The 110,862-nt window shown below is 68.4% G+C and carries 117 protein-coding genes, 1 tRNA gene and 1 riboswitch (1 of these 119 only partly in view); of the genes, 46 read left to right on the top strand and 72 right to left on the bottom strand.

The window, feature by feature from the left end:
- Positions 1–10 precede the first annotated feature (10 nt).
- Together QFZ21_RS05005 and QFZ21_RS05010 are read left to right on the top strand one after the other, a co-directional pair.
- Positions 11–1,453, top strand: coding sequence for an aminopeptidase P family protein (locus QFZ21_RS05005; protein ID WP_307375015.1), 1,443 nt, complete (start codon positions 11–13; stop codon positions 1,451–1,453).
- A gap of 9 nt (positions 1,454–1,462) precedes the next feature.
- Entirely contained in the window at positions 1,463–2,368 is a 906-nt protein-coding gene (locus QFZ21_RS05010) for a phosphotransferase (protein ID WP_307375017.1), read from the top strand.
- An 84-nt stretch (positions 2,369–2,452) separates the two neighbouring features.
- Here QFZ21_RS05010 and QFZ21_RS05015 read toward each other — a convergent pair whose 3' ends face one another.
- The 3 genes from QFZ21_RS05015 to QFZ21_RS05025 are packed head-to-tail and all read right to left on the bottom strand — an operon-like array spanning position 2,453 to position 4,599.
- On the bottom strand, positions 2,453–3,190 hold the full coding sequence (locus QFZ21_RS05015) for a metallophosphoesterase (protein WP_307375019.1): 738 nt from the start codon (positions 3,188–3,190) through the stop codon (positions 2,453–2,455).
- A gap of 16 nt (positions 3,191–3,206) precedes the next feature.
- The gene (locus QFZ21_RS05020; RefSeq protein WP_307375021.1) at positions 3,207–3,857 is read right to left on the bottom strand and encodes an alpha/beta family hydrolase; all 651 of its coding nucleotides are present in this window, start codon (positions 3,855–3,857) and stop codon (positions 3,207–3,209) included.
- Positions 3,858–3,885: 28 nt separating this feature from the next.
- Complete coding sequence (locus QFZ21_RS05025; RefSeq protein ID WP_307375022.1) at positions 3,886–4,599, bottom strand: general stress protein; 714 nt, start codon at positions 4,597–4,599, stop codon at positions 3,886–3,888.
- Positions 4,600–4,685: 86 nt separating this feature from the next.
- On the opposite strand from QFZ21_RS05025, the gene QFZ21_RS05030 reads away from it, so the two are divergent.
- The 3 genes from QFZ21_RS05030 to QFZ21_RS05040 are packed head-to-tail and all read left to right on the top strand — an operon-like array spanning position 4,686 to position 7,605.
- Entirely contained in the window at positions 4,686–5,954 is a 1,269-nt protein-coding gene (locus QFZ21_RS05030; protein ID WP_307375023.1) for a magnesium transporter MgtE N-terminal domain-containing protein, read from the top strand.
- Entirely contained in the window at positions 5,954–6,487 is a 534-nt protein-coding gene (locus QFZ21_RS05035; RefSeq protein ID WP_307375024.1) for a DUF1003 domain-containing protein, read from the top strand. Before QFZ21_RS05030 ends, QFZ21_RS05035 begins: the two co-directional genes overlap by 1 nt.
- Positions 6,484–7,605: an Mrp/NBP35 family ATP-binding protein gene (locus QFZ21_RS05040; RefSeq protein ID WP_307375026.1), complete on the top strand. Its 1,122-nt coding sequence runs from the start codon at positions 6,484–6,486 to the stop codon at positions 7,603–7,605. The genes QFZ21_RS05035 and QFZ21_RS05040 overlap by 4 nt, the downstream gene beginning before the upstream one ends.
- Before the next feature lie 51 nt (positions 7,606–7,656).
- On the opposite strand, the gene QFZ21_RS05045 is transcribed toward QFZ21_RS05040, so the two are convergent.
- Entirely contained in the window at positions 7,657–8,028 is a 372-nt protein-coding gene (locus QFZ21_RS05045; protein ID WP_307375029.1) for a twin-arginine translocase TatA/TatE family subunit, read from the bottom strand.
- 90 nt (positions 8,029–8,118) lie between these two features.
- On the opposite strand from QFZ21_RS05045, the gene QFZ21_RS05050 reads away from it, so the two are divergent.
- The gene (locus QFZ21_RS05050) at positions 8,119–8,757 is read left to right on the top strand and encodes an O-methyltransferase (protein WP_307375031.1); all 639 of its coding nucleotides are present in this window, start codon (positions 8,119–8,121) and stop codon (positions 8,755–8,757) included.
- Between the two features lie 86 nt (positions 8,758–8,843).
- On the opposite strand, the gene QFZ21_RS05055 is transcribed toward QFZ21_RS05050, so the two are convergent.
- From QFZ21_RS05055 to dapE, 3 genes are all read right to left on the bottom strand, one after another.
- On the bottom strand, positions 8,844–9,017 hold the full coding sequence (locus tag QFZ21_RS05055) for a DUF3117 domain-containing protein (protein ID WP_017203323.1): 174 nt from the start codon (positions 9,015–9,017) through the stop codon (positions 8,844–8,846).
- A 94-nt stretch (positions 9,018–9,111) separates the two neighbouring features.
- Positions 9,112–10,329: a hypothetical protein gene (locus QFZ21_RS05060; protein WP_307375033.1), complete on the bottom strand. Its 1,218-nt coding sequence runs from the start codon at positions 10,327–10,329 to the stop codon at positions 9,112–9,114.
- Positions 10,311–11,384, bottom strand: a complete 1,074-nt coding sequence (dapE, locus tag QFZ21_RS05065; protein ID WP_307375035.1) for a succinyl-diaminopimelate desuccinylase — start codon at positions 11,382–11,384, stop codon at positions 10,311–10,313. The genes QFZ21_RS05060 and dapE overlap by 19 nt, the downstream gene beginning before the upstream one ends.
- A 65-nt stretch (positions 11,385–11,449) precedes the next feature.
- On the opposite strand from dapE, the gene dapD reads away from it, so the two are divergent.
- Both dapD and QFZ21_RS05075 read left to right on the top strand, forming a co-directional pair.
- Positions 11,450–12,403: a 2,3,4,5-tetrahydropyridine-2,6-dicarboxylate N-succinyltransferase gene (dapD, locus tag QFZ21_RS05070; RefSeq protein WP_307375037.1), complete on the top strand. Its 954-nt coding sequence runs from the start codon at positions 11,450–11,452 to the stop codon at positions 12,401–12,403.
- Positions 12,404–12,642: 239 nt separating this feature from the next.
- A complete protein-coding gene (locus QFZ21_RS05075) occupies positions 12,643–14,016 on the top strand; it encodes a DEAD/DEAH box helicase (protein ID WP_307375038.1) in 1,374 nt (457 codons plus the stop codon).
- Positions 14,017–14,120: 104 nt separating this feature from the next.
- On the opposite strand, the gene QFZ21_RS05080 is transcribed toward QFZ21_RS05075, so the two are convergent.
- The 7 genes from QFZ21_RS05080 to QFZ21_RS05110 all read right to left on the bottom strand — a co-directional run bounded on the left by QFZ21_RS05080 (position 14,121) and on the right by QFZ21_RS05110 (position 19,033).
- On the bottom strand, positions 14,121–14,591 hold the full coding sequence (locus QFZ21_RS05080; protein ID WP_307375040.1) for an SRPBCC family protein: 471 nt from the start codon (positions 14,589–14,591) through the stop codon (positions 14,121–14,123).
- Between the two features lie 10 nt (positions 14,592–14,601).
- On the bottom strand, positions 14,602–15,891 hold the full coding sequence (locus tag QFZ21_RS05085) for a citrate synthase (RefSeq protein ID WP_307375042.1): 1,290 nt from the start codon (positions 15,889–15,891) through the stop codon (positions 14,602–14,604).
- A 193-nt stretch (positions 15,892–16,084) separates the two neighbouring features.
- On the bottom strand, positions 16,085–17,197 hold the full coding sequence (gene dapC / locus QFZ21_RS05090; RefSeq protein WP_307375044.1) for a succinyldiaminopimelate transaminase: 1,113 nt from the start codon (positions 17,195–17,197) through the stop codon (positions 16,085–16,087).
- A gap of 9 nt (positions 17,198–17,206) precedes the next feature.
- The gene (gene fdxA, locus QFZ21_RS05095; protein WP_017203330.1) at positions 17,207–17,527 is read right to left on the bottom strand and encodes a ferredoxin; all 321 of its coding nucleotides are present in this window, start codon (positions 17,525–17,527) and stop codon (positions 17,207–17,209) included.
- A 9-nt stretch (positions 17,528–17,536) separates the two neighbouring features.
- Entirely contained in the window at positions 17,537–17,947 is a 411-nt protein-coding gene (locus QFZ21_RS05100) for a histidinol dehydrogenase (protein WP_307375048.1), read from the bottom strand.
- 58 nt (positions 17,948–18,005) lie between these two features.
- Entirely contained in the window at positions 18,006–18,320 is a 315-nt protein-coding gene (locus tag QFZ21_RS05105; protein WP_307375050.1) for an AzlD domain-containing protein, read from the bottom strand.
- Entirely contained in the window at positions 18,317–19,033 is a 717-nt protein-coding gene (locus QFZ21_RS05110; protein WP_307375052.1) for an AzlC family ABC transporter permease, read from the bottom strand. Before QFZ21_RS05110 ends, QFZ21_RS05105 begins: the two co-directional genes overlap by 4 nt.
- A 105-nt stretch (positions 19,034–19,138) precedes the next feature.
- Between QFZ21_RS05110 and QFZ21_RS05115 the strand changes: the two genes are divergently transcribed.
- Entirely contained in the window at positions 19,139–19,687 is a 549-nt protein-coding gene (locus QFZ21_RS05115; protein ID WP_307375054.1) for a helix-turn-helix domain-containing protein, read from the top strand.
- Between the two features lie 30 nt (positions 19,688–19,717).
- Here the strand turns inward: QFZ21_RS05115 and QFZ21_RS05120 are convergent, their stop codons facing one another.
- Both QFZ21_RS05120 and typA read right to left on the bottom strand, forming a co-directional pair.
- On the bottom strand, positions 19,718–20,602 hold the full coding sequence (locus QFZ21_RS05120) for a phospholipase (RefSeq protein WP_307375055.1): 885 nt from the start codon (positions 20,600–20,602) through the stop codon (positions 19,718–19,720).
- 193 nt (positions 20,603–20,795) lie between these two features.
- A complete protein-coding gene (gene typA / locus QFZ21_RS05125; protein WP_307375057.1) occupies positions 20,796–22,709 on the bottom strand; it encodes a translational GTPase TypA in 1,914 nt (637 codons plus the stop codon).
- 124 nt (positions 22,710–22,833) lie between these two features.
- Here typA and QFZ21_RS05130 point away from each other — a divergent pair, with 124 nt between their 5' ends.
- Both QFZ21_RS05130 and QFZ21_RS05135 read left to right on the top strand, forming a co-directional pair.
- Positions 22,834–23,904 (top strand): hypothetical protein, encoded by a 1,071-nt coding sequence (locus tag QFZ21_RS05130; protein ID WP_307375059.1) that lies wholly within the window; start codon positions 22,834–22,836, stop codon positions 23,902–23,904.
- Positions 23,905–23,969: 65 nt separating this feature from the next.
- Positions 23,970–24,737, top strand: coding sequence for a CPBP family intramembrane glutamic endopeptidase (locus QFZ21_RS05135; RefSeq protein ID WP_307381222.1), 768 nt, complete (start codon positions 23,970–23,972; stop codon positions 24,735–24,737).
- 9 nt (positions 24,738–24,746) lie between these two features.
- Here QFZ21_RS05135 and QFZ21_RS05140 read toward each other — a convergent pair whose 3' ends face one another.
- The 13 genes from QFZ21_RS05140 to QFZ21_RS05200 form a co-directional block, all read right to left on the bottom strand.
- Complete coding sequence (locus QFZ21_RS05140; RefSeq protein WP_307375061.1) at positions 24,747–25,310, bottom strand: PH domain-containing protein; 564 nt, start codon at positions 25,308–25,310, stop codon at positions 24,747–24,749.
- A 2-nt stretch (positions 25,311–25,312) separates the two neighbouring features.
- Positions 25,313–26,983, bottom strand: a complete 1,671-nt coding sequence (locus tag QFZ21_RS05145; RefSeq protein WP_307375063.1) for an ABC transporter ATP-binding protein — start codon at positions 26,981–26,983, stop codon at positions 25,313–25,315.
- Positions 26,980–27,921 (bottom strand): ABC transporter permease, encoded by a 942-nt coding sequence (locus QFZ21_RS05150; protein ID WP_307375064.1) that lies wholly within the window; start codon positions 27,919–27,921, stop codon positions 26,980–26,982. The genes QFZ21_RS05145 and QFZ21_RS05150 overlap by 4 nt, the downstream gene beginning before the upstream one ends.
- The gene (locus QFZ21_RS05155; RefSeq protein WP_307375067.1) at positions 27,911–28,840 is read right to left on the bottom strand and encodes an ABC transporter permease; all 930 of its coding nucleotides are present in this window, start codon (positions 28,838–28,840) and stop codon (positions 27,911–27,913) included. The genes QFZ21_RS05150 and QFZ21_RS05155 overlap by 11 nt, the downstream gene beginning before the upstream one ends.
- Positions 28,841–28,934: 94 nt before the next feature.
- On the bottom strand, positions 28,935–30,584 hold the full coding sequence (locus QFZ21_RS05160) for an ABC transporter substrate-binding protein (RefSeq protein WP_307375069.1): 1,650 nt from the start codon (positions 30,582–30,584) through the stop codon (positions 28,935–28,937).
- Positions 30,585–30,814: 230 nt separating this feature from the next.
- A complete protein-coding gene (gcvP, locus tag QFZ21_RS05165; protein WP_373426037.1) occupies positions 30,815–33,685 on the bottom strand; it encodes an aminomethyl-transferring glycine dehydrogenase in 2,871 nt (956 codons plus the stop codon).
- A 61-nt stretch (positions 33,686–33,746) separates the two neighbouring features.
- Positions 33,747–34,124: a glycine cleavage system protein GcvH gene (gene gcvH / locus QFZ21_RS05170; RefSeq protein WP_307375073.1), complete on the bottom strand. Its 378-nt coding sequence runs from the start codon at positions 34,122–34,124 to the stop codon at positions 33,747–33,749.
- On the bottom strand, positions 34,121–35,311 hold the full coding sequence (locus tag QFZ21_RS05175) for a glycine cleavage system aminomethyltransferase GcvT (protein WP_307375075.1): 1,191 nt from the start codon (positions 35,309–35,311) through the stop codon (positions 34,121–34,123). Before QFZ21_RS05175 ends, gcvH begins: the two co-directional genes overlap by 4 nt.
- Before the next feature lie 151 nt (positions 35,312–35,462).
- A riboswitch (glycine riboswitch) is annotated at positions 35,463–35,558 on the bottom strand.
- 70 nt (positions 35,559–35,628) lie between these two features.
- On the bottom strand, positions 35,629–36,492 hold the full coding sequence (locus QFZ21_RS05180; protein WP_307375077.1) for an ABC transporter ATP-binding protein: 864 nt from the start codon (positions 36,490–36,492) through the stop codon (positions 35,629–35,631).
- A complete protein-coding gene (locus tag QFZ21_RS05185) occupies positions 36,489–37,340 on the bottom strand; it encodes an ABC transporter ATP-binding protein (RefSeq protein ID WP_307375078.1) in 852 nt (283 codons plus the stop codon). The genes QFZ21_RS05180 and QFZ21_RS05185 overlap by 4 nt, the downstream gene beginning before the upstream one ends.
- Positions 37,337–38,320 carry an ABC transporter permease gene (locus QFZ21_RS05190; RefSeq protein WP_307375081.1) on the bottom strand — a complete coding sequence of 328 codons (984 nt, stop codon included), beginning with the start codon at positions 38,318–38,320 and terminating at the stop codon, positions 37,337–37,339. Before QFZ21_RS05190 ends, QFZ21_RS05185 begins: the two co-directional genes overlap by 4 nt.
- Entirely contained in the window at positions 38,313–39,308 is a 996-nt protein-coding gene (locus QFZ21_RS05195) for an ABC transporter permease (RefSeq protein WP_307375083.1), read from the bottom strand. Before QFZ21_RS05195 ends, QFZ21_RS05190 begins: the two co-directional genes overlap by 8 nt.
- A gap of 40 nt (positions 39,309–39,348) precedes the next feature.
- Positions 39,349–41,040 (bottom strand): ABC transporter substrate-binding protein, encoded by a 1,692-nt coding sequence (locus tag QFZ21_RS05200; protein WP_307375085.1) that lies wholly within the window; start codon positions 41,038–41,040, stop codon positions 39,349–39,351.
- Positions 41,041–41,305: 265 nt separating this feature from the next.
- Between QFZ21_RS05200 and QFZ21_RS05205 the strand changes: the two genes are divergently transcribed.
- From QFZ21_RS05205 to QFZ21_RS05235, 7 genes are read left to right on the top strand one after another with little or no spacing between them, the layout of a single operon-like run.
- Positions 41,306–42,022 carry an NUDIX domain-containing protein gene (locus tag QFZ21_RS05205; RefSeq protein ID WP_307375087.1) on the top strand — a complete coding sequence of 239 codons (717 nt, stop codon included), beginning with the start codon at positions 41,306–41,308 and terminating at the stop codon, positions 42,020–42,022.
- Entirely contained in the window at positions 42,019–43,356 is a 1,338-nt protein-coding gene (nadA, locus tag QFZ21_RS05210) for a quinolinate synthase NadA (protein WP_307375089.1), read from the top strand. Before QFZ21_RS05205 ends, nadA begins: the two co-directional genes overlap by 4 nt.
- Positions 43,353–44,873 (top strand): L-aspartate oxidase, encoded by a 1,521-nt coding sequence (gene nadB / locus QFZ21_RS05215; protein WP_307375091.1) that lies wholly within the window; start codon positions 43,353–43,355, stop codon positions 44,871–44,873. The genes nadA and nadB overlap by 4 nt, the downstream gene beginning before the upstream one ends.
- Positions 44,873–45,724 (top strand): carboxylating nicotinate-nucleotide diphosphorylase, encoded by an 852-nt coding sequence (gene nadC / locus QFZ21_RS05220; protein WP_307375093.1) that lies wholly within the window; start codon positions 44,873–44,875, stop codon positions 45,722–45,724. The genes nadB and nadC overlap by 1 nt, the downstream gene beginning before the upstream one ends.
- A 5-nt stretch (positions 45,725–45,729) precedes the next feature.
- Entirely contained in the window at positions 45,730–46,866 is a 1,137-nt protein-coding gene (locus QFZ21_RS05225; protein ID WP_307375095.1) for a cysteine desulfurase family protein, read from the top strand.
- A 23-nt stretch (positions 46,867–46,889) separates the two neighbouring features.
- Entirely contained in the window at positions 46,890–47,837 is a 948-nt protein-coding gene (locus QFZ21_RS05230; protein ID WP_373425997.1) for a glycosyltransferase family 2 protein, read from the top strand.
- Positions 47,838–47,857: 20 nt separating this feature from the next.
- Positions 47,858–48,631 carry an SDR family NAD(P)-dependent oxidoreductase gene (locus tag QFZ21_RS05235; protein WP_307375097.1) on the top strand — a complete coding sequence of 258 codons (774 nt, stop codon included), beginning with the start codon at positions 47,858–47,860 and terminating at the stop codon, positions 48,629–48,631.
- A 17-nt stretch (positions 48,632–48,648) separates the two neighbouring features.
- Here QFZ21_RS05235 and QFZ21_RS05240 read toward each other — a convergent pair whose 3' ends face one another.
- On the bottom strand, positions 48,649–50,703 hold the full coding sequence (locus QFZ21_RS05240) for an ABC transporter ATP-binding protein (protein WP_307381226.1): 2,055 nt from the start codon (positions 50,701–50,703) through the stop codon (positions 48,649–48,651).
- A gap of 167 nt (positions 50,704–50,870) precedes the next feature.
- Here QFZ21_RS05240 and QFZ21_RS05245 point away from each other — a divergent pair, with 167 nt between their 5' ends.
- Positions 50,871–52,352: an MDR family MFS transporter gene (locus QFZ21_RS05245; protein ID WP_307375099.1), complete on the top strand. Its 1,482-nt coding sequence runs from the start codon at positions 50,871–50,873 to the stop codon at positions 52,350–52,352.
- A 33-nt stretch (positions 52,353–52,385) separates the two neighbouring features.
- On the opposite strand, the gene QFZ21_RS05250 is transcribed toward QFZ21_RS05245, so the two are convergent.
- A complete protein-coding gene (locus QFZ21_RS05250) occupies positions 52,386–52,532 on the bottom strand; it encodes a hypothetical protein (RefSeq protein WP_307375101.1) in 147 nt (48 codons plus the stop codon).
- A 139-nt stretch (positions 52,533–52,671) separates the two neighbouring features.
- Between QFZ21_RS05250 and QFZ21_RS05255 the strand changes: the two genes are divergently transcribed.
- Both QFZ21_RS05255 and QFZ21_RS05260 read left to right on the top strand, forming a co-directional pair.
- Positions 52,672–53,274, top strand: coding sequence for a carboxymuconolactone decarboxylase family protein (locus QFZ21_RS05255; RefSeq protein WP_307375103.1), 603 nt, complete (start codon positions 52,672–52,674; stop codon positions 53,272–53,274).
- A 22-nt stretch (positions 53,275–53,296) separates the two neighbouring features.
- On the top strand, positions 53,297–53,875 hold the full coding sequence (locus tag QFZ21_RS05260) for a 1-acyl-sn-glycerol-3-phosphate acyltransferase (RefSeq protein WP_307375105.1): 579 nt from the start codon (positions 53,297–53,299) through the stop codon (positions 53,873–53,875).
- Positions 53,876–53,886: 11 nt separating this feature from the next.
- Here QFZ21_RS05260 and QFZ21_RS05265 read toward each other — a convergent pair whose 3' ends face one another.
- Positions 53,887–54,090, bottom strand: a complete 204-nt coding sequence (locus QFZ21_RS05265; RefSeq protein ID WP_307375107.1) for a hypothetical protein — start codon at positions 54,088–54,090, stop codon at positions 53,887–53,889.
- A gap of 69 nt (positions 54,091–54,159) precedes the next feature.
- On the opposite strand from QFZ21_RS05265, the gene QFZ21_RS05270 reads away from it, so the two are divergent.
- Positions 54,160–54,687 (top strand): DUF6328 family protein, encoded by a 528-nt coding sequence (locus tag QFZ21_RS05270; RefSeq protein ID WP_307375109.1) that lies wholly within the window; start codon positions 54,160–54,162, stop codon positions 54,685–54,687.
- A 27-nt stretch (positions 54,688–54,714) separates the two neighbouring features.
- Here QFZ21_RS05270 and QFZ21_RS05275 read toward each other — a convergent pair whose 3' ends face one another.
- Entirely contained in the window at positions 54,715–55,260 is a 546-nt protein-coding gene (locus tag QFZ21_RS05275) for a Dps family protein (protein WP_307375111.1), read from the bottom strand.
- 124 nt (positions 55,261–55,384) lie between these two features.
- Between QFZ21_RS05275 and QFZ21_RS05280 the strand changes: the two genes are divergently transcribed.
- The 4 genes from QFZ21_RS05280 (at position 55,385) to QFZ21_RS05295 (ending at position 57,503) form a co-directional block, all read left to right on the top strand.
- On the top strand, positions 55,385–55,873 hold the full coding sequence (locus QFZ21_RS05280) for a GNAT family N-acetyltransferase (protein WP_307375113.1): 489 nt from the start codon (positions 55,385–55,387) through the stop codon (positions 55,871–55,873).
- Between the two features lie 107 nt (positions 55,874–55,980).
- Positions 55,981–56,280, top strand: coding sequence for a Fe-S cluster assembly protein HesB (locus QFZ21_RS05285; RefSeq protein ID WP_307375116.1), 300 nt, complete (start codon positions 55,981–55,983; stop codon positions 56,278–56,280).
- A 149-nt stretch (positions 56,281–56,429) separates the two neighbouring features.
- Positions 56,430–57,086 carry a hypothetical protein gene (locus tag QFZ21_RS05290; RefSeq protein ID WP_307375118.1) on the top strand — a complete coding sequence of 219 codons (657 nt, stop codon included), beginning with the start codon at positions 56,430–56,432 and terminating at the stop codon, positions 57,084–57,086.
- A 72-nt stretch (positions 57,087–57,158) separates the two neighbouring features.
- Complete coding sequence (locus QFZ21_RS05295; protein WP_307375120.1) at positions 57,159–57,503, top strand: LysR family transcriptional regulator; 345 nt, start codon at positions 57,159–57,161, stop codon at positions 57,501–57,503.
- A 15-nt stretch (positions 57,504–57,518) separates the two neighbouring features.
- Here the strand turns inward: QFZ21_RS05295 and QFZ21_RS05300 are convergent, their stop codons facing one another.
- The 6 genes from QFZ21_RS05300 to QFZ21_RS05325 all read right to left on the bottom strand — a co-directional run bounded on the left by QFZ21_RS05300 (position 57,519) and on the right by QFZ21_RS05325 (position 61,689).
- Positions 57,519–58,088: an alpha/beta fold hydrolase gene (locus QFZ21_RS05300; RefSeq protein ID WP_307375122.1), complete on the bottom strand. Its 570-nt coding sequence runs from the start codon at positions 58,086–58,088 to the stop codon at positions 57,519–57,521.
- Between the two features lie 103 nt (positions 58,089–58,191).
- A complete protein-coding gene (locus tag QFZ21_RS05305) occupies positions 58,192–58,803 on the bottom strand; it encodes a hypothetical protein (RefSeq protein WP_307375125.1) in 612 nt (203 codons plus the stop codon).
- A gap of 39 nt (positions 58,804–58,842) precedes the next feature.
- The gene (locus QFZ21_RS05310) at positions 58,843–60,504 is read right to left on the bottom strand and encodes an ABC-F family ATP-binding cassette domain-containing protein (RefSeq protein WP_307375128.1); all 1,662 of its coding nucleotides are present in this window, start codon (positions 60,502–60,504) and stop codon (positions 58,843–58,845) included.
- Positions 60,505–60,551: 47 nt separating this feature from the next.
- The gene (locus QFZ21_RS05315; protein WP_307375133.1) at positions 60,552–60,749 is read right to left on the bottom strand and encodes a hypothetical protein; all 198 of its coding nucleotides are present in this window, start codon (positions 60,747–60,749) and stop codon (positions 60,552–60,554) included.
- A 163-nt stretch (positions 60,750–60,912) separates the two neighbouring features.
- Positions 60,913–61,179 (bottom strand): DUF4190 domain-containing protein, encoded by a 267-nt coding sequence (locus QFZ21_RS05320; protein ID WP_307375135.1) that lies wholly within the window; start codon positions 61,177–61,179, stop codon positions 60,913–60,915.
- A 162-nt stretch (positions 61,180–61,341) separates the two neighbouring features.
- Positions 61,342–61,689 carry a hypothetical protein gene (locus QFZ21_RS05325; protein WP_307375137.1) on the bottom strand — a complete coding sequence of 116 codons (348 nt, stop codon included), beginning with the start codon at positions 61,687–61,689 and terminating at the stop codon, positions 61,342–61,344.
- A gap of 209 nt (positions 61,690–61,898) precedes the next feature.
- Here QFZ21_RS05325 and QFZ21_RS05330 point away from each other — a divergent pair, with 209 nt between their 5' ends.
- A complete protein-coding gene (locus QFZ21_RS05330; protein WP_307375140.1) occupies positions 61,899–63,647 on the top strand; it encodes a hypothetical protein in 1,749 nt (582 codons plus the stop codon).
- 125 nt (positions 63,648–63,772) lie between these two features.
- On the opposite strand, the gene QFZ21_RS05335 is transcribed toward QFZ21_RS05330, so the two are convergent.
- From QFZ21_RS05335 to QFZ21_RS05345, 3 genes are all read right to left on the bottom strand, one after another.
- On the bottom strand, positions 63,773–64,222 hold the full coding sequence (locus QFZ21_RS05335) for a HEPN domain-containing protein (protein WP_307375142.1): 450 nt from the start codon (positions 64,220–64,222) through the stop codon (positions 63,773–63,775).
- Positions 64,223–64,297: 75 nt separating this feature from the next.
- The gene (locus QFZ21_RS05340; RefSeq protein WP_307375144.1) at positions 64,298–65,443 is read right to left on the bottom strand and encodes a DUF262 domain-containing protein; all 1,146 of its coding nucleotides are present in this window, start codon (positions 65,441–65,443) and stop codon (positions 64,298–64,300) included.
- An 87-nt stretch (positions 65,444–65,530) separates the two neighbouring features.
- Positions 65,531–66,349, bottom strand: coding sequence for a recombinase family protein (locus tag QFZ21_RS05345; RefSeq protein WP_307375147.1), 819 nt, complete (start codon positions 66,347–66,349; stop codon positions 65,531–65,533).
- 189 nt (positions 66,350–66,538) lie between these two features.
- Between QFZ21_RS05345 and QFZ21_RS05350 the strand changes: the two genes are divergently transcribed.
- A complete protein-coding gene (locus QFZ21_RS05350; protein ID WP_307375150.1) occupies positions 66,539–67,075 on the top strand; it encodes a hypothetical protein in 537 nt (178 codons plus the stop codon).
- A gap of 794 nt (positions 67,076–67,869) precedes the next feature.
- Here QFZ21_RS05350 and ychF read toward each other — a convergent pair.
- Positions 67,870–68,943 (bottom strand): redox-regulated ATPase YchF, encoded by a 1,074-nt coding sequence (gene ychF / locus QFZ21_RS05355; RefSeq protein ID WP_307375153.1) that lies wholly within the window; start codon positions 68,941–68,943, stop codon positions 67,870–67,872.
- A gap of 253 nt (positions 68,944–69,196) precedes the next feature.
- Between ychF and QFZ21_RS05360 the strand changes: the two genes are divergently transcribed.
- On the top strand, positions 69,197–69,487 hold the full coding sequence (locus tag QFZ21_RS05360; protein ID WP_307375156.1) for a hypothetical protein: 291 nt from the start codon (positions 69,197–69,199) through the stop codon (positions 69,485–69,487).
- Positions 69,488–69,500: 13 nt separating this feature from the next.
- On the opposite strand, the gene QFZ21_RS05365 is transcribed toward QFZ21_RS05360, so the two are convergent.
- Positions 69,501–69,980: a hypothetical protein gene (locus tag QFZ21_RS05365; RefSeq protein ID WP_307375160.1), complete on the bottom strand. Its 480-nt coding sequence runs from the start codon at positions 69,978–69,980 to the stop codon at positions 69,501–69,503.
- A gap of 82 nt (positions 69,981–70,062) precedes the next feature.
- The gene (locus tag QFZ21_RS05370; RefSeq protein ID WP_307375162.1) at positions 70,063–70,803 is read right to left on the bottom strand and encodes a class I SAM-dependent methyltransferase; all 741 of its coding nucleotides are present in this window, start codon (positions 70,801–70,803) and stop codon (positions 70,063–70,065) included.
- A gap of 59 nt (positions 70,804–70,862) precedes the next feature.
- Between QFZ21_RS05370 and QFZ21_RS05375 the strand changes: the two genes are divergently transcribed.
- Together QFZ21_RS05375 and QFZ21_RS05380 are read left to right on the top strand one after the other, a co-directional pair.
- Positions 70,863–71,477: a 3'-5' exonuclease gene (locus tag QFZ21_RS05375; protein ID WP_307375164.1), complete on the top strand. Its 615-nt coding sequence runs from the start codon at positions 70,863–70,865 to the stop codon at positions 71,475–71,477.
- Between the two features lie 61 nt (positions 71,478–71,538).
- On the top strand, positions 71,539–72,843 hold the full coding sequence (locus tag QFZ21_RS05380) for a DNA recombination protein RmuC (RefSeq protein ID WP_307375166.1): 1,305 nt from the start codon (positions 71,539–71,541) through the stop codon (positions 72,841–72,843).
- Between the two features lies 1 nt (position 72,844).
- Here QFZ21_RS05380 and QFZ21_RS05385 read toward each other — a convergent pair whose 3' ends face one another.
- Positions 72,845–73,132, bottom strand: a complete 288-nt coding sequence (locus QFZ21_RS05385) for a hypothetical protein (RefSeq protein ID WP_307375169.1) — start codon at positions 73,130–73,132, stop codon at positions 72,845–72,847.
- A 159-nt stretch (positions 73,133–73,291) separates the two neighbouring features.
- A complete protein-coding gene (gene glpX / locus QFZ21_RS05390) occupies positions 73,292–74,278 on the bottom strand; it encodes a class II fructose-bisphosphatase (protein WP_307375172.1) in 987 nt (328 codons plus the stop codon).
- 185 nt (positions 74,279–74,463) lie between these two features.
- Here glpX and fbaA point away from each other — a divergent pair, with 185 nt between their 5' ends.
- A complete protein-coding gene (gene fbaA, locus QFZ21_RS05395) occupies positions 74,464–75,492 on the top strand; it encodes a class II fructose-bisphosphate aldolase (protein ID WP_307375175.1) in 1,029 nt (342 codons plus the stop codon).
- Positions 75,493–75,558: 66 nt separating this feature from the next.
- On the opposite strand, the gene QFZ21_RS05400 is transcribed toward fbaA, so the two are convergent.
- The 3 genes from QFZ21_RS05400 to QFZ21_RS05410 form a co-directional block, all read right to left on the bottom strand.
- Complete coding sequence (locus tag QFZ21_RS05400) at positions 75,559–76,104, bottom strand: DUF6264 family protein (RefSeq protein ID WP_307375178.1); 546 nt, start codon at positions 76,102–76,104, stop codon at positions 75,559–75,561.
- A 258-nt stretch (positions 76,105–76,362) separates the two neighbouring features.
- Positions 76,363–77,154, bottom strand: a complete 792-nt coding sequence (locus QFZ21_RS05405; RefSeq protein WP_307375181.1) for an IclR family transcriptional regulator — start codon at positions 77,152–77,154, stop codon at positions 76,363–76,365.
- A gap of 1 nt (position 77,155) precedes the next feature.
- The gene (locus tag QFZ21_RS05410; protein WP_373426038.1) at positions 77,156–78,199 is read right to left on the bottom strand and encodes a 4-hydroxy-3-methylbut-2-enyl diphosphate reductase; all 1,044 of its coding nucleotides are present in this window, start codon (positions 78,197–78,199) and stop codon (positions 77,156–77,158) included.
- Between the two features lie 112 nt (positions 78,200–78,311).
- Between QFZ21_RS05410 and xseA the strand changes: the two genes are divergently transcribed.
- The 6 genes from xseA to QFZ21_RS05440 all read left to right on the top strand — a co-directional run bounded on the left by xseA (position 78,312) and on the right by QFZ21_RS05440 (position 83,717).
- The gene (gene xseA, locus QFZ21_RS05415) at positions 78,312–79,589 is read left to right on the top strand and encodes an exodeoxyribonuclease VII large subunit (RefSeq protein WP_307375188.1); all 1,278 of its coding nucleotides are present in this window, start codon (positions 78,312–78,314) and stop codon (positions 79,587–79,589) included.
- 36 nt (positions 79,590–79,625) lie between these two features.
- Positions 79,626–79,868, top strand: coding sequence for an exodeoxyribonuclease VII small subunit (locus QFZ21_RS05420; protein WP_307375192.1), 243 nt, complete (start codon positions 79,626–79,628; stop codon positions 79,866–79,868).
- Complete coding sequence (locus QFZ21_RS05425) at positions 79,865–80,509, top strand: DUF4245 family protein (RefSeq protein ID WP_307375194.1); 645 nt, start codon at positions 79,865–79,867, stop codon at positions 80,507–80,509. Before QFZ21_RS05420 ends, QFZ21_RS05425 begins: the two co-directional genes overlap by 4 nt.
- Positions 80,506–81,180, top strand: coding sequence for a carbonic anhydrase (locus QFZ21_RS05430; RefSeq protein ID WP_307375197.1), 675 nt, complete (start codon positions 80,506–80,508; stop codon positions 81,178–81,180). Before QFZ21_RS05425 ends, QFZ21_RS05430 begins: the two co-directional genes overlap by 4 nt.
- Positions 81,177–82,571 (top strand): aspartate ammonia-lyase, encoded by a 1,395-nt coding sequence (locus tag QFZ21_RS05435; RefSeq protein ID WP_307375200.1) that lies wholly within the window; start codon positions 81,177–81,179, stop codon positions 82,569–82,571. Before QFZ21_RS05430 ends, QFZ21_RS05435 begins: the two co-directional genes overlap by 4 nt.
- 306 nt (positions 82,572–82,877) lie before the next feature.
- Positions 82,878–83,717 carry an endonuclease domain-containing protein gene (locus QFZ21_RS05440; RefSeq protein ID WP_307375204.1) on the top strand — a complete coding sequence of 280 codons (840 nt, stop codon included), beginning with the start codon at positions 82,878–82,880 and terminating at the stop codon, positions 83,715–83,717.
- A 106-nt stretch (positions 83,718–83,823) separates the two neighbouring features.
- On the opposite strand, the gene QFZ21_RS05445 is transcribed toward QFZ21_RS05440, so the two are convergent.
- The 3 genes from QFZ21_RS05445 to QFZ21_RS05455 form a co-directional block, all read right to left on the bottom strand.
- Positions 83,824–85,206 carry a PhoH family protein gene (locus tag QFZ21_RS05445; protein WP_373425998.1) on the bottom strand — a complete coding sequence of 461 codons (1,383 nt, stop codon included), beginning with the start codon at positions 85,204–85,206 and terminating at the stop codon, positions 83,824–83,826.
- 157 nt (positions 85,207–85,363) lie between these two features.
- The gene (locus QFZ21_RS05450) at positions 85,364–86,494 is read right to left on the bottom strand and encodes an aminotransferase class V-fold PLP-dependent enzyme (RefSeq protein WP_307375206.1); all 1,131 of its coding nucleotides are present in this window, start codon (positions 86,492–86,494) and stop codon (positions 85,364–85,366) included.
- Between the two features lie 24 nt (positions 86,495–86,518).
- Entirely contained in the window at positions 86,519–87,298 is a 780-nt protein-coding gene (locus tag QFZ21_RS05455; protein ID WP_307381229.1) for an isoprenyl transferase, read from the bottom strand.
- A 96-nt stretch (positions 87,299–87,394) separates the two neighbouring features.
- Here QFZ21_RS05455 and QFZ21_RS05460 point away from each other — a divergent pair, with 96 nt between their 5' ends.
- Positions 87,395–88,123: a hemolysin III family protein gene (locus QFZ21_RS05460; protein ID WP_307375209.1), complete on the top strand. Its 729-nt coding sequence runs from the start codon at positions 87,395–87,397 to the stop codon at positions 88,121–88,123.
- Between the two features lie 7 nt (positions 88,124–88,130).
- On the opposite strand, the gene QFZ21_RS05465 is transcribed toward QFZ21_RS05460, so the two are convergent.
- Positions 88,131–88,415 (bottom strand): hypothetical protein, encoded by a 285-nt coding sequence (locus QFZ21_RS05465; protein WP_307375212.1) that lies wholly within the window; start codon positions 88,413–88,415, stop codon positions 88,131–88,133.
- Positions 88,416–88,482: 67 nt separating this feature from the next.
- On the opposite strand from QFZ21_RS05465, the gene QFZ21_RS05470 reads away from it, so the two are divergent.
- Together QFZ21_RS05470 and greA are read left to right on the top strand one after the other, a co-directional pair.
- Positions 88,483–88,869 carry a DUF4307 domain-containing protein gene (locus QFZ21_RS05470; RefSeq protein ID WP_307375214.1) on the top strand — a complete coding sequence of 129 codons (387 nt, stop codon included), beginning with the start codon at positions 88,483–88,485 and terminating at the stop codon, positions 88,867–88,869.
- A gap of 97 nt (positions 88,870–88,966) precedes the next feature.
- Positions 88,967–89,455, top strand: a complete 489-nt coding sequence (greA, locus tag QFZ21_RS05475; protein ID WP_307375216.1) for a transcription elongation factor GreA — start codon at positions 88,967–88,969, stop codon at positions 89,453–89,455.
- Positions 89,456–89,550: 95 nt separating this feature from the next.
- On the opposite strand, the gene ilvA is transcribed toward greA, so the two are convergent.
- Complete coding sequence (ilvA, locus tag QFZ21_RS05480) at positions 89,551–90,780, bottom strand: threonine ammonia-lyase (protein ID WP_307375217.1); 1,230 nt, start codon at positions 90,778–90,780, stop codon at positions 89,551–89,553.
- Positions 90,777–91,973, bottom strand: a complete 1,197-nt coding sequence (locus tag QFZ21_RS05485; protein WP_307375220.1) for an AI-2E family transporter — start codon at positions 91,971–91,973, stop codon at positions 90,777–90,779. The genes ilvA and QFZ21_RS05485 overlap by 4 nt, the downstream gene beginning before the upstream one ends.
- A gap of 69 nt (positions 91,974–92,042) precedes the next feature.
- Here QFZ21_RS05485 and QFZ21_RS05490 point away from each other — a divergent pair, with 69 nt between their 5' ends.
- Entirely contained in the window at positions 92,043–93,302 is a 1,260-nt protein-coding gene (locus QFZ21_RS05490; RefSeq protein ID WP_307375223.1) for a winged helix-turn-helix domain-containing protein, read from the top strand.
- On the top strand, positions 93,299–94,204 hold the full coding sequence (locus QFZ21_RS05495) for a hypothetical protein (protein ID WP_307375225.1): 906 nt from the start codon (positions 93,299–93,301) through the stop codon (positions 94,202–94,204). The genes QFZ21_RS05490 and QFZ21_RS05495 overlap by 4 nt, the downstream gene beginning before the upstream one ends.
- 12 nt (positions 94,205–94,216) lie before the next feature.
- Here the strand turns inward: QFZ21_RS05495 and QFZ21_RS05500 are convergent, their stop codons facing one another.
- From QFZ21_RS05500 to QFZ21_RS05510, 3 genes are all read right to left on the bottom strand, one after another.
- Positions 94,217–94,783: a LemA family protein gene (locus QFZ21_RS05500; protein WP_046013812.1), complete on the bottom strand. Its 567-nt coding sequence runs from the start codon at positions 94,781–94,783 to the stop codon at positions 94,217–94,219.
- 89 nt (positions 94,784–94,872) lie between these two features.
- Positions 94,873–96,186: a D-arabinono-1,4-lactone oxidase gene (locus QFZ21_RS05505; protein WP_307375230.1), complete on the bottom strand. Its 1,314-nt coding sequence runs from the start codon at positions 96,184–96,186 to the stop codon at positions 94,873–94,875.
- Positions 96,183–97,430: an alanine racemase gene (locus tag QFZ21_RS05510; RefSeq protein ID WP_307375233.1), complete on the bottom strand. Its 1,248-nt coding sequence runs from the start codon at positions 97,428–97,430 to the stop codon at positions 96,183–96,185. Before QFZ21_RS05510 ends, QFZ21_RS05505 begins: the two co-directional genes overlap by 4 nt.
- Positions 97,431–97,516: 86 nt before the next feature.
- Here QFZ21_RS05510 and QFZ21_RS05515 point away from each other — a divergent pair.
- Positions 97,517–97,589, top strand: a tRNA-Leu gene (locus QFZ21_RS05515).
- Positions 97,590–97,624: 35 nt separating this feature from the next.
- Here the strand turns inward: QFZ21_RS05515 and QFZ21_RS05520 are convergent.
- From QFZ21_RS05520 to QFZ21_RS05570, 11 genes are all read right to left on the bottom strand, one after another.
- A complete protein-coding gene (locus tag QFZ21_RS05520) occupies positions 97,625–98,287 on the bottom strand; it encodes a DedA family protein (protein ID WP_307375236.1) in 663 nt (220 codons plus the stop codon).
- 4 nt (positions 98,288–98,291) lie between these two features.
- Positions 98,292–99,215, bottom strand: coding sequence for a cation-transporting ATPase (locus tag QFZ21_RS05525; protein ID WP_307375238.1), 924 nt, complete (start codon positions 99,213–99,215; stop codon positions 98,292–98,294).
- A 275-nt stretch (positions 99,216–99,490) separates the two neighbouring features.
- Entirely contained in the window at positions 99,491–101,026 is a 1,536-nt protein-coding gene (locus tag QFZ21_RS05530; RefSeq protein WP_307375240.1) for an NAD(P)/FAD-dependent oxidoreductase, read from the bottom strand.
- 38 nt (positions 101,027–101,064) lie between these two features.
- Entirely contained in the window at positions 101,065–102,360 is a 1,296-nt protein-coding gene (locus QFZ21_RS05535; protein WP_307375242.1) for a S8 family serine peptidase, read from the bottom strand.
- Complete coding sequence (locus QFZ21_RS05540) at positions 102,357–102,929, bottom strand: DUF501 domain-containing protein (RefSeq protein WP_307375244.1); 573 nt, start codon at positions 102,927–102,929, stop codon at positions 102,357–102,359. The genes QFZ21_RS05535 and QFZ21_RS05540 overlap by 4 nt, the downstream gene beginning before the upstream one ends.
- Before the next feature lie 47 nt (positions 102,930–102,976).
- Positions 102,977–103,543 (bottom strand): septum formation initiator family protein, encoded by a 567-nt coding sequence (locus QFZ21_RS05545; RefSeq protein ID WP_307375246.1) that lies wholly within the window; start codon positions 103,541–103,543, stop codon positions 102,977–102,979.
- A gap of 53 nt (positions 103,544–103,596) precedes the next feature.
- Positions 103,597–104,877 (bottom strand): phosphopyruvate hydratase, encoded by a 1,281-nt coding sequence (eno, locus tag QFZ21_RS05550; RefSeq protein ID WP_307375248.1) that lies wholly within the window; start codon positions 104,875–104,877, stop codon positions 103,597–103,599.
- Positions 104,878–104,995: 118 nt separating this feature from the next.
- Positions 104,996–105,655 carry an O-methyltransferase gene (locus QFZ21_RS05555; protein WP_307375250.1) on the bottom strand — a complete coding sequence of 220 codons (660 nt, stop codon included), beginning with the start codon at positions 105,653–105,655 and terminating at the stop codon, positions 104,996–104,998.
- A 31-nt stretch (positions 105,656–105,686) separates the two neighbouring features.
- Positions 105,687–106,637 (bottom strand): CPBP family intramembrane glutamic endopeptidase, encoded by a 951-nt coding sequence (locus tag QFZ21_RS05560; RefSeq protein WP_307375252.1) that lies wholly within the window; start codon positions 106,635–106,637, stop codon positions 105,687–105,689.
- Positions 106,634–107,671 (bottom strand): DUF1648 domain-containing protein, encoded by a 1,038-nt coding sequence (locus QFZ21_RS05565; RefSeq protein ID WP_307375254.1) that lies wholly within the window; start codon positions 107,669–107,671, stop codon positions 106,634–106,636. The genes QFZ21_RS05560 and QFZ21_RS05565 overlap by 4 nt, the downstream gene beginning before the upstream one ends.
- Positions 107,668–108,066 carry a GntR family transcriptional regulator gene (locus QFZ21_RS05570; protein ID WP_307375256.1) on the bottom strand — a complete coding sequence of 133 codons (399 nt, stop codon included), beginning with the start codon at positions 108,064–108,066 and terminating at the stop codon, positions 107,668–107,670. Before QFZ21_RS05570 ends, QFZ21_RS05565 begins: the two co-directional genes overlap by 4 nt.
- Before the next feature lie 104 nt (positions 108,067–108,170).
- On the opposite strand from QFZ21_RS05570, the gene QFZ21_RS05575 reads away from it, so the two are divergent.
- The gene (locus QFZ21_RS05575; protein ID WP_307375258.1) at positions 108,171–109,400 is read left to right on the top strand and encodes an APC family permease; all 1,230 of its coding nucleotides are present in this window, start codon (positions 108,171–108,173) and stop codon (positions 109,398–109,400) included.
- Here QFZ21_RS05575 and QFZ21_RS05580 read toward each other — a convergent pair.
- Positions 109,326–110,219: a helix-turn-helix domain-containing protein gene (locus QFZ21_RS05580; RefSeq protein WP_307375261.1), complete on the bottom strand. Its 894-nt coding sequence runs from the start codon at positions 110,217–110,219 to the stop codon at positions 109,326–109,328. The two genes, QFZ21_RS05575 and QFZ21_RS05580, sit on opposite strands and share 75 nt — an antisense overlap.
- A gap of 94 nt (positions 110,220–110,313) precedes the next feature.
- Between QFZ21_RS05580 and QFZ21_RS05585 the strand changes: the two genes are divergently transcribed.
- On the top strand, positions 110,314–110,841 hold the full coding sequence (locus QFZ21_RS05585; RefSeq protein ID WP_307375264.1) for a glyoxalase/bleomycin resistance/extradiol dioxygenase family protein: 528 nt from the start codon (positions 110,314–110,316) through the stop codon (positions 110,839–110,841).
- Here the strand turns inward: QFZ21_RS05585 and QFZ21_RS05590 are convergent.
- Positions 110,810–110,862: the 3' end of an SGNH/GDSL hydrolase family protein gene (locus QFZ21_RS05590; RefSeq protein WP_373425999.1), read on the bottom strand. Its footprint extends 766 nt past the window's final position; only the last 53 of its 819 coding nucleotides appear in the window; its start codon lies off the right edge, out of view — the gene reads right to left on this strand; it ends in the stop codon at positions 110,810–110,812. The genes QFZ21_RS05585 and QFZ21_RS05590 overlap by 32 nt on opposite strands.

Genomic DNA, 110,862 nt, shown 5'->3' on the forward strand with positions numbered 1-110,862 from the left:
GACTGGAGGGATGAGCACCGGAGAGCGCGACACGATCGCAGAAGCCGCCGTAGAGATCCCCGCCGAGGCCACGACCGAGGCCGTGGAGAACAGCACCACGAACCGCAAGCAGCCCTTTCCGCAGGGCTTCCTCGACACCATCTCGACCGGGTGGGCCGAGCGGCCGGAGACCCTCCCCGCTCCCCGGGCCCAGGCGAGCTTCGCAGCGGCGCGTCGCGCAGCGGTGTCGGCGGCGTTCCCGGGCAAGCGCCTGGTGATCCCGGCAGGATCCCTCAAGCAGCGCAGCAACGACACCGACTACGTGTTCCGCGCGCACTCCGCCTTCGCGCACCTCACCGGCTGGGCGTCCGATGCCGAGCCCGACTCGGTCCTCGTCTTCGAGCCCACCGACGGCGGACATGACGTCACCCTCCACTTCCGCGAGCGCGCCGACCGCACCACCACCGAGTTCTACGCTGACGCGACCGTCGGCGAGTTCTGGATCGGCCCGCGGCCGTCGCTCGCCGGCGTGGCCGGCGATCTCGACATCGCGACCTCGCACCTGCACGAGTATCTGCCGGTCGACGGCGAACTCGTCCTCGAAGACGACGAGGACCTCACCCGCTTCGTCTCCGAGCTGCGCCTGATCAAGGACGAGTTCGAGATCGCCGAGATGCGTCACGCGGTGGAGATCACCGCGAAGGGGTTCGACGACATCATCCGCGAACTGCCCCAAGCGATCGACCACGCCCGCGGCGAGCGCGTCGTCGAGGGTGTCTTCCACCGGCGGGCCCGGGAAGACGGCAACGGCGAGGGGTATGACACCATCGCCGCGTCCGGTCCGCACGCGTGCTACCTGCACTGGACGCGCAACGACGGCGGGGTGGTGCCCGGCGACCTGATCCTGGTCGACGCCGGCGTCGAGGCCGACAGCCTCTACACCGCCGACATCACTCGCACGCTCCCCGTCTCCGGCAGGTTCACCGAGGTACAGCGCCGCGTGTACGAGACGGTGCGCGAAGCAGCGGATGCCGCGTTCGCCGCGGCCCGCGTCGGTGTCCGCTTCCGCGATGTGCACGCGGCCGCCATGACCGTGATCGCCCAGCGCACGGCCGAGTGGGGTCTGCTGCCGGTCACGGCGGAGGAGGCGCTCGATGCGGACAAGGGCGGCCAGCACCGTCGTTACATGGTGCACGGCACCTCGCACCACCTCGGCATCGACGTGCACGACTGCGCGCAGGCGCGTCGGGAGATGTACTACGACGGCATCCTCGCGCCGGGCATGGTCTTCACGATCGAGCCGGGCCTGTACTTCCAGATCGACGACCTCACGGTGCCGGCGGAGCTGCGCGGCATCGGCGTGCGCATCGAGGACGACATCCTGATGACGGCCGACGGCCCGGTGAACCTGTCGGCGGACATCCCCCGCACCGCCGACGAGGTCGAGGCCTGGATCGCCCGGCTGCAGAGCTGACCCGACTCGATGCACGAGGGCGAACTCACGCTCGACGACGCGGCGGCGGGACAACTCATCGCACGGCGGTTCCCCGAGCTGGGTGAGCTGCCGCTGCGGCGGGTCGACACCGCCGGCACGGTGAACACCATCGTCCGCGTGGGTGATGAGCTCGTCGCGCGCTTCCCGCTCCTCGGCGCCTCGGAGGCGGAGCTGACCGGCGAGGCGGCGGCGATGGACGAGTTCTCATCGATGAGTCCGTTCGCCGCGCCTCGATCGTTCGGCATCGCTCCCCCGTCGGACGGGTATCCCTCCGCGTGGTCGGTGCAGACGTGGGTGGAGGGCGAGCTCGCCGATCCGGAGCGGGATGCCGCATCGGAACTGCTCGCTGCGGATCTCGCGTCGCTCATCACCGCGCTGCGTGCGGCCGATGTGCGGGGACGCGTGTTCGACGGTCACGGCCGTGGCGGCGATCTCCTCGACCACGAGGAGTGGGTCGCGCACTGTCTCGAGCAGAGCGGGCATCTGATCGACGAGCCGCGTGCGACGGCGCTGTGGGCGAGGCTGCGCATGCTGCCACCCTCGGGCGCGGACGTCATGAGCCACCGCGACCTCACGCCCTTCAACCTGCTGGTCGGCGGGCAGGACGGTGCAGCCCGACTGTGTGGCGTGCTCGACACCGGCGGTTTCGGACCGGCCGACCGCGCGCTGGACCTCGTCGCCGCGTGGCACCTGCTCGATGCACCGGCGCGACAGGTGCTGCGCGACGACGTCGGAGCGGGCGAGGTCGAGTGGCGGCGCGGAGCGGCCTGGGCGTTCCAGCAGGCGATGGGCCTCGTCTGGTACTACGAGCAGTCGAACCCTCCGATGAGTGCTCTCGGACTCTCCACGATGCGCCGTTTGCTCACCGACGAGGAGCTGTCGGCGCTCGCCTGACCCTCGGACTGGATCAGAAACGGTGCGGGAGCGGGCCCCGCCAGAGCATTCTTGATCCAGCATCGCTCCCTGAGCGGAGACCTGTCACGCCTGCCTCCCGCGGAAGACGGCGGTCCGGAGTTCGACCGCCCAGACGTCGCGGGCCGGCATGTCGCGCGCCTCGGCGACCGCGATCTCAGCCTCGATGTCGTAGGGCACCCGCACGAACTGCACTCCGAACGGGTCGGAGGCGGAGGCGCCGCCCTCGAGGATCACATACGACGGCGTGGGCTCGTCGAGCGGATTGCCGACGCTGCCGACGTTGAACAGGGTCCGCCCGTCTTCGGACTCGATGTACGCATCGTGGATGTCGCCGTAGCCGACGACGTCGGGAAGCGGACCGTCGCCGGTCATCGCGGTGTTCTCGAACATGCCCGCGAACTGCTCGGGCGTGTGGTGGAAGTGCACCCGCACGTGCGGGCTCTCGGCCGACGCGTGGAACAGCCGGATGCGCCGCCCACTCAGCTCCAGGTCGAGACTCAGGGGCAGCTCGGACAGCCACTTCCTACTCGCCTCCGACAGCTCGTCGCGCCACCAGACCATCTCCGGCGGGCCGTCATCGGGGATGCCGGCGAGGAAGTCGTCCCAGTTGCCGCGCACGCTGACCTCGCACACCTCGCGGCAACGGATCACGGCCTCGTCACCGCGCGGACCCTTGCCCGCGGTGTCACCCAGGTTGATGATGCGCCGGATGCCGCGTGCCGCGATGTCGTCGAGCACGGCTTCGAGGGCGGTCAGGTTGCCGTGAATGTCGGAGATCAGAGCGATGCGTTCAAGACTCACCCGGCCATCCTCGCACTCAGCGCCGGACGAACTCCGCAACGAATGGAGCCAGGGACGCCCCGATCTCGGATGCCGGGCGCTTGCGGCCCTTCACCTCGAACGTGTGCCCGCCGCCGTCGATCCAGACGACCTCGGCCTCCTGACACGTCGCCACGGCTTCCTCGAACTGTTCGACCGGCTGGATGAACGGATCGTTCGTGCCCTCGACGAACAGCTGCGGCACGCCGATGGCCGGCAGGTGCTCGATGCGCGGCTTCTCCGGCTTGCCGGGTGCGTGGAGCGGGTAGCCGAGGTACGCGAGCCCGTCGACGACGAGCCCGTCGGCGACCGCCATGGACGCCATCCGTCCGCCGTAGGATTTGCCGGTCGCCCAGATCGTCGCACCGGGGTCGGTCTCGCGCGCGAAAGCCACCACCGCGCGCCAGGTGGCGATCGCGTGCGCCGCCGGCCCCGGCATCCGCCGCCCCTGTTCCACGTACGGAAAGTTGAAGCGCAGCGTGGAGAAGCCCAGCTCGCCGAGTGCTTCGGCGAAACCGGTGAGGAAGGGGTGGTCCTTCCCGGTGCCGGCGCCGTGCGCGATGATCACCGTCGCGCCGCTGTCGCCGGCGATCCAGTCCGCAGAGATCGATGTGGGGCCGGTCGGCAGCTCGAGCGCGATGTCGACCATCAGCGCACCGCGGACGGGTGCGGCCTCATCAGACGCCGGCCTGCGGCGTCGCCGGTCCCGTGCCGGGACCGTCGGGCTGCGCCACCGGATCCGCCGGACGCGGCGGCACGACAGGCTCCGGAGCAGGCTCGGGAGCGGGTGCCGGGTCGCCGGCGGGAGCGGGAGACGGTTCCGGAGCAGGAGCAGGCTCCGGGGCGGGCACAGGCGCGCCGGCCGGGATCCGCTCGCCGTACCGGGGAGGCTCGTCGAGGTTCACCGGGGGTCGCACGGGGGCGACCTGAGCCGCACCGAGGACGTTGCGTGCCTTCGAGAGCGACGTGGCCATCACCGTGACCTCGTAGTGATCGGCGGCGAACTGGGTGACGCTCGCGAAGTCGCGACGACGACGCACGATCGCGTAGGTCACGAGGCTCAGCAGCATGCCCACGGCCACGCCGATGAAGACGAAGCCGACGAACAGCTGGATCGGCACCTCCGGGTTGCCGAGCACCAGGATCGCGGAGAGGAAGAGTCCGATCAGCACGCCGTTGATCGCACCGGATCGCGCCGCAGCCGCGTAGCCCAGCTTCCCGGTGACCCGCTCGACCGTGCGCACGCTCTGCCCGACGATCGCGATGTCCCGGGCCGGCACCTCCCCCGCGATCAGCTTCGACACCGTCTTCTGCGCGCTCTCATAGTCGCGCGTCGAGGCGACGATCTCGCCGGTGTCGCTACCGTTCACAGGTCGGTTCAGCATGCTCATCCGGCTATTCTTTCACGCCCTGCCCCTGCGGGACCGGGCGCGCAACCCACAGGGCGTCCCCCAGGCCCGCGCACTACGCTGGGAACGTGAGCACACAACGGGTATTCGCCGCGCGCCTGGCCGGGTGCGCCGTCTTCGACCCCGTCGGCGATCGGCTCGGCAAAGTCCGAGATGTCGTCATCGTGTATCGAAGTACCGCTGCTCCGCGTGTGATCGGCCTCGTGGTCGAGATCCCCGGCCGTCGTCAAGTGTTCCTCTCGATCGGACGGGTCACCTCGATCCGCGCCGGGCAGGTCATCAGCACCGGACTCATCAACGTGCGACGGTTCTCTCCGCGCGCCGGTGAGGTGCGCGTGCTCGCCGAGATGCTCGGCCGGCGGATGACCTTCGCCGACGGCAGCGGCACCGCCGTGATCGAAGACGTCGCGATCGAGCCGAACCGCCTCGGCGAGTGGGCCGTCAGCCAGCTCTTCCTGCGACGGCCGAAGACGAGCGCCTCGCCGTTCGCCAAGGGGCCGACCACCTTCGCCGCCTGGAGCGAGGTCGTCGAGAAGCGCGCGCCCGGCGAGTCTCAGTCCGCGGAGCAGCTGGTCGCGTCGTACGCCGAGCTGCACGCCGCCGACCTCGCCAACACACTCCTCGACCTGCCGCAGAAGCGCATGATCGAGGTCGCCGAGGAACTCTCCGACGACCGGCTCGCCGACGCTCTCGAGGAGATGCCGGAAGACGATCAGGTGCACATCCTCGATTGGCTGGGCGACGAGCGCGCCGCCGACATCCTGGATCAGATGGAACCGGACGATGCCGCCGACCTGCTCGCTCAGCTGCCGCCGAAGCGCCTCGAGCAGCTCCTCGAGCTGATGGAACCCGAGGAGGCCGAAGACGTCAGGATGCTCCTGCGCTACGGCCCCGACACCGCCGGTGGCCTGATGACCCCCGAGCCGATCATCCTCTCGGCCGACGCCACGATCGCGGAGGCGCTCGCGCTGATCCGCCGCCATGAGCTGCACCCGGCTCTGGCATCCGCCGTCTTCGTGACCCTTCCCCCGTTCGAGACACCCACCGGTCGCCTGCTCGGCATGGTGCATTTCCAGCGGATGCTGCGCTACCCGCCGCACGAGCGGCTCGGCGGCATCATGGACGACAGTCTCGACCCGGTGCCCGCCAACGCGTCGGCCGCCGAGGTGGCGCGCCTGCTGGCGAGCTACGACCTCGTCTCGCTCCCTGTGGTCGACGCGGCGCGCCGCCTGGTCGGGGCGGTGAGCATCGACGACGTGCTCGACTACCTCCTCCCCGACGACTGGCGGTCGCACGACAGTGAAGACACCGCGACGACGACCGAGGAGGTGCGCTGATGGCACGCAATGCGCCCCGCCTCGATGCCCCGCTCGGCCGCGGAACCACGCGGCAGCGCCCGACCTCACGCGACCGTTTCGGCCGTTTCACGGAATGGGTCGCCCGCGCGATGGGCACCCCGGCGTTCCTGCTCATGCTCACGCTGTTCTGCGTGGCGTGGATCCTCTGGAACACGCTGACACCCGACAACCTGCGGTTCGATGACGCCGCGCTCGGGTTCACGGCGCTCACCCTCATGCTCTCGCTGCAGGCCTCGTACGCGGCGCCCCTGATCCTGCTCGCACAGAACCGGCAGGACGACCGCGACCGCGTGCAGATCGAGCAGGACCGCCAGCGTGCAGAGCGCAACCTCGCCGACACCGAGTACCTCGCCCGCGAGATCGTCGCGCTGCGGATGGCGCTCGAGGAGCGCAACACCCAGCTCGTGACACGGGACGTGCTGCGCCAGGAGCTGAAGACGCTGCTCGCGGAGCTCGACCATGACGAGGAGAAGTCCGCCGACGAGCGATCCGCCGGCGGCGCCCCGTCATGACCGCGGCAGAGAGAGTCCGTGCTGCGGTCGCCGCGGTCACGGATCCCGAACTGCGCCGTCCGATCGGCGACCTCGACATGGTGCGCGACATCGAGGTCGAGGGCGACCGCGCGATCGTCGGTATCGTGCTCACGATCGTCGGGTGCCCGGCCGCGGCGCGCATCGAATCGGATGTCCGGCAGGCCGCGGCATCCGTCCCCGGCATCGAGTCCGTCGACCTCACGATCGGCGTGATGACGCCGGCCGAGCGCAAGGCACTGACCGAGAAGCTCCGCGACGGCCGGCCTGCGCGTCAGATGCCGTTCGGACCCGACTCGCTCACCCGTGTGATCCTCGTCTCGAGCGGCAAGGGCGGGGTGGGCAAGTCGACGGTCACCGCGAACCTCGCCGTCGCCCTCGCCGATCAGGGACTCGCCGTCGGGCTCGTCGACGCCGATGTGCACGGCTTCTCGATACCCGGGCTGCTCGGCATCCCGGCGGGCACGCAGCCCACGCGCATCGACGACCTCATGCTGCCGCCGGTCGCGCACGGGGTGAAGACGATCTCCATCGGCATGTTCCTCCGCGACGGCGAGGCCGTGGTCGCCTGGCGGGGACCTATGCTGCACCGCACGGTCTCGCAGTTCCTCACCGACGTGTTCTTCGGCGACCTCGACGTGCTCCTCATCGACATGCCTCCGGGCACCGGCGACATCGCCATCTCGATCGGCCAGCTGCTCCCCCACGCCGAGGTGCTCGTCGTCACGACGCCACAGACCGCGGCATCCGACGTCGCGATCCGCAGTGGGCTCGTCGCGCGACAGACCGGACAGCGCGTCATCGGGGTCATCGAGAACATGGCGGCGTTCGCGCTCCCGGACGGCACGGTCGTCGACCTGTTCGGAACGGGCGGCGGCGCGGCCGTGGCCGCAGCACTCTCCGAGTCCGGCGATCCGGTGCCGTTGCTCGCCTCGATCCCGCTGAGTCCGGCGCTGCGCGAGGGCGGCGACTCCGGAATCCCGGTCGTGACCGGAGATACGACGGATGCGGCCGCCGTCATGATCCGCGACCTCGCGAAGTCTCTCGCCCGCCAGGGCCGCGGACTGGCGGGGCGTTCCCTGCCGATGTCGATCGGCTAAGGCTCCGAACGAAGATCCCCTAGGCTTCGGACGAGCGCGTGGGGGCTCGGTTCACGTGGCTTCGAGGTCGTACGGGGGCCGGTTCTCGGCGGTGAACTCCTGGCGCACACGCGGTGCGACGGGCTCCATGATGGTGGAGCGCGCCTTCACCGCGGTGGCGGGCTGCGGCTCCTCCATGAGCGCATCGCGGATGATGCGACGCGGGTCGTACTGCCGCGGGTCGAGCTTGCGCCAGTCGACGTCGTCGAGATCGGGTCCGATCTCGTCGCGCATCTTCGACTTGGTGTCGCGGAGGTACTCACCGGCCTTGCGCACCATGCGGGCGAAGCTCTCGGCGGCCTTGGGCAGACGGTCGGGACCGATGATGAGCACAGCGATGAGGCCGATCAGCAGCATCTTCTCGAATGTGAGCCCGAACGTCATGTCTACAGGCTACCGCCGCGCCTGCGGTCACTGCGCGCACGCAGCCCATACGCTGGAGGGAATCACAGCGCAGGCAGAGAAAGGCAGGCCATGAGCGAGCACGAAGCGAACGCACGTTTCCTTCGCGAATCCATCGTCGAGCCGGATGCCATCGCCCGCGCCCGCGCGCACGCACTCGAGCTGGGTGCCGCTCCGATCAGCGCGGTCGTCGGCTCGCAGATCGCGGTGCTCGCCGCGGCGACGTCTGCGCGATCGATCGTCGAGATCGGCACGGGTGCCGGTGTCTCCGGTCTCTGGCTGCTGCGGGGCGCACCGACGGCCGTCCTGACCTCGATCGACAACGAACCCGAGCACCTCGCCGCCGCGCGACAGGCGTTCTCCGAGGCCAAGGTGCCGTCAACCAAAGCCCGGTTCATCACCGGTCGGGCGTCCGACGTCCTGCCACGGATGAACGAGGCGTCCTACGACATCGTCCTGGTCGACGCCGATCCGGAGAACGTCATCGCTTACGTCGAGCATGGTCTGCGGCTCGCTCGCCAGGGCGGCATCGTGCTCGTCCCCCGGGTGCTCGCCGGCGGACGCGTCGCCGACCCTGTGCAGCGCGACGAGATCACCGCGGCCTACCGGTCACTCGTGCAGGAGACGCAGGAGTCGTCGGCCGTGCTGGCGACGGTCTCCCCGGCGGGCGAAGGTCTGCTGCAGCTGATCAGCCTCGCCGATCGCGGCTGAACCACACACCCGCCGAACAAGAAGAGGGCGACGGATCCGAAGATCCGTCGCCCTCTCGGTTCCGCAGACGCGGATCCGGGTCATTATCAGGCCGGTGCCACGACGGCGGCAAGCACGTCGTGAAGTTCCTTGGCCTCGGCGTCGTTCACAGACACGACCAGTCGGCCGCCGCCTTCGAGCGGAACGCGCACGATGATGAGTCGCCCTTCTTTCACGGCCTCCATGGGTCCGTCTCCGGTCCTCGGCTTCATCGCTGCCATCGTGGCTCCTTTTCCTCGGTGGTATGGAATGAGTTTATCGGGTGTCACCGGGACCTGGACGTCACCTGTGAAGAAATGCATCGATCATTAACATTCATGGCACCTGCCAGAAGGTGTTGCCGAGCGCGTACATGGGGAAGATCCAGAGCCATTGGCCGACCAGGCAGAGCGCCAGCACCCCCAGCCGCCACCACCGTGAGCGCGGAACGGCGACGGCGCCCCAGAGCGGACTCAGCGGGAGCAGGAGCCGGAAGGTGCTGGACTGCGGGAAGAACACGGCGAGCAGATACAGCACGTAGCTCGCGCTCCACAACCGCAGGTCGACCCCGATCGCCCGCACCCGACGTGAGAAAAGCAGCGCGACGCCGACCGCGACGACGAGCAGCACGAGCACGATCGGTCCTGCCGACGACGGCAGCCCCCAGTTCCCGAACCAGAACTGCGACGCCTGGATCCACCCCTCGAACGGCACGAAGCCGTCGACTCCGCCGACGATCCAGTGCCGGCGCCACGCGAGCTCGGTGGCGAGATACGCACCCGGGTCCCCGGTGACGATCCCCGCGATCACCTGCCAGGCGAAGCCCGTCGCCGTCGCGAGTGCGCCGAGCGCGACGATGTGCACGATCTCGCGTCCCGCGAGCGGGTCCTCTCTGCGGCGGAACCACCGGACCAGACCGTGCAGCCCGAGGAAGAGAGCGAACGCGAGGATGCCGGGACGCGTGAACGCCATCACCGGGATCAGCACGGAGAGCCACGCGTACTGTCGCCGGACCGTCGCATCGAGCGCCAGGAACAGCAGCAGGAGGAACAGCGTCTCGGCGTAGCCGACCTGGAACATCGCGGCCAGAGGTCCGGCGGCGAAGAAGACCACGGCCCAGAGCGCCGCCGATGCACCGACGCGGTTCCGCAGCAGTCGATGCAGGGCGAGGCAGGCCAGGTATCCGGCCACGAAGGACACCACGAAGGCGCCGAGACCCCATGCGCCGAACACGAACCCGATCGCCTTGGCCGCGTAGGCGAACACCGGCATGAATGCCCAGGCGTTCTCGGCGACCTGCCCCGAATCGGTCAGCGGCAGTTTCGACGGGTAGCCGTTCTCGGCCACCAGCCAGTACCACTGGGCATCCCATCCGAGCACGAAGTCGATCAGACCGGCATCCGCACCGAAGCGGGAGAACGGGGTCGACAGAGACGCCGCGACGATGAAGAAGACGGTCGTGATCAGGCGCGCGGCGAGATAGACGACGGCGATGCGCAGAGCCAGCGGCGTCCGCGCCCAACGGCGAGCGACGCTCAGTGCGACGTGAGCCACGCGCGAAGGCCCCGCTCCACGGCATCGATCTGCGCGAGAGGCACGCGCTCCTCGTCGTGGTGGGCGAGGTGCGGATCGCCCGGACCGTAGTTGACGGCGGGGATGCCGAGCGCCGAGAAGCGCGCCACATCGGTCCAGCCGTACTTCGGCCGCGGCTCGGCACCGACCGCCGCGACGAACTGCTGCGCGATCGCAGCATCGAGTCCCGGGCGCGCGCCTTCGGCGGCATCGGTGATCTCGACCTGGAACCCGGCGAGGACCCCCCGGACGTGCGCCTCGGCATCCGCGGCGGACTTGCTCGGCGCGAAGCGGTAGTTGACCTCGACCTCGCACGCGTCGGGGATGACGTTGCCCGCGACACCGCCGGTGATGCGCACGGCGCTCAGGCTCTCGCGGTAGAGAAGGCCGTCGACCGCGACCTCCTTGGCCCGGTACTCGGCGAGACGGGCCAGGATCGGAGCTGCCCGGTGGATCGCGTTCTCGCCGATCCAGGCGCGTGCGCTGTGGGCGCGTACGCCCGACGTGCGCACGATCGCACGAAGCGTGCCGTTGCATCCGCCCTCGACCTCGCCGTTGGAGGGTTCGCCGAGGATCGCGAAGTCGGCCTGGAAAAGGTCGGGCCGCACGGCTGCGAGCAGCCCGAGACCGTTCTTCGAGGCCTCGATCTCTTCGTTGTCGTACCACATCCAGGTGATGTCGACCACGGGATCGGTGAGCTCCGCGGCAAGCTTGAGCTGCACCGCGGTGCCCGCCTTCATGTCGACCGTTCCGCGCCCCCAGAGGTACGGCACGCCGTCGATGTCGATGTCGCGCGTCGGCACATTGTCGTTGATCGGCACGGTGTCGATGTGTCCGGCGATCGCGACGCGCTGCGCACGGCCGAGGTTCGTGCGCGCGACGATCGTGTTGCCGTGTCGGATGACCTCGAGGTGAGAGTACGGAGTGATCGCCGCCTCGATCGCATCGGCGAGGGTCTTCTCGTCGCCGGAGACGCTCGGGATGTCGCAGATCGCGCGGGTGAGGTCCACGGAGGACGCAGTGAGATCGAGCACCATGCCCCCAGCCTACTTACACCGTCATGCGGGAAGTCGTCGCGCGATGGGCGCGCTAGCGTGGAGGCATGAGTGACGCACGCACGGTATGGGGCATCGGACTGACCACGACGGCCGGAGACGGCACCGTCCTCGACGCCTGGTACCCCGAGGTGCACATCGGCACGCTCTCCGAGGCGGATGCCGCGGCCTCGGTCGAATCCCTCGACTCGCTGACCGGCGCCGACGAGCGCCGTAACGTGACCGTCGACATCGTGCAGCTGCAGATCGATCTCGACGAGGCGCCGGCATCGACGGCGGACGCGTACCTGCGGCTGCACGCGCTCTCGCACCTCGTCGCGCGACCGAACGAGGTGAACCTCGACGGCATCTTCGGCCACCTGCCGAACGTGGCGTGGACCAACGCCGGCCCCATCCACCCCGACGATGCGGCACGCCTGCGTCCGCAGCTGCAGCGCGCCGGCATCCAGGTGCAGGGGCTCGACAAGTTCCCTCGGCTCACCGATTACGTTCAGCCCTCCGGCGTGCGGATCGCCGATGCTTCTCGCGTGCGCCTCGGCGCGCACCTCTCCCCCGGCACCACCGTGATGCACGAGGGCTTCGTGAACTTCAACGCCGGCACGCTCGGCGCGGCGATGGTCGAGGGTCGGATCTCGCAGGGGGTCGTCGTCGGCGCGAACAGCGACATCGGCGCGGGGGCCTCCATCATGGGCACCCTGTCCGGCGGCGGCACCGTCCGCGTCTCGATCGGCGAACGCTCGCTGCTGGGTGCCAACGCGGGCATCGGCATCGCGCTCGGCGATGACTGCATCGTCGAGGCCGGCCTGTATGTGACCGCGGGCTCCAAGGTGATCGTCGCCGATGGACCGAACACCCCCGACGGCGGCAAGCGCACGGTGAAGGCGGCAGAGCTCAGCGGCCAGAACGGCATCCTGTTCTGGCGGAACTCCGTCACGGGCGCCATCGAGGCGAAGCGCCGCGCCGGCGCCGGTGTGACTCTCAACGAGGCGCTGCACGCCTGACCTGTCATCCGCACCGCCGCCGCGCTCAGGGCGCGGCGGGCCGACTCCCAGCATCCCCGTGATACTGTCGATATGACGTCCTTCGCAATGCGAGACGTCTGCGTCGTCGACACGCTCCCGCGCCACTAGCCTGGTTCTGGCCATTTCGAACGGCGAAACGATGCGCGATCCCGCGCCGTCGCCCACCTTCCGCACCCGGCCCTGATGGTTCGTGCGTGCACTCTCGGAGATATACCCCTATGACTTCCTTCCTCGATCTCGGCGTGCCCGCCGACCTCGCCGCCATCCTCGAAAAGGACGGCAAGACCGAGGCGTTCGCGATTCAGCGCGACACGCTTCCCGACTCCCTCGCGGGCCGCGACCTCCTCGGCCGCGGTCGCACCGGTAGCGGCAAGACCATCGCGTTCGCGCTTCCTCTGGTCGCGCGCATCGCCGCATCCAGCCGCAGCAGCCGCGCCGGCCACCCGCGCGGCCTGGTGCTCGCCCCGACCCGCGAGCTCGCCACGCAGATCGCCGCGACCATCGCCCCGCTCGCCGCAGCCAAGGGCCTCCGCGTCACCACCGTGTTCGGCGGTGTCAGCCAGCGTCCGCAGGAGCAGGCGATGCGCAGCGGCGTCGACATCGTCGTGGCCTGCCCCGGCCGGCTCGAAGACCTCATGAAGCAGAAGGTCGTCCACCTGGACGCCGTCGAGGTCACCGTGCTCGACGAGGCCGACCACATGGCCGACCTCGGATTCCTTCCGGGCGTCACCCGCATCCTCACCGCGACTCCGGCCGGTGGACAGCGTCTGCTGTTCAGCGCGACGCTGGACCGCGGCATCGACACCCTCGCCCGTCGCTTCCTCTCGAACGCGGTCAGCCACGAGGTCGACGAAGAGAGCGTGCCCGTGGGCGAGATGACCCACCGCGTGCTCGTCGTGGACTCGACCGACGACAAGACCGCCCTGGTCCGCGACCTCGCGTCCGGCACGGGTCGCCGCATCCTGTTCACGCGCACCAAGCACCAGGCGAAGAAGCTCGCCAAGCAGCTCACGGCTGCGGGTATCCCCGCGGTCGACCTGCACGGCAACCTCTCGCAGAACGCTCGTGAGCGCAACCTCAGCGCCTTCTCGGCAGCTCCCGATGACGGTGGCGTGCGCGTGCTCGTCGCGACCGACGTCGCCGCTCGTGGCGTGCACGTCGACAACGTCGACCTCGTCGTCCACGTCGACCCGCCCGTCGAGCACAAGGCGTACCTGCACCGCTCGGGTCGCACCGCACGCGCCGGCGCCGCCGGCACCGTGGTGACCGTCGTGCTTCCCGAGCAGCGTCGTGACGTCAAGGACCTCCTGCGCAAGGCCGCGATCAGCGCCCCGCTCGAGAACGCGACCCAGGATGCCATCACCGGTCTCGTGCCCGAGCGCGCGGCTCACGTGCGTCCGGCACCGGTCCAGGCGCAGCAGCCGCAGCGTTCGGCCAAGCAGCGTCCGGCCGGCGGAGAGCGCGCCGGAGCCTCCACTCCCCCCGCTCGTCGCCGTCGTCCCCGCTCGGGTCAGGGCGGCCAGGGCGGTGCCGCTCGTCAGGGTGGCGCAGCCCGTCAGAGCCAGGGTGGTCGCGGCTACCAGGGACGTTGATCCTCGGGTGCGCCGGCCCAGTGCCGGCGCACCGCACCGTGAACGGTCGTCGTGCATTCGTGCCGGCGGCCGTTTCGCGTATCCGGACGCGCGTCGGGCTGGCGTCAGCGCTGCACGGCCGCCAGGACGACCGGATCCGAGCACCCGCGGACGAATCCGGCCAGCCGTCGACGGATCTCGAAGCCGAGCACTCGCGCACCGATCCACTCGGCGACCGGCGCGAGCCAGGCCGGCCGGCACGAGAAGTTGTACTTCCAGACCGCCAGCGTCCCCTCCGACACCTCGGTGAAGCGCCAGCCGCCGCCGAGCTTCTCGAAGAACCACGGGCCGGTCTCCATCACCATCCCGACGTTCGTCGGAGGGGCGTAGGAGACGTAGCGACTCACCATCCCGAAGCCGAAGCGCTGGCGCGTGAAAGTGCGCACGCCCTTGCCGGCGGCATCCGCGTCGTCGAGGAAATGCTGCTCGCTGATGAAGGGATCCCAGCGACGTCGGACGGCTCCGGTCGTCTGCGACACGGCGAAGGCCGTCGCAGGGTCGACCGGCACGATGGCCTCGGCGCTGACGACGGGCATCGTGACGACCTCAGCGGGTCTGGAAGGTGCGCTCCGGCGACCCCGTGTACAGCTGCTGCGGGCGACCGATCTTCGTCTGCGGGTCGAGCTGCAGCTCGCGGTACTGCGCCAGCCAGCCGGGCAGGCGGCCGATCGCGAACAGCACGGTGAACATGCGGGTCGGGAAGCCCATGGCCTTGTAGATGACGCCGGTGTAGAAGTCGACGTTCGGGTACAGGCGACGCTCGCGGAAGTAGTCATCGGCCAGCGCGAGCTCCTCGAGCTCCTTGGCGAGGTCGAGCAGCGGGTCGGTGACGCCGAGAGAGGAGAGCACCTCGTCGGCTGCTTCCTTGACGAGCTTGGCGCGCGGGTCGTAGTTCTTGTACACCCGGTGCCCGAAGCCCATCAGCTTCACGCCCTCTTCCTTGTTCTTCACCCGCTCGACGAAGCGCGAGACGCTCTGACCGGAGTCGCGGATCTGGCCGAGCATGCTGAGCACGGCCTCGTTGGCGCCACCGTGCAGCGGCCCGGAGAGCGCCTGGATGCCGGCGGAGATCGAAGCGAACTGGTTCGCGCCGGTGGACCCCACCAGGCGGACGGTCGACGTGGACGCGTTCTGCTCGTGGTCCTCGTGAAGGATGAGCAGCAGCTCGAGCGCCTTCGACATGACCGGGTTGACCTGGTACTCCTCGCTGTGCACGCCGAAGTTCAGCTTGAGGAAGTTGTCGACGAAGCTCAGGGAGTTGTCCGGGTAGAGGAACGCCTGACCGACGCTCTTCTTGTGCGCGTATGCCGCGATCACCGGGAGCTTGGCGAGCATGCGCACCATGTTGAGCTCGACGTGCTCGGGGTTGTGCGGGTCGGTCTGGCCCTCGTAGTAGGTCGAGAGGGCAGCGACCGCCGACGACAGCACCGACATCGGGTGCGCCGTGTGCGGCAGAGCCGAGAAGAAGCGCTTGAGGTCTTCGTGCAGCAGCGTGTGGCGACGGATCTTCTCGTCGAACTCGGCCAGCTCCGTCGCGGACGGCAGTTCGCCGTAGATCAGGAGCCAGGCGACCTCGAGGTAGCTCGTGGTGCCCGCCAGCTGCTCGATGGGATAGCCCCGATAACGGAGGATGCCCTTGTCGCCGTCGATGAAGGTGATGTCCGACTTCGTGGACGCGGTGTTCACGAAGCCGTAGTCGAGGCCCGTGTACCCCGTCTGCTTGGTCAGGGTCGAGAAGTCGATGCTGTCGTGGCCTGCCGTGCCGCGCACCAGTGGGAATTCGGCGGTCGTGTCGCCGATCGTCAGCTTCGCCGTCTGGTCTGCCGCTGCACTCACGCGGGCCTCCTCGTGGTGTCCGCCCGCTCGCGTGTCGCGTCGGTGTGGACAAAGATCTGGGTCTTGCCGGAAATGGCGATCTCACGGCGCAGAAGCGCCTGATCGGGTTACGACCGAATCGCCCTTACAGCCTAGTAGTCGCACCGGCCTACTGTGACAACCGCCAAACAGACGCCCTCTATGAGGAGAGGATCTACAGTTTTTCTCCATGCAGGCGTCTGGCGGCCTCGGCGATGCGATCCGATGCCGCCGTCAGCGCCAGCCGGATGTGCTCGCCGGAGTCGGCGCCGTAGAAGGGACCGGGACCGGCCAGGATGCCGAGGTCGGCCAGACGTCCCATCGACTCCCAGGCGTCGCGGCCCTCGGTCGCCCACAGGTACAGCCCCGCCTCGGAGCCGTCGATGCGGAACCCCGCCGCCTCCAGCGCGGGGCGGAGCGCATCGCGCCGGGCGCGGTAGAGCTCCTTCTGCGCGGCCACATGCTCGTCATCGCCCAGGGCGACCGCCATGGCGTGCTGCACGGGTGCGGGCGGCATGAGTCCCAGATGCTTGCGGGCGGTGAGCAGCTCGCCCACGATGCGGGCGCAGCCGGCGACGAAGGCGGCCCGGTAGCCGGCGAGGTTCGACTGCTTGCTCAGCGAGTACACGCTGAGCAGGTTGGCGCGACTGCCTCCGGTCACCCGCGGGTCGAGCACCGACGGGATGGGTTCGGTCGCCCAGTTGCCGTCCCACCCCAGCTCGGCGTAGCACTCGTCGCTCGCCAGCACGGCGCCGAGCTCACGCGCGCGCTGCACGGCGGCGGCCAGTTCTGACACGGTCCAGGTGCGGCCGTCCGGGTTGCCCGGCGTGTTGATCCAGATGAGCTTCGTGCCCTCCGGCCACTCGGCGGGCTCGTCTGCGGCGACGGGCTCCGCGCCGACGACGCGCGCACCGACCTCGTAGGTCGGATAGGCGACACGCGGGTGCACCACGATGTCACCGGCACCGAGACCGAGGAGCGTCGGCAGCAGGGCGACCAGCTCCTTGGAGCCGATCGTGGGCAGCACGTTCTCGACGGTGAGGTCGGCGACGCCGCGGCGGCGTGCGTACCAGGCGACGATCGCCTCACGCAGTGAGGGTGTACCGACGGTCTGCGGATAGGCGTGTGCGTCGGTCGCCTCGGCCAGCGCGCGCCGGATGATCTCGGGGGTCGGATCGACCGGGGAGCCGACCGAGAGGTCCACCAGTCCGAGCGGATGCTGCGCGGCACGCTCGCGGAACGGGACCACGGCGTCCCACGGGTAGTCGGCGAGGTCGCGAACGCTCACAGCGGGCGCCTACTCGCCCTGGGGCGGGAGCGCAGCGATGATCGGGTGGTCGAACGGGTACACGCCGACCTTGGCCGCGCCGCCGGGCGAGCCGATCTCGTCGAAGAACTCGACGTTGGCCTTGTAGTAGTCCTGCCACTCGTCGGGCAGGTCGTCTTCGTAGTAGATCGCCTCGACGGGGCACACGGGCTCGCAGGCGCCGCAGTCCACGCACTCGTCGGGGTGGATGTACAGCGAACGTTCACCCTCGTAGATGCAGTCAACGGGGCACTCGTCGATGCAGGCGCGATCCTTGACATCGACGCACGGGAGGGCGATCACATACGTCACTCCCCCAGTCTACGGCTCGGTGACGATCCGTTCCTCCGAGGGAGCCGCCTGTGTGCGCACCGGCAGCCGCGAGAACGACGGCCAGGCGATGACCAGGAGGACCAGACCGGCGGTCAGGTACGTCCAGATCCGGCCAGTGAGCGAATCAGCGACCACGACCGACCCACCGGGACCGACTCCGGAGATCAGCACCAGCATGCCCAGCATTCCGAGGCCGGCGGCCACGGCCGCTCCCCTGTCATGGGTGAGTGTGCGGACGGCGATGAGGATCGCGCCGCAGGCGATCGCGCCGACGATCAGGCCCACGGGGACCGGGCCCCACATCAGGCTGTGGCCGATCGTACCGGCGACGCCGTACACCCCGCCCACCAGGGCGGCGGCGACCCACGACACGACCCTCGACACCCAGCTCACACGCACACCTCGATCCTACCGGCGCGGGCCGAGGCCGCCGTGGGTACTGACGCCCGCACCACGGTCACGCGGCGAGGCCGAAGAACCGGAGCAGCGCCGCGACGAGCGCCGCGGCGATGACGACGACGAGGAACGACTGGCGCAGCCAGAGGAGGCCACCCGCCACGAGCAGTGCGGGCACCCGGGCGTCGACGATGATCGCCTGCCCCTCGCCCAGGGTCTGCACCGCCACGAGCGCCGCCAGCAGCGCCACCGTCAGCAGATCGGAGATGCGAGCGGTACGCGGAGCCTCGAGGGCCTGCGGCGGCACGAGATACCCGACAGCCTTCAGCGAGAGGCAGATCAGGGCGGCCAGCAGGATGGCGCTCCAGAGGCTCATGCGGCAGCCTCCGCTCCGGCATCCGTCTGATCCGCTCCGGGAGGTCGTCCCAGCCAGTTGAACCAGCCCACCACGATGGCGACGAAGGCGGCGATGAGGACGGGCAGCCCCGGCATCAGGAACGGGGTGAGGGCCGCAGCGACGACCGCGGCAGCGACGCCGACGGCGATGGCCTGCCGTTGCTGAAGCCGGGGCCAGAGCAACGCGAGGAATGCGGCAGCGGCCGCAGCATCCAATCCCCAGGTCTGCGGATCCCCCAGGACGTCGCCGACGAGCGCGCCGATCAGGGTGGTGATGTTCCACCCCACGAAGATGCCGATGCCGGTGATCCAGAAACCCAGCTGACGCAGCCGCGGCACCGTCTGCGAGATCGCGACGGCCGTGGATTCGTCGATCGTGAAGTGCGCCGCCGCAGCCCGGCGCGACGGACCGCCTCCGACGATCGGCGACATGCGCATGCCGTACGCGACGTTGCGCACGCCGAGAAGTGCGGCGGAGGCGATGGCCGATGGCAGTGCCGCCATCCCGCCGGCAGTGAACACGCCGACGAAAGCGAACTGGGAGCCGCCGGTGAACATCAGCAGACTCAGCACGCACGTCTGCCACACGTCGAGGCCCGATGCCACGGCCAGCGCACCGAACGAGACCCCGTACGCACTCGTGGCGATGACGACACCGAGGGCCTCGCGCCAGACCTCGCGTTCGGCCGTCATCACAGCCCTCTCGCCTCGGTCGTTCGCTTCGGTGAACACATGACTATCATTCTGAACACCCGTGTCTGCATAGTCAAGCGAACGATCGTTTGACATGATGAACGCATGGAGGATCTCCGCACACGCATCTCCCGCACTCTTCGACGAGAACGCGAGGCCGCGAGCCTGTCCGTCTCCGAGCTCGCCAGACGCGCCGGCATATCCAAGGCCACCGTGTCGCAGCTGGAGAGCGGAGCGGGCAACCCGAGCGTCGAGACGCTCTGGGCCCTGGGCGTCGCACTCGGCGTGCCGTTCGCGGTGCTCGTCGATCAGCAGACGAACGCCCCGACTCTCATCCGCGCCGACGAGCTCGCCGGAGTCCCCTCCTCCGCCGCGGCATACAGCGCCACTCTGCTCTCGGCCAGCCCGCCCGGTGCGCGGCGCGACATCTACCTGATCCAGGCGGAACCGGGCGATCCCCGGCGGTCGATCCCCCATCATCCGGGCACGATCGAGCACGTCGTGATGATCGCCGGGCAGGCGCAGATCGGCCCGGTCGGCGATCCGGTGCTGCTGAACCCCGGCGACTACCTGACCTACCCGGGCGATGCCCCCCATGTCTTCGAGGCGACTGCACCCGGCACCAGCGCGGTCCTGATCTCCGAACTGCGCTGAGCAGTTCGGAGCTTCAGCTGACGCTACGGGTCAGTACCAGTTCATCGCCTGCGAGTGCCCCCAGGCGCTGCACGGCGTGCCGTAGACCGAGGAGATGTAGCCGAGGCCCCAGGCGATCTGGGTCGCGGCGTTCGACTGCCAGTCCCCGCCCGCGGAGGCCATCTTGCTGCCGGGGAGCGCCTGCGGGATGCCGGTGGCGCCGCTGGGGTTGTAGGCCTGGTAGTTCCAGCCAGACTCCTTGGTCCACAGGGAGTCGAGGCAGGAGAACTGGTCTCCACCCCAGCCGTACTGGCTCGACATCAGCTGCTGGGCCGTGGCCTTCGCGCCGTCGACGGTGTTCCCCGCGGCGAGGGCGGCAGCGGCCTCCTGCGCCTTCTTCGCGGCCGCAGCGGCAGCGTCATCCGCCTTCTTCTTCTCCTGCGCCGCGGTGAAGGCCTCCTGCAGGTCGGCGGTGGCGGCGAGGACCTCGGCGGTCTCCGTCTCGGCCTTGCCGGAGAGCACGGCCACCGCGATCGACGGCAGCTTCGCACGATCTGCGAGCGCGTCGATGTCGTCCTGCAGCCCGGTCACATCGACCCGGGGCGCGGAGGTCACCTCGAGACCGGACGTCGCGACGTCATAGGCGAGGGCCTGCGCGGAGAGCACGGCATCCTTCGCCTCGGCGACGGGCATCGCGGCGTCGTCGGCCACGCGGGCGAGAGGCTCGGAGCCGGTGACGAGCTGGGCGACGGCGGCCGTCGCATCCGGCAGCTCGGCGCCGGCCGCCGGAGCGGAGACGATACCGGTGGTGAGGGTGATGCCGAGAAGGGTCGCAGCGGCGGTACCGAGGATCAGCATCGGGCGGCGGGCGGTGACGGCTTTGCGAGCGGATGCCGCGGCCGAGGCGCGCCGAAGCGCACGGGATTCATGAAGCACAGGTTCGACTTTCGGGTCGTCGTATGCCGTTTCAGGAGACTCATCGGGAGTTCGTCCCCGGCACAAGTGCTCGAGTCTGCCCTGTCTTCCTGAACGAAAAATCTGTCTCACCTGGGTTTTTCATGAGAAGAGGGCCCTGCGTCAGCCTTTCGGCTGGCGCAGGGCCCTCTTCGCGATGCTCAGGGAGCGAGGATCAGGCGTTGGCGTCTTGACGCTTGAGACGCGCGGTCTCGCGGGCACGCGTGTTCTGGTCCAGGTTCACCTTGCGGATGCGCACGACCTCCGGCGTCACCTCGACGCATTCGTCGTCGCGGGCGAACTCGAGGCTCTCCTCCAGCGTCAGCTGACGCGGCGGGGTCATCGACTCGAACGTGTCGGAGCTCGCTGCACGCATGTTGGTGAGCTTCTTCTCCTTGGTGATGTTCACGTCCATGTCGTCGGCGCGCGAGTTCTCGCCGATGACCATGCCCTCGTAGACCTCCTGCGTGGGCTGCACGAAGAAGGACATGCGCTCCTGAAGAGCGATCATCGCGAACGGCGTGACGACGCCCATGCGGTCGGCGACGATCGAGCCGTTCTGACGCGTGGTGATGTGTCCGGCCCACTGCTCGTAGCCGTGCGAGATCGCGTTGGCGATGCCGGTGCCGCGGGTCGTGGTGAGGAACTCGGTGCGGAAGCCGATGAGGCCGCGCGAGGGCACGATGAACTCCATGCGCACCCAGCCGGTGCCGTGGTTCGACATGCCGTCCATGCGACCCTTGCGGTTCGCGAGCAGCTGCGTGATGGCGCCGAGGTACTCCTCGGGGGCATCGATCGTGAGGTGCTCGAACGGCTCGTGCGTCTTGCCGTCGATCTGCTTGGTGACGACCTGGGGCTTGCCCACGGTGAGCTCGAAGCCCTCGCGACGCATGTTCTCGACGAGGATCGCGAGTGCGAGCTCGCCTCGGCCCTGGACCTCCCAGGCGTCCGGACGCCCGATGTCGACGACCTTGAGCGACACGTTTCCGACGAGCTCGCGGTCGAGGCGGTCCTTCACCATGCGCGCGGTGAGCTTGTGGCCCTTGACCTTGCCCATGAGCGGCGAGGTGTTCGTGCCGATCGTCATCGAGATGGCGGGGTCGTCGACCGTGATGGCCGGGAGCGGACGGACGTCTTCCGGGTCGGCGATCGTCTCGCCGATGGTGATGTCCTCGAAGCCGGCGATGGCGACGATGTCGCCGGGTGCCGCCGACTCGGCCGGGTAGCGCTCGAGGGCGCGGGTCTTGAGCAGCTCGGTGATGCGGGCGTTCTGGTGCGTGCCGTCGGCGCGGACCCAGGCGACCGTCTGACCCTTCTTCAGCGTGCCGTTGAAGACGCGCAGCAGGGCGAGACGACCGAGGAACGGGCTGGAGTCGAGGTTGGTGACCCAGGCCTGCAGCGGTGCCTCGTCGTCGTAGGCCGGCGCCGGGATGTGCTCGAGGATCGCGCCGAAGAGCGGCTCGAGGTCGTCGTTGTCCGGCAGGGTGCCGTTCTCCGGGCGGTTCAGCGAGGCGGCACCGTTACGACCGGAGGCGTAGACGATCGGCACGTCGAGCAGGGCGTCGACGTCGAGGTCGGGCACGTCGTCGACCAGGTCGGAGGCGAGACCGAGCAGCAGGTCGTGCGCCTCTTCCTCGACCTCGGCGATGCGGGCATCCGGACGGTCGGTCTTGTTGACCAGGAGGATGACCGGCAGCTTCGCCTCGAGCGCCTTGCGCAGCACGAAGCGGGTCTGCGGCAGCGGACCCTCGCTCGCGTCGACGAGGAGCACGACGCCGTCGACCATGGAGAGGCCGCGCTCGACCTCGCCGCCGAAGTCGGCGTGGCCGGGGGTGTCGATGACGTTGATCGTCACCTCGCCGTCCGTGGCGTGCACGCCCTTGTAGGTGATCGCCGTGTTCTTGGCGAGGATCGTGATGCCCTTCTCGCGCTCGAGATCGTTCGAGTCCATCGCGCGATCCTCGAGGTGCGCGTGGTCGCCGAAGGAGCCCGTCTGACGCAGCATGGCGTCGACGAGAGTGGTCTTGCCGTGGTCGACGTGCGCGACGATTGCGACGTTGCGGAGGTCAGAGCGGAGGGCGTGCGCCATGCAGAAGTCCTAAAGAGGTGTGGGATTTTGTCGGGAAGCCGACGTTCCAGGATAACGCAAGCTGGCAACTCGTTCCTGAACGGCTTTCGTCGGGCCCCTGCAGGCGGTCGGCTAGATTGACGGTATGGGGGACCAGATGCTCGACGCCGACCTCGCGGCAACACAGAATCCGTACACGCCGCCGGCTCAGCTCGCCGACATCGCAGGCCGCCGAGGCGACCTGCATCCTCTGATCCTGGCTCACCCTGGCTGCTATCCCCAGCTGCGGGAGTGGATATCGCAGGTCAACCCCAACGCCGGCCGCTACCCGGTCGCGGTGGCCGGAGCGCCCCTTCCCGCGCCTCGCCGCGGCAGAGTCGGCTGCTTCCTGATCGGCTGCGGCGGCCTGGCGCTGGTCGCCCTCGCTTTCGTCGTCGTGCTCGTGCTCGGCGCCGCCCTGTCGTCGCCGAGCGGCGGGTCACCGCAAGGACCCACCGCGGACGAGGTCGAGCCCCAGGACTCTCTGGCCGCCTTCAACGCGGAGCGGGAGAAGTACTACGAACTCGCGGCGCAGCTCGAGGGCAACCCGGTCGCACCGCTGGTCACGCAGACCATGGCGTTCGAACGGCTGGAGAACAGCATCGCCGACCCGAACATCACGACCGCCTACGCGGCGGAACTCACGCAGAAGGCGCAGGAGGCCCGCCAGGAGCTGGAGCAGCGGATCGCGGATGCCGCCGCCCGACGCACGAACGCCTCCGGATCTGTCACGGAAGGAATTGTCGATGAAGCCGGGGCGGGGTTCATCGACATCGGGTGGGATGCGGACACGGCGTGCGCCACCTCGGAGCGTGAGGGGCGGGTCACGGTCGGCTGCGTCTCCGAGGACCCGATCGCAGTGCACATCGCTCCGGAAGCCCAGCTGCCCGGCGACATGGGGATGCGCATCGTGGTTCTGCACGAACTGACGCACCTGTACCAGCGCGCTGATTCCGACTCCCACCCCGACGGCCCCAGCGCCGCCGTACAGCTCATCGATCAGGGCTATTTCCAGGGAAGCTCCGAGGCGATGGCCGACTGCTACGCCCTGACCTACATGAACCAGCGGACCCTGACGTTCGAGAACCGCACGATGGGCTACGGCTACGTCTGCGGAGACGAGGAGCGCCGCGTCATCCGCGAGTGGGCGGCACAAGTCCACGCCCCCATGCCCTGATGGCCGGGCGGCGGCGACGTACGATCGGTTCTGTGTCCTCCACTCCTGCCATTCCCGAGCCGGCTATGCCGAGGGGCGGACGCGGCCGGCTCTGGTGGGAGATCGCCATCGTCCTGGCGCTCGGCCTCGGCCAGTCGGCGATCTACGCGATCGTGCAGCTGGCCTACCGGCTCACGGACGACACTCCCCTCGCCGACCAGACCGCGACGCTCAATCCGTCGCGCAGCGACCGGGAGATCTTCGACCTCATCTACCAGGTGCTCTCGATCGGGTTCTCGCTCGTCCCCGTCCTGCTGGTGTGCTTCCTGCTCTGGCAGTCGCGGCGACCGCACCTGGAACGACTCGGGCTGGACGGCACCAGGGCGGGAGCGGATGCCGGACGCGGCATCCTCCTGGTCCTCGCCATCGGCATCCCCGGGCTCGGGCTCTACATCGTCGGTCGCGCGACCGGCCTCTTCGTCGCCGTGAACCCCGCCGGGCTCGACGCCTACTGGTGGACCGTGCCCGTCCTCCTGCTGGCGGCTGCCCGCGCCTCGCTCCAAGAGGAGTTCGTCGTGCTCGGGTACCTGTTCGCCCGGCTGAAGCAGCTCGGCTGGAGTCCGTGGACCATCATCGTCTCGACCTCGGTGCTGCGCGCGAGCTACCACCTCTACCAGGGCCCCGGAGCGTTCATCGGGAACCTGGCGATGGGTCTGCTCTTCGGCTGGCTCTTCCAGCGGAGCGGACGACTGCTGCCCTTCCTCGTCGCGCACTTCCTGATCGACGCGACGGTGTTCGTGGGCTACCCCTGGGCTGCGGCGACGTGGCCGGAACTTTTCGGGTTGCCGAGCTGACCGCGAGGGTCAGCCGGCGTTCGCGATGAGAACGGCGATGACCGCCCAGATCACGATCACGCCCAGCGCGAGCAGAGCGCGGGCGTCCCAGCTTCGTCGGATGGGCGCATCGGCCGCACTGCTGGCCTGCCACCGGTCCCTGATGTCGGCGAGAGCACGCAGCCCTGCGGGGCCCTTCGTATCCTCCTCCGGCCGCATCTTGCTGCGGACCGGACGCGCCTGCGCCGGACCGCCGAAGCTGCTGACAGTCGTGCCGTCGTCGAGCGAGAACTGCAGCTGCCAGCGCAGGTCGATGTCGCGCACACGGTCCCAGCCGAAGGAGACGCGGCGGAGCATGTTCTGCACGACGACGCCGCCGTCGTGGATCCGGACCATCGAGACGAAGCTGATCTCGTAGACGACCCAGAGGCCCAACAGCACCCAGGGAGTGAGCAGCAGCGTCTGGGCCCAGCCGCCGCGCACGACCGCATCACCCAGCAGAAAGAGGGCGATCAGTGATGCGACGACCATGACGACGGCACCGGAGGGTGCACGGAACGTCCGCACACCCTCCGAGGAGGTGTCTTCAGCCACGGTCAGAGGCCGCCCAGAGGGATCGAGGCGCCAGGGATCGCCTCGAGCAGCCGGCTCGTGTACTCCTGCTGCGGGTTCGCGAACGTCTCGTCCACGGTGCCCTGCTCGACGATCCTGCCGCGCTCCATGACACAGACGAGGTCGCTCGACACCCGCACGACCGCGAGGTCGTGCGTGATGAAGAGGTACGTCAGTCCGAGCTCGTTCTGAAGATCTGCGAGCAGCTTCAGGATCTGCGCCTGCACGAGCACGTCCAGCGCCGACACGGCCTCATCGAGCACGACGATGTCGGGCTTGAGCGCGAGCGCTCGGGCGATCGCGACGCGCTGACGCTGCCCGCCCGAGAGCTCGCTCGGATAGCGTGTCGCCAGATCCTGCGGCAGCGAGACCTGCTCGAGCAGCTCGCGCACTCGTTCCCGACGCGACGTTCGGTCGCCCACCCCATGGATCTCGAGGGGTTCGGCGATGGTGTTCTCGAGGTTCCGCAGCGGGTCGAGGGACCCGTACGGGTCCTGGAACACCGGCTGCATGCGGCGACGGAGCCCGAAGGACTGCGCGCGCGAGAAGCCCGAGACATCCATTCCGTCGATCTCGATCGTCCCCGCGGTGGGGTCCTCGAGCTTGAGGACCATCTTCGCCACCGTGGACTTGCCGGATCCGGACTCGCCGACGAGAGCCAGCGTCTTGCCCCGCGGGATCTCGAACGACACGTCGTCGACGGCGCGGAAAGACGTGCTGCGGAAACCGCCCTGGCGGATGCGGTAGTCCTTGGTGAGTCCGGAGACCCGTACCGTCGGCGGGATGTCGGCGAGGTCCTCGAGCGTCTCCACTCCACGATCTTCGACGACGGCCTGAATGCGCTGCGAAGCCACACTCGGTGCGGCGGCGACGAGACGCTTCGTGTACGGATGCCGCGGATTCTGGAGGATCTCCCTGCTCGGTCCCGACTCGACGATATTGCCCGCCTGCATGACGATGAGCCGCTCCGCGCGTTCCGCCGCGAGGCCCAGATCGTGCGTGATGAGCAGCATCGAGGTGCCGCGGTCGCGCGTCAGACTCGCCAGATGGTCGAGGATGACCCGCTGCACCGTGACGTCGAGCGCCGAGGTGGGCTCGTCGGCGATCAGCAACCGTGGATCCGCGGCCAGCCCGATCCCGATGAGGGCGCGCTGGCGCATTCCGCCGGAGAACTGGTGGGGGAACTGCCGCAGGCGCGTGGCCGCGTCGGCGAGACCGGCCTGCTGAAGAACCTCGATGGCCCGCGCACGGACAGCGGCGCGTCCCTGCGCGAGGCCGTTGGCACGGACCGCCTCCTCCACCTGGAAGCCGATGCTCCACACCGGGTTGAGGTTCGACATGGGATCCTGCGGCACGTAGCCGATCTCCCGGCCGCGCAGGCGCTCCATCTCGCGCTCGGAGAGCGTGGTCAGCTCGCGCCCGTCGAGGGTGATGCTGCCGCCCGTCACGCGTCCGGTGCCCGCGAGCAGTCGGATGATCGCCGTCGCGGCCGTCGACTTGCCCGATCCGGACTCGCCGACGATGGCGACGGTCTCGCCCGCCATCACGTCGAAGCTGATCCCGTGCAGGACCTGTCGTGTGCCGCTCTGCGTGTCGAACGCGACGGTGACGTCGCGCAGACTCAGGAGCGGAGCGGCTGTCTGCGACGCACTCATCGGCGTGCCCTCGCCCTCGGGTCGAGGGCGTCTCGGATGAGCTCGCCCAGGAGGATGACCGCGAGCACCGTGATGGTGAGCGCGATCGACGGATAGATCAGGGCCATCGGCGCGACACGCAGCGACGGCTGCGCCTGACCGATGTCGTTACCCCAGGACATGACGTCGCTGCCGAGTCCGACACCGAGGAAGCTCAGTGTCGCCTCCGCGACGATGCCACCGGCCAGGGCCAGCGTCGCCAGGACGAGGAGCGGCGCGAAGGCGTTCGGGATCACGTGCGAGAGCAGCGTCCCGAAGCGCGACTTGCCGAGCGCCGTCGATGCGACGACGAAGTCCGCCTGTTTGACCCGGAGCACCTCGGCGCGCACGACACGTGCCGTGGCCGCCCAGGCGAACCCTCCGATCGCGAAGGCGAGGGTGAGGACGTTGCGGTACTGCGAGAACACCGTCATCACGACGACCGCCGCGAGGATGTACGGGATCGAGAAGAAGATGTCGCCGATGCGGGAGAGCACCGCGTCGACCCATCCGCCGTAGTAGCCGGCGAGCGAGCCCATGATCAGCCCCAGGGTGGAGCTGATGATGGTCGCGAGCAGGCCGACGCTGATCGACGTCCGGGAGCCGAAGACGATGCGCGACCAGATGTCGCAGCCCTGGAACGTGTAGCCGAGCGGATGACCGGCGGCCGGTCCCGCGTTCGAGTTCGACAACTGGCAGTCGTTGGCCGGCGGAGTCAGCGTGAAGAGCGTCGGCCAGGACGCCATGAGGAGGATGACGAAGACGATCGCGATCGAGATCCAGAAGGACGGACGCTTGCGCAGGTCGCTCCAGGCGTCGCGCCACAGACTTGCGGGCTTGCCTCTGACATGCACGGCATCGGTCGGGGGCTGTTCCTCCGAGACCGGTGCGACGTAGTGGGTGGGAAGGTCACTTGACATAGCGGATCCTCGGGTCGAGCAGTCCGTAGAACAGGTCCACGAGCAGGTTGACGAGAACGTAGACGATGACGAACACCGTGACGAAGGAGACGATCGTCGGTCCCTCGTGCCTCAGCGTCGCCTGGAACAGGGTCTGGCCGACACCGGGGATGTTGAAGATGTACTCCGTGACGGTCGCTCCGACGAGGAGGACGCCGAAGTTGGTCGCCGAGTTGGTGACCACCGGGATCAGCGAGTTGCGCAGCACATGGACGGGGACGACGCGCCCGCGCGACAAGCCCTTTCCGTAGGCTGTTCTGACCCAGTCCTGATTGAGTGTGTCCAGGACGGAGCCGCGCATGAGGCGCATGCTCGTCGCGTACAGGCTCAACCCGAGCACGATGGCGGGAAGCCAGAGGTCTCCCCAGTTGTTCTGTCCGCCGATCGTCGGCCGGAACCAGCCCAGTTTGATCGCGAGGAAGTACTGGGCGAGGAAGGCGACGACGAAGATCGGCATCGAGAGGAAGACGAGCGAGACGATCAGCGACCCGTGGTCGAAGAGCTTGCCCTTGCGGAGCGCCGAGAACGTTCCGATGATGATCGCCAACGTGAACTCGATGGCGATCGCCATGAGGGCCAGGCGCCCCGTCACCGGCAGGGTGCGCGCGAGAACCGTGCTCACGGACTGACCGGAGAAGGTCTGCCCCATGTCTCCCTGGAAGACACCGGTGATGTAGTAGAAGTACTGCACGAGGAACGGTTCGTCCAAGTGGTACTGCGCTCGAATGGTCGCGAGCAGCTGCGGGCTCGGCGGCTTGTCGCCGAAGAGTGCAGCGATCGGGTCGCCCGGCATGAGGAAGACCAGCGCGTAGATGAGCAGCGTCGCACCGAAGAAGACCGGGATCAGCTGCAGAAGCCGCCGCAGGGTGTAGGCAAGCATCCTTACTCCTTTCGTGGAGAGCGAATCAGCCGGAGCGCACGACACGAGGCGGTGACGTTGACGCCACCGCCTCGCTGTCGATCACTCCTGGAGCCTACTCGGCCTTCGTGATCTCGTAGTAGAGCGGAACGGAGTTCCAGCCCACGGTCACGTTGTCCACGTTCTCGCCGAAGCCACCGATCGAGTTCTGGTACCAGAGCGGGATGACCGGGAGGTCCTTGAACAGGATCTCCTGCACCTCCTGGTACTTCGCGTTGGCGTCGGCCGCGTCGGTCGCCGCAGCACCCTCGGCGAGCAGCGAGTCGACCTCTTCATTGGAGTAGTCGCCGTCGTTCGACGATGCGCCGGTCGAGTACAGCGGGTGCAGGAAGTTGTACACCGCCGGGTAGTCACCCTGCCAGCCGGAACGGTTCGCCGTCGTGATCGTGCGCTTGCCGGCGTCGTCGCGTGCGTTCACCGCGGCGCGGAGCGTCGCGAGATCGACGTACGGTGCGCCGGACGCTTCGATGCCGAGCGTGTTCTTCAGCGAGTTGGACACCGCGTCCACCCAGACCTGGTGTCCGCCGTCGGAGTTGTACGCGATCTGGAAGGTGCCGGACCACGGGGAGATGGCGTCAGCCTCGTCCCACAGCTCCTTCGCCTTCTCGGGGTCGTACGAGAGGACCTCGGAGCCGGGAACGCTGTCGCTCCAGCCGTCGATCACCGGGGTGGTGAAGTCACTGGCGGGCGTGCGCGTACCGGCGAAGATCTTGTCGGTGATCTCGTCGCGGTTGATGGCCATCGAGATCGCCTGACGGCGGAGCGTGCCTTCCTCACCGGAGAAGTGGGGAAGCTGTCCGCCGATCGTGAACGACTGGAAGATGGCGGCGGGCTGGTTGGTCGCCCGCTCGCCCAGCTCGTCCTCGAAGACGGCGAGCGAGCTCTCCGGGATCTGGTCGATGACGTCGATGTTGCCGCCCTGGAGGTCGGCGTAGGCGCCGTCCGGAGCGGTGTAGAACTTCAGCGTGAGGCCGCCGTTCTTCGGGACGCGCTCACCCTTGTAGTCCGGGTTCGTGACCATGTCGATCTGCACGTCGTGCTGCCATGCACCCTCGCTCGCGAGCATGTACGGGCCGTTGCCGATCGGGTTCTCGCCGAAGGCTTCCATGTCCTCGAAAGCGACATCGGGAAGCGGGTAGAACGCCGAGTAGCCGAGACGCGTCACGAAGTCGGATGCGACGTCGCTGCTCAGGTCGATCGTGAAGGTGTAGTCGTCGACCTCGGTCAGACCGGTGAGCTCGGAGTCCTTCTCAGCGTCGAAGCCCACGATGTCGGCGAACCACGACTGGTTCAGCTGCGCGTTGGAGAGCTGCGCACCGTAGTTCCACGCGTCGATGAAGTTGTGGGCGACCACGTCTTCGCCGTTGGTGAAGGTGTTGCCCTCCTTCAGCTTGACGGTGACCTTGTTCGGGGCGTCGACCGTGATCTCCTCGGCCATGTCGTTGACCAGGGCGCCGTCGCCGTCGTAGAAGGCGAGACCCGCGAAGATCGAGTCGAGGATCTTGCCGCCACCCACCTCGTTGGTGTTGGTCGGGATCAGGGCGTTCTCCGGCTCGCTGCCGTTCGCCGAGATGATGGCGGTCGACGATCCGGTCGAACCTTCGTCACCCGTGTTGTCGTCGCCGCCGCCTGCGCAACCGGCCAGCGCCAAGGCGCTGATGGCGAGCAATGCGGCGCCCGCGAGGGCAATCCTGTTTCTTTTCACTTTGCGTCCTCCTGTGGACAGTACTGAGTCTGCGCACGCATCGTCGGGCACGCAGGGATAGTCGACACTAACCCGGACGCTTTCACACAACCCGCTCAGCTAATGAACCGTTACTCAGTGGTGACCATCTGTAACACCCTCGAAACACGCGGAACGGCGCGGAAAAGTGCACGACGACATCGCGCTGTCCAGCCGGGCAGCGCGACGTCGTCGCAGGGTTCAGTGCGTGGTCAGGCGAAGGCCTCCACCGGAGGGCAGGCGCACACGAGGTTGCGGTCACCGTAGGCCTGATCGATGCGGCGCACCGGCGGCCAGTACTTGCCGGCGACGAGCGCGTGCACGGGATAAGCGGCGTCCTCGCGGGTGTAGGCGTGGTTCCACTCCCCCACGATCAGTGACACCGCGGTGTGCGGTGCGTGCACCAGCGGGTTGTCGTCGGCGGGCCAGCGACCTGCCGCGACGGCATCCGCCTCGGCCTTGATCAGGATCATCGCCTCGATGAAGCGATCGATCTCACCGAGGTCCTCCGACTCCGTCGGCTCGACCATGAGCGTGCCCGCGACCGGGAACGACATGGTCGGCGCGTGGAAGCCATAGTCGATGAGCCGCTTCGCGACGTCGTCGACCGTGATGCCGGTCGCCTCCTTGAGCGGGCGCAGGTCGAGGATGCACTCGTGTGCGACCCGTCCGTTCTCACCGGTGTAGAGCACCGGGAAGTGCTCGCCGAGGCGCGCGGCGATGTAGTTCGCCGAGAGCACGGCGGCCGCGGTGGCGCGCCGCAGGCCGTCGGCCCCCATCATGCGCACGTAGGCCCACGAGATGGGCAGGATACCGGCGGAACCGTAGGGAGCAGCCGAGACCACTCCGCCCTCGAACGTGAAGCCGCCGAAGTGCTCGGCACGCTGTGCGAGCGGATGCGACGGCAGGAAGGGTGCCAGGTGCGACTTCGCCGCCACGGGGCCGACACCGGGACCGCCACCGCCGTGCGGGATCGCGAACGTCTTGTGCAGGTTGAGGTGCGAGACGTCGCCGCCGAGATCGCCGAACCGCGCATAGCCGAGCAGCGCGTTGAGGTTCGCGCCGTCGACATAGACCTGTCCGCCGGCGTCGTGCACTGCCGCGGTGATCTCGACCACGTCGTGCTCGTACACGCCGTGCGTCGACGGATAGGTGATCATCAGCGCGGACAGGGTGTCGGCGTGTGCGGCGATCTTCGCGCGCAGGTCGTCGAGGTCCACGTTGCCGAGGGCGTCGGTCGCGACGACCACGACCTTCATGCCCGCCAGCACCGCGGAGGCGGCGTTGGTCCCGTGTGCGGACGACGGAATCAGGCACACCGTGCGGTGCTCGTCGCCGTTCGCGTGGTGGTAGCCGCGGATGGCCAGGAGCCCCGCGAGCTCGCCCTGCGAGCCGGCGTTCGGCTGCAGTGAGACCGCGTCGTAGCCGGTGACCTCGGCGAGCCAGCCCTCGAGCTGCTCGATCAGGTCGAGGTAGCCCTGCACGTCGGATGCCGGGGCGAACGGGTGGATGCCCGCGAACTCCGGCCAGGTGATCGCCGCCATCTCGGTGGCCGCGTTCAGCTTCATGGTGCACGAGCCGAGTGGGATCATGCCCCGGTCGAGCGCGTAGTCGCGATCGGCGAGGCTCTTCAGGTACCGCATCATGGCGGTCTCGCTGCGGTGCGCGTGGAAGACCGGGTGGGTGAGGTACTCGTCCTGACGCAGGAGAGCCGCCGGCAGCGAGTCGTCGTCGCCCTCGCTGAAGCCGAATGCGCGCTCCTGCTTGCCGCCGAACACGCGGGCGACCTGATGCAACTCGGACGTGGTGGTCGTCTCGTCGACCGCGATGCCGATCGTGTCAGCGTCGGAGACATGGAACAGGATGCCGTGGCCGTCATGCGCCTGCGTCGCGAACTCCGCCGCGCGGCCGGGGACCCGCACGGACACCGTGTCGAAGAATGCGTCGTGCACGACCTCGACACCGGCCTCGACGAGCCAGTCGCGCAGCAGCGCGGCTTTGCCGGCCACCTGCGAAGCGATCGCCTTGAGCCCGTCCGGCCCGTGATAGACGGCGTACATCGACGCCATGACGGCGAGCAGCACCTGGGCTGTGCAGATGTTCGACGTCGCCTTCTCGCGGCGGATGTGCTGCTCGCGCGTCTGCAGCGAGAGGCGGTAGGCGGGCTTGCCGTCGGCATCCACCGAGACGCCCACCAGGCGGCCGGGAAGCTGACGCTCCAGACCCGAACGCACCGCCATGTAGCCGGCGTGCGGGCCGCCGAAGCTCATCGGCACACCGAAGCGCTGCGTCGTTCCGACCGCGACATCCGCGCCGAGCGATCCCGGCGACGAGATGAGCGTGAGGGCGAGCAGATCTGCTGCCGCGACGGCGAGACCGCCCGCGACGTGCGCCGCATCGATGACCGCAGACGGATCCCAGACGCGTCCGGACGCGCCGGGGTACTGCACGAAGACGCCGAACAGCTCGGCCGGCAGCTCCCCGCCCGCGGCGAAGTCGACGGAGACGAGCTCGATGCCGACGGCATCCGCCCGTGTCTCGAGCAGCGCCTTGGTCTGCGGAAGCGCATCCGCATCGACGGCGAACACGTTCGACGCCGACTTAGACGCGCGACGGGCGAGCAGCATGCCCTCCACGACCGCGGTCGACTCGTCGAGCATCGACGCATTGGCGGTGGTGAGACCGGTGAGCTCGGCCACCATGGTCTGGAAGTTGATGAGCGCCTCGAGGCGACCCTGCGAGATCTCGGGCTGGTATGGCGTGTACGCCGTGTACCACGAGGGGTTCTCGAGCACGTTGCGCTGGATCACCTGCGGGGTGATCGTGCCGTAGTACCCGAGGCCGATCATCGAGCGGTTCACCGCGTTGCGTGACGCGAGAGCGCGGAGCTCTGCGAGAGCCTCGGTCTCGCTCGCCGCCGGCGGGATGATCGACGACAGAGCGTCGGGCACGTCGTTATCGGACCCCGCCGAGGGGCCGGTGAAGATCGAGGACGGCACGGCCTGGCGCATCAGGGCCTCGACGGAGCTCTCCGCGGAATCAGCCCCGGCCGGCGAACCATCCAGCCCGAGGGCCTCGAGCATGATGCGCTGGGCGGCGTCGGTGGGTCCGATGTGACGATCGGCGAAAGAGACCACGTCGGGATCAGCCCTCCGTCAGAGCGACATACGCGTCGCGGTCCAGCAGACCGTCGAGCGCGTCGTCGGCGACCGACACCTTGATCAGCCAGCCACCCTCGAAGGGTTCGGCATTGACCAGAGACGGGTCGTCGACGACCGCGTCGTTGATCTCGACGACGGTGCCGGAGACCGGTGCGTAGAGCTCGCCGACCGACTTCGTCGATTCGATCTCGCCGACGACGGCGCCGGCGGTCAGCTCGGTGCCGACGGCCGGGAGCTCGACGAAGACCACGTCGCCGAGCTTCTCGGCGGCGAAGTCGGTGATGCCGATCGTGACGGTGTCGCCGTTGCCGGCGATCCACTCGTGCTCATCGGTGTAGCTGAGGGCATTGAGGTCGGTCATTTCATCCTCCGGTAGAAAGGCAGAGCGGTCACGGTCGCGGGGATCTTCGTCCCTCGCACATCAAGGAATACTGCTGTTCCCTCTTCGGCGGAAGACGGATGCACGTAGGCCATCGCGATCGGATGGCCGAGAGTCGGGCTCAGCGCGCCGCTCGTGATCTCGCCGATGGTCGCGCCCTCGGCATCCACCACGGCGTAGCCGGCCCGGCCGGCGCGCTTGCCCTCGGCGACGAGTCCGACGAGCACGGGAGCGTCCGGCTCCGAGGCCGAGGAGAGCGCCTCCTTGCCGATGAAGCTCTCCTTGTCGGACACCACGACCCGTCCGAGGCCGGCCTGCGCGGGCTGGGTCTCGAGGGTCAGCTCGTGACCGTAGAGCGGCATCCCGGCTTCGAGCCGCAGCGTGTCTCGGGCAGCGAGGCCTGCGGGCACGAGACCGTGCGGCCCGCCTGCGGTGGCGACCGCGTCCCAGAGGGCCGGGGCGTCGGACTCACGGACCATCAGCTCGAAGCCGTCTTCACCGGTGTAGCCCGTGCGGGCGATGAGCAGCGGCTCGCCCAGGAAGCGGGCATCGGCCCACGCATAGTACTTCTGCTCGGACCACGGGGTGCCGAGTTCGGTGATGCCCGCGGTCGCCGCGAGGATCGCCTCGGCGGCGGGGCCCTGAACCGCGAGAAGTGCATATTCGTCGGACACGTCCTCGACGTCGACGCCGCGGTCGCCGAGGAAGCCGGCGAAACTGCGCTCCTCGCCCTCCGCGCGGGCAGGACCCTCGCGCTCGATGAGCGACGGGAAGGACCGCACCCGCGAGGCGAAGGCCTTGTCGACGAAACCGCGGTTGCCGGCGTTCGCGATCACCAGGTAGCGATCGTCGGCGAGACGGTAGACGATGACGTCGTCCACGATCCCGCCGGATTCGGCGAGCAGCAGCGAGTACTTCGCCTTACCCACAGACATCGCCGACAGACGCCCCGCGAGGGCGTAGTCGAGGAACTCCGCCGCGCTCTCGCCCGTGACGAGGAACTCCGCCATGTGCGAGATGTCGAAGAGACCGGCGGCCTGGCGGACGGCGTGGTGCTCGGCGAGATCGGACGTGTAGCGCACCGGCATCTGCCAGCCGCCGAAATCGGTGAACGAGGCGCCGAGCGCCTCGTGGCGTTCTCGGAGAGGTGTGTAGCGGGGATCGGACATGGAGTTCTCCCGTGCGGAATCGGGCGGAACGACGTCGTCGACGTTCCTGGGAACTCCCCCTCTGTCATGGGCCTGAGAGTTTCGCCCGCGCTCGGGGGCTTTCACCGTCGGCGGATCCCGGTTGTCGCTCGGAATCGCTTTTCAGAGTGGCCGGAACCGCGCGGTACGCGTTACCTGAGAGATTGGCGGGGAGGCTTGCTCCTTCGGTGCCCGGCTGCGTTCGCCGGGGCTCTCCCGCGGGGTTCATTCGGCCTGTCTTCAGTTGTGGGTTCAGTCTAGCCCGAGGGCCGCGTCGGCGAAGGTGCTTTCGGATGCCGTCAGCCGGCGATGCCGAGTTCGGCGCGGACCTCGTCGCGCAGCCTGCCGAGGTTGTCGGGCTCGGGCGCAGCACCGAGGAGAGTCTTGGTGTACTCGTGCTGCGGGTTGAGGATGACCTCGTCCGCGGGACCCCGTTCGACGACATCGCCCTTGTAGAGGACCATGATCTCGTCGCTGAAGTGGCGGGCGGTCGCGAGGTCGTGCGTGATGTACAGCACGCCGAGGTTCTCCTCCCGCTGGAGATCCGCGAGCAGGTTCAGCACGCCGAGCCGGATCGACACGTCGAGCATCGACACGGGCTCGTCCGCGACGATGAACCTCGCTCCCGGTGCCAGCGCCCGCGCGATCGCGACGCGCTGCCGCTGCCCGCCCGACAGCTCGTGCGGACGCCGTTCCGCGAAGCTCTCCCCCGGAGTGAGCCGCACCCGCTCCAGCAGCTCGATCGCGCGCTCCCGCACCTGGGCACTCGACAGCTTCGGGTGGTGCAGGCGGATCGGACGCTCGAGGTGATGCACGATCGTGTGGAACGGGTTCAGCGAGGCGAACGGGTCCTGGAACACCATCTGCACGTCACCGCGGTAGCGCTCGAGGGAACGCCCGCGGGTGCCGGATGACTCGCCGTCGAGCAGGATCTCCCCCGCGGTCGGCGTCTCGAGCTTCATCAGCATGCGGGCGATCGTCGACTTGCCCGACCCGGACTCCCCCACCAGTGCGACGGTCTTCCCCGGCTCGAGGGTGAACGAGACGTCTTTCACCGCGTGCAGCACGGTCGTCCGGAACCCGGACCGCAGGTGGAAGTCCTTCGTCAGATTCCGCACCTCCAGCGTGCCGGTGCCGCGGGCAGCATCCGTCCTGGTGCTCATCGGGTCCCCTCCTGGCTCACGCCGGTGCGCACGAAGTCTCCGCGTTCGCCCTTGAGCGACGGGAAGCTCGACAGCAGCTTCTTCGTATAGGCGTGCTGCGGGGTGCGGTAGATCTCCTCCGCCGTGCCCTGCTCCACGATCTCCCCCTGCAGCATGATCGCGATCCGGTCGCTGATCTCGATCAGCATCGGCAGGTCGTGCGTGATGAAGATCACGGCGAACCCCAGCCGCTCTCGCAGACGCATGATCTCGCGGATGATGCCGCGCTGTACGACCACGTCCAGTGCCGTCGTCGGCTCGTCCATGATCATCACCTGCGGATCCAGCGCCAGAGCCATCGCGATCATCATGCGCTGCCGCATGCCGCCGGAGAGCTCGTGCGGGAAGCTCGTCAACCGACTCGGATCGACACCGACGAGTGTCAGCAGCTCCTCGGCCCGCGCCGTCTTCGCCTTCTTCGACATGCCGGGCCGGTGTGTGTCGAAGATGTCGAAGATCTGCGCCTTGACGTCGATGACCGGGTTCAACGAGTTCATCGCCCCCTGGAACACCATCGAGATCTTGTCCCAGCGGAAGGCCCGAAGACCCTCTCCGTCGAGGCCCACGATGTCGATGTCCTGACCGTTCCGATCGTGGAACACGATCTCGCCGCTCGTCATCAGCGCGGGCGCCTTCAACAGCCGGTTCATCCCGTACGCGAGGGTCGTCTTGCCGCAGCCCGACTCCCCCGCGAGCCCGAGGATCTCGCCGCGGTGGAGGGTCAACGACACATTGCGCACCGCCTTGACGGGCGGATCGACCTCGTACTCGATCGAGACGTTCCTCGCGGTCAGCACGGCGTCGCTCATGCGGTGATCCCCTTGATCTTGGCGGCCTTGCGCACGCGACGGGCGGCATCGGGCGCGTTGCGGAGCTTCGGGTTGATGACCTCGTCGATCGCGAAGTTGATCAGCGCGAGTCCTGCGCCGAGCACGGCGATCATGAGGCCGGGCGGCACGAACCACCACCACGCTCCACGTCCGAGAGCCTGGCCGGACTGGGCGTCGTTGAGGATCGACCCCCAGGTGATCGATGAGTTGGGTCCGAGGCCCAGATACGAGAGTCCTGCTTCGCCGAGGATCGCGAAGATGATCGCGAACAGGAACTGTGCGGTCAGCAGCGGCAGCAGGTTCGGCATGATCTCGACCAGGATCACCCGGAACGAGCGCTCGCCCGCCACCTTCGCCGCATACACGTAGTCGCGGCTGCGCAGCGAACGCGTCTGGAGCCGCAGCACGTACGCCGCCCCCGCCCACGAGGTGATGCCGAGCACGAAGGCGACGAGCTGCCAGCTGCGCTGGGGCACGAACGACGCGATGACCATGACCAGCGGAAGGCCGGGGATCACGATCATGACGTTGGTGAGAAGCGCGAGCGCGTCCTCGCGCCAGCCGCCGAGGTAGCCGGCGAGAACGCCGAACAGCAGCGAGAGCACGATCGCGATGCCGCCGGCGACGACGCCGATCAGCAGCGATCCCTGCGCACCGATCGCGAGCTGGGCGAACATGTCGTTGCCGAGCTTCGTCGTGCCGAGCCAGTGCTCGGCCGACGGCGGCTGCAGGGCGGCGTTCGCGGAGCTGCGGGGGTTCTGGGAGAAGATCGGCGCGATGATCGCGAAGAGCACGATGGCGAGCACCAGGATCGACCCGACGATGAACTTCGGCGAGGTGCTCGGGAGGATGCGGCGACGCTTCGGGTCCTGCGTGGCCATGGCGATGGTGCTGGCCGGCGCGGTCGTCGGCGTCTCCTCGATGGACAGGAGGCCGGCGGTGTTCTGTGGATCAGACATTCTGGCGAGCCCTCGGGTCGATGAAGCCATAGACGAGGTCCATGAAGAAGTTGGCGGCCAGCACGGTGATCGTGATGACCAGGAACAGGCCCTGCATCAGCGAGTAGTCGTTGTTGGTGACGGCCTGGAACATCAGCTTGCCGATGCCGGGATAGGTGAACACCTGCTCCATCACGATGGAGCCGGCCACGACGAAGCCCAGCGTGATCGAGAACCCGGCGATGGAGGGGATGGCGGCGTTCCGGGCCGCGTACGTCGTCATGATGCGTCGCGGACGGAGACCCTTCGCCTCCGCCGTGAGCACGTAGTCCTCTGCGAGCGTGGCGACCATCATGTTCCGCATCCCGAACATCCACCCGCCGACGGAGCTGATCACGATCGTGAGGGCGGGGAGAAGGGAGTGCGCGAAGGCATCCGAGAAGAACGCCCACGTGGGCTCGGGCCCGTCGGGGAAGTCGAAGACGTCGTAGCCCCCGAAGAGCGGGAACCAGCCCAGCCCGACGGCGAACACCGAGACCAGGATGAGGGCCATCCAGAAGTACGGGATGGACTGCAGGACGGTCGTTGCCGGGATGAGGTGGTCCACCCACGTGCCGCGCTTCCAGCCGGCCCAGGCGCCGAGCACGATGCCGAGGATGAACGAGATGATCGTCGTGGTGCCCACCAGGACGAGCGTCCACGGGATCGCACCGGCGATGAGTTCGGTCACCGGTGTCGGGAACTTGGTGACGGAGACGCCGAGGTCACCCTGGAACATCCGCCCCCAGTAGGAGAGGTACTGCTCCCAGAGCGGAGCGTCGTCGCCGCCGAGCAGGAGCTTGATGTTGCGGATGGTGGTCTCGGACACCTCGCCGCCGGCCCGCTGCATCTTGGCGATCATGATGTCGGCGGGGTTTCCCGGCATGAGACGGGGAAGCAGGAAGTTGATGGAGATCGCGGCCCAGAGCGTGAACGCGTAGAACCCGATTCTTCGTGCATAGAACTTCATGTCACTTCTTCCTGACTTCCTGCTTCCCCATCCCTTCTGCTTACTTGGCCGGCTGCAGCTGCGTCAGGATGTACCCTGCCGCGATCGCGCCCCAGGACGGCGGGAAGGCGTACATCTCCTCCTCGGTCGGCCAGCCGGTGAAGTCCTTCGTGTTGTAGAAGGTCTGCGTGGCGTTGATGACGAGCGGGATGTAAGGCAGGTCGCGGGCGATCTCGGTCTGGATCGTGCCGTACAGCTCCTTCTTCTCGGCCTCATCGTTCGTGCTGATCGCCGACTGGATGGCGGCGTCGACCTTCGGGTTGTCGTACCGGCTGAAGTTCCAGCGTCCGGCCGGGATCTCGGTGCCGACCGGGCTCGTCGACTGCACCGCCGTGCCGCCGACCCAGTCGCGGTAGATCTGGAACGGGTCGGCCACCGAGGTGCCGATCATGCCGCCGACGATCAGCTGGAACTCGCCGCCCTGGCGGGAGTCGGAGAACTCCTGCCACTGGACCGTCGAGGCCGTGATCTTGATGCCCGCCGCGGCCGCCTGCTCCGCGATCAGCTTCGCTGCGTCGTTGTAGTCCGTCCACCCGTCGACCGAGGTCAGGGTGAGCTCGAGCGGCACGCCGTCCTTCGCGTAGAAGTCGCCGTCCTTGGTGTAGCCGGCGGCCTCGAGGATCTCGCCCGCTGCGGCGGCGTCCGCCTCCTGCGGGCTGACCTCGTTCGCGGAGTCCGCGACCCACTTCTCGTCGCGGGGCAGCAGGGCGAAGGTCGGAGAGATGTCGCCGGTGAGGCCGACGAATGCCTTGTCCTTGATGGTGGCGCGGTCGATCGCGACGTTGAGCGCCTGGCGCACGGCGACGTCGGTCTGCGGACCGGTGCAGCCGAGGTCGGCGTTCGAGCAGGTGTAGAGCACCGTCGGGTCCTGCGGGGTGTTCACCCAGTCGATCTTGCCGTTGGCGGTCACGTCGTCCGGGTTGGGGATGAACATGCCGGTCCAGTCGAGCTCGCCGGCGGCCAGCAGGTCCTGCGCGGTCTGGTTGTTGTCGACCGCGATGTACTGGACCTTCTTGACGCCGAGCTTGTCGGCATCGCGGAAGTTCTCGTTCGCGACGAGCGTGTAGGACTCGCTGGTGGTCTTGTCGACGACGTACGCACCGGATCCGACCGGCTCCTCGTTCGCGAAGTTCGCGAAGTCGGTGACCTCGGACCAGACGTGCTCGGGCAGGATGTAGGTCGATCCGAGGCGCTGGAATTCGGTGGTGTACTGCGCGGCCGAGTAGGTCAGCACGACGGTGGTGTCGTCGGTGGCCTCCGCCAAGACGAGACCGTTGCCCTCCGGGTTGTTGGCGTCGTAATTGAACGAGAAGGCGACGTCCTTCGCGGTGAGCGGCTCGCCGTCGCTCCACTTGAGGTCGGGCTTGATGGTGATCGTGATCACTGTGCCGTCCTCGTTGTACTCGTACGAGTCACCGATCAGGCCGACGGGCTCGGAGTCGGACGTCTTGTTGAAGAAGAAGAGCGGCTCGTAGATGGGACCGAGCGCGCCATGGAGCACGGTCGGAGCGAACGGGTTGTAGTTCGCGGTGATCGGGGTCTGGCTTCCTGCCCAGACACGAAGGGCGCGGTCGCTGTCGGCGTTGCCGTCATCGCCGCTTCCGCCGGTGCCGCAGGCGGTGAGGCCCAGGGCGAGGACGGATGCCCCCGCGACGGCGGTGAGCGCAATCTTGCGCTTTCCGTTTCGGATCATTCTGTGTTTCCTCTCGGTGCTGCACTGCAGGAGGGATTTCTCCGGATGGAGCAGAACCCCGAGGCGGGGTTCGTGGAAACCCGAAAGGGGCGATAGCCGACCTCGAAGGGTTTGTTAGGACAGTAACCTAACAAACCCTCCGGCGGTGGACAAGCCTCCTCGTGCCTCACACATAACGTTTCGGCCTCGACGGGAAAAGAGCGTCGTCTGTGCACACTAAGAGTCGGAGTGACACTAAGATCGATCTCGAAGGGTTAAGGTAACCATGACTCAAAGCCGCAGCATCCGCGTCGCCGTCTCCACGGTGATCCTCACGCTGCGCCGCGCGGAGAACGGCGCAGCGGTGCTCTCGCTGCCGTTGGTGCTGCGCACCCGCGAGCCGTTCGCACAGCAATGGGCACTGCCCGGCGGGTGGCTGACCGCCCTCGAATCACCGGTGGATGCCTCCGCGCGCACCCTCGCCGAGACGACCGGCCTCGCTCCCAGCTATCTCGAGCAGCTCTACGCCTTCGGCGCCGTCGACCGCTCCCCCACGCGCGTCGTCTCCATCGTCTACTGGGCGCTCCTCCGGCAGGACGACGTGGTGGCGCAGAGCGCCGCACACCTCGCCTCCGGCCACGCTCCGGAGAACGTGCGATGGTTCGACGTCGACGCGCTGCCCTCCCTCGCCTTCGACCACGCGAACATCGTCGAGTACGCCCTCTGGCGGCTGCGCAACAAGGTCGGCTACAGCCGCGTCGCGCACGGGTTCCTCCCCGCCGAGTTCACTCTCGCCGACCTGCGCGAGGCCTACGAGGCGATCCTCGGCAAGCATCTCGATCCCGCGAACTTCCGCCGCCAGGTGGAGGCGGCGGGCAACCTGCTTCCCACCGACCGGTTCCGCACCGGCAACCACCGACCTGCACGTCTGTACCGCTACAACACCGATGTCGAGTTGGCCGACCGCGGCCCGCTCGGTCCCGAAGAAACGAGCACCCGATGAGCATCACCTTCGTCCCGACGCCCGCGGTTCCGGCGCTGGATCCCTCCGTCGATCACGCGATCCAGGCGATCGTGACCGGGGAGTCGACCGACGCGACCTGCACGACCGACCTCGCCGTCGGCCCCTGGGACTTCGACAGCCGCCCCGGCTACGGGCCGGGGTCATCGATGGGCGACGTCATCCCCACCGGGGCACCGCGCCAGGGCGAGCTCCCGGCCGCGTACCGCGAAGCCGACGAGGACCAGCTGCACGAGCGCATCATCGCTGCGAAGGCCGCCCTCGGCGACCGGGTCGTCATCCTCGGCCACTTCTACCAGCGGGAAGAGGTCGTGCGGCACGCGGATTACGTCGGCGACTCCTTCCAGCTCGCGACGGCGGCCAAGGGCCGGACGGATGCCGAGGCGATCGTGTTCTGCGGCGTGCACTTCATGGCCGAGACCGCCGATCTGCTCTCGCAGCCCGATCAAGCGGTCATCCTGCCGAACCTCGCCGCGGGCTGCTCGATGGCCGACATGGCCGACATCGACCAGGTCGAGGACTGCTGGGAGCAGCTCGCCGACGTGCTCGGCGACCTGGACACTCCGGATGCCGACGGCCGGGTGCCGGTGATCCCGGTCACCTACATGAACTCCTCCGCCGCGATCAAGGGATTCGTCGGCCGGCACGGGGGCATCGTGTGCACCTCGTCGAACGCCGAGACGGTGCTCGAGTGGGCGTTCGAGCGCGGGCAGCGGGTGCTGTTCTTCCCCGACCAGCACCTGGGACGCAACACCGCCAAGGCGATGGGCGTGCCGCTGGAGCAGATGCCGATGTGGAACCCGCGGCGAGCGCTGGGCGGATCCTCCGCCGCCGAGCTCATCGACTCGCGGGTGATCCTGTGGCACGGCTTCTGCTCCGTGCACCGCCGCTTCACGGTCGGTCAGATCGATCAGGCGCGTGCCGAGCACCCGGGCGTGCGGGTCATCGTGCACCCGGAGTGCCCGATGGAGGTCGTCGACGCCGCCGACGAGGCAGGATCGACCGAGTACATCCGCCGGGCCATCGACTCGGCGACCGAACCGACCACCTTCGCGATCGGCACCGAGATCAACCTCGTGCGCCGCCTCGCCGCGCAGTACCCGCAGCACGAGATCTTCTGCCTCGACCCGGTCGTCTGCCCGTGCTCGACGATGTACCGCATCCACCCGGGCTATCTTGCCTGGGTTCTCGAGGAGCTGGTCGCCGGACGCACCCCCAACCGGATCACCGTGTCCGCCGATGTCGCGGATCCCGCTCGGGTGGCACTGGAGCGGATGCTGGCGGCGAAGCCGCCCGTGATGGCGGGAGCACGATGAACGTCCTCGTCGTCGGCTCGGGCATCGCAGGGCTCACGGCGGCGCTGCACGCACAGGAGTCGGGGCACGATGTGACTCTGGTCACCAAGGGCGCTCTCGGCGACGGAAGCACCGGCTACGCGCAGGGCGGCGTCGCCGGGGTCTACGGCCCCGACGATTCCGCACAGCAGCACGCGGCGGACACGATGGTCGCCGGGGCAGGTCTCTCGGATGCCGCAGCCGTCGATGCCCTCGTGGCCGACGGGGCGGAGCGCATCGCCGAGCTGATCTCCCGCGGCGTCGCCTTCGACCGCGACCCCGACGGCGTGCTCCTGCTCGGGCGCGAGGCGGCGCACAGTCATGCGCGCATCGTGCACGCCGGCGGAGACGCCACCGGGGCCGCGATCTCGCGTGCACTCGTGGCCGCCGTCCGCCGCACCGCGATCGGCGTGATCGAGCACGCGTTCGTGACAGATCTGATCGTCGAGGGAGGTGCGGTCGGCGGCATCCGTCTGCTGATCGACGAAGCGGTGACCGCACTCCGGGCCGATGCGGTGGTCGTCGCGACCGGCGGCGCCGGGCATCTCTTCGCCCACACGACCAACCCCACGGGCACGACCGGCGACGGCATCGCCGCCGCGATGCGCGCCGGCGCGGCGGTCGACGACCTGGAGTTCGTGCAGTTCCACCCGACGATCCTCGCGGCGGGTCCGGCCTTCCTCATCTCCGAAGCCGTCCGCGGCGAGGGCGCGACCCTGATCGACGACCAGGGCCGACGGTTCGCGTTCGACAGCCACCCCGACGGCGAGCTCGCCCCGCGGGACGTCGTGTCGAGGGCGATCGCCCGCCAGGCCGCGGCCCAGGGCTCCCCGGCGCGGCTGGATGCCACGATGCTCGGGGCCGAGACGCTCGCGGCGCGTTTCCCGACGATCGACCGGGTGACGCGGGCGCGCGGGTTCGACTGGTCGCGGGAGCCCATCCCGGTGACCCCGGCGGCGCACTACCTGATGGGCGGCATCGTCACCGACCTCCACGGCCGCAGCACGATCCCCGGGCTCTTCGCCGTCGGCGAGGCCGCGCGCACCGGCGTGCACGGCGCCAACCGCCTCGCGTCCAACTCGCTGCTCGAGGGAGCGGTGTTCGGCGCCCGAGCCGCGGCCGCGCTGGGTGAGCCGTGGCCAGACTCTCCCCCGCTCCGGTCGCGATATTCCACCGATCCCGCGCCGGTATCCCTGGAATATCGCGACGGGAGCGATGGGGTGCCGTTCGGTCGCGCGGCGCTGCAGCAACTGATGTGGGACGAGGTCGGGCTGCTGCGCACCGACGAAGGCCTTCAGCACGCGCTCGACACGGTGCGCGCATGGCGGTCCGATGCGTCGGCGCCGCAGACCGTCGCGGAGCACGAAGATGCGAATCTGCTGCTGATCGCCGAGGCGACGGCATCCGCTGCACTCGCCCGCGCCGATTCGGTCGGTGCGCACTTCCGCCTCGCCGGCCGCCGAGCAACCGCTCCCGCACAGATCCTGGAGACCGTCTGATGCTCACCTCCGCCATTCTCGCTCGCGTCGTCGGCGCCGCCCTCGAAGAAGACGCTCCCTGGGGCGATCTGACGAGCACGACCCTGCTTCCCGCAGAGGCGACGGCCACGGCCGACCTCGTCGCACGAGAGGCCGGCGTCTTCAGCGGCGGCGCGGTCTTCGCCGCCGCGTTCGCTCTCACGGATGCCACTCTCGTCGTCGACCTGCACGTCGGCGACGGCGACGAGTTCTCCCCGGGCGACGTGCTCGCCTCCGTCTCGGGCTCGGCGCGCAGCATCCTCACCGCCGAGCGTGTCGCGCTGAACTTCACGCAGCGGATGAGCGGCATCGCGACACTCACTGCCGCCTACGTCCGCGCGATCGACGGCACCGGCGCGAGGATCGCCGACACCCGCAAGACGACACCGGGACTTCGCGCCTTCGAACGGCACGCCGTCATCTCGGGCGGCGCCCGCAACCATCGCTACTCGCTGTCCGACGCCGTGATGGCGAAGGACAACCACCTCGCCGTGCTGAAGCGCTCCGGTGCCGACCTCGCCACGGCGTTGCGCGATGCGCTGTCGCGCCTGCCGCACACCACGCACGTGGTGGTCGAGGTCGACCGCCTCGACCAGATCCCCGCCGTCCTCGACGGCGGAGCGCACACGGTGCTGCTCGACAACTTCTCGCTCGACGACCTGCGCGCGGGCGTCGCCCTGATCGGTGACCGCGCCACGGTCGAGGCCTCCGGCGGTGTGAACCTCGACACCGTGCGCGGCATCGCAGAGACCGGAGTCGACGTGATCTCGGTCGGCGCGCTGACCCACTCCGCACGGGCGCTCGACCTCGGCCTGGATCTGCGGATCGACTGAGCACCGTGCTGTACGTCGATCACGCCGCCACATCCCCGGTGCGCCCGGAGGTGCTCGAGGCGATGCGCCCCTATCTCACCGGCGTGTTCGGCAACCCGTCGAGCCATCACACCGCCGGTGAGGCTGCGGCGAGCGCGCTCGACGACGCACGTTCGAGGGTCGCGCGAGTGCTGGGCATGCGCACCGGCGACGTGGTGTTCACGGCCGGGGGCACCGAGGCGAACAACCTCGCCGTGAAGGGCATCGTCCTCGCGGCCTTGGCTGCCGGCCGACGGCACCTCGTGGTCTCCCCCATCGAGCACGAATCGATCCTGGAGTCGGCGGAGTACCTGCGCCGCTTCCACGCGGTCGAGGTGACCATGGTCCCGGTCGACGACGCGGGACGCATCCGCCCCGCGCTCCTCGCCGAGGCGATCCGGGAGGACACCGCCCTCGTCTCCGTCGGGCATGCGAACAACGAGATCGGGACGATCCAGGATGCTGCGGCGCTGGCAGAGGTCGCCCACGCCCACGGAGTTCCGGTGCACCTGGATGCCGTGCAGTCCGCGGGGTGGCTGTCCCTGCAGGGGCTCGGGGCCGACGCCGTCTCGATCGCGGGTCACAAACTCGGGGCACCCAAGGGCATCGGTGCGCTGGCCGTGCGCGGCCGCGTTCCTCTGGAGCCACTGCTGCACGGCGGCGGCCAGGAGCGGGGGCGTCGATCGGGCACGGAGAACGTGGCCGGAGCGGTCGCGCTGGCGACCGCGCTGGAGCTGGCCGAAGCCGACCGCGAGGCCTTCTCGAACGCGGTCGGCGCCGCGACAGCACGATTCATCGCCGGGGTGCTGCAACGCATCCCGCAGGCCGCGCTCACCGGCGATCCCGTGCACCGGTTGCCCGGAACGGCGAGCTTCACCTTCGCCGGGACCAGCGGCGAGTCGGTCCTGCTCGAACTGGAACGGCGAGGGGTCATCTCGTCGAGCGGCTCGGCGTGCGCGGCCGGCAGCGACGAGCCGTCGCACGTGCTGCTCGCCTGCGGCATCCCGCCCGAGGTCGCGCAGACCTCGGTGCGCTTCACCTTCGGACGGCACCCCCTCGCCGGTGATGACCCCGAACGTCTCGCCGCCCTCGTCGCGGACTCGGTGCACGCCGTCTCCGCCTGACTTCTCGGCCATAGACTCGCCTGGTGACCGCCCCTGCACCGATCGTGACGATGATCGTCCCCGGACGCGACATCGCGACATTCGCTCCGGCCGCCCTCGACTCGCTGCGTGCACAGAGCGAGCACCGCTGGCGGGCGATCCTGGTCGACGACGGCTCCACCGACGCCACCGGCTCGATCTTCGCCGATGCGGCGCGCTCCGATCCGCGCTTCACGGTGGTCCGGCATGAATCGTCACGGGGTCTCGGCGCCGCCCGCAATGCCGGCCTCGCGCTCGTCGACACCCCGTACGTCGGTTTTCTCGACGGTGACGACGAGCTCACTCCCGACGCCCTCGCGCGCCTGACCGCGACGCTCGACGAGACGGGGAGCGACTTCGTGGCCGGCGCGTATGTGCGCCTGCGCCCGCACGGCGACACGTACACCGCCGGTCGCGTGCAGCCCTGGGTCGCGGCGGCGACCGATCCGGCACGGTCGAGGACCACGCTCGCGCACCACCCCAGGGCCGTCTCGAACATCGTCGCCTGGTCGAAGGTCAGCCGCACCACATTCTGGAGCGACCTGCGGTTCCCGGAGGGCGTCGCCTACGAGGATCAGATCGTCGCCCAGGAGATGTACACCCGTGCGCGGTCGTTCGACGTGATCCCCGACGTCGTGGTGCGGTGGCGCATCCGCCCCGACGGGACGTCGATCACGCAGGGCAAGTCGCAGCTGCCGGTGCTGCGCGACTACCTCGGCGCCCTCCGCGGCGGCATCCGGGTCCTGCAGGATGCCGGGGAGAGCCCGGCCGTGACCGCTCGGCTCGACCTCATCCTGGCGATGGACGTGCCGTCACTGCTCGACATCGCCGCCAGCCATGACGACCCGGCGTACGCCGCGGAGGTCGCCGGGTTCATCGACGAGCTGCAGGCGCTCCCCGAATACGCCGATACCTCGCCCGATGAGGCCATCGCGGCGGCCCTCTCCTGGTGACCGAAGGACCGGTGAAACCCATGAACGACTACCTCGACTCGCTCTTCTCGCTGGAGGGCCGCACCGCGATCGTGACCGGCGGCAGCTCGGGCATCGGCCGCGGCATCGCCACCGCCCTCGCCCGTGCCGGAGCCTCGACAGTCATCGTCGCGCGCGGCGCCGAACGCATCGACCAGACCGTCCGCGAGCTCGAGGCGAGCGGATGCCGCGCCGCCGGCGTCATCGGCGACCTCGGCACCCGTGCCGGCATCCGCTCCGTCGCCGAGGCAGCGACCGAGCCCTTCGGCGAACCCGACATCCTGGTCAACTCGGCCGGCATCAACATCCGGCCGTCCTATGCCGAGATCACCGAGGACGACTGGGACGCCACCATGACGGTGAACGCCCTGGCCCCGTTCCTGCTGGGCCAGCGCTACGCACCCGGAATGGTCGAACGAGGGTACGGCCGACTGATCCACATCAGCTCGCAGCAGGCGCACCGGGCCTTCGTCGGCAGTGGGATCTACGGCGCGTCGAAAGGCGCCCTGGAGTCGCTGATGCGCTCGGAGGCCGAGGCATGGGGCGGCACCGGGGTCACCAGCAACACCCTCGTCCCCGGTTTCGTGCTCACGCCACTGAACGCCCGGCTGCAGCAGGACCCCGAGAAGATCGCGGCGCTCGCCGCTCGGACGATGATCGGCCGCAACGGCCTACCGAGCGACTTCGCCGGTGCGGCGGTGTTCCTCGCCGGAGCCGGGTCGGCATACGTCACCGGCCATTCGCTCTTCGTCGACGGCGGGCTCTCCGTCCACTGACCCGGGATCGGGGCTGCTCAGTTCTCCGGCGGATAGACCCGCTCGTCGATGCGCGGTTCGGCGAGAAGCGGCACCGAGGCGGTGAGCGCGGCGACGGCATCGGCTCCTGCGGAGTCATCCGGCGCGCGATCGGCCCGCCGGTCGGTGAGCGCCGCGCCGACACCCCCGGAGACCGGCCCTTCGGCTGCGACCTCGCTCGCAAGCACGCGGGAGGCCGCGACCTGCTGCGCCGCGAGCTCGGCGTAGAGACCGCCCTGTGCGAGGAGCTCGGCATGGGTGCCAGACTCGACGATCCGCCCCGCCTCGACCACGTGGATGACATCGGCGCCCATGACCGTCGAGAGCCGGTGCGCGATCGACAGCGTCGTGCGCCCCTTCGCCGCCTCGTCGAGCGCTTCCTGGACCACCCGCTCCGACACGGTGTCCAACGCCGATGTCGCCTCGTCGAGGAGCAGCACGGGCGGGTCCTTGAGCAGCACCCTCGCGATGGCGATGCGCTGCTTCTCGCCGCCCGAGAGCCGGTACCCGCGTTCGCCGACGACGGTGTCGTAGGCGTTCTCGAACCCCGCGATGATGTGATGGATGTTGGCCGCGGTGCAGGCCTCGATCAACTCGGCCTCGGTCGCTCCGGGCTTCGCGTACAGCAGGTTCTCCCGGATCGTCGCGTGGAAGAGATACGTCTCCTGCGACACGATGCCGATGTGGTCGATGATCGATTCCTGGGTGAGCGAGCGCACGTCCGCTCCCGCGAACAGCACGGCGCCGCCCTTGGCCTCGTACAGCCGGGGCGCGAGGTACAGGATCGTGGTCTTCCCGGCGCCGGAAGGCCCGACGAAGGCGACGTGCTGCCCCGGTTCGGCGACGAAGGACACGTGATCGAGCGTCGGGCGCGAGTCCGGCGCGGCATCCGGATAGCGGAAGACGACGTCGGCGAACTCGATGCGCCCCCGCGGTCCTGGGGCCTCGCCGACTGTGATCGCGTCGGGCGCATCCTGGATCTCCGGCACCAGGTCGAGGTACTCGAAGATGCGCGCGAACAGTGCGGACGAGGTCTGCAGATCGAGCGACACCCGCATCAGGCCCATCAGCGGCATCAGCAGCCGGGCCTGCACGGTGGTGAAGGCGACAACGGTTCCCGCGGTGATCGCATCCGTGCCGCCGTCGATCAGGTAGCCCGAGACGAGATAGATGACCGCGGGCACGCTGGCCATCAGCACCTGCACGACCGCGAAGAATCCCTGGCCGCTCATGGCCCGCCGCACCTGCAGCCGCACCTGATTGCGATTCTCGGACTGGTAGCGCTCCGACTCGGTGCGCTGGCGGTTGAACGCCTTCGACAGCAGCATCCCCGAGACGCTCAGCGTCTCCTGCGTGATCGAGGTGAGCTCCGACAGCGACTCCTGCGTCTCGCCCGCGATCCGCGCGCGCACCTGCCCCACGCGACGCTGCACGAAGATGAGGAACGGCATCATCACGACGGCGATCAGTGTCAGCCGCCAGTCGATCAGGATCATCGCGACGAGCGAGGCCGCGACCGTCACCACGTTGCCCAGGATGCTCGTGACGGTGTTCGTCAGCACGCCCGAGACGCCGCCCACGTCGTTCTGCAGTCGCGACTGGATGACGCCCGTCTTGGTGCGGGTGAAGAATCCGAGTTCCATCGCCTGCAGATGCTCGAACAGCCGCACCCGCAGGTCGCCCGTGACACTGTTGCCCACTGTCGCGGTCAGCCACGTCTGCCCGACGCCGAGCACCGCGGAGAACAGGAACAGCGCGACAATCGCGCCGACGAGCCAGCCCAGCACCTCGAGATGCGGGCCACCGCCTTCCACGGGGAAAAGCGCGTCGTCGAAGATGCGCTGCACGATCAGCGGAGGGATCACCGCGATGGCCGCGCCGACCACCACGAGGATGCCGGTGAAGAAGATGCGCCACCGATAGGCGCGGAAGAGGGCGATCACCCGGCCGCCGAGTCCGGGGATGCGGGGGGCCTCGGCGTTGAGCCTGCGCTGCGCATCCTCGTCGACACCCCGGAAGCCGCCGCCGTGTCCTCCGCCTCTGCCGCCGCCCATGCTCATTTCGCCAGCGTACTCAGCCCGGAGACAGCGAGGGCCGCAGCATCCGCTCAGAGCGGATCTCGACGAGTTCGGAATGAAATGTCGGAAGCTGTGGTTACGCTGAAAGACTCTCGCGATCTCTCGCGCCATCCCCCTTTCTTCTTCTGCTCAGGAGGCCGCCTATGTCCGCCGTCGACACCGGCTCCATCACGACCCCCACCGTCACTCCGAAGAGCGGTGAGATCTCCCGGAGCGACATGCGGGTCATCTGGCTTCTCCTCGTCGCGGCCTTCGTCGCCATCCTCAACGAGACGACGATGGGCATCGCCATCCCGCACCTGAACACCGATCTCGGCATCCCGCCGGAGCTCGGGCAGTGGCTGACCAGCGCGTTCATGCTGACCATGGCCGTCGTCATCCCGACGACCGGCTTCATCCTGCAGCGCTTCACCACCCGCCAGGTCTTCATCGCGGCGATGACCGCATTCTCTCTCGGCACGCTGGTCGCCCTCATCGCACCGGGATTCGGCGTGCTGCTGGTCGGCCGCGTCATCCAGGCCGCCGGCACCGGCGTCATGATGCCGCTGCTGATGACGACCATCATGAACGTCGTCCCGCCGCAGTCGCGCGGGCGCATGATGGGCCGTGTCGGTCTCGTCATCTCGCTCGCTCCGGCCATCGGACCGACCGTCGCAGGGGCCGTGCTCGAGTCCCTCAACTGGCGCGCACTCTTCGCAATCATCCTGCCGATCGCGCTCATCGCGCTCGGCATGGGTGTGAAGTGGATGACGAACCTCGGCGAGACCCGCCGCGTCCCGCTCGACGTGCTCTCCATCCCGCTCGCGGCACTCGGCTTCGGCGGCATCGTGTTCGGCTTGAGCCAGTTCGGCAGCGAGGGCGGATCGGGCGAGACCGCCGGCATCACCGCTCTCGTGGTGGGAGCCGTGTCGCTCGCGCTCTTCGTGTGGCGACAGCTGCGGCTGCAGGGCGCCGGCAAGGCACTGCTCGATCTCCGCGTGTTCCGCGCGACCAACTTCACGTTCGCAGTCATCATCATGTCGATCCTCGCGCTTTCGATGTTCGGCACGCTGACGCTGCTCCCGCAGTATCTGCAGAACGTCGCCGGCCTCAACGCGCTCCAGTCGGGCCTGATCCTGCTGCCCGGCTCCGTGCTCATGGGTCTGCTGGGCCCGGTGATGGGCCGCGTGTACGACGCCCGGGGTACGCGCCCGCTGCTCATCCCCGGCACGATCCTGGTCGCATCGGCGCTGTTCTTCTACTCGACCGTCGGAGAGAACACCGCCTGGTGGGTGCTCGTCATCGCTCAGGCCGCGATGTCCGTCGGTCTCGCCATGTCGTTCACTCCGCTGTTCTCCGCGTCGCTCGGCTCACTGCAGCGCTCGCTCTATTCCCACGGGTCCGCCGTGCTGAACACCCTGCAGCAGGTCGGCGGAGCGGCAGGTGTTGCTCTGCTCACCGTGACCTACTCGGCGATCCTCCACGCGGGGGAGAACGAGGGGCTGACGACGGCCGTGGCCGGTGCGCCCGGTGCGCGGATGGCGTTCCTGATCGCGGCGATCATCTCGCTCGCCGCGGTGGCGCTGAGCCCGTTCGTGCGCAAGCCCGCCGACGATGCCGGTGAGGGATTCCACGGCGGTCACTGACCGAAACGAGTCAGCCGCGATGGCGTCTGCTGCCTACTGCGTCTTCGGCGCAGGAAAGTGGCAGACGCCATTGCTGCAATAGCCGGCGGCATCTGCCTCGAGCAGGGTGAGGGCGTCCGCGAGCGGCAGCGGCGCGAGAGGCGCGTCCTGCTCCACGGAGTCCTGCTGCGATTTGGTCATCCCTCGATCGTACGCCTGCCACGCGCTCATGGCGTCGGATCGACCTTCCGTGGCCGATCCACGGGGCGTATCGTTCGCAATGACGCCACGGGCCGCGCTCTGGAACGACGGCCTGGGTGGAGAACGCGAGGGAGCGTCGATGATCATCACCGTGCCGGATCCGGACACCGCAGAGGGCCACGTCGCCGAGATGTACGCGGACGACATCGAGGACGACGGCTTCGTTTACGCGCATACCCGGGCGATGGCCGTCAATCCCGAGGCGCACGCGGCCTTCGAGAACCTGATCCGAGCAGTCGTGCCCTCGATCGGCATCCGCGTGTACGAGGCGGCCACACTGGGCGCGGCGCGCGCGATCGGCTCTACGCACTGCCTGCTCGCCCACGGCCGCAAGTCGCTTCGCGCTGGGGTTCTCGACGAGGCCGGGCTCGACTCCTTCGCGAGAGGAGAGGACGACGGCTTCACCGAGGCGGAGCGCGCGGTCGTGCGATACGCGGCGCGGCTGTCGACGGATGCCGCGTCGATGACGGATGCCGATGCGCAGGCACTCCGCGACGCCGGTTACTCCGACCGGCAGATCGTCGACATCACCCTTGCGGCTGCGGCACGGAACTACTTCAGTCGTGCGCTGCAGGCGCTCTCGGTGCCGGTCGACGAGGTCCCCGGACTCAGCCCGGACATCGCGACGGCGCTGGCGCATCCGACCCGTGCCGGCGGCCTTCCGCCGACAGCGGATCGCTAACCCGCTCCCCTACGGTGGAACCATGCTCAAACGACTCCTCGCCCGCACGTTCTGGGCGTTCAGCCGCTGGACCCTGAAGAGCGAACCCGCGCCGACGCGTCCCACCGTGCTCGTCGGCGCTCCGCACACCTCGAACTGGGATTTCGTCCTGATGCTGGCGATCGCGTGGCGGCTCGGCATCGACGTGCACTGGCTCGGCAAGAACAGCCTCTTCCGGGGCTGGCGGGGTCCGATCATGCGCCGTCTCGGCGGCATCCCCGTCGATCGCACGGACCCTGCCCGAGTGGTGAAGGACGTCGTCGGCCAGGTGCACGCAGGCAGGGTGTTCGGGCTCGTGGTGACTCCCGACGGGACGCGCGGTGGGAACGAGTACTGGAAGTCCGGCTTCTACCGGATCGCCCGCGAGACCGGCATGCCGGTCACACTCGGATTCGTCGATCGCACGACGATGACCACCGGCCTCGGGCCGACGCTCGACCTCACCGGCGACGTCGCCGCCGACATGGACCGGATCCGCGCGTTCTACGCTGACAAGGCGGGCGCGCGACCCGAGCGCCGCACGGAGCCGCGCCTCCGGGAGGAGATCCCCGCTGCCGGCTGAGTTCTCGCGCCTCAGCCGTCCGATTCGAGATGCGCGCGGGCGTACTTCAGGTCGTCGTCGGACAGCGTCTCCACCATTCCGACGACCGCGCCGGTGATCTCGCGGATCTCCTCTCGGACGTTCTCATCGAGGTGCGGGGAGCCGCTGCCGAGCACGGCGTGCTGGGCGTCGCTGGTCAGCTCCGACCACCAGTCTTCGATCGGGGGAAGCGTCATGATTCCTTCTTTCGGACGTAGACCGCGTCGTTCTGGACATCCGCTGAGCGCGGGCACGACACTGAGAGCATGACAGCGGATCTGCCCCGGGACGAGCCCGACATCGACGACCGGGCGGACGGTCGCGACGAGACCCCCAACGAGCGGGCGGATCGGAACTGGCTCGAGCTCCTGCAGGAGTTGCGGGTCATGCAGACCGGCACCCAGATCCTCACCGGATTCCTCCTCGCCGTCGCCTTCCAGCCGCGGTTCGCCGACATGGACGAACTGCAGAGAGACCTGTACGTGGTCCTGGTGGCTCTCTCCGCGATCGCGACCATCCTCGCGCTCGCTCCGGTGGGCATGCACCGGGCTCTGTTCGGGCACCGTCGCAAGCCGGACCTGGTGCGGATCGCCGCCCGGATCGTGCGCATCGATCTCGCGGTGATCGGAGCCCTGACCATCGGGGTGACCACCTTGATCATCGACTTCACGGTGAACCGCACGGCGGGAGTCGTGGCTCTCGTGGCGGCGCTCGTCCTGGTCGTCGCACTGTGGCTCGCGCTGCCGCGCTTCATGCGCAGCCGACGCCGTTCCGACGAGACCGGGGAGGACTGACCTCCGTCTCGTCGGAACGGCAGCGGATCAGCGCCCCGCAGGGCTCCGGTTCTCGGCACTGACCATCCAGGCGAACTGCTCGAGACGCTCGATGACCGCGTGCAGGATGTCTGCTGATGTCGGGTCCGCTTCGTCGACGTCGTCGTGCACGTCGCGCATCGTCGCGACGACCGCCTCGAGCCGCTCTGTGACCAGATCGATCGTCTCGGACGTGGAGACCTCGCCCGTCGGGAACTCCGGCAGGGTCGTCGTCGCAGAGACGGTGACGCTGCGTCCGTCCGGCACGGCGTGCAGGGCGCGCATGCGCTCGGCCACGGTGTCGCTGAACGTCCGCGCGTCCTCGATGATCTCGTCCAGCTGGCGGTGCGTGTCGCGGAAATTGCGTCCGACCACGTTCCAGTGCGCCTGCTTGCCCTGCGTCGCGAGTTCGAGCAGGTCGACCAGCACGGCCTGCAGGTTGGCCGCCAGATCCGGGGATGCGGCGAAGCCCCTCTCGGCGTTCTGCTTCCGTGTCGTCTTCGCGCCGCCCTTGGTCGTAGCGGCAGTCTTCTTCGTCGTCTTCGTTTCAGCCATGGTGTGACCTCCTGCCGCCGACGCTAGCGCGACCCGGTCGGGCGGTCCGAGGGGGTTGACAGCGCTGGAGCGATCCTCGAATGTGGCGTGCGGACATCGACACCCGACGAAGGAGAGACAGACCGTGGGAGACCAGCAGCGCGGAGGCCGAGCAGAGCCCGTCATCAGCAGGATCAGCGACAGGGATGCCGGCGAGGTGCTCACCGTGCAACGGGCTGCGTTCGTCTCGGAGGCGGCCATCTACGGAAGCGTCGACATGCCTCCGCTGACGCAGACTCTCTCCGAGTTGGAGGCTGAGCTGCGGTCCGAGTCCGGCTTCACGGCACGGATCGACGGCCGCCTCGTCGGTGCGATCCGCTTCGTCGAGAAGGACGGCCTGTTGCTGATCGGTCGCATCGCGATCGCTCCCGACATGCAGGGCGAAGGGATCGGCCGCTCGCTGCTCGAGGCCGCGGAGCAGTCCTCCGCCGCCGATGAGGCGGAGCTCTTCACCGGAAGCCTGAGTGAGGCGAACCTGCGTCTCTACGAGGCATGCGGATACCAGGAGCACGAACGGGTCCCCGATGGCGACGGCACGGAACAGGTGTTCCTCCGCAAGCGCCTCGGACCTTGAGAGCCTCCTGACAATCCCCTCGAGGGGGTTGAGGCGATCGGTGAGGTGAGGCATCGTGGCCCGGACGTGTCGCGACCGCGGCATGCCCCAACCGGAAGGAGAGTCTCGTGCTCACCCTCACCGACAACGCCACCGCCATCGTCACGACCCTCGTGAGTCGTCAGAGCGAAGCTCCGGATGCAGGTCTCCGCATCCACTCGTCCTCCACCGCTGCCGCGCAGGGCGGTGCGAGCCTCGCGGTGCTGGTCGCCACCGAGCCGGAACCTCAGGACCAGGTCGTCGAGATCTCCGGCACCCGCCTCTTCCTCGACGCGGCAGCTGCTGTCGCACTCGACGACAAGGTGCTCGACGCCGGAGTCGACGAGGAGGGTTCCGTGTCCTTCGCCGTCATGGCGAAGGTCGCCTGACCTCAGGATCTCCGGATGCCGCGGCCCGACGGGTCGCGGCATCCGTCGTCTCCGCGCGCGGGCGATGCAGACCGCCGAGATCATCACGATTGGGAAACCGTCGGGCGCGCGCCACAGTTCCTCCGCGTGCCCGCCCTTACGATCTGTCCATGCGTCGTCGCCTTCTCCCTGTCCTGGTTCTCGCCGCGTCCGCTCTGGTGCTCACCGCGTGCACCACCCCGTCCGGCGTTCCGAGCTCCGCGCCGTCATCAGCGCCCAGTTCGACCCCCAGCGCGGAGCCAGAAGTCGACCCGCAGCTCGTCGTGACGCTGGATGGACTCACCTTCACGGACGAGACGGGCACGACCGAGGCGACCTTCGACGACTCCGACGCACTCCTGGCGCTGCTCGAGACGGCGACCGGAGATCTCCCGGCTCCCGAGGCCGTGGAGGACATGCCCGGCTACGAGTTCAAGCTCGAGACCTACACCTGGGACGGCCTGCGGGTGACCGCCGACAGCACCGGCGAGAATCCCTCGTGGATCACCGTGACCGGTGCCGAGGTGGATGGTGTCCCGATCGCGACCGAGGAAGGCCTCACAGTCGGATCGACTCGCGCCGACCTCCTCGCCGCGGACGCCTGGGCGCTCGTCGACAGCGAAGACTCCGCCACCGCCGCGTACCTGGGCCTCGGCGGACGAGAAGTTCCTGACACGCAGTCGCTCACACACCCGGGATCGGTCGGCATCATCTTCCTGTTGTTCTCCCTCGATGGCGACGAAGTGACGCAGATCATGTCGCCGTCCAACGACTTCAGCGACATCTGAGTCGCGGACACCCACGCCGCACCGCGTAGCCTGGGAGGCGGGCGCAACCCGTGCGACCGTCGAAGGGCCACCGTGAAGATCTCCTTGCTCCGCCGCTTCATCGTCGTCGCGGAGGAACTGCACTTCCCCCGCGCGGCCGCAAGCCTCGGCATTCCCCTGGCGTCGCTGTACACCTCGGTCGAGAAACTCGAGGCCGAGGTCGGGCATCCGCTGTTCCAGCCCGGCGAGCCGACAAGGCTGACGAAGGTCGGCGAGCTGCTGCTCGAGGAAGCACGGGTCGAAGTCGCTGCGGCTCCGGCGCCCGTGAAGAACCCGCCCGCGCCCCGCGGCGGCAAAGCCAAGGCATCGAAGGGCAAGGGTCGGACCCCTGCGGTCAAGGGCCAGCCGAAGCCCTATAAGAAGCGTCAGGGCCGCTAGCAGCCCGCGACACGGTCAGTCCCAGTCGAGGTATTCCTCGATGTTCACCGCGGTCTCGATCGGGTGGGTCATCGGGAACAGGTGGTCGCCGCCGTCGATGGTCTTCACGCTCGCCCGCTCGGGGACCGTGGCTTGCAGCCGTTCGCCGTTCGCCGGCGCGTACACGGCGTCCTGCGAACCCTGGATGATGAGCACCGGGATGACCGGCGCGACCGCGATGTCACTCTCCTCGACGCCCAGGAGCAGCAGGCCGTTGACGCGGTCGTGGTGGGCCGCGGCCAGTGCGCGCGCGACGGTACCGCCGACGCCGTGCCCGCCGACCCAGGTGTCCTGCAGGCCGACGTGGTCGATCACCGCGAGCACGTCTTCGACCCGGGTCTCGAGCGCCACGTCCGCGTCGTCGGCGCGGTAGCCGATGCGCAGCACGTGGAATCCGGCTTCCTCCGCGAGGTAGTGCCCGACGACGCCCAGCACGTCGGCGGCGAGACCGCGTTCCTGGACCAGCACGAGCTTCACCGGGCCATCGCCCTCGTCGACGTAGGGTACGGCGCGGCCTTCGGGTTCGAAGATCTGGGTGTCGGTCATCGGCGTCAATCTCCTCGTGCCGTCGGTGTCGGTTCGCAGGCGGAACGAACTCGGCGGCCCCCTGCGGCCGGACCGCGGCTCGCGCCGCCTCTTTCCAGCGTATCTAGTCGGGGCCGGACTCGGGACCATCGCCCGCGATCGCCGAGAACGCATCCGCCCCTGGCAGCGGCCACGACCACCCGAGGTCGGCCACTCCCGCGATGGTCTCCTGCTCGCGGAGGACGCGTCGCGCGTGAGATACATCGCGCTTCGTGCTCGGGGTGATCGGTGAGATCCAGACCCAGCTCTTCGGAATGATGTGCAACGCCAGCGTCTCGAACGCGCCGGTCTGGTCGATGGAGCGCACGACCACGACAGCGAATCCGCCGATACCCCACCAGTACCTCGGGGTGCTCGAGAGGGAGGACGTCTCCACGAGCCGCCGCCCGAACCCCGCGTCGAGGTCGAGCCGCATCTCGGCATGGAACCAATCGCCGCCGTAGAAGTGGATGCAGTCGCGCTCGAGGACCTGCGCCCTCTCTCTCAGCAGATCGGATGCCGCAGCATCGAGCGCACCGCTGACCGGAGCGACGGCGAGCGGGACGATCGCGTGCGCGCCTCGATCGATCGCGTTCCCTGCGAGCTCCTCCCACGCGAAGGGGCGACCTCCGAGACCCTGGAGTCGACGGAGGATCGCGAGGGCGTCGCCGAGCTCGATCACGGAGTCGTTCGTCACCCGTCGAGTGTAGGGCCGCCGCGGATGGTCAGCGCCGGGTCACGCCTCCACGACCTGACCGGCATCCACTCGCCAGCTGCGGTCTGTGGTGACCGTCGCCAGCATCCGCCGGTCGTGGGTGACCAGCAGCAGGGTGCCCTCATAGGACTCGAGCGCCTGCTCGAGCTGCTCGATCGCCGGGAGATCGAGGTGGTTCGTCGGTTCGTCGAGCACGAGCAGGTTGACGCCGCGCGCCTGCAGCAGCGCCAGCCCTGCACGGGTGCGCTCGCCCGGTGAGAGCTCATCCACGGCGCGGGTCACGTGATCGGCCTTGAGGCCGAACTTGGCCAGGAGCGTGCGCACCTCACCGGAGGCCATCTCCGGGACGAGCGTTTCGAACGCCGCCGCGAGCGGCTGCGACCCGGTGAGAAGCGCGCGAGCCTGGTCGATCTCACCGATCTGCACGCTCGCGCCGAGGCTGGCCGTTCCCTCGTCGGGACGCTGACGACCGAGCAGTCCGCGCAGCAGCGTCGACTTCCCGGCGCCGTTGGGCCCGGTGATGCCGATCCGCTCCCCCGCGTTCACCTGGAGCGACACGGGCCCGAGCACGAAGGAACCCTGCCGGAACACGGCGGAATTCAGCGTCGAGACCACCGAGCTGGACCGCGGAGCCGAGCCGATCGTGAACTCGAGCTGCCACTCCTTCCGCGGCTCCTCGACCTCGTCGAGACGGGCGATCCTGCTCTCCATCTGGCGCACCTTCTGCGCCTGCTTCTCGCTCGACTCCGCTGAGGCCTTGCGTTTGATCTTGTCGTTGTCCGGCGCCTTCTTCATGGCGTTGCGCACACCCTGGCTCGACCACTCCCGCTGCGTGCGGGCGCGAGCGACGAGGTCGGCCTTCTTGTCGGCGAACTCGTCGTACTTCTCGCGCTGGTGCCGGCGCACCGTCTCGCGCTCTTCCAGGTACGCGTCGTAGCCGCCGCCGAAGACGCGGTTGCTCCCCTGCGCGAGGTCGAGCTCCAGCACTCGGGTCACGCAGCGCGCGAGGAACTCGCGGTCGTGACTGACCACCACGACACCGCCGCGAAGTCCGCGCACGAAGGCCTCGAGTCGTTCGATGCCGTCGAGGTCGAGGTCGTTGGTCGGCTCATCCAGCAGCGCGATGTCGAAGCGTGAGAGCAGCAATGCGGCGAGTCCCACGCGCGCCGCCTGGCCTCCCGACAGCGAGGTCATCATCGCCTCGGCGGGATCGCCGTCCAGTGCGAGCCCGAGGTCGGCGAGTACGACAGGAAGCCGCTCGTCGAGATCGGCGGCACCGCTGGCCAGCCAACGATCCAGCGCGGTGGAGTAGGTGTCGGCGGGGTCGGTGCCGGGCGCGGCGAGCGAGGGGTCTCCGAGCGCGAGTGCCGCGGCATTCATATCGCTGCTCGCTGCCGCGCACCCCGTGCGACGCGCGATGTAGTCGGCCACGCTCTCGCCAGGAACCCGTTCGTGCTCCTGCGGGAGCCAGCCGACGAAGGCATCGGCCGGGGAGAGCCTGATCGTGCCGGCCTGCGGCTCGTCGACACCCGCGAGGAGTCTCAGCAGCGTCGACTTGCCCGCACCGTTGGCGCCGACGAGGCCGACGACATCACCCGCCGCGACGGTCAGGTCGAGCGAGTCGAACAGGGTGCGATGGCCGTAGCCACCGGCCAGCCCTTGGGCCACGAGCGTTGCGGTCATCCTTCAATCCTGTCACCCGCGCTTCGTGCACGAGGACCGGTCCCCCGTCAGTCGGAGTGATCGGTGGCGCGTGAGTCGAGTGCGACGCCGATCGCCACGCCGATCGACAGGCCGACGCCGATCCCGAGTGCGAGGTTGTCGAACAGCGTGAGCCCGAGCCCGGCGCCGAGTGCAAGGCCGAGACCGATGCCGGTGGCCAATCCCGTGTGAGCGTTCTTCGCGGAGTCCTTCTCTTCGTCCGTCATGCATCCAGCGTAGGAAGGCTCGAAGGCGGACACATCCCCCGCGCGGCGGATACGTCTCGGCTCGCCTCAGTTGTTGAAGCGGAACTTCACCACGAGCGTTGCGGTCGTCCGTCAACCCGGTCACCCGCGGTGGGGCTCTCGATCCGCGACGGTGCGGGAACTATTAGCCCCCGATCGGCTGACCGTTGACGGCCGCGACGAACAGAGAGATCCACACGATGAAGAAGATCACGTGGAGCAATGTTCCCAAGGCTCCGATGATGAGCGACCAGCGAGCGAGGCCTGCACCTGATTCGCCGTTGCCCGGCGCGCGCAACTGGCGCAGAGCGAGCACGCCGAGGACGAAACCGGCGATGGGAATCACGAAAGCTGCGATGAAGCCCACCAGGGCGAGTGTGTTGGTGCGAGGCGCGACTGTTGCGGTTGTCATGAGTGTCCTTCCAATTCACGTGGGGTAGCCGCCCAATTCACGTGGGGTAGCCGCAACAGGGGCACGGAAAGCGATCCATCGTGATGCCGACTATAGAGCTAACGGTCACTGATCTCGAGATGCAGGTGCCGACAGGACTCGCGCTACGTCGACCCGCCAGAGCTATCTCCGATACGGAGATCCGCGGTGTCCTCGTAGGTCGCGGACATCCGTGAGCTCAGTCGACACATCGGCGAAGGCAGCCACCTCATGGCGGACATCCCACGCCAGGGTCTTGCCCTCACGAACCCACGCGACCATGTCATCGGGGTCACCCCACGCCCCGGCCACCATGCGGCGCTCCTCCCAGACGTCGTGCCAGACGCGCAGTCGGGCAGCGAGTCCGGGTGACAGGCCGTAATCGTCAGGCGTCATCGTGTAATCGCTCTCGCGCGTGGGAGTCGAGCTCTCCCAGAGCGGCCAGTCATGGCCCGGAGCGACGAAGAATCGAATGACACGTCGATCAGACATGATCGCGTCGCGCCGCCGCTCGTCGATTGCCCCCGAGCACCATACGCCTCTAGCCCGCCTCAGTTGTTGAAGCGTAACTCACTGATTTATGCATCACCCAACTGCGAAAAGCCCGAAATTATGCGGCTCGCAGCCCTTGTCATACATCTTGACACATACGGCGTGACACAACCATGCGAGGGAAGCGACTCATGGCGAAGGGGATTCCAGTGCGCGGCACAGAGGCCACGATCTACGAGCCAACCGAGAAATACAAGTCTTGGCGAATCACCTACATCGACCGAGCCACCAACAAGCGCAAGACAACCAGCGGCGGAAAGACCAGAGAAGAGGCCGAGGACAAGGCCCGGCATCTCAGCGGTGAGTATGTAGAAGGCTGGAGAAACGGCGACACACCACCGACGCTTCAAGAGACTGTCGACCTCTGGCTGACAGCGAATCGTTCGGAGTGGTCAAGCCGAACCTACGATCACTACTCCTACCTCGCCGCCAAGTTCACAGAGCGCTACGGCAGCCGTCCCATCACTCAGGTGTCTCCTGTAGACATCGCCAAGGTTGATTTCAGGGGGCACAGCAGAGGACAGCAGGAGAAGGCGCGCACACTTCTTCGAGGAATCCTGCGCCACAGCGGCGGATGGCTAGAACGAGATCCGATACGAATAGAGAAGAAGGTCGAAAGCCTGGTTCGAGCGATCGCGCTCTCGGGCAATGCCTCCGGCAAGAGGAACCAGAAGGTAGAACGAGGCGACATCCCTAGCAGCAAGTTTGTTGCAGCTCTGATCATCACTGCGAACCATACGCTTCAGCAAGGGCCGCTCAACGATCCCGAATACACAGACATAGATAAGAGGAGCGGCCTGCCGCACTATCGCTCCGGGAGCGTGAGATCAGAATCAGGCACCGGCCTGGTCCATCCTCTGGAGGATCGCTTCATTCGTGGCCTTCCTGCGGAGTGGACGGAGAGCCACAGGCGGGGAATCCCGAAGCACTACAAGAATCCTGAGGGCAGGCGCCGAGCCGAAACCATGGAGCTGGCAAGCAGGTATCGGCAGATCGGACTAGCCGTAGCGCTGGGAGCAGGAGGCGGGCTAAGGATCGGAGAGGTTCTAGCCCTGCGAGTGCGGCACTTTCTTGAGCCAGCTGATGTGTCTTTGATCCACTCACTGAACTGGGAGCTGGGGGCGACTAACTCTGACGGCTCCCTCAACTACTCCGGCAGGCTGGATGTCTCTGAACAGGCGAGCCAAGGGAGCCGAGGCAAGATCTGGATCACTGGAACCAAGGGCGTGGAGAAGAGTCGCATCGTTCACCTGCCAGCGTTCCTTCCCAACTGGAACAGCACCGGCTACGGCTCACAGCGCCCCCTCATCGAGCGCTCTGAGCCAAGGTTCGAGGATAGGTCTATCTCTCTCTGGGAAGCCACCGAAGAAGAGTCGATCAGGCTGTGGCGAGCCGGATTCACACCGCTCAACTATCTACTCTGGCTGCGTCTGAAGGAGCTGTGGAACCATCCGGCCATCAAGCACCGAAACTCGCTGGGTGCTCGGATCAAGGACTTTCGGGAGTTGTTGATGTTCCCGACGAGGAACCCGGCAAGGACAAGAGCAACCGGAACGCCTATGGTGCAGATCGATCCCGGATGGCGCAAGAGCATCGCCCTCGTGGAGGGCGATGGCACCTACCAGGCGCAGAGCAACTATGCCAAACACGCCAACACGCTCTACGACTATGTGGAACAGGAGTTCGATGAGCACCCAGAGCACCGGACCAACGCCAAGGGGCGTAAAGGCTGGACTCACCACGGCCTCAGGCACTGGGCGGTCAGCTCCCGGATTCAAGCTGGAGTGCCACTCCCCCTGATCGCCCGAGAGATGGGACACCATGACAGCTCTTTCACGCTCGAACGCTACGGCCATGTGATGGATCAGGGCGTAGGGCCTGGGGGCTTCGAATACTGATCATCGCTGGGAGGCGATCTCAGCCCGTCGATGCTCGATCGGTGTGAATGTTCGCGAGCGCTGAGCGACTGTCGCAGACTGTCGCCTGTGAACGCTGACGGCATCGCCACTGATGAGATCGAAAGCTACCGGGCGAAGGAACTTCCCCAGCCGGGAACAGGACTAAGTCTTACGATCATCCAGTCCGCGAGCTGCTTCGAGACTTGGTAGAGGTCCAACGCACGGCGATCCCCTAGTCCCTCATTCTCACCGTGGGCGATAGCGTGCCGCTTGGTGATGAGCGCGCCAAGATCGTTGGCGAGTTCCCCGTTGCCTTCGGTCAGCATGGTTTCAAACTCTTCAACGAAGCCCGCATCGAATCGTCCCAGCGTGCTGCGGATGTTCTCTACCGACGGGTTGATGCTGCGGCCAAGCCAGGAAAGCGAGTAAGACCGAGCGGTGCCATAGGACATTTCTTGCAGATGCCCCATCGCGCAGTGGTGCATCACCTGCTCCAAGTAGCCGCAGGAGCGAACAACAAGGAACCTCACGAGCCAAAACCTGTTCATCGTCGGTGCGATGCTCTGGCCGTTCACGGATAGATTCAGCCAGTTCGTCGAGCGACCGCTCCAAGCGTCGCAGATCCGGCGGAGGCCACCGGATGCTCTTGGTCATTTCGCAAACGCCGCTGTCGCGATGCGGAGCCGGTTCCGAACATTCTCTTCGGTATCAGTCTGCGTGGAGGTCGCGTCCGCGAACTCAGCGTCCTCTCGCAGAAGATCAAGGGCGGCCTCAACCTCTTGAGCGGTGATGACTCCGCTTGCCGCAACGCGTCGCATCGCGCCGACCATGACCGCGTCGAAGGTTGCCACATTCAGTCGAGCACGCGGAGGGCGCAGGTAGTCCCTAGCGCCGGCCTCATCGAGGGCGTTGATGGCCTTCGTGAAGTGATGGCGAATGTCATCCGCTGAAAGCTTGTCGAGAGTGCGATGCCGTCCCAGGAAGGTATTGAGGAACCGCTTCAACGGTCGGAAATACTCTTCCGAGCTGACATAGAGCGCCACGACTCGCAAGAGAAGCTCATGGTCTCGAACACGAGGAGAAACGGAACCGTAGATGTTCCGCCAGGAGTCGATGCCGTTTAGCTCACCGAGGAAGTCCACGAACTGCCCGGGGTAGAGAGCGATCCGGATCTCATGGGGGGTGAGCTGGGTGCCACCCGAGTTGAGGCGCTCGAAGATCTGGTAGACGGACTCGCGGGATTCAGCAGTCCCATCGGTCTTGACGATGGTGGCTTGAATGAAGCTGTTGTCGAGCACACGCTTCTGCGCGGGCAAGAGGGTCTTGTAGGTCAGCCCTCGGAACTCTTCTGCAACATTCTCGAGGGCGAACTCGCGCTGGCGGTGGATGCCGTTGTAGAAGGCCTGGAGGGTCCGCAGGCGCTGCTGACCGTCGAGAACCAAATACCTCTTGTCCGACTGCTGAACGAGCATGATCCCCGGAACCGGGAACCCGAGCAACAGCGACTCGATGAACCTGTCCATTTGTGGCCGAGTCCAGACGAAACTCCGCTGGAATGAGGCCAACTCAACTTCATCGTCCCCGTGGCCGAAGCTCGGGATCACGATGTCTTTTCTGTCCAGTCGCCGGACGAGTCCTTCTGCGTCGAAATCAGTCCCCTGGTAGGTGACCGCCTCGGCTTCGCCCTCGGACTCGAGGACGGCATCCAGCTCTTCGTCTGTCAGAAGCTCCGGCTCCAACTCGGCCGGGTCTTGATCGTCCTTGAGTTCGACGAATGGCGGGGTTTCCATACTCATGCGGCCAGACTACCGATGTTCGGACACACGCAGGAGGCCGGGGATCGACCTTCAATGAAAATCCCCGGCCTCCTGCTGTGTCGCACATCAGTCCATGCCTGCCTCCTCCGCGTCCCTTGCGTCAGCGGCTAGTAGCCGAGCTTGTGCTTCAGCGGCCGCAACTTCTGGGTCATAGCCCGGCCTCACCCGAGCAGCAGCCTTTGCTCGCTTCTCCGCAGCGGCTCCAGCTCGCGCCACATACTTGTGGTTGTCCTTCGGCACATAGGGCGTTGCTCGGCTGACCTGACCGAGAACCCGCTGCACCGTATATTTGCTGACTTCGACATTCCGCGCTGCCGGAAGCGCCTTGGCGATGCGCTTTGCTCCCCACTTCTCCTTCTCATGCTTGTCTCGAATCCAGGCCACATCATTGCTGGTCAGCTTGGGCGGAGGACCGAGAGGAATGCCGCGGGCACGAACAGCGACCAGCGAGTCTCGGGTTCGTTCGGCAATCCGATCTCGCTCCTGAGCAGCAACAGCCAGCATGATGCGAACGATGAGCATTCCAGTGCCGCTGTCGGGGTTCACCATGTGGATGTTCTCACCGAGCGAGGTGAGGCATGCCCCCGAGACATGAAGCTCCTTGAGAAGAGCAATCGTCTCCTCGGGATCACGGCCCCAGCGATCCAACTTCGCGACCACGACCTCGATCTTGCGGTTGTGCTTCTCTCGATCACCGCGGACAGCCAGCATGAGAGCTTCCATCCGCTCAGAGTGGAAGTTCGATGTCCCGCTGACACCACGATCCACGAAGATGTCTTCCTTCTTCACCCCGTAGTCGATGAGCTGCTGAAACTGCGATTCGAGTCCGAGTTCCTGTTCCTTTGTGCTGACCCGGATGTAGCCCGGCCGGTAGCAATCACGCATGTTTCTCCCCTTTCCGGTGATTCTTAGCAACCACATTTAGACATATCGCTATGCATGCTGAATCGGTCGATTCTGGGGGTAGTTGCCAAACGCTCGATTAGCAACCACCCGAAGTGTGGAATCCCGCGCAACAACAGAGCGTCCGAGCCGACCGCTATCATTTGGGCAAGCGCCACGATTGGGGATCAGATGACCGACGGCACCAACGCCCACGATGAGCCGGGATCTCCCGAGCCGTCGGAGGACTTCAACGAGCCGACTGCTCAGAAGCAGGCGGACGAGCAGAGCGAAACAGATGAGCAGATTCTCGAAGATGCTGAGGAACTGATCAAGGATCCGGCTCCGTTGCTGCGCAAGGTCAGGCTCGACCCCGAAGCCCTCTCGCGCCTTGGTGACGGATTCCGAGCCATGCGCGAGGGAGTGAGTGACTTCTTCGTAGCCGGAGACCGAAGCGCCGGACGAACCAAGGACACAGCCGATCGGGTTATAAAGCTCATCGAAAAGGAGCTGGACCGCGAAGGACTAACAGCGAAAGAGCGGCTTGAGTTCATCGAGGCCGGCGAGCGCATGGCTGGCACGGTCGGAGATAGCGAATCCAGCACAAGAGCAGGCAACGAGCGCACCTTCGGGAAGATCGCGACGATCGCCGCGGGAGCTACCGTGGCTGTCCTGGTGCTGGGCTACCTCGGCAAGGACGGCAAGCTCCCCCCGATGCCGTCGGCATGACTCCACGGCGCTGACGCGCCATCGGAACAGCAAGCAAGAACTCAAATCCTGAGAGGGAAGCCGATGGCGTCTGTTGTTGCAAGAGTGAGGCAAGTGAAGCAACCGAGAGGCGGCTACATCAATCCGCGAGCCATGGAGGTTGTCCGGCTCGATGATGGAAGGCCATCGCCACTCGACCACACGATCGAAAATGTGCACTCATCGCTGTCGGCATGGCGGTGGACTACATGACTCGGTCCCTTATCGGCGCGGCACCAGCCGAGGCTTTCCGTATCTCGCTCATCGGCGCTTCCATCATCCGCGAGGAGGACGAGGCGTTTGATCTGATCCAGGGAATAACTGGTCTCAACCACCCATCCCTGGTGAACGCCTGCAAGCTCGCTGGCTACGATGTGATCTACCGCGCAGGAATGGCAGGCTATCGGCCTGGGCGCAGGAGCGGGCAGCTACGGCAAAGGCCGGAGCATCATTGCCCCGGCCTCATGTGCCCGGTCGGAGACGCGCAGCGTTAGGGCCGTAGCTGCCCGCCTGAAGAACTCGTAGCCGGAAGGCGCACAATCACACGGCCAGCGCCTCAAAGCGACTGGGACTGTCAGCTACAGACTCTCGGCGTCGATCTCAGACGCAAACAGCCCGCCGACGAGCAATCACACGGATCGCACCATCGACGGGCTGAGATCGCAGCCTGGCGCGATGTCATGCCAACGGATTTGACACAGACTCGACACAGGCGGCCAGATCTGACACATCTCCAGTGTCAAATCACCCGGCAAAAGCAGCTAGATTCCAACGGTTTAGTTGTTAAATCTAAATTCCACGACGTCGCCGTCCTTCATGACGTAGTCCTTGCCCTCGAGGCGCGCCTTGCCCTTGGCGCGGGCCTCGATGACGGAGCCGGTCTCGACCAGGTCGTCGAACGAGACGATCTCCGCCTTGATGAAGCCCTTCTCGAAGTCGGTGTGGATGACTCCGGCGGCCTGCGGTGCCTTCGAGCCCTTGGGGATCGTCCACGCGCGAGCCTCCTTCGGGCCGGCGGTGAGATACGTCTGCAGCCCCAGCGTGTCGAACCCGATCCGGGCGAGCTGGTCCAGACCCGACTCGTCCTGACCGGTCGACGCCAGAAGCTCTGCGGCATCCTCAGGGTCGAGATCGATCAGCTCGGACTCGATCTTCGCGTCGAGGAAAATGGCCTTCGCCGGAGCGACCAGAGCGGCGAGTTCTTCCTTGCGCGCAGCGTCCGTCAGCACTCCCTCGTCGACGTTGAAGACGAAGATGACGGGCTTCGAGGTGAGCAGCCCCAGTTCGCGGATGGGCGTCAGGTCGATGCCTGCGACAGACAGGAGCACTCCGCGCTCCAGGGCGTCCTTCGCGGCGATCGCCGTCTCGAGCACGATCGGCTCGGCCTTCTTGCCGCGCACTTCCTTCTCGTACCGGGAGATCGCCTTCTCGACTGTCTCGAGGTCGGCGAGCATGAGCTCGGCGTTGATCGTCTCCATATCGGATGCCGGGTTCACCGCACCGTCGACGTGTACGACGTCGTCGTCGGCGAAGCCGCGGACGACCTGCGCGATGGCGTCGGCCTCGCGGATGTTCGCGAGGAACTTGTTGCCGAGCCCCTCGCCCTCGCTCGCGCCGCGCACGATGCCGGCGATGTCGACGAACGACACGGCCGCCGGCAGGATGCGCTCGCTGCCGAAGATCTCGGCGAGCGTGTCGAGACGCGGGTCAGGCAGGTTCACCACGCCGATGTTCGGCTCGATCGTCGCGAACGGATAGTTCGCCGCGAGCACATCGTTCTTGGTGAGAGCGTTGAAGAGGGTGGACTTGCCGACGTTGGGCAGGCCGACGATGCCGATAGTGAGAGCCACGGAGGACGAGTCTACCGGTCGCGCGCTGCCCGGAACTGTGCGCGGAGTCAGTCGCATCCCGAGCCCCTGGCGGGTTTGCGCCGTAACGATCGAGTATCGGCAGACGAGAGACGTTGTCGGCCCGACTACGGTCATGTTCATGCAAAAGCGCAGAGGACTCGCTGTTGCATCCACTGCGCTCGTCGGAGCGCTCGCCCTCGCGGGCTGTACCGCTACGCATCCCTCCGCTGTGCGAGTCAACTCCGATGGTTCCGTGGACTATGTCACCTGCGTACCCGACGCGGATGACTGGAACGCGTATTTCCACGCCGCAGAGGACGAAGATGACGCCCTTGAGCTGCAGCCGACCGAGGACCTCGTCGCCTCCGCCGAGGGGGTCGTGGTGCACTTCGCGGCCCCGGATCAGGACTGGGACTCCCTCACGGTCGGTGCGTCCTACTTCTCGTCCGTAAGGGTCCGCTCCGACAGCTTCACACCCGACGGGTGGCATTGGAACACAGATGAGTGGTTCCACACCCGCGGTCGCTGCTTGATCGAAGAGTGACCTCTGCCTCGATCTAGGACTGCGCGGAACCCCGCTCGCTGCTCTCGCACGCCGCAGTTCGTTCGGCATCCGTGCTGATGCAAGCGCCGTCCACCAAGGTTCGCTCGCCCACCGGCTCGCGAAGGGTGACGGTGACCGGCACCGCATCATTGCCCAAGCAGTTCGCGGCTCCGCTGCCTGTCGGCTCCGCGTCGATGCGGATCGTTACTCGATCCGCATCGTAGGTCACCACCGGAGCGAGCAGTTCGCCGGTCACCCCGTTCGCGCAGTCGAGACGGGTCACCTCTACCTCGAGAGTCGTGCTGTCCGACGTGACGCTGTCCGGGTCGATGAGCTGCCACGTCGCCGGCGCACCGGGCACCAGGGGCGCATCGCTGGGGTCGGGTGTGGCTGTCGTCGGAGGCGGTTGCGGCGCTGGAGCCGCCGCGCAACCGCTGAGGACGACGGATGCGACAAGGATGATCCCGAGCACGTCCCTCTGACGACCGTTCATGCCGACAACGGTACTTTCGCTCCGGACTGAAAGAAAGGGGTCGAGTCCACCCTTCGCCCGCTGCTGGGAACTGTGCGCGGAGTCAGTCGCGCACGGCGCGGAACGCGCGGGTCACGTAGGGAAGGTCGATCGTCCCGTCGCCGTGCAGGCCGAGCTCGTCGAAGAGTGCATCCATGTCGCGGCGGATGCGTGCCTTCTCCTCATCGGATGCCGTGATCACGTAGCTCCGAGACGCAGCCATGGCGTGCAGCAGTTCACGGGTGATCGGACGGTTCCACTCCCACCGCTCCTGCCCGAGCGGCCCGAACGGCGATGCGACGACCGGGTCGCCGGCGGCCAGCATGATCTCGGCATTGCTCCCGTGCATGATCTCGGTCAGTCGTCGCACCCACTCGACGCGCTCGTCACGGATGTTCCAGATGAGGCCGAGGACTCCCCCGCTCCGCACCACGCGTCCGATCTCGACGGATGCTGCAGCCGGATCCACCCAATGCCACGCCTGACCGAGCACGACCGCGTCGACACTGTCATCCGGCAGCGGCAGTTTTTCGGCCGTACCCACGAACGCGGGGACTCCGGGGACGGCCGTGCGCAACGTCGCGAGCATCTCCGGATCGGGGTCGACGGCGACGACTTCGGCGTCCGGCGCGCCGATCAGCGTGCGGGTGAGCTTGCCCGTCCCGGCCCCGACGTCCGCGATGCGGCGGGAGCCGTGCGGAAGCGCATCCAGCATCCAGGCGACGGCGTCGAAGGGGTACTCGGGGCGACCGACCTCGTAGCTGTGGGCCTGGACGCCGAAGGATGTCGCCTGCTCTTCCGTCATGTCGCCAGCCTACGGCGAGCCTCCGATCTGCCGCAGAAGTCGCGAGGGAGAGTGGACACGTGCCACTGGACTTCACTGCGATCGACTTCGAGACCGCGAACTCCAGCCCCGCCTCCGCCTGCTCCGTCGGACTCGTCCGCGTGCGCGGTGGCGAGGTCGTCGCCACCGCCGGATGGCTGATCCAGCCGCCTCCCGGGCATGACGAGTTCCAGGAGTGGAACGTGCGGATCCACGGCATCCAGCCGAGCGATGTCCTGTCGGCCGCGACCTGGGCCGAGCAGTTCGATCGGCTGTGCGACTTCGCCGGGGCCGACGTCCTCGTCGCGCACAACGCCGGATTCGACCTCAACGTGCTGCGTCGTGCCGCCGAGGTCACCGGCATGTCGTGCCCGCCGTACCGGTCGCTCTGCAGCCTCGCGGTCGCGCGCAAGACCTACCAGCTCGATTCGTATCGCCTGCCGAAGGCCGCAGCCGCCGCGGGATTCGCGGAGTTCCCGCACCACGACGCCCTGGCCGACGCCCGCGCGTGCGCGCACATCGTGATCGATGCAGCCCGACGCCTCGGGGCCTCCGACGTGTTCGCCCTGGCGGATGCCCTGCACGTGCGCGTGACCGAACCCGCCGCGCCCGCGCTGGAGCGCGCCGCACCGGCCCTGGAGCGCGCGGTCGCCTGAGTCCTCCCCCGCCAGAGCGGGGCGGCGCCGGAATGTCGGATGCCGGACGCATCATGGACACATGGATGCTCTGTCGCTCGTTCTGGTCCTCGCCGCACTCGCGGCGGGTGTCGCTGTGGGGTGGTTTCTGCGTGCCGGGCGCGGAGCGGCGGATCTCGCCCGAGCCGAAGCCGAACTGGCCGCCGCGCGCGATGACCGCGACCGACAGTACGACCTCTATCGCGACGCCGTCGAGCACGCCCGCACCGAGCAGCGTGCCGAAGCGCAGCGCGTGCAACAGCAGAACGCCGTGCTGACCGCGCTGGCCCCGGTACGCGAGAGCCTGCAGCAGATGCAGTCGAAGGTCACCGCCATCGAGCAGGAGCGGCAGGCGCAGTTCGGCACCCTCGCCGAGCAGCTGCGCCGGGCCCAGGAGTCCGATGAGGCTCTTCGCGCCACGACGGAGTCCCTCGCAGGAGCACTGCGCTCCACGTCGACCCGCGGCGTCTGGGGAGAGACCCAGCTGCGGCGGGTCGTCGAGGCCGCGGGACTCACGCGGCACGTCGACTTCGACCTCCAGTCCACGATCTCCTCCGACCGTGGCACAGGCCGTCCCGACATGGTCGTGCGCCTGGCCGGCGGCACCTCCATCGCCGTCGACGCCAAAGTTCCGCTCGATGCCTACCTCGAGGCCGCCGCACTGCCGGCCGGTGACGCGCACGAGGCCCAGAGGCGCGCGCACATGCAGCGGCACGTCAAGGCGGTCCGAGCCCATATCGACGCCCTCGCGAAGAAGGCCTATTGGTCGGGCCTCGACTCCAGCCCCGAGTTCGTGATCTGCTTCCTCCCGACCGAGTCGCTGCTCGCCGCGGCGATCGACGAAGACCCGACGCTGCTCGACTACGCCTTCAATCACCGCGTGGCCCTGGCCTCGCCCGTGAACCTCTGGGCGGTGCTGAAGACCGTGGCCTACACCTGGACACAGCAGGAGGTGTCGACCGAGGCGCGAACGCTGCTCAACCTCGGTACTCAGCTCTACGACCGACTCGGCACGCTCGCCGGTCACGCCGACGACCTGCGTCGCGCGCTGGAGCGCACGGTCGACAGCTACAACAAGTTCGCCGGTTCCCTCGAGACCCGGGTGTTGGTGACTGCCCGGCAGTTTCCTGGCATCGATGCCTCAGCGCTGGCGACCGCGCCGGTTGTCACGGCAGGAGTCACCCGGCGCTTCACCGCGCCGGAACTGATCAGCACCGAAAGCGATGGGTCGACCGACATACGCAGAGAGCATGAAGCCGACGCACCCACGGTTGCGAGAGCTGAGTCCGACGACACCGCACTGATCGCCGACGTCGGCGACGTCAGAGCGCGGTTGAACGAGGGCTAGGTCAGGCGACGCCGGGGACGCCGCTCAGCAGCAGGATCACCAGACCGCTGGTGGCGAGGAACGCGCCGATCATCCACCAGGCGCTGATCTCATGACCTTCGTCGAGACGCTTGCGAAAGAGCACGTCTGCGCGGCGGGCCGGGTCGCTGACGGCCGTGGGCGGGTTCGCTGCGGAAGGCGCCGGAGCGACCACTTCCGCGTCGGCGCTCACCCGGAGGATGCGCCCGGTATTGGTCGTGACGATCTTCGTCGGGGCGGCCTTGGAGCCACTCGTGTGCTGCGTTGTCATCTGTTCGCCCTCCTGCGCCTGCGGTGCCTGGCGGCTCCGTCGACGGCGACAAACCCAGTGACAATTGTGACACGGCACTCCGCAGAAGCGGGGATCGCGACGATTCGACCCGATACCGGGTCGGTAACGATGACCGCGCTCAGCCGTTCGTGCTGCGGCTCAGAGCCACTTGGAGACGAGGTGCTCCGACGCGATCCGGCGCAGCGTGCCCGAGGCACCACGCAGTACGACGCTCTCCGTGTAGACGAATCCACGCTCGCGGCGGACCCCGGCGACGAGCTGGCCGTCGGTCACGCCGGTCGCGACGAAGATCGTGTTCTTGCCCTGCACGAGATCGTCGGCCTCATACACCTTGTCCATGTCGAGCCCGGCGTCGATCCCGCGCTGGCGCTCGTCGTCATCCCGCGGCCAGAGAATGCCCTGGATGTGTCCGCCGAGCGCCTTGATGGCGCAGGCCGTGACGATGCCCTCCGGGCTGCCGCCGACGCCGACGCACATGTCGGTGCGCGCGTCGTGGCGGGCGGCGTTGATGCCGCCGGCGACATCGCCGTCGCTCATCAGGCGGGTGCCGGCACCCGCATCGCGGATGTCCTGGATCAGCTGCTCGTGGCGCGGACGGTTCAGCACGGAGACGACGATCTCGTCGACGGGCTTGCCGAGCGCTCCGGCGAGCTTGCGGATGTTCTCCCCGATGGGCAGACGGATGTCGACCACACCGACACCCGCGGGGCCGGTGACGAGCTTGTCCATGTAGAAGACGCTCGACGCATCGAGCATCGTGCCACGGTCGGACACCGCGATCACGGACAGGGCGTTCTGACGACCTGCTGCGGTGAGGGACGTGCCGTCGATCGGGTCGACCGCGATGTCGCAGAGCGGTCCCCGTCCGGTACCGACGATCTCGCCGTTGAAGAGCATGGGGGCGTTGTCCTTCTCGCCCTCGCCGATCACGACCCGCCCCTGGAAGTCGACGGTGCCGAGGAACGCACGCATCGCGTCGACGGCGGCCCCGTCGGCCGCCTCCTTCGCACCGCGTCCGATGAAGGGCACCGCGCGGATGGCAGCGGCCTCCGTGGAGCGCACCAACTCCATCGCGAGGTTGCGGTCGGGATGGAGCGGGCTCAGATCGGCTGTCAGACTCACCATGCGGCCAGCCTAGCCATCGAAGCACGCAAAGCACCGGGCTTTCGGCGGATATCCGATGAAGGAATCGCAGTTCTTAACAGAGGCGTAGGAGCACGCCCGGCTGTCGGGGCCTCTGCCCGCGGCATCCGCCCACGCACCCCGATAGAGTGACTGCTGTCCCGGCTTCCCCTAACGCAGGAGTTCTCATGCCCGTCGCCACCCCGGATCAGTACGCCGAAATGCTCGACCGCGCGAAGGCCGGCGGCTTCGCGTACCCCGCTTTCAACGTCTCCAGCTCGCAGACGATCAACTCCGTCCTCCAGGGCCTGACCGAGGCCGGCTCCGACGGCATCATCCAGGTCACGACGGGTGGCGCCGACTACTTCGCCGGCCACACCGTCAAGGCCCGCGCCACTGGCGCCCTCGCCTTCGCGCGCTTCGCCACCGAGGTCGCCAAGAACTATCCGGTGACCGTGGCGCTGCACACCGACCACTGCCCGAAGGATGCCCTCGCCGGCTTCGTCGAGCCGCTGATCTCCGCCTCTGAAGAAGAGGTCAAGGCCGGCCGCAACCCGATCTTCCAGTCCCACATGTGGGACGGCTCGGCCGTCCCCCTCGCGGAGAACATCGAGATCGCCAAGGACATCCTCCCCCGCATGAAGGCGATCAACGCCATCCTCGAGGTCGAGATCGGCGTCGTCGGCGGCGAAGAGGACGGCGTCGCACACGAGGGATCGAACGACGCTCTCTACACGACCTTCGCCGACGTCGACCAGGCCGTGCAGGCGCTGGGCCTCGGCGAGCAGGGGCGTTACATCGCCGCGCTCACCTTCGGCAACGTGCACGGCGTCTACAAGCCGGGTGGCGTGAAGCTCCGCCCCGAGCTCCTCGGCGAGATCCAGGAGCAGGTTGCCGCGAAGTACAACACCGGCGCGAAGCCCCTCGACCTCGTCTTCCACGGCGGCTCCGGCTCGACCGACGACGAGATCGCCCTCGCGGTGGCGAACGGCGTCATCAAGATGAACATCGACACCGACACGCAGTACGCCTACACCCGCGCGATCGCCGACTACATGTTCAAGAACTACGACGGCGTCCTGAAGGTCGACGGCGAGGTCGGCAACAAGAAGCAGTACGACCCTCGCGCCTGGGGCAAGATCGCGGAGACCGCGATGGCCGCCCGCGTCGTGCAGTCCACGCGTCAGCTGGGCTCGTACGGCCAGTCTCAGAGCTGAGTCAGCCGAAGCAAAGGGGTGTCCGGCCGATGGCCGGGCACCCCTTTCTGCTTGTGGCTCGCGGTGTCAGCGACCGATGTTCTCGAGATACGCCCCGAAGGCAGGATCCCCGAACATCGGCACCGTCAGGCAGATCGATGCGATCAACATCGTCACGACGGCGCCGACCAGAGGCACCCACCAGGTGATCTTGCCGCGGCGCAGCCGCCGGATCGACGCCCCCGCGGTGAGCGACCAGCCGACGATCAGGACGACGGCGGCGATCGTTCCCCAGAGCCTGCCCTGGCTGTAGTTCGTGAACTCTCCCTCGATCCCGAGGATCTTCATGGTGTCGTTCATCACCCTCGTGAGATCGAGGTAAGACAGCGCCGTGACGACCACGTTGACCAGGCCGTACGCGAGGAGACCGATCGTCACGAGCCGATCGACGGGACGCCGACGGGGCGCGGCGACGTCGGCCACGGGGGCGGCATTCATCGCGGCGGGCGGGGCGGCGGGAGGCGCGGGTGGCACGGGCGTGACCACGACCTCGTCCAGCGGCGGGAGGCCCGCCGCCCTCCGCTGTTCCTCGGGGGTCGCGAGTTCGCCGTACTGAGGACGCTGATCGGTCATCCCGCCATGCTAATCCGCCGGGCTCGGAGCGCTTCACAGCCTGCGACCTCAACGCTGAGGCATCCGGACCGGAAAATGATGGCGGCCCCGGAGAATTGGGGACTCCTCGGGGCCGCGGATTCTGAACGCTGGGGACGCTCGTCATCCAAGTGGGTTGCAGAAGGCTGGGGACCCTCCGCGAACCTGTAGTGCCGTTTGCACAGACGACTACATGTCCGATCATAGGAAAGCGGATGCCGCCGCACCAGAGCGGATTCTTCAGATAGTGAAATCGGGCTTCGAGGAGCCCGTGTCCCACGTGTCCGCGCCGAGTCGCAGCGAGAGCCGGCGTGCAGCGCTCTGCAGACTCGTCACCATCGCGCGATCCACGACCGCCTGATCCGTCGGGAGCGAGATGGCCAGCGAGGCCGTGATGTTCGGGGCGATCACCGGCACCGCGACGCACGTCGCGCCGATCGCGTACTCCTCCTGGTCGAGCACCCAGCCTCGAGAGCGATCGAGCTGCGTCAGCAGGGTCTTCCGGTCGCTGATCGTCCGAGGGGTGAGCTCCTCCAGCCGATGCCGCGACAGGTAGTCCAACCGATGCTCGTCGGAGAGCTCTGCCAGGATCTGCTTGCCGAGCGCGGTCGCATGTGCACTGGACTGCAGCCCCACCCAGAGTTCGACCCGCGGATTCTGCACCGCGTCGACGATGTCCACCAGATGCATCTCGCCGTCGTCGAAGCGGGAGAGGTACGCGGTGGCGCCGAGCTCCTCGGTCACGTCGCGGAGCGCGCCTCGGACGCGGGCGAGGAAGACGCCGCGGGAGTCGATCTGCTGCTGGAAAGAAGGGAATCGGGCACCCAGCACCAACCCGTCCGGCTCGGATGCCAGATACCCCTCGTGGATGAGGGTGCGCACCAGGTTGTACGTCGTCCCCGCCGTCAGCCCCGTGGCTGCGATCAGCATCTTCGCGGGAAGAGGCCGGGGCGAGTTGGCGACGATGTCGACGAGGCGGAGAGCGCGCTGCACCGACCCGATGAGGGTGGGTTCGGCTTCCGCCGCGTTCACCTTAGCCGCCGGCTCCTGAAGCGCGACCACCGAGAGCGCGCGCATCGCGCTGGCCCGCGGAGTCCTGGCGCAGCTCCTTCGGGAGAGAGAACATGAGATCCTCCTCCGCGGTCTTCACTTCTTCGACGTCCCGGTACCCGGCATCGCTGAGAGCGTCGAGGACCTCTCGGACGAGCACCTCGGGCACGGATGCCCCGCTCGTGACGCCGACGGTCTCCACGCCGTCGAGCCATTCCTGCCGGACCTCTTCGGCGTAGTCGACACGATACGCCGCCTTGGCGCCGTATTCGAGGGCCACTTCGACGAGGCGCACGCTGTTCGACGAGTTCGATGAACCGACGACGATCACCAGGTCCGCGTTCGCCGCGACCTTCTTGATCGCGACCTGACGGTTCTGGGTGGCGTAGCAGATGTCGTCGGACGGCGGGCTGTGCAGCTCCGGGAAACGCAGGCGCAGGCGATTCACCGTCTCCATGGTCTCGTCGACCGACAGCGTGGTCTGCGAGAGCCAGACGACCTTCGACGGGTCCTTCACCTGCACGGTGTCGGCTTCCTCCGGCGAGTTGACGACCGTCACATGCTCCGGCGCCTCGCCCGCGGTGCCCTCGACCTCTTCATGCCCCTCATGACCGATGAGGAGGATCTCGAAGTCGTCGCGTGCGAAGCGCACGGCCTCGCGGTGCACCTTCGTGACCAGCGGGCAGGTCGCGTCGATCGCATGCAGCCCTCGCTCGGATGCCGCGCTCACGACGGCCGGAGAGACTCCGTGCGCGCTGAAGACGACGTGCGCTCCAGCCGGCACCTCGTCGACTTCTTCGACGAAGATGGCGCCCTTGGCCTCGAGCTCGGTGACGACGTGGATGTTGTGCACGATCTGCTTGCGCACGTAGACCGGTGCGCCGTAGCGCTCGAGGGCCTTCTCCACCGCGACCACGGCACGGTCGACGCCCGCGCAGTAACCGCGCGGGGCGGCGAGCAGAATCCGCTTGTGTCCGACGATCGGGTTATCCTGAAGCCGCCCTGCCGCCGCGCGCACGCGTGGGATGCGAGGGACGGGGAGATGAACGGCAGTCGAAGTCACCCCTCGATTCTACCGGCGCACAGCTGGGGAAGGCCGGGAAGCCGCTGCGCGGCGCGACTGCACGGAACGGGAGCAGATGACAGTCTTCGAAGCGGCCGCGGGTCCGGGCGAGTCTCCGCCCGCCGACGCCGTCGCACCGCGCGACTCGACGTCCGCCGCACCCACGTCGGTGGCGCGGCTCAATGCGACCATCCGCGACTTCATCGCGCGGTGGAACACCGTCTGGGTCGAGGGCGAGATCACGTCCTGGAATCTGCGCGGGGGCAACGTCTTCGCCCGGCTGAAGGACACCCAGTCCGACTCTCAGATCTCGATCCGCGTGTGGTCGAGCGTCCGCGCGCGCATCCCGTCCGACCTCGGTGTGGGCGATCATGTGGTCGCCGCCGTGAAGGCCGACTACTTCGTCAAGTCCGGCGATTTCAGCTTCGCCGTCTCGGCGATGAAGCACGTCGGGCTCGGCGATCAGCTCGAGCGGCTCGAGAAGCTGCGCGCTCAGCTGCGTCAGGAGGGCCTGTTCGACCCCGCGCGCAAGAAGCGCCTCCCCTTCCTCCCGCACGTCGTCGGCCTGATCACGGGCGAACGGTCGGATGCCGAGAAGGATGTCCACCGCAACGCCGAGCTCCGCTGGCCGCAGGTGAGGTTCCGCACCGAGTACGCCGCCGTGCAGGGAGACCGCTGCGTGCCCGACACGCTCGCCGCCCTCCGGCGCCTCGACGCCGATCCCGAGGTCGACGTCATCATCATCGCCCGCGGTGGCGGCGACCCGCAGACCCTCCTCGGCTTCAGCGACGAACGACTGGTGAGGGCCGTGGCCGCGGCATCCACTCCCATCGTCAGTGCGATCGGTCATGAGAACGACCATCCGCTGCTCGACGATGTCGCCGACCTCCGCGCCTCGACGCCGACCGATGCCGCCAAACGCGTCGTGCCTGACGTGGGCGAGCAGCACGCGCTGATCGGGCAGCTACGTTCGCGCGCGACCACCCGTCTCACGCAGCGGCTGTCCCACGACATCGCACAGCTCGAACAGCTGCGGTCCCGACCGGTGCTGCGCTCCCCCGCGCCGATCATCGACGGGCGAGCGCAGGAGCTGTGGTTGCTGCTGTCGCGGGGCCGCGATTCACTCACGCGGCAGCTCGACACCGCCGGCCGACGCACCAGCGAGCTCCGGGCATCACTCCGTGCCCTGTCGCCCGCGGCGACCCTGGCCCGCGGCTATGCCATCGCGCACCTGGAAGGCGGCGTGATCCTGCGCGATGCGGCGGATGCACCGGCCGGCAGCGCCCTGACCATCACGGTCGAGCGGGGATCGGTGGCCGCCCGATCCGAGGGCGAGATCCCCGAGGGATCCTGAGACGGTCGCGTCCGACCCACGCCGTAAGATGGAGGAGTGAGCGCCCTGAACGACAACCCCGTCGAGACACTGTCGTTCGAGGCAGCCCGTGACGAACTCGTGAAGGTCGTCGCAGAGCTCGAACAGGGCTCTCCGACCCTCGAGCACTCGCTCGCCCTCTGGGAACGCGGCGAAGCCCTCGCGGCCCGCTGCGAGGAGTGGCTGCTCGGCGCGAAGCGCCGCCTCGAAGCCGCACGAGCCGCGGCATCCGATTCCGACGCCCCCGGCGGCGCCGCGTGAACAAGCGCGCTCCGATCGTCGCCGAGCTCGGACGCCCCGAGACGCCGGATGAGACCGCCGCGCGCAAGGCCGCCTCGAGCAAGGCCTACCGCGGCAGCCAGACGTTCCGGAACCTCATCGCGGCGCTCCTCGTCACTGTCGCGGTCGTCGCGGTCATCATCTTCGCGGTCCCCCGCGGCGAGCCGGCGAACGCACCGAAGGTCGATCTCGTGGGGATCTCCGAAAACGTCGAGTCGACGATGGAGCGTCCGGTCATCGTCCCCGACCTCGACGGGTTCTGGCGCGTCAACAAGGCGGAGTTGCAGAACGGCGCCACCCCGGTGTGGGAGGTCACGCTCGCCCCCGCCGCCGATGACGAGCGCGGGTTCCTCAAGCTCGCGCAGGCGTTCGACGCCGACTCGTCCTGGGCACCGCAGGTCTTGAACGGCATCGCCCCCACCGATTCGGTGCGGATCGGCGGGCTCGAATGGGACGTCTTCCAGCCGCGCAACGCCGATGCGAACGCCAACGTCACCTACGCGATCGGCACGCAGGCCGGCGACGACTACGTGCTGCTCTACGGCGCGCGCTCGGCCGATTCGACGGCCGAGCTCGCCGAGTCCCTCGTCCCGCAGATCCGCTCCCTCTCGGAGGCTCCATGACGAACACCCTGACTCCCGCCGCAGCCTGGCAGCAGATGCAGGAGGGGAACCGCCGGTTCGTGCGCGATGAGCCGCGGCATCCGAACCAGGACGTCGCGCGGCGCAAGGACCTCGAGGCGGCGCAGCATCCGGTCGCCACGCTGTTCGGCTGCTCGGACTCGCGCCTCGCCGCCGAGATCATCTTCGACCTCGGCCTCGGCGATCTGTTCGTCGTGCGCAACGCCGGTCAGGTGCTGGGCGAGTCGATCGTCGCGAGCCTCGAATACGCCGTCGCGGTGCTGGAGGTGCCGCTCATCGTCGTCCTCGCGCATGACTCCTGCGGCGCAGTGCGAGCCGCGATCGACGGCACAGCCATCGACGCCGCGCCGCTCCCCCCGCACATCTGGCGACTCATCGCCCCGATCGTCCCCGCCGCCCGCAAGGTGCTGGCCGAGAACGGCGGAACGACCGTCGCCGAGATCGACGCGGAACTCGTCGGCGCCGAGCACCTGCGCAACACCGTGAGCGACCTGCTGCAGTCGTCCGAACTGATCAGCAGCGCCGTCGCCGAGGGCCGTCTGGGCATCGTCGGCGCCAACTACCGTCTGTCCGAGGGCACCGCTGTGCCGGTGATCTCGGTCGGAATCGACACCGAGGGGGCAGCCCCCGCAACCAAGGAAGGTTCGGAATGACCGAGACTGAGTACCGCATCGAGCACGACACCATGGGCGAGGTGCGGGTGCCCGTGAACGCACTCTACGGCGCGCAGACGCAGCGCGCGGTGGAGAACTTCCCGATCTCGGGCAAGGGGCTGGAGTCGACGCAGATCGCCGCCCTCGCTCGCATCAAGAAGGCCGCCGCGCTCGCGAACAAGGAGCTCGGCACGCTGGACGGCGCGATCGCCGACGCCATCGCGCAGGCAGCAGACCAGGTCGCCTCCGGCGCGCACGACGGCGAGTTCCCCGTCGACACGTACCAGACCGGTTCGGGCACGTCGTCGAACATGAACATGAACGAGGTGCTCGCGACGCTCGCGACCCGCATCCTCGGTGCAGACGTGCACCCCAACGACCACGTGAACGCCTCGCAGTCGTCGAACGACGTGTTCCCGACCTCGGTGCACATCGCCGTCACCCAGGCGCTCATCGACACCCTCATCCCCTCGCTCGACCACCTCGCCGTGGCTCTCGAGGCGAAGGCCGAGCTGTGGAAGGATGCCGTCAAGTCCGGCCGCACGCACCTCATGGATGCCACGCCCGTCACGCTCGGCCAGGAGTTCGGTGGCTACGCCCGTCAGATGCGTCTGGGCATCGAGCGCGTGCAGTCGGCTCTCCCCCGTGTCGCCGAGGTTCCGCTGGGCGGCACGGCTGTGGGCACCGGCATCAACACCCCGCTCGGCTTCCCGCAGAAGGTCATCGCGCTGCTCGCGGCCGAGACCGAGCTGCCGATCACCGAGGCCAAGGACCACTTCGAGGCACAGGCCAACCGCGACGGGCTGGTCGAGGCCTCCGGGGCGCTGCGCACCATCGCGGTCTCGCTCACCAAGATCAACAACGACCTGCGGTGGATGGGCTCCGGTCCGAACACGGGTCTCGGCGAGCTCCACATCCCCGACCTGCAGCCCGGTTCGTCGATCATGCCCGGCAAGGTCAACCCGGTCGTCCCGGAGGCCGTGCTGATGGTCTGCGCCCGCGTGATCGGCAACGACGCGACGGTCGCCTGGGCCGGAGCATCCGGCTCCTTCGAGCTCAACGTCGCGATTCCCGTCATGGGCACGGCGCTGCTCGAGTCGATCCGCCTGCTGTCGAACGCCTCGCGCGTGCTGGCCGACAAGACGATCGACGGCCTGCAGGCGAACGTCGAGCGTGCCGCCGCGTTCGCCGGCATGAGCCCCTCGATCGTGACCCCGCTGAACAAGCTCATCGGATACGAGGCCGCGGCGAAGATCGCCAAGCACTCGGTCGCCCAGGGCATCACCGTGCGCGACGCCGTGATCGACCTCGGCTACGTCGAGCGCGGGGACCTCACGCTCGAGCAGCTCGACGAGAAGCTCGACCTGCTGTCGATGACCCACCCCGGCTGATCCGGCCGTGACAGACGGATGCCGCGGGGACCTCGGTCCCCGCGGCATCCGTCGTCTCCCGCCCCGCTCCCGGCTCCCGGTCCCCTGGCCCGGCTCCAGTCCCGATTCGCTCATCCGGTCCCGATCTGCCCACTGGTTCCCGGAGTCGGTGAGCAGATCGGGACGCGATGAGCGGAATGGCACAGCACCAGCACCGTCGTGATCAGCAGATGGGGCTCTCTGCACAGCAGAGGTGTGGCGAGGACTTATCCACGGAGCCGTGAACGACGAGCCAGCGGATGCGGAGACTCGGGCATCCTGCCGGACATGCTTCCCGCACCGGAAACCATCAGACGACTCGGCGGCCTCGCCCGTGGCACGCATCTGCAGCGGATGGGCTTCACGAGACGCTCGCTCTCTCGGTCCGTGGCGCGCGGCGACATCGAGCGGATCAGGGATGGCGTGTTCGCCGCCGGTCCGATCGATCCGCAGATACGACTGGCCACCCTCCACGGCGGCGCGCTCACCTGCGCAAGCGTGCTCCAGCTGCTGAAGGTGTGGGTACTCGCTCCCTCGGTCGTCCCGCATGTGTGGGTCGGCGCCCACCGCCGCGCGCATCCGCACGATGGTTGTTCCTGTGTCTCCCACTTCTCCCGGGGCCGACCACCGCTTGGACGGGCTTCCGTCGATGTGGCTCTCGTCCATTTCCTGCGCTGCGCGGGCGACGAGGCGTTCTTCGCCGCGTACGAGTCCGCTCTCCGCCTCCGCCTCCTGTCGACGGCGGCGCGACTTCGCATCAGAGAGATGGTTCCGGCATCGGCGCTCTGGCTCCTCGACCTCGCGCGGGCGGACGCCGACAGCGGGCTCGAATCTCTGCTTCGCCTGCGGTTGCATCTGCTCGGCATCCGCCTCGACTGCCAGGTGAACATCCCCCAGGTGGGTCGTGTCGATTTCGTCATCGGAGCGCGCCTCATCCTCGAGGTCGACGGCAAGGAGAATCACAACAACGGGGCGACCATGCGCCACCGGGATCTCGCGCGCGATGCCGCGGCATCCGCACTGGGGTACGAGACACTGCGCTTCGACTACGCACAGGTCGTGCACGACTGGCCGTCCGTGCAGGCGGCCGTGCTCGCGGCCCTCACTCGTTTGCGCGACCGAGCCTGACCGGCTCGGCCGAGGTCCCGTTCCGCGCACGCCGTCCCGATCCGCTCACTGTAGGCCTGAGCAGATGAGCGAATCGGAGCCGGGTGAGCAGATCGGGACCAACCCGTCAGCTGAGCTCTCCACCCTCCAGGAGTTCGGTGACGAGGGCCGCGATCGCGGAGCGCTCGGAGCGCATCAGCGTCACGTGTCCGAAGAGATCGTGGTCCTTCAGGCTCTCGATCACGCTGGCGATGCCGTCGTGCCGTCCGACGCGCAGGTTGTCGCGCTGGCCGACGTCGTGGGTCAGGATCACCCGCGAATTCTGACCCATGCGGCTGAGCACGGTCAGCAGCACGTTGCGCTCCAGCGACTGGGCCTCGTCGACGATCACGAACGCGTCGTGCAGCGAGCGACCGCGGATGTGCGTGAGCGGAAGCACCTCCAGGAGCCCGCGCTCGATGACCTCTTCGACGACGTTGCCCGAGACGACCGAGCCGAGGGTGTCGAACACCGCCTGACCCCAGGGGCCCATCTTCTCGCCCTGGTCTCCGGGGAGGTACCCGAGCTCCTGCCCGCCCACGGCGAACAGCGGGCGGAAGACGATGATCTTCTTCTGCTGCTGCCGCTCGAGCACCGCCTCGAGGCCGGCGCACAGCGCGAGCGCCGACTTCCCGGTACCGGCGCGCCCTCCGAGCGACACGATCCCGACCTCCTGATCGAGCAGCAGGTCGATGGCGATCCGCTGCTCCGCAGAGCGGCCGTGCATCCCGAAGATGTCCCGGTCGCCGCGCACCAGCCGGTATTCGCCGTCGCCGGTCACCCGCCCGAGGGCCGATCCGCGCTCCGAGTGGATGATGAGCCCGGTGTTGATCGGCAGTCCGCGGGCGTTCTCGCTGATCCCCACTTCACTCTCGTACAGATCGCTGATGTCGTCGCCGGAGAGGTCGAGGGTGGCGATCCCGGTCCACCCGGAGTCGACGGCCTGCTCGGCGAGGTACTCCTCGGCCCGGATGCCGAGCGACGCGGCCTTCACGCGCATCGGCAGATCCTTCGAGACGATCGTCACGTCCTGGCCGTCTTGCGCCAGGTGCATCGCGACCGACAGGATGCGGGTGTCGTTGTCGCTCAGCCGGATGCCGGCGGGCAGCACGGACGAGTCCGTGTTCGCGAGTTCGACGCGGAGCGTGCCGCCCTCACCGACCTCGACGGGGAAGTCGAGGCGGCCGTGCTCGACGCGCAGGTCGTCGAGGTGACGCAGCGCCTGTCGTGCGAAGTAGCCGATCTCGGGGTCGTGGCGCTTGCCCTCGAGCTCGGTGATCACGACGACCGGAAGCACAACCGAGTGCTCGGCGAAGCGGAAGAACGCCTGCGGATCGCTCAGCAGCACCGAGGTGTCGAGCACATAGGTGCGCAGGTCCTGATCCGGCTCGGCGGACGAAGCTCGCCTCGCGGTCTTACGGGTGGACTGCTGCGCGGTGCTGGTGGACTGCTGCGCTGTACGTGTGGTCACGACCCACTCCCGACCCGGGAAATCCCGGCTATTCGAACGAGTCGACCAGGGGGTCACGAGTCGTCAACCTGAGGCCGACCCGACCGGGCTCCTTGCCCGATGCCTTGAACGTACGACCGCTCGGGGTCTTAACCGTGGCTCGACACGCGGGCGATTATTACGCGCTGATGAATGTCTCGTTGCCGAACGACGCGAGCGCATCGTCGAGCAGCTGGAAGGTCGCGGCGTCCGTGCCGGCGTGCGCCGCGATCCGGACGGACGAGCCGCGCGCCGTGACCACCAGACCGGCGTTCGCGAGCGCCGCTGCGAGACGACCGGGTTCGTCCGGCGCCAGCGCGACGATACCCGCGCGTTCCCCCCGTGCCCGGGCGGAGCTCACCGCGATGCCGTGTCGGTCGGCGATCTCGAGCATCGTGTCGACGTGCTCCGCGATCCGCGCCTCGATGGCCGCGACCCCGGCGTCGCGCACGTCGCGCACACCGATGGCGAGGCGCCCCGCGGCCAACGTGTCGGGCGAGCTCACCGTGAAGGCCCGGGCGGATGCCGCTGGTGCGGGCAGCTCGTCCATGACGAGTCCTGTGGTCGTGGTGCCGGTGATCCCGGAGAGCACGGGCGCGATGCGTTCGCGGGCCCGTGGCGAGAACCAGGCGAACCCGCTGCCGCGACCGGCGCGCAGCCATTTGTACCCGTGTCCGACGACCACGTCGGCCACGGTGTAATCCTCGTCCACGATGCCGAACGACTGCACCGCATCGACGATGAGCAGCCGATCCGGCCCGAGGAGTTCGCGGAGTGCGGCGAGGTCGGCGCGGTAGCCGGTCCGGAAGTCCACGTGACTGACGGCGAGAGCCGTGACATCGTCGTCGAGAGCCTCGGCGACGGCATCCGGTGTCACGCGCCCATCCGCCGGGCTGATCCAACGCGGTGTCAGGTCGCGGTCGGAGGCCGTCGATGCCCGCTCGAGGGTGAGGCTCACGCTGGGGAACTCCGCCGTGCCGGCGATCATGGCGCCGGTCAGACCGTAGAGGGCGTGCATGAGCCCCTGCGTGGAGGACGGCTGCAGAGTGACGTCCTCGGCATGCCCGCCGAGCAGTTCACCGATGAGCTCCTGCGCCTGTCCGATGCGCTCGGCGACCAGCGAGAGCGACGACGGCCGACCGCTGCCGAGCAGGTCGGCATCCGCGAAGATCTCCTCGCGCACGGAAGGCGACAACGGTCCGAAGGATGCCCAGTTCAGGTAGCCGGGTTCGTTGTCGAACGTGCCGACGTAGTCCTCGAAAGTGCTCACCGCGTCATTGTGGCACGCGCGCGGTCACCGTCCGAAGCGGCGGTCCCGATCGGCGAAATCGCGGATGGCACGCAGGAAGTCCACCTGGCGCAGATCGGGACCGAGCGCCTCGACGAAGTAGAACTCGCTGTGCGCGCTCTGCCACAGCAGGAAGTCGCTCAGCCGCTGCTCGCCGCTCGTGCGGATGACGAGATCCGGGTCGGGCTGACCACCGGTGTAGAGGTGCTCGCCGATCATCTCGGGCGTGAGGTGGGCGGCGAGGTCTTCCATCGTGCCGCCGGAAGCCTCGTGCTTGGTGATGATGCTGCGCACGGCGTCGACGATCTCATGGCGCCCGCCGTAGCCGACGGCGAGGTTGACGTGCAAGCCGGTGTGCTCCTTCGTGCGCTTCTCCGCATCGGCGAGCACACGAGCCAGCTCGGGCGGCAGGATGTCGGCGCGCCCGACGTGCTGCACGCGCCAGTTGCCCTCTCGGGAGAGCGCCTCGGCGAGCTCCGCGATGATCTCGATCAGGTCGGCGAGCTCGCCGGAGTCGCGCTTGAGCAGGTTGTCGCTGGAGAGCAGGTAGAGCGACACGACTCCGACGCCGAGCTCGTCGCACCAGCCGAGGAACTCGCGCATCTTCGCCGCTCCCGCCCGGTGTCCCTCCGCGGGCGTGGTGTAGCCGAGCTGCCGGGCCCACCGGCGGTTCCCGTCGATCATCATGGCGACATGGTGCGGAACGGTGGCCGGATCGAGGTGGCGTCGCAACCGGCTGGTGTAGAGCCGGTAGAGCGGCCCTCGCCCCTGGCTGTCGCGGGAAATCACCTCCTTACGCTACCGTGCTCGGGCCCGCGGCGGCGGTGCGGATGCTGAGGATAGGTGCGGTGCGCGGCATGGGCGGCGGCTTAGAGTGAGCACGTGAGCACTCCCGAGCCGTCCGACCCCGATCTCCCCCAGCTGCCGCTCCTCGAAGAGGCTGCGGACGATGCTGCAGTCGACATCAAGCCGACCTGGCGCGGATGGATCCACGCGGGCATCTTCCCCGTCGCGATCGTCGTGGGCGTGGTGCTGATCCTGGTGGCGCAGGGCGGGGCGGCCAAGTGGGCGGCCGCCGTGTTCATGGCGAGTTCGCTGCTGCTCTTCGGCAACTCCGCGCTGTACCACCGCATCGACTGGAGCCCGCCGGTCAAGCTGCTCCTGAAGCGCATCGACCACGCCAACATCTTCCTGCTGATCGCGGGAACATACACGCCGCTGGCGGTCCTGGCCCTTCCGCCCGCGAAGGGCAGCCTGCTGCTCTCCCTGGTGTGGGGCGGAACCGTGGTCGGGATCCTGTTCCGCGTCTTCTGGATCCACGCACCGCGCTGGCTCTACGTCGCCCTCTACCTGCTGATGGGGTGGGCGGCGGTCATGTTCATGGCGGACCTGCTGGCGGCGAACGTGACCATGATGGTCCTCGTGATCGTCGGCGGCCTCCTCTACACGGGCGGCGCGATCGTCTATGCGATGAAGAAGCCCAACCCGTGGCCGGGACACTTCGGATTCCACGAGATCTTCCACGTCTGCACGGTCCTGGCGTTCCTCTGCCACTGGACCGCGTGCCTGCTCATCACGCTGGATCCGCTGGTGCCCTCACTGGGCGCGTGACCCGCGCTCAGGTGGCGCGAGGGTCGTCGTCGCCCTCGCGGGTGATCGGCAGGTCGGCGTCGGTCTCGGTCGCCTCATCGGCGGCGCGGGCGGCCTCTTCGGCATCGAGCTCGTCGCGCACCTCTTCGCGGTACCGAACCCGACGGATGCGGCGGTTCATGTCCCAGATCAGGAGGATCACCGCGATCACCAGCAGGACGATCACCGCGAAGCCGACGAAGCCGGGAGTCACTGCCTCGGGAGCCACCGTCATGGAGGGCGTCGGCATCGGGGTCGCGGACAGAGCGAGCATGAATCGGCCTTTCGTACGCAGGTCGCATAACCTGGTATCACCAGCCTAACGACCGGAAGACCCACCCGTGACGACCGCACAAGAGCTCGACGACCGCTATGGCCGCACCCGACGGCGGCGCCTGCCATGGATCCTCGGCGGTTCTGTGGCGCTGCTCGTGGTCGCGGCCTTCGGCTGGATGATCGTCGACCAGTCGATGAACTCCGTGGATGCCGACGATCTCGGCTTCGACCTCGTCGACGAGCACACGGTCGACGTGCGCTTCCAGGTCACCGGAGTGCAGGGCAAGGACGTCGTCTGCATCATCGAGGCCCTCGACGAGGAGTTCGGCGTGGTCGGATGGAAGGTCATGGAGATCCCGGCGGGAGAAAGCCACTCGCAGGCGCTGTCGGCCTCCGTGCCCACCGTCGCCGAGGCCACCACAGGTTTGGTGAACACCTGCTGGGTCGCTTAGACTCGAGGCAGACAGACGACGCCCTGGCACCGTGCCGGGGCGTCTTGGCATATCCCCGGCAGTGCGCCGGCGGGATCCCGAAAGAAGGAGCTTCGTCATGTCCACCGACGCTCAGGTTCCCTTCCTCACGCAGGAAGCGTATGACCGGCTCGTCGCCGAGCTGGAGCACCTGTCCACCACCGGTCGCGATGAGATCGCCAAGCGCATCGAGGCCGCCCGTGAAGAAGGCGACCTCAAGGAGAACGGCGGCTACCACGCCGCGAAGGACGAGCAGGGCAAGCAGGAAGCTCGCATCCGCACGCTCGAGAACCTCCTGAAGACCGCGAAGGTGGGCGAGGCTCCCGCCAGCCGCGGCATCGTCGAGCCCGGAACCGTCGTCACCGCGCTCGTCGCCGGCGGCGAAGAGGTCTTCCTCCTCGGCAGCCGTGAGATCGCCGCAGGCAGCGACCACGACGTCTACAGCGAGGCGAGCCCGCTGGGTCAGGCGATCCTGGGCCTCAAGGTCGGCGAGAAGTCCTCCTACGAGGCGCCCAACGGACGGTCGATCGCCGTCGAGATCGTGGACGTGCAGACCTATACGGGCTGACACTCCGCACAGATGTCGAACGCCCCGGTCTCCTCTGCGGATGCCGGGGCGTTCTCGCGTGCGCAGGACGAGTCCGGCGCCGGGTTGTCCGAGGGTCAGTCGGGCACGATGATCGGTGCGAAGCCCGCCTGGCGCAGCGTGTCGAGGGTGTGCTCGGAGTGCTCGGGTCCGCGCGTCTCCACGCTGAGCTCGAGGATGACGTCGCTGATCTGGAGGCCGTGGCCATGCCGGGTGTGCATGGCCTCGATGACGTTGGCGCCCGCGGCGGCGATGAGCTCCGACACCTGAGCGAGCTGACCGGGACGGTCGGGCAGCGGCACGCGGATGGTGAGGTAGCGGCCGGAGGCGGCGAGCCCGTGCGACACGACGCGCTGCAGCAGCAGGGGATCGATGTTGCCGCCGGAGAGCACGGCCATCGTCGTGCCCGAGGCAGTCACCCTGCCGGCGAGGATCGCGGCGACACCGGCGGCGCCGGCAGGCTCGACGACGACCTTGGCCTGCTCGAGCAGGACGAGGATCGCGCGGGCCAGGTCGTCGTCCGACACGGTCACGACCTCGTCGACGAACTCCCTGATGATCTCGAACGGGATGGCACCGGGACGCGCGACCAGGATGCCGTCGGCGATGGTCGGACGGGTCACGATGTCGACCGGCTCACCCGCCGCGAGCGACGGGGGCATGGCCGCGGCGTTCTCGGCCTGAACCCCGATGACCCGGACCGTGCGACCGAGCTGGGCCGCGCGCGCCTTGACGGCGGCCGCGACACCGGCGATGAGGCCGCCGCCGCCGATCCCGAGCACGATGGTGTCGACCTCCGGGGCGTCCTCGAGGAGCTCGAGGCCGAGGGTCCCCTGGCCGATCACGACATCGCGATGGTCGAAGGGGTGGATCAGGACGGCACCCGTGCGCTCGGCGTACTCCGCCGCCAGGTGGAGCGAGGTCGCCACAGTCTCGCCCTCCAGCACCACTTCGGCGCCGTAGCCGCGCGTCGCGAGCAGCTTGGGCACCGGCACGCCGATCGGCATGAAGATCGTCGCGGTGATGCCGAGCGCCTGGGCAGCGAGAGCGACACCCTGCGCGTGGTTGCCTGCGGATGCCGCGACGACGCCGCGCGACCGCTCTTCGGCGCTGAGTCGGGAGAGGCGGTACGCGGCACCGCGGATCTTGAACGATCCGGTGCGCTGCAGGTTCTCCATCTTGAGCAGCACGGGCGATCCGAGCGCGTCGGAGAGTGCTCTCGAGGGAAGGGTGGGCGTGTGCGAGATCACCTCAGCCAGACTCTGAGCCGCGCGTTCGAACTCGGTCAGGCTGGGGACTTCGCTCATCGATTCCTCCGTCGTGCCTCACGCGGCACCGTGCTCCAGATCAGGTCTCCACTCGGGGCCGCGCCGGTGCGCCACGACCCCGAACTCAGCGTCACCGCCGCGACGTTGATGAAGGCGGCCAGTGGTACCGCGAAGAGGGCTCCAGGGATGCCGGCGATCATGGCACCGCCGGCGACGACGAGCACCACGGCCAGCGGGTGCACCTTCACGGCGGAACCCATCATGATCGGCTGCAGGATATGGCCCTCGATCTGCTGGACGGCCAGCACGACTAGCAGCATCCAGAGTGCGATCCAGGGTCCGTTGTAGACCAGCGCGAGGAACACCGCGACCGCACCGGTGACGACCGCACCGACGATCGGGATGAACGAGCCGAGGAACACCAGCACGGCCACCGGCAGCGCCAGCGGCACCTGCAGGAGGAACGCGCCGAGGCCGATGCCGATCGCGTCGATCGTCGCGACGAAGAGCTGCGTCCGTGCGTAGTTGACGATCGTGCGCCATCCGTTGCGGGCGGCGCCGTCGACGGCCGGGCGGGCGTTGCGCGGGAACAGCTTGACCGTCCAGCGCCAGATCCCGCCGCCGTCGGCCAGAAGGCAGATGAGGGCGAAGAAGGCGAGGAGCGCGCCGGTGAACACGTGGCCGACCGTGGAGCCGATGGCCAGTGCGCCGGACAGCAGTGCCTGCGTCTGCTCCTCGATCATGGCGAAGCCCTGGTCGATGTAGTCGGCGATCTGCTTGTCGGAGAGCTGCAGAGGGCCTTCGTGCAGCCAGACCTGGAAGTCGTCCAGAGCGGAGGTGGTGCTCGCCTGCACGGCCGGCAGCTCGAGCCGCACCTGCCAGATGACCAGCCAGACGAGCCCGGTGACGATGGCGGCAGTTCCCAGGAGCGAGATGGCGATGGCCGCCCAGCGCGGGAACCGGTGCCGCAGCATCCACTCGAACGCGGGCCACAGCAGCGCGGTGATGAGGATCGCGACCATCAGCGGGATGACCAGCAGCTTCAGCAGCATGACCAGCCAGATGAACACCCCGATCGCCGCCGCGATGAGCAGCAGTCGCCACGCGTATGCGGCAGTGATGCGCAGTCGCGGTGGCACCGCCTCATCGGCGTCGGTCGTCACGATCCGGTCGATGGAGACCGGGCGCGGACGGAACAGGTCTCGCAGCCGGGGTCGCTGGTCCTCGCTCATCGCCCAAGTCTACGGCGACCGCAGGCGGGCTCACGACGAGATGTCCCCGGCCGGCGATACGCTGACGACGTGACCGACACCCTCAGCCCCGCCCAGGCGCGCCGCATCGCCCTGGCCGCTCAGGGGTTCAGCCGCGCGCGCCCGGTATCCGTCTCCCGCCGTCACGTGCACAGGGTGATGGACCGGCTCGGCGTGCTGCAGATCGACTCGGTGAACGTCTTCGCGCGGTCGCACTATCTGCCGCTCTTCTCGCGGCTCGGCGCCTACGAGCCCGCTCTCCTCGATCGGGTCTTCCTGGCTCGCACGACCGACTACGTCGAGTACCTCGCCCACGAGGCCACGTTCATCCCGATCGAGGACTGGCCGCTGTGGCGGTTCCGGATGGATGACTTCCGCCAGCGGTGGGCGGGCGAGGACTCCTGGATGAGCACCAACTCCCGGACCGTGCAGTGGGTGCAGGACGAGCTGCGCGTGCGCGGACCGCTGCGCCCCGCCGACCTCCGAGCAGACGCACCGCGCGAACGCGGAACCTGGTGGGACTGGGACGAGGTCAAGCTCGCCCTCGAGCATCTCTGGCGCACAGGCGACGTCGCGGTCAGCGGCCGCCGCGGCTTCGAGCGCACCTACGCGCTGGCCGAGCAGGTGATCCCCGACGGCATCCGGTCACAGGAGATCCCCCGCGCCGACGCGATCCGCGAACTGATCCGGCGCGCCGCGCGCTCCAGCGGCGTCGCCACGCAGTCCGACCTCGCCGACTATTACCGCATCCGCGATCGCGAGCGGATCTCGCAGTCGATCGCCGACCTCGTCGACGACGGCGAGCTGGAGCCCGTGCACGTGCGCGGATGGGAACGAGCAGGCCGGCCGCTCCCCGCGTGGCGACACCGGGAGGCGGTGCTGCCCCGCCGGATCGATGCGGCCGCGGTGCTCACGCCCTTCGACCCCGTGGTCTGGTTTCGCGATCGTGCGCTCCGCACCTTCGAGCTCGACTACCGCATCGAGATCTACGTGCCCGCCGAGAAGCGACGGTTCGGCTACTACTCCCTGCCGGTACTCGTCGGCGACCGGATCGTCGCCCGGGTCGACCTCAAGGCCGATCGAGCGGCATCGACGCTGCAGGTGCAGTCCGCCTGGTGGGAGCCGCAGGCTCGCGCCGACGACGCCGAGCAAATCGCTGCCGAGCTCGCCCTCGCCGCGGAGTGGCAGGGCCTCGAGAACATCTCGGTATCGGGGTGGGGCGACGCCGGCGCGGCGATCCATGGGGCATTGCTGGCCGGCGGACGGCTCCCGGTGCTCCGCCACGTCCATCCTCGGGAGAGCCCGGCATGACCCGGCGCCGGTGGTGGGTGGTCGGCGGGCTGGCCGGTCTCGTCATCGCCGTCGCCGCCGCGCTCCTGATCTGGCAGTCGACCACCCGTCCCCCGACGGCGGAGGAGACCGCGCAGTCATACCTGCGCGCCCTCGAATCCGGCGATTCCGCAGCGATCGAAGCGACCGGAATCGAGGTCACGGACGACGCGTTGTCGGCCTTCGCCGGTGCGGAGCGATGGATCGAGGATGCCAGGGTCGTCGCCGTGACCGAGAATGACGACGGCACGGCTGCCGCCGAGGTCTCGTTCCGGCTCGCGGGTGAAGAGCAGGCCGCGCAGATCCCGCTGTCGTTCGCGGATGGTCGATGGAGACCGGAGGCGGCTGCTCTCGGCACGATGAGCGCGACGACCACGGTGGGAGACTTCCTCGCCATCGGAGACGCACGCCTGCCCGCGGGTGAGGCGACTCCCCTGCTTCCGGCCGAGTACAGCGTGACGGCGGCGCCGACGAAGCTTCTCGACGGTGAGAGCACGCTCGTCGTGCTTCCCGGCGAGACGACCGACATCGAGATCGAGGCTGAGCTCCGTGCGGAGGCGACGGATGCTGCACAGCAACAGCTGGACCAGCACCTCGAGACCTGCACGGCACCCGGAAGCAGTCCGGCGGCGGGCTGCGGCATCCGCATCCCGTGGGGCACGGAGTTCCGGGCCGTCAGCGAGATCCGCTATCGCATCGAGCAGCTGCCCGAAGTCTCGCTCACGCCGACCGCGTTCTCAGCCATCGACGGCGTCCTCGTCGCCACCGTCTCGGGCACGGGTCAGGACGGCGCCGCACGGACGACGACGTACCGGACGGATTCCTGGACCGTCCGCGGTGACGTCTCGTTCACGGCGGACGAACTGGTGCTCACCGCCTGGTGAAGCAGGCGTTCGTCAGAACTGCACGCGCGGAGGCTCCGAGATCGCGCCGCTGTCGGCCACCTCGAAGAACTCGCGCTCGGTGAAGCCGAGTCCCTTGGCGAAGAGGTTGTTCGGGAACACCTTGATCTTGGTGTTCAGCTCGCGCACGCCGCCGTTGTAGAAGCGCCTCGCCGCCTGGATCTTGTCCTCGGTGTCGACGATCGACTGCTGCAACTGGAGGAAGTTCTGGCTCGCCTGCAGCTGCGGATACGCCTCGGCGACGGCGAAGAGACTCCGCAGTGCCTGCTGCAGGTGTCCCTCGGCGATACCCGCTTCACCCGGACCACCGGCCGACAACGTCTCGGCCCGCGCACGGGTGACGTTCTCGAAGACGGCCTTCTCATGAGAGGCGTAGCCCTTAACCGTTTCGATGAGATTCGGGATGAGGTCGGCTCGCCGCTTCAGCTGCACAGTGATCCCGCTCCACGCCTCATCGACGCGAACGTTCAACTGCACCAGCGAGTTGTACGTGGCCCAGAGATAGATGCCGACGAGCAGGATCACTCCGACGACGATCAGTACTGGCACGAGCCATTCCATCAGAGGCCCACCCTTCCCATGTTTCTCTCATCCTAGACGCGCAGCCTGCACGTGCACTGGGGACGGCGCAGATGTCTCCGGGGTCCGCGTCAGTCGCCGAGGACGCGTACGAGATAGCGGTTGCCGAAGCGACGCTCGGGGTCCAGTCGATCGCGCACCGCGACGAAGTCATCGAAGCGCGGATACCGCTCGCGCAGGGTCTCGGCGCTCAGGGTGTGCAGCTTGCCCCAGTGCGGGCGCCCGCCGTGTTCCAGCATGATCGGCTCGACCGCCTCGAAGTACTCGGTCGGATCAGCGCGCCAGTAGCGGTGCACAGCGATGTAGGCACTCGCGCGGCCGTGGGCGGTCGACAGCCAGCGGTCGTCCTCGGCCGCGAAGCGCACCTCGACCGGGAACTCGATCCGCCACCGGCGCTGCGCGATGAGTGCGCGCAGTGCCTCGAAGGCGGGAACCACGTTCTCGGCCGGGAGCGCGTACTCCATCTCGCGGAACCGCACGGTGCGGCTCTGCGTGAGAACGCGATGGGAGAGGTCGGTGTACTCGCGGTCGCCGGTGAGCTTCACGGCGAGACGGCTGAAGGGAGGCGTGACCGCGGGGAGCACGCGTCCGGCGGCGCACACCGCCCGGTAGACGCCGTTGGAGAGCAGCGTCTCGTCGATCCACTTCCCGACCAGCGGAAGCGGCTTGCGCACCGCCGACTCCGGCAGGCGCGTCTGCCGCTTGGTGAGAGCGATGCGGGTGTGCGGGAACCAGTAGAACTCGAAATGGTCGGATGCCGCCGCACGCTCGTCGAGCGTCGCGAGCACGTCCTCCAGGGGAGCCGGCTCGTCGATCGCATGCATCACGAAGGCGGGCACGCACTGCAGCGTGACCTCGACGATGATGCCGAGCGCTCCGAGACCGAGCGCGGCGGCCGGGAGGAGCTCACTGTTCTGCTCCTCGTCGATGCGGAGGAACTCCCCCGCCGCGGTGACCATCGTGATACCGACCACCTGAGCGGCCAGACCGGAGAATCCCCGGCCGGTGCCGTGCGTGCCGGTCGAGATGGCGCCCGAGATCGATTGGCGGTCGATGTCGCCCAGGTTCTCCATCGCCAGGCCGAACGGCGCGAGGAGCGCGGGGATGCGATGCAGCCGGGTGCCGGCGAGGAAGGTCGCCCGGCCGCTGACGGCATCCGCCGAGACCAGTCCCTGCATGTCGTCGAGCTCCAGCAGCACACCCGGCGCGACGGCGATGCCGGTGAAGCTGTGCCCGGCACCCACCGCCTTTACGGTCAGACCGTGGTTCACGGCGGCGACAACCGCCCGTTGCACGCCCTCGGGGCTGCGAGGCCGCTCCACCCGCACGGGTCGGACCTGAGCCGTGCGCCCCCAGTTCTGCCACGCGCCGCCGATTCTGGTCACAGGAACGCCCTCCCCTCACCGCGGTAGGTGGGGAGCTCGTCGATGACCTCGTCGCGGGAGACCAGGTGGTAGCGCTCGATGCGCTCGGCCGGCTCCCCGCTCTTGGCGTGCCGGAACCAGACGCGGTCGCCCACTCCCAAGCGCGTGGCGGCGGGGCCCTGCAGCGGGGTCTGCACCTCTCCCGCGGCTTCGCGCGACAGGGTGTGCAGGCCCTGCGGCCAGACGGGCTTGGGCTGACGCGAGGCGAGCGCGGGTCCGGAGGCGATCCATCCCCCACCGAGCACCGTCGCGATGTCGACGGCCGGGCGCCGGACCACATCGAATGCGAAGGCGGATGCCGGGGCCGGCTGGAATGATCGATACCCGTCGAAGAGGTGGCCGCCCAGGAGTCCACTCCCCGCGCTCGCCTCCGTGAGGGACTCGTCGCTGCCGGTGAACTCGAGCGATCCGGTGCCTCCGCCGTTGAGGAACTCCATCGGCGCGACCGCGGAGACCGCCTCGACGATCGCCGCCCTCCGCTCGCGCAGTTCCGTGCGGGACCGGGCCTGGACCAGTCGGATCAGCGGTGCGTCGGGGCCCGCGGCATCACCCTGTCCGGCGATCTGCGCGTCGTACATCTGGAGTCCCACGAGCCGGAATCCGGGGCGGGCGATGACCTTCCGTGCGAAGGCGGCGACCTCGCCCGCGGTGAACAGCGCCGATCGGCGCACCCCGATGTGCCCGAGCACCGTGGACTTCCAAGAGGCGTCGACGTCGATCGCGACGCGGATCTCGGGGCGTGTGCCGGGTCCTGCGACGCTGTCGATGAGGTCGAGGTGCGCGAGGTCGTCGACCATCAGCGTGATGCGCCCCGCCGCCTGTTCGTCGGCGACCAACTGCTCGAGGCTGTCGCGGTCGACCGTCGGGTAGGCGAGCACGATGTCGTCGTGCTCCTCGGCGAGCCACAGCGCCTCCGCCAGGGTGAAGGCGAGGATGCCGCGGTAGCCGGGGAGCTTCAGCACGGCATCGAGCACGGCGCGCACCCGCACCGACTTGGAGGCGACGCGGATCGGCAGACCACCGGATCGCACGAGCAGGTCCATCGCGTTGTACCGCAGAGCCTCCCGGTCGATCACGCCGACGGGAGCGGGAAGGTGCCCGGTCGCCGCAGAGAGACGCGGCCAGTAGCGGCCTGGATCCTGCCACTCGGGGGCGACCGCGGGGGCGCCCTGAACGGGGCTCAGTTCTTCGGTGAGGTCGAGCACTCCCCCACCCTATGGCTTCGACGTACTCGGGTTCACCCCTCACGGCACCCCGTCGCACGAGTCGGGCGTCGCTAGGCTGGGCGGAGGCCCCCGTAGCCCAATGGCAGAGGCAGGCGACTTAAAATCGCTTCAGTCTGGGTTCGAGTCCCAGCGGGGGCACCGGTGGTTCCTTCCGCGCGGGATCATCGCCCCGATCACTCACCGTCAGCGACGGCCGTCCGTCGGCCCGCCCTGCCCTCTCTCACCCGCCGGGCCACGAGCACCACCATCGCGACCGCGATCGCCGTGTAGACCGCGTAGTCGAGATATCCGAGGTACCGCTCGAGCTGCTCATGCTGCGTGCCGAGCGCCGCTCCGACTCCCAGGAGCAGGGCATTCCACAGACCACTGCCGATGACCGTGTAGACGCTGAATCGCACGATGTTCATCCGTGCGGCGCCCGCCGGGATCGAGATGAGACTCCGGACGCCGGGGACCATCCGGCCGACGAGCACCGTCCATGCGCCGCTGCGCCCGAACCACTCGGCACCTCGCTCCAGGTCGGATCTGCTCACCAGCCTGGTCGCCGCGAGCAGGCGGACAGCGCGGTCCATGCCGATCGCGGCTCCCAGGCCGTAGAGCAGCAATGCACCGATCCACGACGCCAGGGTGCTCCAGAAGATGAGCCAGCCGAGGTGGAGCTCGCCGCTCTGACTGAGGTAGCCCGCGAACGGGAGGATCACCTCGCTCGGGATCGGCGGGATCAGCACCTCGACGAACACCAGCACGCCGACGCCGACGTCACCGAGCGCGGTCAGGACATCGGCGGCGAAGCCGGTCAGTCCGGTGAAGCCGTGATCGGCGGTCGCCAGGATCATCGGGTCACCGTCCGAAGAGGTCACCGATGCCCGGCAGACCGAGATCTCCGAGCTTCTCGCCCCAGCCTGTCGCGGTCTCGCCCAGTCCGGCAGCGGCCTCTCCCGCTGACCCGAGCATCTCCTCGGCTCCTCCGGCGAACCCTTCGACGTCGATCCCTGAGGCGAGTGCTTCGAGATCGACACCCTCGGCCAGCGCCGAGAAGTCCACACCGAGCCCGGCGGCCTGCTCCAGGAGCGGGCCGGCAACCGTGCTGAGCACCGCGCCACCGGCGACCGCTCCGAGAACTCCCACCGCTGCGCCGCCCGCCGTGACCGCGGCCCCCCGGCCTGCGCCGCCGGCACCGGCACCACGCACCCGCGACAGCAGTCCGCGCATGCGTCCGGGGCGGATCGCCTCGGCGCGCCCCGCCGCCCGGGCGAGGTCGTCGGGCGCCGCCGAGCGCGGGCGCTCCCCCGGTGTCAGCTCTGTCTGCATGCGCTCCTCGACGAGGGTCCGCTGTTCGGGTGTCAGCCGCGCGAACGCCGCGCGATGGATCTGTTCGACCTGCGCGGGCTCAGCCGTCTGCAGCAGGTAGTCGTAGCGCGCGATCGCCGCGCGATCCGCATCGCTACCGGTGCCGGGCTGCCCGGCGCTGGTCTGCCGCGAGCCGGATGCCGAGCCGACGCGCGACGGGGCGGCAGCGCCGGGCGCGGGCGGCGGCGCATACGGGTCGGCGGATGCCGGAGCAGCCGACCGCTCCTCGGCGCGTGCACGCTCACCGGGTGCCACAGGACCAGCGGGGCCGCGGACGGCGTCGACCGCACCGCGGAGCATGCCACCCCAGTCCGTCGACCGCGAGTCGCTCGCTCGCTGTCCATCGCGTGCGGAACTGCCGTTCTTCTCGATCGCGTCCGTCGCCATTTCGATCAGGCGGGAGAGCTTTCCCATGGTGTGCCTTTCGTGGAGCGCGGGCCACCGCGATTCCACGACGTCGGACGACGGCAAAGGTTTCCGGGCAGCCCGCACAGCGGGTGCCAAGGTCTCCTCCACCCTCACGGGCCGACGGGCCGGGACACGATCTCATGTCCGTATTGACGACACCGACGCAGACGGGAGTACTCCCCTTGCGCCGACGAGACTATCGAGCGCGCCTATGCGTCCCCTCCATGCGAACAGCCCTCCCGGAAGACGGGAGGGCTGTTCGGAAATGCGGTGGCGAGGCGCTACTTGGCAGCGACCTTCTCGGCAGCCGGCTTCTTCGCCGCCGGCTTCTTCGCGGGAGCCTTCTTCGCAGCCGGCTTCTTCGCAGGAGCGTCGTCGGTGACGGGCTCGTCAGCGTCCGGAGCCTTGTCGGCGGCGGCGATGGTCGTCGCCGGCTCCGACGAGTGCGACCCGGGCAAAGCGGGAGCAGCCGGAGCTGCCGGAGCCGCAGGGGCTGCGGCACGCGGGCGAGCCGCGAACTCCTCGAAGACGTAGCGCGGGTTCTGCACCGTCTCGAGGTTCACCAGGTCGCGACCGAGCCACAGGTTGTTCCACCAGCCCCAGATCACGCGGAACTTGCGCTCCCACGTCGGCATCGCGAGGCCGTGGTAGCCGCGGTGCGCGACCCAGGCGACGAAGCCCTTGAGCGCGATCTTGCCGGACTGGAAGACACCGTTGTACAGACCGAGACCGGCCACGGCGCCCATGTTCTTGTGGAAGTACTCCTTCGGGTTCTCGCCACGGAGCACGGCCACGATGTTCTTCGCGAGCAGCTTGGCCTGACGCACCGCGTGCTGGGCGTTCGGCACGCAGAAGCCGCCGACGCCACCACCCGACAGGTCGGGAACAGCCGAGACATCACCGGCCGCCCAGGCACCCTCGACGAAGGCCTCGGGCGTACCCACGCGCAGGTCGGCGCGGGTCTGGATGCGACCGCGCTCCTCGATGGGCAGGTCGCCGCCACGGACGACCGTCGGGTTCGCCATGACACCGGCGGTCCAGACGATCACGTCAGTCGGGATGACCTCACCGGTCGAGAGCTCGACGTTGCCGTCGACCGCGCTGGTGAGCTGCGTGTCGAGGTGCACGTTGGCGCCACGCTTCGCGAGATCCTTGAGCACCCACTCGCTGGTCTGCAGCGAGACCTCGGGCATGATGCGGCCCATCGCCTCGATGAGGTGGAAGTGCGTGTCCTCGAAGCGCAGCTGCGGGTACTTCGACACCAGCGACGAGGCCAGCGAGCGCAGCTCGGCGAACACCTCGATACCGGCGAAGCCGCCACCGACGACGACGACCGTGAGCAGACGGTCGCGGGCAGGACCGGCCGGCAGCGACGCCGCCTTGTCGAAGTTCGACATGACACGGTCACGGATCGCGACGGCTTCTTCGATCGTCTTGAGCCCGATCGCGTTGTCGGCGATGCCCGGGATCGGAAAGGTGCGCGAGACGGCACCGGCGGTCACGACGATCTGGTCGTACTCGAACTCGTACGGCTCGCCCACCGGCGGCGTGATCGTCGCGGTCTTCTGCGCGTGGTTGATGTTCGTCACCTTGGCGGTGAGCACGTTCGTGCGCTTGAGGTGGCGACGGTGCGCGACCACGGAGTGCCGCGCCTCGATCGAGCCCGCAGCGACCTCCGGGAGGAACGGCTGGTAGGTCATGTACGGGAGCGGGTCGACCATGGTCACATCGGCCTCGCCCTTGCGCAGGTGCTTCTCGAGCTTCCACGCGCTGTAGAAGCCCGCGTAACCTCCACCGACGATCAGAATCTTGGGCACAGTGCTGTTCTGAGGCACAGGGGGACTACTCCTCGGAGTCAGGAATTTGGCGTACGAGAGACGCGCGCCGATCGGATGCGCCGGGCAGCAGCGGTGACGCCAAGCGCTATCAGGATACCAGGGACTGTGAGGGCGATGAGCGGAAGGGTACCGTAGCGCAGCGATTCAGCACTGGGAAGCAGCGGGGAACCCGCTTCGGTCGGCGCATCGGCGTCAGGCAGCGGCGGCACCTCGACCGGCGCGACGGTCTGCTCCGGCTGCGGCTCGGTCTCCGCGCGCCGGAAGAAGTGGATCCACTCGGCCAGATCACCCATCGGATTCTTGTCCACCGGTGCGATGTCGGCCGAGATCGCCGCGGCGGCATCCACCAGGCCGTATCCGTAGAGCGGATCCTGCGGCTTCTTGGCACCATCGACCGGGATCGCCGTCTTGATGATGCGGTTGATCACGTCGATCGCCTTGATGTCGGGATGCGCCGACCGGATCAGCGCCGCAATACCCGACACGATCGGTGCCGCACCGCTGGTGCCGCGCCACGGCACCACCTTGCCGTCTGCGGAGACCCCGAGGAGGCCCTCACTCGGGGCGGATATCCCGATCGTGATCCCCTGCGTCGAGGCCTCGACGCTCGCCGTCCCCGTCTGGTCGACGCCGCCCACGGTGAGCACACCCGGGATCGTCGCGGGAGCGCCGATGATGCTCGTACCGCTCCCCCGGTTGCCGGCCGCCACGACCACGACCACGTCGTGCTCGAAGGCGTAGAGGAACGCGTCGTCCCAGCTCTCGTCCCAGTCGAGCGTGTTCGTCGTGAACGAGAGGTTGATCACGTCGGCGCCGTTGTCGACGGCCCAGCGCATGCCCTTCGCGACCTGTTCGGTGAAGGGCACGGCCGCTGCGGCGCCGAAGCCCACGGAGATGGAGAGGAGGTTCGCCTCGGGGGCGACCCCGATCATGCCGGTGCCGTCGGCTGCGCCCCGGCCCGCTGCGAGCGACGCCACCCACGACCCGTGGTTGCCGTCGACGGCACCCAGCGGGGTGCGACCGTCGGGGGTGCCGGTCCCGGAGACATCGGTGCCGCCGACCACGGCATCGCCGAAGGTCTCGGGCACCTTGCCGATGCCGGTGTCGATCACCGCGATCGTGACGCCCTTGCCGCGGGTGGTCTGCCAGGCCTCACGGATCCTGGCGCCGTCGAGCCAGTACTCCGACGCGCGCACCGGATCGGCCGGGTCGTCGGGGATGGGTGGAGGGGTGGCGGTGGCTCCGATGAGCAGGACGGATGCCGCCACCACCGCGAGGGCGATGACGTTGCGCAGCATCCGGGGGGCGCTCATTCCGAGGGCGTCGCCTCTGCGGGCGCCGCGTCTGCCGACGTCGCCTCATCGCGCGTCGCTGCGCCGGGCGCCTCGCAGCGGCACACTGACGGTGACCAGCTGGAGCGCTCGAGGGCGGCATCGCCGATCGGATTCACCCCGGGGCCTGCCGCGAGGGCATGGCCGGCGAGAGCGTGCAGGCACTTCACCCGCGTCGGCATCCCCCCGGCGGAGATGCCGTCGATCTCGGGCACCTCGCCGAACTGCGCACGGTCCGCGAGGTAGGCCTCGTGGGCGGCGAGGTAGGCCGCGGCCACCGCATCATCCTCTCCGAGGCGCGCAGCGAGCTCGGGCATCACCTGCGTGGCCTCGAGGGTCGACATCGCCGCCGTCGCCGCCGGATGAGTCAGGTAGTAGAACGTGGGGAACGGCGTGCCGTCGGGCAGTCGCGGCGTCGTCGCGACGACGGTCGGGTTGCCGCAGACGCAGCGCGCCGCGATGCCGACCACCCCGCGCGCAGGACGGCCGAGCTGGGCCGAGACGACGGCGAGCTCGGCGGGCGTGGGAGCAGGGAACGGCGGCGTGGTCACCCCACCAGCGTAGGGGAGCCGCCAGGGAGGATGCTCGGAGCGGATGCTCAGGGAGCGACCGAAGCGGTGTCGCTCAGCCCGGCCGAGACGATGGTGCGCAGCAGCTGCGGCATCCAGTCGGCCGGCTTCTCCTCCAGGGTGTCGCTGACCGGGTCCTGTTCCCGCGGGAGCTGAGAGGGGTCGAGGTCGTTGTCGATCAGGTAGACGATCTCGCCCGGCTTCACGTAGTAGAGCCGTTCCCGCGCCTGGGTGGTGATGTAGGCGGGGTCGCTCCAGCGCTCGCGCTCCGCGATGAGATCGTCGATCTCGCCCTTGCTCACCTGCACCGATGCCTCGAGCGCGGCGATCTTCTGCCGCTGGTCGATGAAGGTGCCGAGGGTCGGGACGAGCACCCAGGCGCCGAGCACCACGAGGGAGAGCATGATCACGGAGAAGGCGGAGAGGCGGATGCCGGACGCCCACTCGCGCACATCGACGTTCGTCGTGCCACCGCGCTTGGTGTTCCGAGGCGTCGAGGGCACCGGGGCCGACTTCGTCCGCTTCTTCTTCGCCGACGGGAATGAGGCGGCAGGGGACGCCGGAGACGCCGAAGGAGGAGCCGGTCGTCGTGCCACGGCTCCTCCTTCGTCCCGCCGTCTGGCGGCGGTCTCGTCTAAATCAGCTGCACTCAGGCCTGCGAGCGCGGGAAGGCCGAGCGACCGGCGAACACCGCGGCATCGCCCAGTTCCTCTTCGATGCGCAGAAGCTGATTGTACTTCGCGACGCGCTCGCTGCGAGCAGGCGCACCCGCCTTGATCTGACCCGCGTTGGTGGCGACGGCCAGGTCGGCGATCGTGGTGTCCTCGGTCTCACCGGAGCGGTGCGAGAGCATCGCCGTGTAGCCGGAGCGCTGCGCCAGGCTGACCGCGTCGAACGTCTCGGTGAGCGTGCCGATCTGGTTGACCTTGACCAACAGCGAGTTGGCGACGCCGCGCTTGATCCCCTCTGCCAGACGCGTCGGGTTGGTGACGAAGAGGTCGTCGCCGACCAGCTGGACCTTGGAGCCCAGAACGTCGGTGAGGTGCTTCCAGTTGTCCCAGTCATCCTCGGCGAGAGCGTCTTCGATCGTGACGATCGGGAAGTCGTTGACCAGGCCGACGTAGTACTCGGTGAGCGCGGCGGCGTCCCAGTCCTTGTTGTCGAGACGGTAGACGCCGTCCTTGAAGAACTCGGTCGCCGCGACGTCGAGGCCCAGGGCGATGTCGGTGCCGGGAGTGAAGCCCGCCTTCTCGATCGCCTTCACCAGGAAGTCGAGGCCCTCGCGGTTGCTGGGCAGGTCGGGGGCGAAGCCGCCCTCGTCGCCGAGGCCCGTGGCGTAGCCGGCGGCCTTCAGCTCGGCGCGCAGCACGTGGTACGTCTCGACGCCCCAGCGGAGCGCCTCGGAGTAGGTCTCGGCGCCGATCGGCGCGAGGAAGAACTCCTGCATGTCGATGCCGTTGTCGGCGTGCTCGCCGCCGTTGATGACGTTGAACAGCGGAACGGGCAGCACGTGCGCGTTCGGGCCGCCGAGGTAGCGGAACAGCGGCAGGTCGGCCGAGTCGGCCGCGGCCTTGGCGACCGCGAGGCTGACGCCCAGGATCGCGTTGGCGCCGACGCGCTTCTTGTTCTCGGTGCCGTCGACCTCGTTGAGGATCTCGTCGACGATGCGCTGCTCGCTGGCCTCGACGCCCTCGAGAGCCGGTCCGAGCTCGTCGATGATGGCGTCGACGGCCTTCAGCACGCCCTTGCCGCCGTAACGGCTCTTGTCGCCATCACGCAGCTCGTACGCCTCGAAGGCGCCGGTGGATGCACCGGAGGGGACGGCGGCCCGCTGGACGATGCCATCGTCGAGGAGCACCTCCACCTCGACGGTCGGGTTTCCGCGCGAGTCGAGAATCTCGCGTGCGCCTACAGCCTCGATCAGTGCCACTGATGTGCTCCTTGTTCAGAGAGAAGGGTGTGTGGAGCGTCGTCGGTCCGCGCTCAGTCTAGCCCCGCGCTCCGATGGGCTCAGGGATCGATCCTGGCGGGGACGGCGGAGTCCGGCGTCACACGACGAGGGCGAGCGCGATGCCGTCCCACCCCTTCGCGCCGACCGTCTGGAGCGCCGTCGCGTCGAACCGGGGGTCCTCCCCCAGCATCCGAAGCCCGTCGCGCGTGCCGTTCACCTTCGAGTCCGTCGAGTCGTCGCGCACGATCTCCCCTTCGCGACCGATGTTGTCGAGCACGATCAGCGTTCCAGGGTGGCCGAGCTTCGCGGCCCAGTCGAGGTAGACGGTGTTGGACTCCTTGTCGGCGTCGATGAAGACCAGATCGAAGCCGCCCACCAGGGTGGGCAGCACATCGGCGCCGCGTCCGACACGGATGTCGACGCGCTCGCCGACGCCTGCGGCGTCGATGCTCGCGCGGGCGACCGCGGCGTTGGCGGCTTCGGCCTCGATCGTCACGACCCGCCCCTCGTCGCCGACGGCACGCGCCATCCAGATCGTCGAGTATCCGCCGAGCGTCCCGATCTCGAGCACGCGGCGCGCTCCGCTGATGCGGATCAGGAGGTCGAGGAGCTTGCCGGCGACGGGCGCCACCTCGATCTCCGGCATGTCGGCGTCGCGCTGTGCAGCGAGTGCTGCCTCGAGGGCCGCGTCGGACCCGACGAGCGTGTCGACGAGGAAGGAGTCGGTCTGCGACCAGGCTGCGGGGGTGGATTCCATCCCCTCAGCCAACCGTCGGCCCGGGAGCGCGTCAAGAGCGCGGTGCGGAGAGCAGCCGTCCCGGTGCGTCGGCGAGTTCGGGCTGCTGTCGGAACTGCCCGGTGAGCGTGAGCACGACGACGACCACGGCGATGACGATCCACGCGGACACCCCGAGCGGACCGGCAAGGGCGAGATCGGGCTGCGTCGCAGCGAAGATCAGGATCATTCCGGCGGCGGCGTTCAGTGAACCGTGAGCGATCACCGCCGGCCAGACGGATGCCGAGCGAAGCCGCAGCCAGCCGAGCAGGATGCCCCAGACGACGCATCCGCCGATCATGAACAGGACGCCGGTGATGTCGGTGCGACCGAAGTTGTAGCCCAGCAGGATGACCGGACTGTGCCAGAAGCCCCAGATCGCACCGCTGAGGATCAGCGCAGGCCAGGTGCCGAGGGGTCGCAGAGCCGGAAGCAGCCAGCCGCGCCATCCGAGCTCCTCCCCGAATGCGGGGAGCGCGTTGATGAGCGCGGCCGCCGGGATCAGCGCGAGCTGCGCGAACACGACGACCCCGACCGGGGGCATCGGGGCACCGGCAGGCAGAGCTGCCTCGATCTGCGCGGCGAACGCCGCGAAGGTGAGATCGAGCCGCACGAATCCGAGCCCGGCCGCCACGACGATGCTGAGCACGACAAGCAGCGGCGGCGCGAGCCAGGCCGCGACCATGAGCCATACGACGCGCTTGGCGGGTCGCAGCGGCCACAGGCCGAGGAAGCGCGCACGCTCTCCTCGCGCGGGGACCCGCAGGACGAACACGACGAGGAGCGTGGCGGCGGCGGGGGCGAGCATCATCACGGGGAGCAGCAGGCCGGCGATCGGCTCGGCGAGACCGTCGCCCAGCCAGAGCGGCAGGGCCACGAGCCATGCGAGACCGCAGGCGGCGACGGTGAAGACGACGACGGCCGACCAGGGCACGTGACGCGGAGAGTGGTGGGTGTCGGTCATGAGGTCGCCCTTCCGTGGTCGACGTAGGTCTGCAACAGCGCGGCCGCTTCGGCTGCGCCGTCGATGGTGACGATGAACGGTCGCTTGTCGCGCCGGGTGATCTCGACAGCCGATCCTCGTCGCATGACGATTCCCGTCCGTCCGTCGACGGCGATCCGCCAGCCCCAGCCGCCGAAGTCGCCGAACGGCGAGATGTCGACGGCGCGCGCCGATTCGATCTCGTCGAGCGGGATCGTCACGCGCGGCCACCCCAGCAGTGCGCGCGCGGCGAACCCGTCCGGCGTCACGCGCACTCGGAAGACGGCGGTCGCGGCCAGCGCGACGGCGACGACGATCACCACGGCAGCGACGACCCACCCGCCCTCGACACCGGTGCCGAGCATGAAGGCGGCGAGCGCGACGAGTCCGACCAGGAGAAGGAGCAGCGCGGCGACCGCCGCCCGCGGCATCGAGGTCGTCGCCAGCCAGACGACCCGCTCCCCCTCGGCGACGTGCACCGTGTGCCGTGGTTCCAGCGTTCGGGCGGGTTCGGGGTGCACCCGGGGCTGCACGGCCCACGCGGCAGCACCGACGATCAGGAGCGCGGCGAAGGAGAGACCGATCACGCCGCCGATCCCCGGCACGTCGGTTGGGGCGGCGGACGGATCGACGAGATCGCGCTGGATCGCGAGCGAGCCGAGAGTCATCGTCATCGCGAGCGCGGCGAGTCCCGCGCCCAGCGCGCCCATCAACCGCGGAGCGCCGCCCCAGTGGGCGCCGACCGCGACGAGTGTCGTGACCGCCATGAGGGCGGGAAGGCCGATGCCCACGCCGAGCAGGATCCAGAGGTAGCCGCTCGCGGGTCCGAACGCATCCGCGCCGGAGGGACCCCAGTGGGTGGCGACCTGGTCGGGCAGCGAGGGCGACCAGACGAGGAGCGTGATGACGCCGACCGTCGCGAACACCACCGGTGCGACCACCGCGACGAGGAAGAAGGTGAGGCGCGCGCGGCGCAGAAGCGGCGGCGGCGTGCGGGTCAGGTCGTGAGTGGTCATGCTGACTCCTCTGCGTGTCTCGCGGCGGTGTTCGTGTCGGGTCGGGCATCGCGGTGCGTGCGCACGATGCCGGCGAGTGTCTCGGCGGAGACGCCGAGTGCGCCGGCGCGGTGCACCAGCGCGTCGATCTCCTGCGCGAGTTCGGCGAGGGGAGCTGCGGATGCGGCGATCACCGCTCCCCTGCCGCGTCGGAGGTCGACGAGCCCCTCGTCGCGCAGCCGCTGGTAGGCGTGCAGGACGGTGTGCTGATTGATCTCGAGCGCTTCGGCGACATCCCGGGCGGCGGGAAGCCGGTCGCCCGGCACCAGCGTGCCGGCCAGGATGTCGGAGCGGACGGATGCTGCCACCTGGTCGAACAGCGGCCGCGGACTCTCGGTATCGACTCTGATGAGCATCCGGACCCCCTCTGGCGAATCTCTAGTTGTTCTATCCCAACTATAACAACTTATCACCACTCTGTGGCCACCATCCGTCCACCCACCCGTGCGACGATGTCGCCATGCCTCTCGCCCGCCGACTGACCCTCGCCGATGCCGTGGCGATCGGACTCGGCTCGATGATCGGCGCCGGCGTCTTCGCCGTGTGGGCGCCCGCGATCGGGGTCGCCGGAAGCGGGATCCTCATCGCGCTCGCGATCGCCGCCGTCGTGGCGTACTGCAACGCCACTGCTTCGGCGCAGCTCGCGGCCGCCCATCCCGTCGCCGGCGGCACCTACGCCTACGCCCGCGCCGAGATCGGGCCGTGGTGGGGGTTCATCGCCGGCTGGAGCTTCGTGATCGGCAAGATCGCCAGCTGTGCGGCCATGGCAATGACCTTCGCGGCCTACGCGGCGCCGGCGGGGTGGCAGGTGCCGGTGGCGGTGGTCGCGGTGGCCGCCCTCGCCGCGGTCAACTGCTTCGGCGTGACGCGAACCGCGCTCCTGACCCGGATCCTCGTGGTCTGCTCACTGCTGGGGCTGGCCGTGGTCGTCGCGGCGGGGCTCGGATCGGCATCCTCGTCATCGCCGGCGCCGCTGCCCGCCGCCACCGCGTACGGCGTCCTCCAGGGCGCGGGGCTGCTGTTCTTCGCCTTCGCCGGCTACGCGCGGATCGCCACCATGGGTGAAGAGGTCGTCGATCCCGCGCGGACCATCCCGCGCGCGATCGTGCTCGCCCTCGGCGGCGCCATCGTCGTCTACGCGCTCGTCGGCGTCTCGGTGGTGCTCGTGCTCGGCGCCGACGTGATCGGCTCACCGGCGCCCCTCGCCGACCTGCTCGTCACCGCCGGGTGGCCGGCGCTCGAGCCCGTCGTCCGGGTCGCCGCCGCCGCGGCATCCCTCGGCGCACTGCTCGCACTGCTGACAGGAATCGGCCGCACGACGCTTGCGATGGCCAGGGAGAGCGACGTCCCGCGATTCCTCGCGAAGATCGACGCGCGCCATCAGGTTCCCCAGCGCGCCGAGATCGCGGTGGGGGTCGTCGTCATCGCGATCGTGCTCGTCGCCGATCTCCGCGACGCGATCGGCTTCTCGTCCTTCGGCGTGCTGCTGTACTACCTGATCGCCAATGCGGCGGCATTCCGGCAGTCAGGATCTGCGCGTCGCTATCCGCGCGCGCTGCAGGTGGTCGGGGCGCTCGGCTGCCTGGTGCTCGTGAACAGCCTGCCCGTCGTCGCGTCACTCGTCGGGACGGGCGTCGTCGCGCTCGGCGTCGGATACCGGATGCTGCGCCTGCGCCTCGCGCGCGGCTGACCCGTCTGCTGATCCACCCTCCGCGGATTCCGCCGCGGATTCCGCCGCAGACTCGGCGCGATAGCTCCGCGGCGCGACACCGAGCACAGCCTGGAAGTCGCGCGTCAGATGCGCGTGGTCGGAGTAGCCGAGTTCGGCAGCGATCGTCGAGAGATCTGCGGTGGGCTCCTCCCGCACGAGCTGGGCGGCCTCCTGCAGGCGACGACGACGGATCATCGCGGCGGGCGAAAGTCCGATGTGACGGTGCGTCATCCGCTGCAGTGTGCGCAGCGACACGGCGAGGCGGATCGCGGCCTCTTCCGGGGTGAGGACGGCCCCCTCCCCCATGAGCGCGTCGAACAACCCGTTGGCCTGCAGCGCCGCGTCGTCCGGTCGGCCGACCCTCGCGCGCAGCCAGCCCGAGAATGAGGCGACCGCGCGTTCCCGGTGCCCGTCGCCGGATGCCATGTCCGCCGTGACGGCAGCGAGGAGCTCGGGCGCATCGATCGGGGTCTCGGCATCGATCAGCGCGGCCGGCTCCTCGACGAGCGCGGCCACCGCGGCAGGGCGCAGCAGTGCCCCCACCGCCCAGCCCCGTCCGCGCAGGTCGCGGTGGGACGCGCGGGTCGTCGCCCCGGCCAGCGACACGCCCTCCGGCTCGACGACCAGATTGAGCGCCGGATACGACACGATCTCCTGCCGGGAGGAGCGCCCCGGCTCGATGTCCCACTCGGGGATCCAGAACCAGGCGACGAGGTCCGCCACCTCGGCGGGCGCCAGCAGCCGATGGAACTCGGGCAATCGTGCCGGATACAGGATGCCGCGGGTCGGATTCACCATGGGCTCAGCGTAGGGTCCGGCCCCGACACCGAGGGATCCGAACCTGTCGCGGATCTTCAAGCCGGCGGCATCCGTCCCGACCTACCGTGAGGGCATGACTGACGAGACCCCCACCACAGGTTTGACCGGCACTTACACGACCGACGGACGCCCGAACAGCGCGACCTCGCTCACCCCGTTCCTGGCGATCCCCGGCGCGAAGCAGGCGATCGAGTTCTACCGCGACGTGTTCGGTGCGCGGGTCGTCGACGTCACCGAGTTCGGCGGCGTCGTCGCGCACGCCGACCTCGACTTCGGGCTCGGCCTCCTCCAGCTCGGCGAGCCGAGCCCCGACTACCACCTCGTCCCCTCCCCCGCCGGGGACGACGACTGCTATTCGATGGGGCTCTACGTCTCGGACGTCGACGCCGTGGTCGAGAAGGCCGTCGCCGCTGGAGCCACCGTGCGCGAAGCACCGGCGCCCTTCGTGTCGGGCGACCGGTTCGCCAGCATCCGCGATCCGTTCGGGGTGCGCTGGTCGGTGATGACCCGCGTCGAGGATATCTCCGACGAGGAGAGCAGCCGCCGTGTCGCCGAGTGGGCGGAGGCGTTCAGCTCTGCCCCGGCCGACGACGCGAGCTGACCGCCGCCTCGGCTGCCCGGC

It is taken from the genome of Microbacterium sp. W4I20 (assembly GCF_030816505.1).
GTDB lineage: Bacteria > Actinomycetota > Actinomycetes > Actinomycetales > Microbacteriaceae > Microbacterium.

Coding starts and splice junctions, on each gene's coding strand:
- QFZ21_RS05005 (WP_307375015.1), top strand. CDS start 11: ATGAGCACCGGAGAGCGCGACACGATCGCAGAAGCCGCCGTAGAGATC.
- QFZ21_RS05010 (WP_307375017.1), top strand. CDS start 1,463: ATGCACGAGGGCGAACTCACGCTCGACGACGCGGCGGCGGGACAACTC.
- QFZ21_RS05020 (WP_307375021.1), bottom strand. CDS start 3,857: ATGGTCGACATCGCGCTCGAGCTGCCGACCGGCCCCACATCGATCTCT.
- QFZ21_RS05025 (WP_307375022.1), bottom strand. CDS start 4,599: ATGAGCATGCTGAACCGACCTGTGAACGGTAGCGACACCGGCGAGATC.
- QFZ21_RS05035 (WP_307375024.1), top strand. CDS start 5,954: ATGGCACGCAATGCGCCCCGCCTCGATGCCCCGCTCGGCCGCGGAACC.
- QFZ21_RS05040 (WP_307375026.1), top strand. CDS start 6,484: ATGACCGCGGCAGAGAGAGTCCGTGCTGCGGTCGCCGCGGTCACGGAT.
- QFZ21_RS05045 (WP_307375029.1), bottom strand. CDS start 8,028: ATGACGTTCGGGCTCACATTCGAGAAGATGCTGCTGATCGGCCTCATC.
- QFZ21_RS05050 (WP_307375031.1), top strand. CDS start 8,119: ATGAGCGAGCACGAAGCGAACGCACGTTTCCTTCGCGAATCCATCGTC.
- QFZ21_RS05055 (WP_017203323.1), bottom strand. CDS start 9,017: ATGGCAGCGATGAAGCCGAGGACCGGAGACGGACCCATGGAGGCCGTG.
- dapE (WP_307375035.1), bottom strand. CDS start 11,384: ATGGTGCTCGATCTCACTGCGTCCTCCGTGGACCTCACCCGCGCGATC.
- dapD (WP_307375037.1), top strand. CDS start 11,450: ATGAGTGACGCACGCACGGTATGGGGCATCGGACTGACCACGACGGCC.
- QFZ21_RS05075 (WP_307375038.1), top strand. CDS start 12,643: ATGACTTCCTTCCTCGATCTCGGCGTGCCCGCCGACCTCGCCGCCATC.
- QFZ21_RS05080 (WP_307375040.1), bottom strand. CDS start 14,591: ATGCCCGTCGTCAGCGCCGAGGCCATCGTGCCGGTCGACCCTGCGACG.
- QFZ21_RS05105 (WP_307375050.1), bottom strand. CDS start 18,320: ATGAGCCTCTGGAGCGCCATCCTGCTGGCCGCCCTGATCTGCCTCTCG.
- QFZ21_RS05110 (WP_307375052.1), bottom strand. CDS start 19,033: ATGACGGCCGAACGCGAGGTCTGGCGCGAGGCCCTCGGTGTCGTCATC.
- QFZ21_RS05115 (WP_307375054.1), top strand. CDS start 19,139: ATGGAGGATCTCCGCACACGCATCTCCCGCACTCTTCGACGAGAACGC.
- typA (WP_307375057.1), bottom strand. CDS start 22,709: ATGGCGCACGCCCTCCGCTCTGACCTCCGCAACGTCGCAATCGTCGCG.
- QFZ21_RS05130 (WP_307375059.1), top strand. CDS start 22,834: ATGGGGGACCAGATGCTCGACGCCGACCTCGCGGCAACACAGAATCCG.
- QFZ21_RS05135 (WP_307381222.1), top strand. CDS start 23,970: ATGCCGAGGGGCGGACGCGGCCGGCTCTGGTGGGAGATCGCCATCGTC.
- QFZ21_RS05145 (WP_307375063.1), bottom strand. CDS start 26,983: ATGAGTGCGTCGCAGACAGCCGCTCCGCTCCTGAGTCTGCGCGACGTC.
- QFZ21_RS05150 (WP_307375064.1), bottom strand. CDS start 27,921: ATGTCAAGTGACCTTCCCACCCACTACGTCGCACCGGTCTCGGAGGAA.
- QFZ21_RS05155 (WP_307375067.1), bottom strand. CDS start 28,840: ATGCTTGCCTACACCCTGCGGCGGCTTCTGCAGCTGATCCCGGTCTTC.
- gcvP (WP_373426037.1), bottom strand. CDS start 33,685: ATGCTCGAGGCCCTCGGGCTGGATGGTTCGCCGGCCGGGGCTGATTCC.
- gcvH (WP_307375073.1), bottom strand. CDS start 34,124: ATGACCGACCTCAATGCCCTCAGCTACACCGATGAGCACGAGTGGATC.
- QFZ21_RS05175 (WP_307375075.1), bottom strand. CDS start 35,311: ATGTCCGATCCCCGCTACACACCTCTCCGAGAACGCCACGAGGCGCTC.
- QFZ21_RS05180 (WP_307375077.1), bottom strand. CDS start 36,492: ATGAGCACCAGGACGGATGCTGCCCGCGGCACCGGCACGCTGGAGGTG.
- QFZ21_RS05185 (WP_307375078.1), bottom strand. CDS start 37,340: ATGAGCGACGCCGTGCTGACCGCGAGGAACGTCTCGATCGAGTACGAG.
- QFZ21_RS05190 (WP_307375081.1), bottom strand. CDS start 38,320: ATGTCTGATCCACAGAACACCGCCGGCCTCCTGTCCATCGAGGAGACG.
- QFZ21_RS05195 (WP_307375083.1), bottom strand. CDS start 39,308: ATGAAGTTCTATGCACGAAGAATCGGGTTCTACGCGTTCACGCTCTGG.
- QFZ21_RS05200 (WP_307375085.1), bottom strand. CDS start 41,040: ATGATCCGAAACGGAAAGCGCAAGATTGCGCTCACCGCCGTCGCGGGG.
- QFZ21_RS05205 (WP_307375087.1), top strand. CDS start 41,306: ATGACTCAAAGCCGCAGCATCCGCGTCGCCGTCTCCACGGTGATCCTC.
- nadA (WP_307375089.1), top strand. CDS start 42,019: ATGAGCATCACCTTCGTCCCGACGCCCGCGGTTCCGGCGCTGGATCCC.
- nadB (WP_307375091.1), top strand. CDS start 43,353: ATGAACGTCCTCGTCGTCGGCTCGGGCATCGCAGGGCTCACGGCGGCG.
- nadC (WP_307375093.1), top strand. CDS start 44,873: ATGCTCACCTCCGCCATTCTCGCTCGCGTCGTCGGCGCCGCCCTCGAA.
- QFZ21_RS05235 (WP_307375097.1), top strand. CDS start 47,858: ATGAACGACTACCTCGACTCGCTCTTCTCGCTGGAGGGCCGCACCGCG.
- QFZ21_RS05240 (WP_307381226.1), bottom strand. CDS start 50,703: ATGGGCGGCGGCAGAGGCGGAGGACACGGCGGCGGCTTCCGGGGTGTC.
- QFZ21_RS05245 (WP_307375099.1), top strand. CDS start 50,871: ATGTCCGCCGTCGACACCGGCTCCATCACGACCCCCACCGTCACTCCG.
- QFZ21_RS05250 (WP_307375101.1), bottom strand. CDS start 52,532: ATGACCAAATCGCAGCAGGACTCCGTGGAGCAGGACGCGCCTCTCGCG.
- QFZ21_RS05255 (WP_307375103.1), top strand. CDS start 52,672: ATGATCATCACCGTGCCGGATCCGGACACCGCAGAGGGCCACGTCGCC.
- QFZ21_RS05260 (WP_307375105.1), top strand. CDS start 53,297: ATGCTCAAACGACTCCTCGCCCGCACGTTCTGGGCGTTCAGCCGCTGG.
- QFZ21_RS05265 (WP_307375107.1), bottom strand. CDS start 54,090: ATGACGCTTCCCCCGATCGAAGACTGGTGGTCGGAGCTGACCAGCGAC.
- QFZ21_RS05270 (WP_307375109.1), top strand. CDS start 54,160: ATGACAGCGGATCTGCCCCGGGACGAGCCCGACATCGACGACCGGGCG.
- QFZ21_RS05275 (WP_307375111.1), bottom strand. CDS start 55,260: ATGGCTGAAACGAAGACGACGAAGAAGACTGCCGCTACGACCAAGGGC.
- QFZ21_RS05290 (WP_307375118.1), top strand. CDS start 56,430: ATGCGTCGTCGCCTTCTCCCTGTCCTGGTTCTCGCCGCGTCCGCTCTG.
- QFZ21_RS05300 (WP_307375122.1), bottom strand. CDS start 58,088: ATGACCGACACCCAGATCTTCGAACCCGAAGGCCGCGCCGTACCCTAC.
- QFZ21_RS05310 (WP_307375128.1), bottom strand. CDS start 60,504: ATGACCGCAACGCTCGTGGCCCAAGGGCTGGCCGGTGGCTACGGCCAT.
- QFZ21_RS05315 (WP_307375133.1), bottom strand. CDS start 60,749: ATGACGGACGAAGAGAAGGACTCCGCGAAGAACGCTCACACGGGATTG.
- QFZ21_RS05320 (WP_307375135.1), bottom strand. CDS start 61,179: ATGACAACCGCAACAGTCGCGCCTCGCACCAACACACTCGCCCTGGTG.
- QFZ21_RS05325 (WP_307375137.1), bottom strand. CDS start 61,689: ATGTCTGATCGACGTGTCATTCGATTCTTCGTCGCTCCGGGCCATGAC.
- QFZ21_RS05340 (WP_307375144.1), bottom strand. CDS start 65,443: ATGAGTATGGAAACCCCGCCATTCGTCGAACTCAAGGACGATCAAGAC.
- QFZ21_RS05345 (WP_307375147.1), bottom strand. CDS start 66,349: ATGCGTGATTGCTACCGGCCGGGCTACATCCGGGTCAGCACAAAGGAA.
- QFZ21_RS05350 (WP_307375150.1), top strand. CDS start 66,539: ATGACCGACGGCACCAACGCCCACGATGAGCCGGGATCTCCCGAGCCG.
- QFZ21_RS05365 (WP_307375160.1), bottom strand. CDS start 69,980: ATGAACGGTCGTCAGAGGGACGTGCTCGGGATCATCCTTGTCGCATCC.
- QFZ21_RS05370 (WP_307375162.1), bottom strand. CDS start 70,803: ATGACGGAAGAGCAGGCGACATCCTTCGGCGTCCAGGCCCACAGCTAC.
- QFZ21_RS05380 (WP_307375166.1), top strand. CDS start 71,539: ATGGATGCTCTGTCGCTCGTTCTGGTCCTCGCCGCACTCGCGGCGGGT.
- QFZ21_RS05385 (WP_307375169.1), bottom strand. CDS start 73,132: ATGACAACGCAGCACACGAGTGGCTCCAAGGCCGCCCCGACGAAGATC.
- glpX (WP_307375172.1), bottom strand. CDS start 74,278: ATGGTGAGTCTGACAGCCGATCTGAGCCCGCTCCATCCCGACCGCAAC.
- fbaA (WP_307375175.1), top strand. CDS start 74,464: ATGCCCGTCGCCACCCCGGATCAGTACGCCGAAATGCTCGACCGCGCG.
- QFZ21_RS05400 (WP_307375178.1), bottom strand. CDS start 76,104: ATGACCGATCAGCGTCCTCAGTACGGCGAACTCGCGACCCCCGAGGAA.
- xseA (WP_307375188.1), top strand. CDS start 78,312: ATGACAGTCTTCGAAGCGGCCGCGGGTCCGGGCGAGTCTCCGCCCGCC.
- QFZ21_RS05430 (WP_307375197.1), top strand. CDS start 80,506: ATGACGAACACCCTGACTCCCGCCGCAGCCTGGCAGCAGATGCAGGAG.
- QFZ21_RS05435 (WP_307375200.1), top strand. CDS start 81,177: ATGACCGAGACTGAGTACCGCATCGAGCACGACACCATGGGCGAGGTG.
- QFZ21_RS05440 (WP_307375204.1), top strand. CDS start 82,878: ATGCTTCCCGCACCGGAAACCATCAGACGACTCGGCGGCCTCGCCCGT.
- QFZ21_RS05465 (WP_307375212.1), bottom strand. CDS start 88,415: ATGCTCGCTCTGTCCGCGACCCCGATGCCGACGCCCTCCATGACGGTG.
- greA (WP_307375216.1), top strand. CDS start 88,967: ATGTCCACCGACGCTCAGGTTCCCTTCCTCACGCAGGAAGCGTATGAC.
- ilvA (WP_307375217.1), bottom strand. CDS start 90,780: ATGAGCGAAGTCCCCAGCCTGACCGAGTTCGAACGCGCGGCTCAGAGT.
- QFZ21_RS05485 (WP_307375220.1), bottom strand. CDS start 91,973: ATGAGCGAGGACCAGCGACCCCGGCTGCGAGACCTGTTCCGTCCGCGC.
- QFZ21_RS05495 (WP_307375225.1), top strand. CDS start 93,299: ATGACCCGGCGCCGGTGGTGGGTGGTCGGCGGGCTGGCCGGTCTCGTC.
- QFZ21_RS05500 (WP_046013812.1), bottom strand. CDS start 94,783: ATGGAATGGCTCGTGCCAGTACTGATCGTCGTCGGAGTGATCCTGCTC.
- QFZ21_RS05520 (WP_307375236.1), bottom strand. CDS start 98,287: ATGATCCTGGCGACCGCCGATCACGGCTTCACCGGACTGACCGGCTTC.
- QFZ21_RS05525 (WP_307375238.1), bottom strand. CDS start 99,215: ATGGGAAAGCTCTCCCGCCTGATCGAAATGGCGACGGACGCGATCGAG.
- QFZ21_RS05535 (WP_307375242.1), bottom strand. CDS start 102,360: ATGAGCGCCCCCCGGATGCTGCGCAACGTCATCGCCCTCGCGGTGGTG.
- QFZ21_RS05555 (WP_307375250.1), bottom strand. CDS start 105,655: ATGGAATCCACCCCCGCAGCCTGGTCGCAGACCGACTCCTTCCTCGTC.
- QFZ21_RS05560 (WP_307375252.1), bottom strand. CDS start 106,637: ATGACCGACACCCACCACTCTCCGCGTCACGTGCCCTGGTCGGCCGTC.
- QFZ21_RS05565 (WP_307375254.1), bottom strand. CDS start 107,671: ATGACCACTCACGACCTGACCCGCACGCCGCCGCCGCTTCTGCGCCGC.
- QFZ21_RS05570 (WP_307375256.1), bottom strand. CDS start 108,066: ATGCTCATCAGAGTCGATACCGAGAGTCCGCGGCCGCTGTTCGACCAG.
- QFZ21_RS05575 (WP_307375258.1), top strand. CDS start 108,171: ATGCCTCTCGCCCGCCGACTGACCCTCGCCGATGCCGTGGCGATCGGA.
- QFZ21_RS05580 (WP_307375261.1), bottom strand. CDS start 110,219: ATGGTGAATCCGACCCGCGGCATCCTGTATCCGGCACGATTGCCCGAG.
- QFZ21_RS05585 (WP_307375264.1), top strand. CDS start 110,314: ATGACTGACGAGACCCCCACCACAGGTTTGACCGGCACTTACACGACC.